The 111637-nt window shown below is 44.8% G+C and carries 111 protein-coding genes and 2 pseudogenes; 52 read left to right on the top strand and 61 right to left on the bottom strand.

Features of this window, described 5'->3' with window-relative positions:
- The 4 genes and pseudogenes from QT990_RS13130 to QT990_RS13145 form a co-directional block, all read left to right on the top strand.
- A pseudogene (locus tag QT990_RS13130) lies at positions 1-354 on the top strand (Rpn family recombination-promoting nuclease/putative transposase); the annotation flags it as partial.
- Between the two features lie 57 nt (positions 355-411).
- Entirely contained in the window at positions 412-987 is a 576-nt protein-coding gene (locus QT990_RS13135) for an HAD family hydrolase (RefSeq protein ID WP_333055499.1), read from the top strand.
- 287 nt (positions 988-1274) lie between these two features.
- A complete protein-coding gene (locus QT990_RS13140) occupies positions 1275-1754 on the top strand; it encodes a J domain-containing protein (protein ID WP_333145770.1) in 480 nt (159 codons plus the stop codon).
- An 83-nt stretch (positions 1755-1837) separates the two neighbouring features.
- Positions 1838-2110 (top strand): DUF3143 domain-containing protein, encoded by a 273-nt coding sequence (locus QT990_RS13145; protein WP_333102291.1) that lies wholly within the window; start codon positions 1838-1840, stop codon positions 2108-2110.
- A 138-nt stretch (positions 2111-2248) separates the two neighbouring features.
- Here QT990_RS13145 and QT990_RS13150 read toward each other — a convergent pair whose 3' ends face one another.
- The 3 genes from QT990_RS13150 to lysA all read right to left on the bottom strand — a co-directional run bounded on the left by QT990_RS13150 (position 2249) and on the right by lysA (position 5558).
- On the bottom strand, positions 2249-2995 hold the full coding sequence (locus tag QT990_RS13150) for an isoprenyl transferase (RefSeq protein WP_333465314.1): 747 nt from the start codon (positions 2993-2995) through the stop codon (positions 2249-2251).
- Positions 2996-3015: 20 nt separating this feature from the next.
- Positions 3016-3909 carry a diadenylate cyclase CdaA gene (gene cdaA, locus QT990_RS13155; RefSeq protein WP_333465315.1) on the bottom strand — a complete coding sequence of 298 codons (894 nt, stop codon included), beginning with the start codon at positions 3907-3909 and terminating at the stop codon, positions 3016-3018.
- Between the two features lie 230 nt (positions 3910-4139).
- Positions 4140-5558 carry a diaminopimelate decarboxylase gene (gene lysA, locus QT990_RS13160; protein ID WP_333145782.1) on the bottom strand — a complete coding sequence of 473 codons (1419 nt, stop codon included), beginning with the start codon at positions 5556-5558 and terminating at the stop codon, positions 4140-4142.
- Positions 5559-5738: 180 nt separating this feature from the next.
- On the opposite strand from lysA, the gene rimI reads away from it, so the two are divergent.
- A complete protein-coding gene (gene rimI, locus QT990_RS13165) occupies positions 5739-6392 on the top strand; it encodes a ribosomal protein S18-alanine N-acetyltransferase (RefSeq protein WP_333409101.1) in 654 nt (217 codons plus the stop codon).
- Between the two features lie 71 nt (positions 6393-6463).
- Here the strand turns inward: rimI and QT990_RS13170 are convergent, their stop codons facing one another.
- The 7 genes from QT990_RS13170 to QT990_RS13200 form a co-directional block, all read right to left on the bottom strand.
- A complete protein-coding gene (locus QT990_RS13170; protein WP_333409103.1) occupies positions 6464-7942 on the bottom strand; it encodes a mechanosensitive ion channel family protein in 1479 nt (492 codons plus the stop codon).
- The gene (locus QT990_RS13175; protein ID WP_333409142.1) at positions 7935-8642 is read right to left on the bottom strand and encodes an adenylate/guanylate cyclase domain-containing protein; all 708 of its coding nucleotides are present in this window, start codon (positions 8640-8642) and stop codon (positions 7935-7937) included. Before QT990_RS13175 ends, QT990_RS13170 begins: the two co-directional genes overlap by 8 nt.
- On the bottom strand, positions 8612-10081 hold the full coding sequence (locus QT990_RS13180; RefSeq protein ID WP_333409104.1) for a cache domain-containing protein: 1470 nt from the start codon (positions 10079-10081) through the stop codon (positions 8612-8614). The genes QT990_RS13175 and QT990_RS13180 overlap by 31 nt, the downstream gene beginning before the upstream one ends.
- A gap of 184 nt (positions 10082-10265) precedes the next feature.
- Entirely contained in the window at positions 10266-12185 is a 1920-nt protein-coding gene (locus QT990_RS13185) for a globin domain-containing protein (RefSeq protein ID WP_333465316.1), read from the bottom strand.
- A gap of 129 nt (positions 12186-12314) precedes the next feature.
- Positions 12315-12632, bottom strand: coding sequence for a hypothetical protein (locus tag QT990_RS13190; RefSeq protein ID WP_333409108.1), 318 nt, complete (start codon positions 12630-12632; stop codon positions 12315-12317).
- Between the two features lie 215 nt (positions 12633-12847).
- Positions 12848-14860 (bottom strand): EF-hand domain-containing protein, encoded by a 2013-nt coding sequence (locus QT990_RS13195; RefSeq protein ID WP_333465317.1) that lies wholly within the window; start codon positions 14858-14860, stop codon positions 12848-12850.
- Positions 14861-15019: 159 nt separating this feature from the next.
- On the bottom strand, positions 15020-17083 hold the full coding sequence (locus QT990_RS13200) for a histidine phosphatase family protein (RefSeq protein WP_333465318.1): 2064 nt from the start codon (positions 17081-17083) through the stop codon (positions 15020-15022).
- 707 nt (positions 17084-17790) lie between these two features.
- Between QT990_RS13200 and QT990_RS13205 the strand changes: the two genes are divergently transcribed.
- Both QT990_RS13205 and lepB read left to right on the top strand, forming a co-directional pair.
- Positions 17791-20268, top strand: coding sequence for an ATP-dependent Clp protease ATP-binding subunit (locus tag QT990_RS13205; protein WP_333280805.1), 2478 nt, complete (start codon positions 17791-17793; stop codon positions 20266-20268).
- Between the two features lie 324 nt (positions 20269-20592).
- Positions 20593-21186, top strand: a complete 594-nt coding sequence (lepB, locus tag QT990_RS13210; RefSeq protein WP_333146532.1) for a signal peptidase I — start codon at positions 20593-20595, stop codon at positions 21184-21186.
- On the opposite strand, the gene QT990_RS13215 is transcribed toward lepB, so the two are convergent.
- Entirely contained in the window at positions 21163-21372 is a 210-nt protein-coding gene (locus QT990_RS13215) for a hypothetical protein (protein ID WP_333465319.1), read from the bottom strand. The two genes, lepB and QT990_RS13215, sit on opposite strands and share 24 nt — an antisense overlap.
- A 150-nt stretch (positions 21373-21522) precedes the next feature.
- On the opposite strand from QT990_RS13215, the gene QT990_RS13220 reads away from it, so the two are divergent.
- On the top strand, positions 21523-21846 hold the full coding sequence (locus tag QT990_RS13220) for a DUF1825 family protein (RefSeq protein ID WP_190661255.1): 324 nt from the start codon (positions 21523-21525) through the stop codon (positions 21844-21846).
- A gap of 188 nt (positions 21847-22034) precedes the next feature.
- Here the strand turns inward: QT990_RS13220 and QT990_RS13225 are convergent, their stop codons facing one another.
- A complete protein-coding gene (locus QT990_RS13225) occupies positions 22035-23954 on the bottom strand; it encodes a transglycosylase domain-containing protein (protein WP_333146534.1) in 1920 nt (639 codons plus the stop codon).
- A gap of 307 nt (positions 23955-24261) precedes the next feature.
- Here QT990_RS13225 and tyrS point away from each other — a divergent pair, with 307 nt between their 5' ends.
- The gene (gene tyrS, locus QT990_RS13230) at positions 24262-25494 is read left to right on the top strand and encodes a tyrosine--tRNA ligase (RefSeq protein ID WP_333465331.1); all 1233 of its coding nucleotides are present in this window, start codon (positions 24262-24264) and stop codon (positions 25492-25494) included.
- A 115-nt stretch (positions 25495-25609) separates the two neighbouring features.
- Positions 25610-26320, top strand: a complete 711-nt coding sequence (pyrF, locus tag QT990_RS13235; RefSeq protein WP_333465320.1) for an orotidine-5'-phosphate decarboxylase — start codon at positions 25610-25612, stop codon at positions 26318-26320.
- Positions 26321-26397: 77 nt separating this feature from the next.
- Here pyrF and QT990_RS13240 read toward each other — a convergent pair whose 3' ends face one another.
- From QT990_RS13240 to QT990_RS13250, 3 genes are all read right to left on the bottom strand, one after another.
- Positions 26398-26520: a hypothetical protein gene (locus QT990_RS13240; RefSeq protein WP_333146538.1), complete on the bottom strand. Its 123-nt coding sequence runs from the start codon at positions 26518-26520 to the stop codon at positions 26398-26400.
- Between the two features lie 108 nt (positions 26521-26628).
- Positions 26629-26988 carry a transcriptional regulator gene (locus QT990_RS13245; RefSeq protein ID WP_333105862.1) on the bottom strand — a complete coding sequence of 120 codons (360 nt, stop codon included), beginning with the start codon at positions 26986-26988 and terminating at the stop codon, positions 26629-26631.
- Positions 26981-27319, bottom strand: coding sequence for a type II toxin-antitoxin system RelE/ParE family toxin (locus QT990_RS13250; protein ID WP_333146540.1), 339 nt, complete (start codon positions 27317-27319; stop codon positions 26981-26983). Before QT990_RS13250 ends, QT990_RS13245 begins: the two co-directional genes overlap by 8 nt.
- An 82-nt stretch (positions 27320-27401) precedes the next feature.
- Here QT990_RS13250 and QT990_RS13255 point away from each other — a divergent pair, with 82 nt between their 5' ends.
- Both QT990_RS13255 and QT990_RS13260 read left to right on the top strand, forming a co-directional pair.
- Positions 27402-27629: a hypothetical protein gene (locus QT990_RS13255; RefSeq protein WP_333146542.1), complete on the top strand. Its 228-nt coding sequence runs from the start codon at positions 27402-27404 to the stop codon at positions 27627-27629.
- Between the two features lie 350 nt (positions 27630-27979).
- Positions 27980-28552, top strand: coding sequence for a hypothetical protein (locus QT990_RS13260; RefSeq protein ID WP_333409122.1), 573 nt, complete (start codon positions 27980-27982; stop codon positions 28550-28552).
- Positions 28553-28583: 31 nt separating this feature from the next.
- Here the strand turns inward: QT990_RS13260 and QT990_RS13265 are convergent, their stop codons facing one another.
- The 3 genes from QT990_RS13265 to QT990_RS13275 all read right to left on the bottom strand — a co-directional run bounded on the left by QT990_RS13265 (position 28584) and on the right by QT990_RS13275 (position 31672).
- Positions 28584-29501, bottom strand: coding sequence for a Bpu10I family restriction endonuclease (locus QT990_RS13265; protein WP_333409123.1), 918 nt, complete (start codon positions 29499-29501; stop codon positions 28584-28586).
- Complete coding sequence (locus tag QT990_RS13270; RefSeq protein WP_333465321.1) at positions 29494-30762, bottom strand: DNA methyltransferase; 1269 nt, start codon at positions 30760-30762, stop codon at positions 29494-29496. The genes QT990_RS13265 and QT990_RS13270 overlap by 8 nt, the downstream gene beginning before the upstream one ends.
- Positions 30763-30985: 223 nt before the next feature.
- Entirely contained in the window at positions 30986-31672 is a 687-nt protein-coding gene (locus tag QT990_RS13275; protein WP_333142384.1) for a uracil-DNA glycosylase, read from the bottom strand.
- A 168-nt stretch (positions 31673-31840) separates the two neighbouring features.
- Here QT990_RS13275 and QT990_RS13280 point away from each other — a divergent pair, with 168 nt between their 5' ends.
- Together QT990_RS13280 and QT990_RS13285 are read left to right on the top strand one after the other, a co-directional pair.
- On the top strand, positions 31841-32512 hold the full coding sequence (locus QT990_RS13280) for a phosphoribosyltransferase family protein (RefSeq protein WP_333309057.1): 672 nt from the start codon (positions 31841-31843) through the stop codon (positions 32510-32512).
- Between the two features lie 63 nt (positions 32513-32575).
- Positions 32576-32851, top strand: coding sequence for a hypothetical protein (locus QT990_RS13285; protein ID WP_445305438.1), 276 nt, complete (start codon positions 32576-32578; stop codon positions 32849-32851).
- Between the two features lie 230 nt (positions 32852-33081).
- On the opposite strand, the gene QT990_RS13290 is transcribed toward QT990_RS13285, so the two are convergent.
- A complete protein-coding gene (locus QT990_RS13290; protein ID WP_333465322.1) occupies positions 33082-33459 on the bottom strand; it encodes a VOC family protein in 378 nt (125 codons plus the stop codon).
- Positions 33460-33920: 461 nt separating this feature from the next.
- The gene (locus tag QT990_RS13295; protein ID WP_333142388.1) at positions 33921-35585 is read right to left on the bottom strand and encodes an IS1634 family transposase; all 1665 of its coding nucleotides are present in this window, start codon (positions 35583-35585) and stop codon (positions 33921-33923) included.
- Positions 35586-35803: 218 nt separating this feature from the next.
- On the opposite strand from QT990_RS13295, the gene QT990_RS13300 reads away from it, so the two are divergent.
- Positions 35804-36160 (top strand): hypothetical protein, encoded by a 357-nt coding sequence (locus QT990_RS13300; protein WP_333142389.1) that lies wholly within the window; start codon positions 35804-35806, stop codon positions 36158-36160.
- Positions 36161-36163: 3 nt separating this feature from the next.
- Positions 36164-37072 carry a HEAT repeat domain-containing protein gene (locus tag QT990_RS13305; RefSeq protein WP_333142390.1) on the top strand — a complete coding sequence of 303 codons (909 nt, stop codon included), beginning with the start codon at positions 36164-36166 and terminating at the stop codon, positions 37070-37072.
- A 37-nt stretch (positions 37073-37109) separates the two neighbouring features.
- Here QT990_RS13305 and QT990_RS13310 read toward each other — a convergent pair whose 3' ends face one another.
- A complete protein-coding gene (locus tag QT990_RS13310) occupies positions 37110-37730 on the bottom strand; it encodes a histidine phosphatase family protein (RefSeq protein ID WP_333142391.1) in 621 nt (206 codons plus the stop codon).
- Positions 37731-37785: 55 nt separating this feature from the next.
- On the opposite strand from QT990_RS13310, the gene QT990_RS13315 reads away from it, so the two are divergent.
- The gene (locus QT990_RS13315) at positions 37786-38253 is read left to right on the top strand and encodes a hypothetical protein (RefSeq protein ID WP_333142392.1); all 468 of its coding nucleotides are present in this window, start codon (positions 37786-37788) and stop codon (positions 38251-38253) included.
- Between the two features lie 148 nt (positions 38254-38401).
- Here the strand turns inward: QT990_RS13315 and QT990_RS13320 are convergent, their stop codons facing one another.
- Positions 38402-38728 (bottom strand): hypothetical protein, encoded by a 327-nt coding sequence (locus QT990_RS13320; protein WP_333142393.1) that lies wholly within the window; start codon positions 38726-38728, stop codon positions 38402-38404.
- A 471-nt stretch (positions 38729-39199) separates the two neighbouring features.
- Here QT990_RS13320 and QT990_RS13325 point away from each other — a divergent pair, with 471 nt between their 5' ends.
- The 4 genes from QT990_RS13325 (at position 39200) to QT990_RS13340 (ending at position 41423) form a co-directional block, all read left to right on the top strand.
- Positions 39200-39481: a hypothetical protein gene (locus QT990_RS13325; protein WP_190740781.1), complete on the top strand. Its 282-nt coding sequence runs from the start codon at positions 39200-39202 to the stop codon at positions 39479-39481.
- 218 nt (positions 39482-39699) lie between these two features.
- Positions 39700-40527: a PHP domain-containing protein gene (locus QT990_RS13330; RefSeq protein WP_333142394.1), complete on the top strand. Its 828-nt coding sequence runs from the start codon at positions 39700-39702 to the stop codon at positions 40525-40527.
- Positions 40528-40725: 198 nt separating this feature from the next.
- Complete coding sequence (locus QT990_RS13335; protein ID WP_333215835.1) at positions 40726-40935, top strand: CsbD family protein; 210 nt, start codon at positions 40726-40728, stop codon at positions 40933-40935.
- Between the two features lie 227 nt (positions 40936-41162).
- The gene (locus QT990_RS13340) at positions 41163-41423 is read left to right on the top strand and encodes a DUF433 domain-containing protein (protein ID WP_333142395.1); all 261 of its coding nucleotides are present in this window, start codon (positions 41163-41165) and stop codon (positions 41421-41423) included.
- 95 nt (positions 41424-41518) lie between these two features.
- Here QT990_RS13340 and QT990_RS13345 read toward each other — a convergent pair whose 3' ends face one another.
- Positions 41519-41641, bottom strand: coding sequence for a hypothetical protein (locus QT990_RS13345; protein ID WP_333142396.1), 123 nt, complete (start codon positions 41639-41641; stop codon positions 41519-41521).
- 181 nt (positions 41642-41822) lie between these two features.
- The gene (locus tag QT990_RS13350) at positions 41823-43190 is read right to left on the bottom strand and encodes an HlyD family efflux transporter periplasmic adaptor subunit (RefSeq protein WP_333300206.1); all 1368 of its coding nucleotides are present in this window, start codon (positions 43188-43190) and stop codon (positions 41823-41825) included.
- A 287-nt stretch (positions 43191-43477) separates the two neighbouring features.
- Between QT990_RS13350 and QT990_RS13355 the strand changes: the two genes are divergently transcribed.
- Positions 43478-43786, top strand: a complete 309-nt coding sequence (locus QT990_RS13355) for a hypothetical protein (RefSeq protein WP_333142398.1) — start codon at positions 43478-43480, stop codon at positions 43784-43786.
- Between the two features lie 256 nt (positions 43787-44042).
- Positions 44043-46196, top strand: a complete 2154-nt coding sequence (locus QT990_RS13360) for a peptidase domain-containing ABC transporter (RefSeq protein ID WP_333142399.1) — start codon at positions 44043-44045, stop codon at positions 46194-46196.
- A gap of 80 nt (positions 46197-46276) precedes the next feature.
- Here the strand turns inward: QT990_RS13360 and xseB are convergent, their stop codons facing one another.
- Both xseB and xseA read right to left on the bottom strand, forming a co-directional pair.
- Complete coding sequence (gene xseB, locus QT990_RS13365) at positions 46277-46504, bottom strand: exodeoxyribonuclease VII small subunit (protein ID WP_333082161.1); 228 nt, start codon at positions 46502-46504, stop codon at positions 46277-46279.
- On the bottom strand, positions 46501-47670 hold the full coding sequence (xseA, locus tag QT990_RS13370; protein ID WP_333142400.1) for an exodeoxyribonuclease VII large subunit: 1170 nt from the start codon (positions 47668-47670) through the stop codon (positions 46501-46503). Before xseA ends, xseB begins: the two co-directional genes overlap by 4 nt.
- 236 nt (positions 47671-47906) lie before the next feature.
- Between xseA and QT990_RS13375 the strand changes: the two genes are divergently transcribed.
- Entirely contained in the window at positions 47907-48692 is a 786-nt protein-coding gene (locus QT990_RS13375) for a hypothetical protein (protein ID WP_333142401.1), read from the top strand.
- Positions 48693-48808: 116 nt separating this feature from the next.
- Here the strand turns inward: QT990_RS13375 and gmk are convergent, their stop codons facing one another.
- The 4 genes from gmk to QT990_RS13395 form a co-directional block, all read right to left on the bottom strand.
- Positions 48809-49363, bottom strand: coding sequence for a guanylate kinase (gene gmk, locus QT990_RS13380; protein ID WP_333142402.1), 555 nt, complete (start codon positions 49361-49363; stop codon positions 48809-48811).
- Between the two features lie 79 nt (positions 49364-49442).
- Entirely contained in the window at positions 49443-49709 is a 267-nt protein-coding gene (remA, locus tag QT990_RS13385; protein WP_190659785.1) for an extracellular matrix/biofilm regulator RemA, read from the bottom strand.
- 1031 nt (positions 49710-50740) lie between these two features.
- Positions 50741-52843, bottom strand: coding sequence for a M3 family metallopeptidase (locus QT990_RS13390; protein ID WP_333465323.1), 2103 nt, complete (start codon positions 52841-52843; stop codon positions 50741-50743).
- Between the two features lie 293 nt (positions 52844-53136).
- Entirely contained in the window at positions 53137-53973 is an 837-nt protein-coding gene (locus tag QT990_RS13395; protein WP_333465324.1) for a hypothetical protein, read from the bottom strand.
- Between the two features lie 143 nt (positions 53974-54116).
- Between QT990_RS13395 and QT990_RS13400 the strand changes: the two genes are divergently transcribed.
- Both QT990_RS13400 and QT990_RS13405 read left to right on the top strand, forming a co-directional pair.
- On the top strand, positions 54117-54260 hold the full coding sequence (locus QT990_RS13400) for a hypothetical protein (protein WP_333465325.1): 144 nt from the start codon (positions 54117-54119) through the stop codon (positions 54258-54260).
- A gap of 161 nt (positions 54261-54421) precedes the next feature.
- On the top strand, positions 54422-54556 hold the full coding sequence (locus QT990_RS13405; protein WP_333142405.1) for a hypothetical protein: 135 nt from the start codon (positions 54422-54424) through the stop codon (positions 54554-54556).
- A 230-nt stretch (positions 54557-54786) separates the two neighbouring features.
- Here the strand turns inward: QT990_RS13405 and QT990_RS13410 are convergent, their stop codons facing one another.
- The gene (locus QT990_RS13410; protein WP_333142406.1) at positions 54787-55221 is read right to left on the bottom strand and encodes a hypothetical protein; all 435 of its coding nucleotides are present in this window, start codon (positions 55219-55221) and stop codon (positions 54787-54789) included.
- Positions 55202-55678 (bottom strand): type II toxin-antitoxin system antitoxin SocA domain-containing protein, encoded by a 477-nt coding sequence (locus QT990_RS13415; protein ID WP_333142407.1) that lies wholly within the window; start codon positions 55676-55678, stop codon positions 55202-55204. The genes QT990_RS13410 and QT990_RS13415 overlap by 20 nt, the downstream gene beginning before the upstream one ends.
- Before the next feature lie 430 nt (positions 55679-56108).
- Here QT990_RS13415 and QT990_RS13420 point away from each other — a divergent pair, with 430 nt between their 5' ends.
- Both QT990_RS13420 and QT990_RS13425 read left to right on the top strand, forming a co-directional pair.
- Complete coding sequence (locus tag QT990_RS13420; protein ID WP_333465326.1) at positions 56109-56456, top strand: hypothetical protein; 348 nt, start codon at positions 56109-56111, stop codon at positions 56454-56456.
- The gene (locus QT990_RS13425; protein WP_333142410.1) at positions 56453-56779 is read left to right on the top strand and encodes a hypothetical protein; all 327 of its coding nucleotides are present in this window, start codon (positions 56453-56455) and stop codon (positions 56777-56779) included. The genes QT990_RS13420 and QT990_RS13425 overlap by 4 nt, the downstream gene beginning before the upstream one ends.
- Before the next feature lie 5 nt (positions 56780-56784).
- Here QT990_RS13425 and QT990_RS13430 read toward each other — a convergent pair whose 3' ends face one another.
- A complete protein-coding gene (locus tag QT990_RS13430) occupies positions 56785-58200 on the bottom strand; it encodes an ATP-binding protein (RefSeq protein ID WP_333142411.1) in 1416 nt (471 codons plus the stop codon).
- A gap of 299 nt (positions 58201-58499) precedes the next feature.
- On the opposite strand from QT990_RS13430, the gene QT990_RS13435 reads away from it, so the two are divergent.
- The 4 genes from QT990_RS13435 (at position 58500) to QT990_RS13450 (ending at position 61154) form a co-directional block, all read left to right on the top strand.
- Entirely contained in the window at positions 58500-58712 is a 213-nt protein-coding gene (locus QT990_RS13435; protein WP_333300203.1) for a hypothetical protein, read from the top strand.
- Positions 58713-58936: 224 nt separating this feature from the next.
- Positions 58937-59773 carry an aKG-HExxH-type peptide beta-hydroxylase gene (locus QT990_RS13440; RefSeq protein ID WP_333300201.1) on the top strand — a complete coding sequence of 279 codons (837 nt, stop codon included), beginning with the start codon at positions 58937-58939 and terminating at the stop codon, positions 59771-59773.
- Positions 59770-60477, top strand: coding sequence for a phytanoyl-CoA dioxygenase family protein (locus QT990_RS13445; RefSeq protein ID WP_333142414.1), 708 nt, complete (start codon positions 59770-59772; stop codon positions 60475-60477). The genes QT990_RS13440 and QT990_RS13445 overlap by 4 nt, the downstream gene beginning before the upstream one ends.
- 68 nt (positions 60478-60545) lie before the next feature.
- Positions 60546-61154, top strand: coding sequence for a pentapeptide repeat-containing protein (locus QT990_RS13450; protein WP_333142415.1), 609 nt, complete (start codon positions 60546-60548; stop codon positions 61152-61154).
- A gap of 456 nt (positions 61155-61610) precedes the next feature.
- Here QT990_RS13450 and QT990_RS13455 read toward each other — a convergent pair whose 3' ends face one another.
- Both QT990_RS13455 and QT990_RS13460 read right to left on the bottom strand, forming a co-directional pair.
- On the bottom strand, positions 61611-61832 hold the full coding sequence (locus QT990_RS13455; RefSeq protein WP_333142417.1) for a type II toxin-antitoxin system VapC family toxin: 222 nt from the start codon (positions 61830-61832) through the stop codon (positions 61611-61613).
- Positions 61832-62095, bottom strand: coding sequence for a hypothetical protein (locus tag QT990_RS13460; protein WP_333142418.1), 264 nt, complete (start codon positions 62093-62095; stop codon positions 61832-61834). The genes QT990_RS13455 and QT990_RS13460 overlap by 1 nt, the downstream gene beginning before the upstream one ends.
- Positions 62096-62501: 406 nt before the next feature.
- Here QT990_RS13460 and QT990_RS13465 point away from each other — a divergent pair, with 406 nt between their 5' ends.
- Positions 62502-62669, top strand: coding sequence for a BrnT family toxin (locus QT990_RS13465; protein WP_333142419.1), 168 nt, complete (start codon positions 62502-62504; stop codon positions 62667-62669).
- A 91-nt stretch (positions 62670-62760) separates the two neighbouring features.
- Entirely contained in the window at positions 62761-62973 is a 213-nt protein-coding gene (locus tag QT990_RS13470) for a hypothetical protein (RefSeq protein WP_106147613.1), read from the top strand.
- 237 nt (positions 62974-63210) lie between these two features.
- On the opposite strand, the gene QT990_RS13475 is transcribed toward QT990_RS13470, so the two are convergent.
- From QT990_RS13475 to QT990_RS13495, 5 genes are all read right to left on the bottom strand, one after another.
- Complete coding sequence (locus QT990_RS13475) at positions 63211-63504, bottom strand: TIGR03792 family protein (protein WP_333142420.1); 294 nt, start codon at positions 63502-63504, stop codon at positions 63211-63213.
- 26 nt (positions 63505-63530) lie between these two features.
- Complete coding sequence (locus QT990_RS13480; RefSeq protein WP_333142421.1) at positions 63531-65741, bottom strand: PAS domain S-box protein; 2211 nt, start codon at positions 65739-65741, stop codon at positions 63531-63533.
- Positions 65742-66311: 570 nt separating this feature from the next.
- Positions 66312-67520 (bottom strand): AAA family ATPase, encoded by a 1209-nt coding sequence (locus QT990_RS13485; RefSeq protein WP_333465327.1) that lies wholly within the window; start codon positions 67518-67520, stop codon positions 66312-66314.
- A 71-nt stretch (positions 67521-67591) separates the two neighbouring features.
- A complete protein-coding gene (locus QT990_RS13490; protein ID WP_333142424.1) occupies positions 67592-68137 on the bottom strand; it encodes an RNA 2'-phosphotransferase in 546 nt (181 codons plus the stop codon).
- A gap of 322 nt (positions 68138-68459) precedes the next feature.
- Positions 68460-69038: a class I SAM-dependent methyltransferase gene (locus QT990_RS13495; RefSeq protein ID WP_333142425.1), complete on the bottom strand. Its 579-nt coding sequence runs from the start codon at positions 69036-69038 to the stop codon at positions 68460-68462.
- Positions 69039-69799: 761 nt separating this feature from the next.
- On the opposite strand from QT990_RS13495, the gene QT990_RS13500 reads away from it, so the two are divergent.
- Positions 69800-72670 (top strand): diguanylate cyclase, encoded by a 2871-nt coding sequence (locus tag QT990_RS13500; protein WP_333142426.1) that lies wholly within the window; start codon positions 69800-69802, stop codon positions 72668-72670.
- Between the two features lie 149 nt (positions 72671-72819).
- Positions 72820-73366 (top strand): annotated as a pseudogene (locus QT990_RS13505) (DUF6745 domain-containing protein); the annotation flags it as partial.
- 599 nt (positions 73367-73965) lie between these two features.
- Here QT990_RS13505 and QT990_RS13510 read toward each other — a convergent pair.
- The 5 genes from QT990_RS13510 to QT990_RS13530 form a co-directional block, all read right to left on the bottom strand.
- Positions 73966-74811, bottom strand: coding sequence for a nitrate ABC transporter ATP-binding protein (locus tag QT990_RS13510; protein ID WP_333142427.1), 846 nt, complete (start codon positions 74809-74811; stop codon positions 73966-73968).
- 146 nt (positions 74812-74957) lie between these two features.
- Positions 74958-76958, bottom strand: a complete 2001-nt coding sequence (locus tag QT990_RS13515) for a nitrate ABC transporter ATP-binding protein (protein ID WP_333142428.1) — start codon at positions 76956-76958, stop codon at positions 74958-74960.
- Between the two features lie 197 nt (positions 76959-77155).
- The gene (gene ntrB, locus QT990_RS13520) at positions 77156-78001 is read right to left on the bottom strand and encodes a nitrate ABC transporter permease (protein ID WP_333142429.1); all 846 of its coding nucleotides are present in this window, start codon (positions 77999-78001) and stop codon (positions 77156-77158) included.
- A gap of 80 nt (positions 78002-78081) precedes the next feature.
- On the bottom strand, positions 78082-79482 hold the full coding sequence (locus QT990_RS13525; protein WP_333142430.1) for a CmpA/NrtA family ABC transporter substrate-binding protein: 1401 nt from the start codon (positions 79480-79482) through the stop codon (positions 78082-78084).
- Positions 79483-80423: 941 nt separating this feature from the next.
- Positions 80424-83189, bottom strand: a complete 2766-nt coding sequence (locus QT990_RS13530; RefSeq protein WP_333142431.1) for an HAD-IC family P-type ATPase — start codon at positions 83187-83189, stop codon at positions 80424-80426.
- Positions 83190-84048: 859 nt separating this feature from the next.
- On the opposite strand from QT990_RS13530, the gene QT990_RS13535 reads away from it, so the two are divergent.
- Positions 84049-84468, top strand: a complete 420-nt coding sequence (locus tag QT990_RS13535) for a hypothetical protein (protein ID WP_333142433.1) — start codon at positions 84049-84051, stop codon at positions 84466-84468.
- Between the two features lie 353 nt (positions 84469-84821).
- Here QT990_RS13535 and QT990_RS13540 read toward each other — a convergent pair whose 3' ends face one another.
- Positions 84822-86279 carry a CHASE3 domain-containing protein gene (locus QT990_RS13540; RefSeq protein WP_333142434.1) on the bottom strand — a complete coding sequence of 486 codons (1458 nt, stop codon included), beginning with the start codon at positions 86277-86279 and terminating at the stop codon, positions 84822-84824.
- 455 nt (positions 86280-86734) lie between these two features.
- Here QT990_RS13540 and QT990_RS13545 point away from each other — a divergent pair, with 455 nt between their 5' ends.
- Positions 86735-87064 carry a hypothetical protein gene (locus tag QT990_RS13545; RefSeq protein WP_333142435.1) on the top strand — a complete coding sequence of 110 codons (330 nt, stop codon included), beginning with the start codon at positions 86735-86737 and terminating at the stop codon, positions 87062-87064.
- Positions 87065-87302: 238 nt separating this feature from the next.
- Here QT990_RS13545 and QT990_RS13550 read toward each other — a convergent pair whose 3' ends face one another.
- Entirely contained in the window at positions 87303-88757 is a 1455-nt protein-coding gene (locus tag QT990_RS13550) for a methyl-accepting chemotaxis protein (RefSeq protein ID WP_333142436.1), read from the bottom strand.
- Positions 88758-88775: 18 nt separating this feature from the next.
- Positions 88776-88916, bottom strand: coding sequence for a hypothetical protein (locus tag QT990_RS13555; protein ID WP_333142437.1), 141 nt, complete (start codon positions 88914-88916; stop codon positions 88776-88778).
- Between the two features lie 266 nt (positions 88917-89182).
- On the opposite strand from QT990_RS13555, the gene QT990_RS13560 reads away from it, so the two are divergent.
- Positions 89183-90352 (top strand): cysteine peptidase family C39 domain-containing protein, encoded by a 1170-nt coding sequence (locus QT990_RS13560; protein WP_333142438.1) that lies wholly within the window; start codon positions 89183-89185, stop codon positions 90350-90352.
- Between the two features lie 353 nt (positions 90353-90705).
- On the opposite strand, the gene QT990_RS13565 is transcribed toward QT990_RS13560, so the two are convergent.
- Positions 90706-91194 (bottom strand): hypothetical protein, encoded by a 489-nt coding sequence (locus QT990_RS13565; RefSeq protein ID WP_333309680.1) that lies wholly within the window; start codon positions 91192-91194, stop codon positions 90706-90708.
- Between the two features lie 423 nt (positions 91195-91617).
- On the bottom strand, positions 91618-92646 hold the full coding sequence (locus QT990_RS13570; protein ID WP_333309678.1) for an isochorismatase: 1029 nt from the start codon (positions 92644-92646) through the stop codon (positions 91618-91620).
- A gap of 77 nt (positions 92647-92723) precedes the next feature.
- Between QT990_RS13570 and QT990_RS13575 the strand changes: the two genes are divergently transcribed.
- Positions 92724-93455, top strand: coding sequence for a TVP38/TMEM64 family protein (locus tag QT990_RS13575; RefSeq protein WP_333465328.1), 732 nt, complete (start codon positions 92724-92726; stop codon positions 93453-93455).
- Between the two features lie 16 nt (positions 93456-93471).
- Positions 93472-95007 carry a mercuric reductase gene (locus QT990_RS13580; RefSeq protein ID WP_333465329.1) on the top strand — a complete coding sequence of 512 codons (1536 nt, stop codon included), beginning with the start codon at positions 93472-93474 and terminating at the stop codon, positions 95005-95007.
- A gap of 252 nt (positions 95008-95259) precedes the next feature.
- On the opposite strand, the gene QT990_RS13585 is transcribed toward QT990_RS13580, so the two are convergent.
- The 3 genes from QT990_RS13585 to QT990_RS13595 all read right to left on the bottom strand — a co-directional run bounded on the left by QT990_RS13585 (position 95260) and on the right by QT990_RS13595 (position 98074).
- A complete protein-coding gene (locus QT990_RS13585) occupies positions 95260-95844 on the bottom strand; it encodes a Uma2 family endonuclease (protein WP_333142443.1) in 585 nt (194 codons plus the stop codon).
- A gap of 75 nt (positions 95845-95919) precedes the next feature.
- Entirely contained in the window at positions 95920-96816 is an 897-nt protein-coding gene (locus tag QT990_RS13590; protein WP_333301041.1) for a phosphatase domain-containing protein, read from the bottom strand.
- A gap of 172 nt (positions 96817-96988) precedes the next feature.
- A complete protein-coding gene (locus tag QT990_RS13595) occupies positions 96989-98074 on the bottom strand; it encodes a T4 RnlA family RNA ligase (RefSeq protein WP_333142445.1) in 1086 nt (361 codons plus the stop codon).
- Between the two features lie 190 nt (positions 98075-98264).
- Here QT990_RS13595 and QT990_RS13600 point away from each other — a divergent pair, with 190 nt between their 5' ends.
- The 4 genes from QT990_RS13600 (at position 98265) to QT990_RS13615 (ending at position 100762) form a co-directional block, all read left to right on the top strand.
- Complete coding sequence (locus QT990_RS13600) at positions 98265-98825, top strand: hypothetical protein (RefSeq protein WP_333142446.1); 561 nt, start codon at positions 98265-98267, stop codon at positions 98823-98825.
- Between the two features lie 145 nt (positions 98826-98970).
- Positions 98971-99999, top strand: a complete 1029-nt coding sequence (locus QT990_RS13605) for a hypothetical protein (RefSeq protein ID WP_333142447.1) — start codon at positions 98971-98973, stop codon at positions 99997-99999.
- 92 nt (positions 100000-100091) lie between these two features.
- Positions 100092-100328, top strand: a complete 237-nt coding sequence (locus QT990_RS13610; RefSeq protein ID WP_333142448.1) for a type II toxin-antitoxin system prevent-host-death family antitoxin — start codon at positions 100092-100094, stop codon at positions 100326-100328.
- Positions 100325-100762, top strand: a complete 438-nt coding sequence (locus tag QT990_RS13615; protein WP_333142449.1) for a type II toxin-antitoxin system VapC family toxin — start codon at positions 100325-100327, stop codon at positions 100760-100762. The genes QT990_RS13610 and QT990_RS13615 overlap by 4 nt, the downstream gene beginning before the upstream one ends.
- Before the next feature lie 34 nt (positions 100763-100796).
- Here the strand turns inward: QT990_RS13615 and QT990_RS13620 are convergent, their stop codons facing one another.
- Complete coding sequence (locus tag QT990_RS13620) at positions 100797-101252, bottom strand: type II toxin-antitoxin system antitoxin SocA domain-containing protein (RefSeq protein ID WP_333142450.1); 456 nt, start codon at positions 101250-101252, stop codon at positions 100797-100799.
- 319 nt (positions 101253-101571) lie between these two features.
- On the opposite strand from QT990_RS13620, the gene QT990_RS13625 reads away from it, so the two are divergent.
- The 3 genes from QT990_RS13625 to QT990_RS13635 all read left to right on the top strand — a co-directional run bounded on the left by QT990_RS13625 (position 101572) and on the right by QT990_RS13635 (position 103974).
- Positions 101572-101772 (top strand): hypothetical protein, encoded by a 201-nt coding sequence (locus QT990_RS13625; protein ID WP_333142451.1) that lies wholly within the window; start codon positions 101572-101574, stop codon positions 101770-101772.
- Between the two features lie 48 nt (positions 101773-101820).
- Positions 101821-102792 carry a hydroxymethylbilane synthase gene (gene hemC, locus QT990_RS13630; protein WP_333142452.1) on the top strand — a complete coding sequence of 324 codons (972 nt, stop codon included), beginning with the start codon at positions 101821-101823 and terminating at the stop codon, positions 102790-102792.
- A 357-nt stretch (positions 102793-103149) separates the two neighbouring features.
- The gene (locus QT990_RS13635) at positions 103150-103974 is read left to right on the top strand and encodes a S1C family serine protease (RefSeq protein ID WP_333142453.1); all 825 of its coding nucleotides are present in this window, start codon (positions 103150-103152) and stop codon (positions 103972-103974) included.
- A 244-nt stretch (positions 103975-104218) separates the two neighbouring features.
- Here the strand turns inward: QT990_RS13635 and QT990_RS13640 are convergent, their stop codons facing one another.
- A complete protein-coding gene (locus QT990_RS13640; protein WP_333142454.1) occupies positions 104219-104374 on the bottom strand; it encodes a hypothetical protein in 156 nt (51 codons plus the stop codon).
- Between the two features lie 45 nt (positions 104375-104419).
- Here QT990_RS13640 and glgA point away from each other — a divergent pair, with 45 nt between their 5' ends.
- Positions 104420-105847, top strand: coding sequence for a glycogen synthase GlgA (gene glgA, locus QT990_RS13645; protein ID WP_333142455.1), 1428 nt, complete (start codon positions 104420-104422; stop codon positions 105845-105847).
- Positions 105848-105994: 147 nt separating this feature from the next.
- Here glgA and QT990_RS13650 read toward each other — a convergent pair whose 3' ends face one another.
- The 3 genes from QT990_RS13650 to QT990_RS13660 all read right to left on the bottom strand — a co-directional run bounded on the left by QT990_RS13650 (position 105995) and on the right by QT990_RS13660 (position 108002).
- A complete protein-coding gene (locus tag QT990_RS13650; RefSeq protein ID WP_333142456.1) occupies positions 105995-106423 on the bottom strand; it encodes a DUF1824 family protein in 429 nt (142 codons plus the stop codon).
- Between the two features lie 219 nt (positions 106424-106642).
- The gene (rnc, locus tag QT990_RS13655; protein ID WP_333142457.1) at positions 106643-107356 is read right to left on the bottom strand and encodes a ribonuclease III; all 714 of its coding nucleotides are present in this window, start codon (positions 107354-107356) and stop codon (positions 106643-106645) included.
- 145 nt (positions 107357-107501) lie between these two features.
- On the bottom strand, positions 107502-108002 hold the full coding sequence (locus QT990_RS13660; protein WP_333142458.1) for an NYN domain-containing protein: 501 nt from the start codon (positions 108000-108002) through the stop codon (positions 107502-107504).
- A gap of 588 nt (positions 108003-108590) precedes the next feature.
- Here QT990_RS13660 and QT990_RS13665 point away from each other — a divergent pair.
- From QT990_RS13665 to QT990_RS13675, 3 genes are all read left to right on the top strand, one after another.
- A complete protein-coding gene (locus QT990_RS13665; RefSeq protein ID WP_333142459.1) occupies positions 108591-108950 on the top strand; it encodes a hypothetical protein in 360 nt (119 codons plus the stop codon).
- Between the two features lie 74 nt (positions 108951-109024).
- Positions 109025-109279: a hypothetical protein gene (locus tag QT990_RS13670; protein ID WP_015176458.1), complete on the top strand. Its 255-nt coding sequence runs from the start codon at positions 109025-109027 to the stop codon at positions 109277-109279.
- A gap of 372 nt (positions 109280-109651) precedes the next feature.
- Positions 109652-109795, top strand: a complete 144-nt coding sequence (locus tag QT990_RS13675; RefSeq protein ID WP_006632525.1) for a chlorophyll a/b-binding protein — start codon at positions 109652-109654, stop codon at positions 109793-109795.
- A 516-nt stretch (positions 109796-110311) separates the two neighbouring features.
- Here the strand turns inward: QT990_RS13675 and QT990_RS13680 are convergent.
- The 3 genes from QT990_RS13680 to QT990_RS13690 all read right to left on the bottom strand — a co-directional run.
- Positions 110312-110530: a hypothetical protein gene (locus tag QT990_RS13680; protein WP_190655558.1), complete on the bottom strand. Its 219-nt coding sequence runs from the start codon at positions 110528-110530 to the stop codon at positions 110312-110314.
- A gap of 462 nt (positions 110531-110992) precedes the next feature.
- Positions 110993-111385, bottom strand: a complete 393-nt coding sequence (locus QT990_RS13685) for a response regulator (protein ID WP_333104178.1) — start codon at positions 111383-111385, stop codon at positions 110993-110995.
- 62 nt (positions 111386-111447) lie between these two features.
- The coding region (locus QT990_RS13690; protein ID WP_333465330.1) for a hypothetical protein at positions 111448-111637 on the bottom strand (190 nt) is incomplete at its 5' end.

Raw genomic sequence — 111637 nt, forward strand, 5'->3', positions numbered from 1 at the left:
AGAAGTCTGACATCGGTTCCAGAAACAATGGATAGCATACCAGAAATACATGAAGCTTTTAATATTGCGAATCAAGCCAGCTTGAGCAGAGAGGAAGTGGAAGATTTGGACAGAAGAGAACAGTTTATTTATGACCAACAAGGAGCAATTCTTAAGGCTGTTCAGGAAGGAATAGAACAAGGCATAGAACAAGGCATAGAACAAGGCATAGAACAAGGACGAGAAGAAGGAATGCGAGAAAAGGCGATCGCGATCGCTCGACAATTACTCTCACAGCTAGATAATGCCACGATCGCCCAAGTTACGGGGCTTAGCGTTGAGGATGTGCAGAATTTGCGATCGGGCGATTCATAGTTTAAAGTAATTGGGTATAGGAGTGGAGCTCGACATAGTGATCAACGATTTTTGATTATGGATTATAGAAAAAAACTATTGATCCTCGATCTTGATGAAACTTTAATTTATGCTGCCGAAGCATCTCTCCCTCGGCAAGCTGATTTTTTAGTGGAGCCATATCACATTTACAAACGACCGTTTCTAGATGTCTTTTTGAAAAATTGCCTGGACTGGTTTGATGTGGCAGTTTGGACATCTTCTTCGCCGTCTTATGCGAGCGCAATTGTCTCAGCCCTCTTTGAAAATCCTAAAACTTTATCGTTTGTGTGGGCAAGCGATCGCTGCACAGTTGCTTACGATATGGAATGGTTGGAATATTACAATCGCAAAAATCTCAAAAAGGTCAAGCGCAAAGGGTATCGTCTAGAGTCAATCATTGCAGTGGATGATACACCTCAAAAGTGGGAGCGCAGCTATGGCAATCTGGTGCGAGTAAACCCCTTTGAGGGGGAGGAGACGGATGATGAATTGAAGTATTTGCTGCTTTACTTGGATCAACTCAGATATGAAGAAAATATCCGCAGTGTCGAGAAAAGGTTCTGGCGAAATCGGCTTATCCGATCCATCGGTGAGTCATATCAAATCCGTTGACATCGGAATTATTATCTCTCTCTTCTCTTTCTCTGTGTCCTCTGTGCCCTCTGTGGTTTAATCATTCCGATATAACCGGAATTGATATCAGATATCTCAAACACTTCGTCAAGTCCCATAACAAATCGATGAAGCCGACGGCATGAATATCTTGGTGCTGAGTTTGATGTTACTTGCCGTCGCCTTACGCCCACCCTCAACCCCTCGACATCGCAGATAGTGGCGCTACCCTCAAATCTGCTCTAAAATAATCAAAAATTATAAACAACAAGCCCAGAGGCGCTGAGGTGACTCCTAACGAGGGAACGGCAAACAGCGAAAGTCAGAAAATACCCGGCAAAACCCCCTTGGGTTCTAGTTACTACGGCTTGTTAGGGCTGCATCCTTCAGCCTCAGCGATCGAAATTCGGCGATCGTACCGGGAACTGAGCAAACTCTACCATCCCGATACCACCGAGCTGCCACCCGCAGTCGCCACCGCCAAATTTCAGCAGATCAACAACGCCTACGCCACCCTCAGCAACCCAGAACGTCGCCTCGCCTACGACCTCAAAATAGGCTATTCTCGCCTGAACGTGATTGGGCCACCCCCAGGCTTCAATACTCCGGTTTCGGGATCGGGCAAAAAAACTTCCAACTCCGCTTACCTAGATCCCACGGATCGACCTCTTTCCCCCGGAGAAATGTTCGCTCTGTTTATCATGGGAGCTAGCTTAATCGGATGTTTGGTACTGGCGATCGCGATCGGCTTAATTCGCGGCAATTAAACCCTCAAATCCCAAATCTCCAATCTAAAATCCCAAATCCCAAATCCCAAATCTAAAATCTAAAATCTAAAATCTAAAATCCCATGACTCTTCCTTCCGCCGACACTCCTTTGTACAACCACCCACTCCCGGAAATCGAGCAGTGGCTAAAAAGCCGCGGCTGCCAGCAAGATCGGCGAGAACTCCACTGCTGGCAGATCGATCGACCTACCTGGAAAGCAGAACTCTCCCTTGATATCGACCAACTCACCGTCCGCTACATCGATGCTGGAGCCGACGGCCAAGACATTCAGCGAGCATTCAAATACTCCCTCTCACGTCAGGACATTGAAGCGGCCGTTTTCTCCGGCCCCTAATTTGATTTTAGATTTTAGATTTTAGATTTTAGATTTGTCCTCCAATCTAAAATCTAAAATCGTTATGTTGAGTAGGAGATGACCTACTTGGAAACTGAAAAATCAACCAAAAAATCCCAAATCCCAAATCCCAAATCGTTAGACTTTGCCAAATCGGCGGTTGCGTTGCTGATAATCAGACAAAGCGCGGTGAAACTCCGATCGATCAAAATCCGGCCACAGCGTCTCAGTAATGTAAATTTCCGAATAAGCCATTTGCCATAGTAAAAAATTGCTCAACCGCATTTCCCCGCTCGTCCGGATCAGCAAATCCGGGTCACAAACATCAGCAGTATACAAATAGCGTTTAAATAAAACCTCATCAATCTCCTCCGGCTGCAACTTGCCCTCTTTCACCTGAGTGGCGATCGCCCGACAAGCTTGTACAATCTCCTGACGCCCCCCGTAATTCGTCGCCACCGTAAACAAAATCCCCTGATTATGCTGAGTGGCCGTCACAGAACGCTCGATTTGGGCCTGCAAAGACTTCGGCAAAGCCTGCAAATTCCCCATAAATTGAATTTGCACGTCCTCGTCCACCATCTCCCGCAATTCTTGCCGCAGTTTACCCTCAAACAAACTCATTAAAAAATCCACCTCTCCGGCCGGCCGCCCCCAATTCTCCGTCGAAAAAGCATAGGCCGTTAAAGCTGGAATCCCCCAATCTTTGCAGCAGCGCAGCAGTTCCTTCAGAGTGCTAGCTCCTCGGCGGTGCCCCGCAATCCGCGGCAACCCCCTCTTCTGAGCCCAGCGCCCGTTCCCGTCCATAATCACTGCTATGTGCTTAGGCAGTAGTTCCTGTTGCAGATCCTCCGGCAACTTTTCCAAGCAAATTCCTTGACTCATGGTTTCTCCCGATTACCCGACTAACGGCGCAGTATCCGTTTTAATAGCGTCACTCCCTTCAATCCTATCTGGCGTCCGAGATTGCCGATCGGAATTGGAGCCACAACTCTTTCTCCCTCGGACGGAAACAGCTTTGCTTCCAGCAATTCCTTAAGTTTGTTGCTAGTCAAAGGTCGATTTAAAAGTCCCATCTGGGCTAAAGAAATAGAACCCGTTTCCTCGGACACCACCACGCACACGCAAGCTTGCACCCGTTCCGTAATCCCCATCGCCGCCCGGTGGCGGGTTCCCAACTGCCGCGACGCAGTGCGATCGGACAAAGGCAAAATTACCCCCGCCGACACGATCCGCGAACCTCGAACCAAAACAGCTCCGTCGTGCAGCAAAGTTTGCGGCTGAAAGATCGTCTGCAACAATTCTTTAGAAACTTCAGCATTTAGCTTTAATCCCGGCACCGAAAAATCCCGATCGTCGATCGGAGAATCTGTTTCTATAATTAGTAAAGCGCCCGTGCGGTTTTGCGAAAGTTCTTTTACTGCTTCCACAATTTCATCTATTACGCTGTCCGGTTCGGGAGTTGGTCGGCGATCGCGTCCAAACAATTGCCGAAATTCCCCCCGACCCAATTGTTCCAGAAATCGGCGAAACTCCGACTGCAATATTACCGCCATTGCGACAGCCGAACCAGTCACCAAGCTGTTGAGGGCAACGTGCAACAGCCTCAATCCAGCCCAGTTGCTCACCGCCGCCGCCAGCATCAAAATGATAAATCCCCGTACCATCCACAGCGTTCTGCGCTCGCCAACAATGACGAGCACCAAATACGCAAGGGCAAAAACCAGTCCAATATCGATCCCTTGAATCAATAAGGACTGAACGAGGGGCAAGTTAAAGCCAGATTGTTGATTGTTCATGGTTCATCGAACGCTACCGCCTGTGAACCGCGAACCGTGATGCACTCGAACCCATGAACCATGAACAGTTGTTATAAGGAATATGCTGAAAATCCCCGTGTTTTTAGACCGGGGAGTGTCAATCCAATCGCGTGACTGAACAAGGCAAAAGTTAAAAGTGAAAAAGCAATCGTCACTAAGTAAACATGGATTGTCTTTCTTTTAACTTTTAACTTTTAACTTCTAAGTTTTTACTTTGGAGCTCCGAGTCGTTCAGGAAGGCGGTCAAGCCTCAGCAAATCCTGGTAAGTTTCCCGCTGTATAATCGTGTTAACTTCCCCATTTCTCACTAAAACCGCTGCCGGTCGGGGTACTCGGTTGTAGTTAGAAGCCATGCTGTAATTGTATGCCCCTGTGGCCGTAACCGCGAGGACATCTCCGGCATGACACTCTGGCAATTTGGCATCTTTAATCAGAACATCGCCTGACTCGCAGTGTTTCCCAGCAATTGTCACTGTTTCCGTTAAGGCAGCAGACATTTTACCGGCTGCGAGGACTCGATAAACTGATTGATAGGTAATAGGACGCGGATTGTCGGACATCCCGCCATCTACAGCTAAATACGTCCGCATTCCCGGAATGACTTTTTGAGAGCCAACGGTGTAAGCTGTAACGCAAGCTGTACCCACGAGCGATCGACCCGGTTCGCAAAGCAATTTTGGTAAGGGCAATTGCTGCCGCTCGCAAGCTGCTACCACTGCGGAGCAAATTGTACGAGCCCAATCTTCAATGCTGGGAGGATCGTCCGCTTCAGTATAGCGAATGCCCAACCCGCCGCCAATATTAATTTCTGTTGCTGGCAAACCATAACTCTGTGCTTTTGTCAAGGCCTGAATTATGACTTCGGCTAAATCGTCATGGGGTTGCAGTTCAAAAATCTGAGAGCCGATGTGAGCGTGCACTCCCACGCAAAATAACGACGATTGTTGGCTGATGAAAGTAAATACTCGATCGAGCGAGTTGGGATCAAAGCCAAATTTACTGTCGATTTGACCCGTCTGAATGTACTCGTGGGTGTGACACTCAATTCCAGGAGTAAACCGCACCATAACTCGTGTCGGCCCACCTGTGAGGCTGCGGACACCGGATTCTCCCAACTCTGCTAGAGTCTCTAAATCCCGCCAATTGTCCGCTACGGTAATGCAGCCGCTTTCGACAGCTAGCTGCAGTTCCTCGCGGGACTTGTTGTTACCGTGGAAGTAGATTTTGTCGGGGCCCACGCCGGCTTGCAGTGCAGTGTAGATTTCTCCGGCGGATACGACATCTATCCCTAAACCTTCGGAAGCTGCGATCGCGCAAACTGCCAAACAACTCCAAGCTTTAGAAGCATAGAGCACTTGAGATTCGCCCGGATAGTAACGCTTAAAAGCATCCCGGTACTGGGTACAAGCCGCCCGCAGCGTTTCTTCGTCTAAAATGTACAATGGCGAGCCAAATTGCTCCACCAAAGCTGTCACCTCGCAGCCTCCGATTTCCAACCGATCGCTGCTGTTAACACTGGCTGTCAGCGGTAACAGTTGTTGATTGGGCGATCGAGTTTGCAGAGCTTGTTGAGACTCAGACAGATACTTAAGTCCCGATTCCACCCCGAAAGATTGAGTTGATACCATCGCGCAATAACTATCCTTACGGTCTTTCCCAGTGTACAATTGACGGCAAGCAATTGGGTCAGTTGCCCCCAGATTCATTCCGCAAGCAGGCTGACTGACTGAGGCTCGATCGAACTGGAGCATCCTTGCAGTGAGTAATGATCAAATCTAAAATCTCAAATCTAAAATTTAAAATCGGCTGTGCGTTTTCTACAAATTAAACATCTCGTCGCAGAAGACCTCAATAGTGCTGTCGAACTCGATCGACTTTGTTTTGGCGGACTTTGGGCGATCGAAGGCTACAGGCGCGAGTTAGACAGTCCTAACAGCGATTTATTAGGTGTTTGGACATGGGAGGCGGCGGGCACGGGGGCACCGCCCCTACAGATTCGGGCGGGCACGGGGGCACCGCCCCTACAGATTCGGGCGGACACGGGGGCACCGCCCCTACAGATTCCGCCAACTCTCATTGGTATCGGTTGTTTGTGGGCGATTTTAGAAGAAGCTCACATTATAATGCTGGCAATTCATCCTCAGTTTCAAGGTCAGGGTTTGGGACAAGCTCTGCTTTTGGCTTTGCTAAAATCGGCTTGTGACAGGCAATTAGAACGGGCCACTTTAGAAGTGCGGGACTCGAATTTAGCCGCAGTTTCCCTGTACAAAAAGTTTGGTTTTAAAGAGGCTGGACGGCGCAAGCGATACTACGAAGACACTGGGGAAGATGCTCTGGTAATGTGGCGCAGCGGTCTGGAAAAACCGGAATTTCAGCGATATTTGGCGGATGAGAAACGGGAGATGTGCGATCGGCTGCATCAGAAAAACTGGCATTTGGCGATCGATATTTTTGATTTTTGAGTGTAATTTGTTGCGTATTTAACTGGTTTTGAACTAAATTGGTTACTCGATATCAATTTAGTTCAAAATCCTCATATAGAATCAACCTCAGCTCTTGACGAAACATCTGCCTGCCCGGCCATACTTACCGCTTTGCTTCGCGCTTCGATAATTTGACCTATCTCGCGGCCCAAGCTTGGTTGACGTTCAATCATCGTATTTACAGCATCTGAGTAGACGACAAGAACTTGCAAATCGTCAACGGCGACAACCGATACCGGACTCGGTTCCCCACTAAACAGCGCCATCTCGCCAAAAAACTCACCACTCAAGATAGTCATAACCTCCAACTCCATGCCCAACTTGTTCGTGACTGTTACCTTAGCCTGACCCGCAATGATAATGTACAAAGCATTACCAGGCTCGCCCTGCCGGATGACTTTCTCACCCGCACCAAATTTCTGTAAAATAGTTCCCTTAGTTAAGTCATCCAAATTTTTTGCCTCTCTAGCTAAAGGCATAAATCCGGGAATTGAATGCAAGCTTTGGGCTAACTTACTGGAAGCGCTATCTGCCTTATCAGCAGCTTCCACAGCATAGGAGTATCGGTAGCGATATAGCGTCAGGTTGTTTCGCTGCGCTGCGTACCAGATTCGTGTCATAAATCGATCGAGTATCTGCTCCATATCTTCAAAGTTTTCGATAAAAAACTCCACCTCATAGATAATTGCAGTCTCATCATAGGATGTAGTTTTGCTCTCAGGTTCGGGTTCGGCTAATATCCCCTGTGTAGCCAAAGCTGTACTTAGCAGTACCTGCTTCACCAGGTTAGGGGGGCTATCGTAAGAAAAGCCAATATTGATACGTTGGTTGTAAATGCGTTCTGGTTGGCTGTAATTATGAATTATTTCTTTTCCAATGAACTGATGAGGAACGACAACCACCTGGCGCTGGAGAGTTAGCAGGCGAACAGAGCGCCAATTGATATCAACTACCTGCCCTTCGATATCTCCAATTCGCAACCAATCACCCACACTGAAGGGGCGTTCCAGAAGCAGCGCAATGCCAGACATGATGCTGCCTAGTGTGTCCTGAAGCGCCAAACCGATCACGATCGAACTAACGCCCAATCCCGTAGCAAGACCAGCCAAATCTGCACCCCACACCGCCGCCAGTACGATCGCGCTTCCCACAAGCACCAAAAACAACCTAGAAAGGTCGATCAGCAGTTTGGGCATCCGTCCCCGCCATGTATTTGCCTCAGCTTCTTCAAACAAAATTACATTAAACAGCGAGAGAGAAGCGTAGATAACAGATATCCAAAACAGCGTTGCGACGAGCTTTGCAAAATTCCCGTCAACGTCAAGCCTCACGACATTCCTGATTAAAACCATCAGCATTAAGAAGGGCAGGACGAGGTTTTTTACAACCCGCAGCGTAGTCGCCAGCGGTCTATTGCGCCTTTGTAGATGATAAATAACCTCTCCTAGTAAAACCACCAAGAGTGGGAAGCCTAATCCGACAATTACCGCCCAGGTCTGCCAGTCGTTTGACAAGCTTAAATTACTCATAAACTGCTTCCTCTCGAACGCTTGCGGTCAGCTTATAATTTTTGATTTGCCAAGCGACTAGCTGTTCTTTTCCTGGTTCTTGAATTTCACCAACCAGCTCAAAATCGTATAGTTCGGTCAGGCGATCGCAGATGTCTTGAGAAACTAAGATCGAGCCTGGAGGACAAGCCGACTTCAACCTATTGGCAGTATTTACAGTATCGCCCCAAACGTCGTAGAGCAATTTATTTTTGCCAATCACGCCCGCAACCACATCTCCTGAATTGATGCCGATCCGCAGGTCTAGATGCAAGTCTTTTTCATAACTAAATCGGCGGACAAACGACAGCATTTCCAAAGCAAAATCTAGCGTGCGTTTGTCATGATCCAGACGCGGCATACCAAGCCCGCATACAGCCATGTAACCGTCACCAATAGTTTTAATCTTCTCTAGACCGTATTTATCTGTCATTTCATCAAAGCCTGTTACCAGTTCATTCAGCAAGCGAACAACCTCTTGAGGCGACATTGATTGAGTCAGTTTGGTGAATTGGTGGAGGTCGGAAAACAAGATCGAGACATTAGAAATTTGCTCGGCAATTTCTCGATCGCCCTGTTTGAGGCGTTTGGCGATTGCGGGACTAAATATACTTAAGACTAATGCTTCATTTTCGCGATTTTTCTGTTCGATTAGTTGAGTTTCGGCGCGAAGGCTGCCGATGTTTGGTTAAATGACTTAGCTAAGTCTCCAAATTCATCTTGCGAACCAGATTTGACAACCGCATCAAATTCCCCAGCCCCCACCTTGCGGGCGCTAGCGATTAAAGTATTGATGGGTTTGACAAAGATTGCACTCAGCCACATGGCAACAAGCGTGATTAGCGCGATGATTAAAGTAGCCGCAATCAAAACTGTTTTTTCAAACGAGTGAATTGGGGCATAGGCTTCAGAAACATCTATCTCCGCCAATATCGCCCACTTCAATCCATCAATGTCTAGAGGAGCATAAGAACTCAAAACCGGAATATTGCGATAATCGTCGATCGCCTCCGTGCCCTGTTTCCCAAAAAAAGCTTCCTTCACTGCTTTTGTTTGCACTTCCTGTAGGAGGATTGTAGTATTGAACTCTTTGATTTTCTTGACAGTCTTTTCATCAGTGCCGATCGAGCGTAGGGTTTTTGCATGACCTTCTGGGTCTTCAATCTGGAAACGAGACGCAGAGCGCATTAAATAATCCGACCCAACCAGATAAGTTTCTCCTGAATCGCCCAGACCATTTTTTTTCCAATTTTTGTTGCCAGTCATCACATTGTTAATTTTGTCAACGGGAAGCTGGAACGCCAAAACACCAATGAATTGGGAGTCGTTAAAGATTGGGGTAGCGATAAAAGCCGCAGGCGAACCGTAGGAAGGGCTGTAGGGTTTGAAATCTACTATTTTCACATAGCCCTTTCCATTTGCTTGTCGTGCCGCGGCGATCGCGGATGCTAGGTTACTCTCGTTGTAGGGGCCGTTGGTGAAGTTTGTGGTAAAGTCAGCTTCTTTAAAAACCGTGTAGACAACAGTTCCTTCGGGATCGATCAAAAACATATCGTAGTAACCGTATTTTTCCACTATATTGCGAAAAATAGGGTGGTAGCGGGCATGAGCGCGGCTGTAGGAACTGGCGTCGCCTGGATTGTCAAGGAGAAGTTTTTTGCCAACGGGGTTGGGGTTGGCAGCGATGTAGTGGTACTGCAAGTAACGGGCAGCAGTTGTTTTTGGCGTGTAGGATGCCAGAACGGGGGAACCCTCGTTAGTTCGCGTTAGTTTAGTTAAAAATTCTGTCCGGTAGAAGGTATCAATTTTTGCGTCAAAATCCGCTGGTACTGTTGATTGTTCAAGTTGGCGGTAGGCTGTCTTGAACTCCTGCATTGCGCCGACGACTGTTAGGTCTTCGCTTAGGGTTTGGCTGTGGTGGTAAAGGCTTTCAAAATAATCTTGGATTTGATAAGTTTTGGCAGCCCGAAGGCTGGTTAATTGGTTGAAGACTTTTTCGGTCAGAATAGATTTCCCACTGCTTGAGCATATATAGGTGCTGGCGAGCATAGCGCAAAGGCTGACTACCAGCAACATAACTATGAGTTTTGTCTTGATACTTAACTGCTTAAATAATTGCATAGGATTTTTCCTGATCTTCTTTGCCTTATTTATTTTGTGTATAAACAATTAAATAGTAATCTCTCACTATTAGTCTCGATATTAGTCTCGATCGCATTTCAGTAAGCCAAAGCTTTTCTACTCACGGTGTCGTCACCTTGAGTAGAAAAGCAGACTTGAAGGTCAAAAACAAGCTGGGATCAATTTATTTGTTTGTGCCCCCATCTTCCAGAGACTTATACTTTGATCCATCAGGCATAACAGCACCTTCGAGCAAAGCACCACTCAGGTCAGAAATGCTAACTTTAGCACCTTTGAGATTTGCACCAGTTAGGTAGGCACTCTTCAAGTTGGCACCACTCAAACTAGCATCTCTCAAATCTGCACCACTCAGGTTCGCATTACTCAACTCTGCACAAATTAAATTAGCATTACTAAGATTCGCACTACTAAGATTAGCCTGAGTCAAGCGAGCAAAACTCAGTTTTGCATGACTTAAATTTGCACCACTAAGTTTAACCTGACTGATATTAGCATTATCTAAATTGGCATAAGTCAAATTAGCATTACTCAAGTCGCTTTCCATCAAATTGGCTTTACTGAGATTGGCATGAGGAAGATTAATATCTACTAACTCCGCACCAATAGCATCCAAACCTCTAAGAGAAACACCATCCTCATTCAAATCTTGGAGTGCCAGAATTCTGGCATAGCTAACTTTTACGCCGTGTGCTGCATCAACTATACTCCAAGCTTGGTAATGAAATTGCTTTCTGCGATCGGGTGCTTCTTTAATGAATAAAATTAAAGCAACGACCACACTAAGAGCATCAACACTCTGCAAAATTTTTCCAAGCACAGAATTATCATCCGCCGCCACATAAATTATGATGAACAGAACGGCTGAAACACTAGCAACTAACCAGGCGGGTTGTGTCCAAAAATTATCAATGAATTTTTCTAAAATTCCTTTGAGAACTTCACCCAATCGTTGCAGGAATGATTGACCCTGAAATTGCCGATAACTATCAGTTATTTTCGAGAGCATTTTGTGGATAATTTCACCATCCAACTGAATTGATACTAAAGGCTTTTTCTGTTCCTCGGTTGGCGGCGCGATCGGCTTAGATTCGTTCAGTAATTGTGTCTTTGATTCTTGTGGCTGATGGTGGATGACATCTTTTTCATCTGCGACAACATTTGGTGAAGAATCTGCACCTGAGTCTTTTAACATCAAACCAGTAATTGTTCTGTAGGCATTTGTCCACGCCCGCTTTACTTCGGGAGTCCAATCTTCTTGGAGATACTGCTCAAAAGACATCAGCAGTGCGTCTCCAACTGGCCCATAATATTTGGGAATTACCCCATAGCCGATGTGTCTGCCTCCCAAGGCCTTGAGAACTGGCCCTAAAGCTGCTGGAGAGCGGAGATTTTCTACTACCAATACCAAAGCATTTATGAGCTTTTTCTGTTGCTTTTCTATCTCAATATTGGCAAACAGCGGTTTATATTCGGGGTGAGCGATGAAGAGGTTTTCGTAGAAGCTAGCGGCAAATTCATCAGCACGAGGTTTGATTTTATCGAAACTGCTTTCCAGTACCTCTACGGCTAACCCTGGCTCTTTTTCTGGAACTGATTCTAGTTGGTGATTAGCTGCTATACTTACCTGTTTATCGGGAATAATCTCTGTTTCTAATGGAACTTCTTCATGTGTAGTTTCTACACCTGCGCCTTTTAACATCAAAGCAGTAATCGCTCCGTAGGCATCGATCCATGCTTGTTTGACTTCAATAGTCCAATCTTCCTGAAGATACTCCTCAAAGGTCATTAGTAGTGCTTCTCCAACTGCCGGGTAAGAATTGGCGATCGCTCCATAACCCACGTGTCTCCCTCCCAGTGCGTTTAGAACTGGCCCTAAAGCCTCTGGAGAACGAAGATTTTCTACTACCAAAACCAGAGAATTTATCAGCTTTTTCTGTTGCTTTTCCATCTCAGTATTGGCAAACAGTGGTTTCACTTCTGGATAAAGTTTAAACAGGTTATCGTAGAAAGTAGTGGCAAATTCATCAGCACGAGGTTTGATTTTCTCAAAACTTTGCTCTAAAAGTTCAACATTTAAAGACATATTTTTGTTTCTCTTTTGAAAGGTGATGCTCCCTTGTCTAAAGACCGGGTTTTTTAACTATCCGGCTCTGATGAATGCTTTTAATAGAGTGTTGGAAGAGAGTTTCTTTGCTGACGCCAAGGCCAAATATTACAAAGTCAAATTTTCCAATTCTTGAGACACCATAGCCATAAACTCTCCTGCATCGTTTATGCCCATTTCTCCTAAAGCTTTCCACTCTTCACTGCTGTAATCTAAATCGAGTCCCATCACCTCTTGAGTCCAATAGGGCAAATTAGATGGGTTTTCCATTAGCTCACAGGTGATCCTTAATATTTCTGTTCCGCTCATCTTTTTTCTAACCTTTGTGGCCAAGCAAAAGGAGAACAATTTAGCCAAATTACTTTCTGGTGGGATGGCTATTAGAAATGCCATATTTTGTGCTAGTACAAACTTGTCTAACTTCATTGGATATTTTCCTCGTTTTTCGATATTCAAGTAAGGTTTTTTGGGAGATGACGGAGAGCAAGTTCAGGAATTACGCAAAAGTTCAAATCAACCGGGTTTCTCGACGGAGAGAAATAGCCAGAAAGCCTATTTTACGTCAAATAACCCCCGTTTCTGTGTAAGTCCTAAACTTATGACTCTCGCTGAATATCATAAATCAATTGCCAGAAGTTTTGCTAGAAATTTTCTTTCCTATAGCCAAACCCGTATTTATGGCAGAGATTTCTCAATTGTACCGATAGTCCAGGAGGGCCGCAGAAATATACGTCAACTTTATTGGGCGCGTGTTGCTGCGCTATATCTTGAAAAATCTCCTCCCAGTCTGGACGACCCGTTTGTGTACGGCTCTTTAAACCTGTAATCAAATCAACCTGCGTTTGGGAATGCATCAAATCCATTGCCACAAATAGGGTGCTGGATTTCATATCTGACTTTTGCTGGGCACCTGTCAGATACAAATTAATGTCAAATAAGTTGTTAGTGTCTTGGGCTTCGATTCTGGATAAGAGTTCAACAAACCATTCAAACGCTTTTTGCTCTCGGTTGAGCCAGTAAAAATGTACCTTTTGCAAACGCATTCCTGAAGAACCGTGTTGGCTTCGGTACAGCATACTTTTGAGAATAGAGGCAAATGGAGTTACGCCAATACCCGCACCGATGAGAATAGCGTACTTAGATTCAAAGATATGGGTACTTGGTGTCCCATAGGGCCCATCTAAATGGACAAGCACTCCAGGCTCGTATTTAGAGTTACCTGACCGTATCCATTGCTCGTGCTGTTCTCGGAAAAGTTGATATAATTTTCCAGTCCAACTGCCCGCAGAGCGTATGTGTACAGATAAGACATCCTGCATTTCGGGGGCGCTACTAATTGTGAATGGATGCCATTCATATTTGGATAGACTCGGACATTTAACAAACACGTAGTCCCCTGGTTGATAGTGGAAAGATTTCGGACGTGCAATTTCCAAACCTAGAACTTTGGAGGGGAGTAAAGAGGCATTAACTACATAGGCAGGCTCTTTTGTATTCTGCCGGCGAATAACCAGTTCGATCGCGAATCCCACAACAGGTAACAACACCCACTGCCAAAAAACTGGCCCGTGAACTAACGCCAGGGCAAACCACACGACGTACAACATATGAGCTGTATAGAAAAGCGCAAATTTTCCGCCTTTGCGGATTGGAGCTTGCGCTGTCACCCACATAACTGCGAAAACTAGCAGTAATAAAAATCCTGACAAGCCAGCCTTCGTCGCAAAAAGACTCTGGGCAAAGGGAACCGGCAATGTGGTGTAATTGAGGAAATGCGCGATCGTATGGACGATCGCAAAGGCAAACATGAATTGACCCACGAGCTTGTGAAACTCGATGCCTTCATCTATCGGCAGATAGTTGTTGATCCTTGTTTTGCGAAGCCAAGTCATAAAATGCCGCAGCATGGGAATTAGGATCAATGCCCCGTTGAAGTTGAGCGCTGCGCCACATCCCCGCGCAATTTGAACGTACACATTTGCGCCTAGACTTGCATATCGATCGACAGCCCCAAAGAAAAGAACCAGATTGGCAATAAGATAGAGGGACAAAAAAGCGATCTTGACCCAGTTGTTTTGAATATAATGCTTGATGTACGCCTTTGGCGACCTTTTCTCTTTGGGCGCAACTGCTATGGCGTCGTCGTCTGGCTGGCGAGGTTTTAACCAGCTAACGGGGCTAACTGCCATCGCCTCAAGCAGATCGGGATGCTTTCCGATTAAACCTTTGAACTCTTCAAAAGAAATTTCGCCACTTTTATCGGTATCAGCTTCTAAAAACAAAATGTCAACCAGACCGGTAACTTGTTCCGGCGGAAAGGTTAAATTATTTTCCTTCAAGCTAGCAGCAATCAAGTGAGAAACTTCGTCTTTTTCGATGGAGCCATCCCCGTTAATGTCGTGCAATTGATAAGCAAATTTCAGTTTTTGCTCTTCAGTTGCAAAGACAAGTTCCTCTACTGTTTTCAGAAATTCCTCTATGTCGATAACGCCACTTTTATCGTTATCAAACATCGCAAACATTCGCTCGGCAAAATATTCATCTTTCAGCCCCATAGCTTTCTTAAACTCCGAGCGATCGATTTGTTGGTCTTTTCCACCAATCTTGGTAAAGACTTGTCGCAATTCCTCTAAAATTTTTCTCGGAGTATCCATCGTGAGATTAACCTCGGTTTTTTTTGTTTTCCAATTTTTCGCCAGTTAGGGAGCCAGCTAAAACTATCATTCTTGCATTACTGTATACAGCAGTCGGACAAATAAGCATGACATCATTTTTCAAATTTGAATATAATGTCATGCTTATTGATCCAAAGTTTAGATTTGAGCAACGTTCAGGTTAGCAACTAACCCATACGTTGATATGTACTCTTCTAACTCCGCTAAATCAACACTGCCATTTTTATCGGAGTCAAGAGTATTAAAAAGATAATCAGTGATGTAGCTTCTGACTTCTTCAGAGCTACGTTCGCCTGTTGTCATATCTTCGATTAGCCCTAACAACTCCATAATCTCAGTTCGTTCTAGTGCCTTACTTCCATCCGTATCCAATTGCATGAACAGCTTTTTGATATCTGCTGTTGCCACTCTCGAAGAACGCAGTGTTTCTCTCAATATGTCATTGCCAAATGAATTCATGAACAATATCTGTTCGATGAGTGGTATGCAGAAAAAGCCTAGGGCTGCCCAAAAAATTGCATATTTTACGGCTTCTGGATTTGCAGTTGCACTAACTCCGATGAAAAGAGCCGCCCAAAGGAAAAAGTTGGGATTCACAAGCAGGATGTAAGCATCGCGAGCTTCTGCCTTGCTAAGCTTGCCCTTTGTAAATGCTGAGGTTAATACAGCCAAAACGCGCATTGAGACAAAGACCAAAGTTGCCAATGCTAGTTGTTGCAGACAAGCGAGCGAGCGATTCGGATCGGTTGAAGAAAATAGATCCGAAATGAAGGTTGATGGAGTAAACTGAAAGCCTGTTGCCAAGGCCATGAATGCGACAGCAAGCACTCCGATGAATTTCCAGTTTTTACTGTGGTGGTTTGATTCAACAGGGGATTTGTCGCGCCAAAACTGGGCGATCGCACCCGGTATTGCCAGACCTACAATTAGAATGACACCGAAAAAGATCAGGCTGTCAACGTTAATGGGTAAATTGGCAACCTTCAATGTAGCCAGAAGCGCCAGTGGAGCAACGATTGATAGCGTTCTTGACAAAAGAGCCGACGGATAAAGATTACCGCCCCAAAGCACGGATAAAACTGGGGAAGTCAGGGCTGGCGGAACCATCCAAAATAGAACCCACAACACTTTGTACAGATCCGCTTCAGTCTGATACAAGAGCCCAGAAAATATTAAAAATAACCCAACTGCCCATCGCACTGCCATCCACCCATAAACGAGATACTTCACAGTAGAGGTTACTTTGCGTTTACTCGCTGCAAAGTCAATGTCTAGGTAGGTATAAAACGTTGAGGCGGCAAGACACGCAACGATTATTGCTCGAAATAAAACTGACGGAATCCCTGCTTCTGAGGTGCTGATTGCCCTTGCCAAGCTTCCCAGCAAGAAGGCGGCGGCATAGATCAAAATCGCCCACATAATTGAAAGATCGTTGATCTCTTTCCGCAGGGAAGCAGCACCGCCGGATTCCTTGTCGCGAAACTTGACGAGATCCACACCGCTGAGGGCTTTACCATTGGGGAGTTTCAGGTGTTTATAAGCTGTCGGCGGTAGACCGCTTAAATAAAGTGCTAGAGGCTCCAATACATATTGGTGGCACACTACTAGAACTGTTTCACCGCGTTCCAAGTGCGGTACAATTTTGTCTTCGTAGAAACGGGCAGCGCGAGAGTAAACTTGGGCAATCTTTTCGCCAGCCGGGGGTGCTTCGTTATGTGAATGCAACATTTCCTCGAAGCCTTCGTAGCCCAGTGCTAGACGCAGCAGATTTAGGTTGCGCCCTGCAAAAATGCCAAAGGATTTTTCGCTAATTCGATGATCTATCTCAACGGGGGTATTTTGCGACTTTAGTGCTTGACTTTCAGCAAGGGCGATTTCACAGGTTTGCCGTGCACGCCTCATGTGGGAGACATATACTGCGTCAAACTTTGTACCTTTTTTCTTAAGGTCAACACCTGCACGGCGTGCCTGCAATCGGCCAAAGGATGTGAGGTCAACATCCAGAACTCCTGCAAAAATGTTGCGTTCGTTACTGGTACTTTCACCGTGCCGAATAAAGTAGACACGTCCTAGCTGTTCTGGATTGAATTCTTTTGGTGAAGCTGCAGAAGTTGTTGTAGCTGCATCCTGGAATTTACTTGTAACTTCGATCGATCCATTGTCGGTACTTTCTACCTGGTCATCTAAGTTTCTAGTGTTCATTATTTACTTTCACTACGCCTTAAACAGGATTTAGATTCTTTTCCACGATTGAATTTTCAAACTTTTAAGTCAGACGAGTTAACGACCAAAGCACTCTGCTACGAAAGCAATGTCTTGAACCATGCTGAGTATAGTCTGAGGCAAACTCCTCGGAGTGTAGCAACGCTCACTAATTGCTCGGGAGCGATCGCACAACTGACAACAGGAAGAATACCCAAATCTTCAACGAATCGGGGGCAAAATTTTAGATGAAGAAAGCCCAGCTCGCTGTCGCCATCCCAAACCAACATATTCGGGAGATGGCCTGCCGCTTAATGGTGAGTTTAGGGGATCGATCGCCCATCTAACTAATAAGTTTTGTGCAAAACCCGGCCTTTACTTCGAGAATTATCACTTTTGCGCCTACATGACAGCCAAAAAGATTGTGCTAGAATCCATCAATACGCAGTCGTAGGTTGGGCACGGGCCGAGAAGAGCAATCTTCTTGCAGTCTAGGGGAGGTTGTAGGTCAGCCACCATTTGGGTCTTCCCAGTTGAAAGCCATCCTGCAACATGAGCCTGGAATCTGCAACCGCAGCCGAGTGCGGCAGATAGGTTGGGAGTGTCGCGCTAGAATAAGCAGTACGAGTTAACACTCGAACACAAACGCTCGTTGTGCGAGCGTGACCTCGAAACGGGCACATAGCAGCAGGTGATGGGAATAAATCATGTTTGAACGCTTCACAGAAAAAGCAATAAAAGTAATCATGTTGGCCCAGGAAGAAGCTCGCCGCCTGGGTCACAACTTCGTAGGGACAGAACAGATCCTCCTGGGTCTGATCGGAGAAGGAACCGGGGTTGCAGCAAAAGTCCTCAAATCAATGGGCGTCAACCTAAAAGACGCGCGCATTGAAGTGGAAAAAATCATCGGGCGCGGTTCCGGCTTCGTAGCAGTCGAAATTCCGTTCACTCCCCGCGCCAAGCGGGTTCTAGAACTATCCCTAGAAGAAGCTCGCCAACTCGGACACAACTATATAGGTACTGAACACCTGCTGCTGGGCCTGATCCGCGAAGGTGAAGGAGTAGCGGCCAGAGTCTTAGAAAACCTGGGAGTAGACTTGTCGAAAGTCCGCACCCAAGTGATTCGGATGCTGGGAGAAACCGCAGAAGTCGCAGCCACTGGCGGCGGTGCCCGCACCAAAACCCCAACCCTGGATGAATTCGGCGCCAACCTGACTCAAATGGCGGTCGATGGCAAACTAGACCCAGTAGTCGGACGCCAAAAAGAAATCGAACGGGTAATTCAAATCCTCGGTCGCCGCACCAAAAATAACCCGGTGCTCATCGGCGAACCCGGAGTCGGTAAAACCGCGATCGCCGAAGGCCTGGCCCAGCGCATCGCTAACAACGACATCCCAGACATCCTCGAAGAAAAGCGCGTCGTTACCCTCGACATCGGCTTGCTGGTTGCGGGGACGAAATACCGGGGCGAATTTGAAGAACGCCTCAAAAAAATCATGGACGAAATCCGCACAGCGGGTAACGTGATTTTGGTGATTGACGAAGTACACACTTTGATCGGTGCAGGTGCGGCTGAAGGCGCGATCGACGCGGCAAACATTCTCAAGCCGGCTTTGGCAAGAGGCGAGCTCCAGTGTATCGGCGCTACCACCCTCGACGAGTACCGCAAGCACATCGAGCGCGATGCAGCCCTAGAACGGCGCTTCCAGCCCGTCATGGTTGGCGAACCCACGGTTGACGAGACGATCGAGATTCTCTTCGGTCTGCGGGAACGCTACGAACAGCACCACAAGCTGAAAATCTTGGACACGGCCTTGGAAGCCGCAGCCAAACTCTCTCACCGATACATCTCCGATCGCTTCCTCCCAGACAAAGCAATTGACTTGGTAGACGAAGCTGGTTCTAGAGTCCGCTTGATCAACTCCCAACTTCCCCCCGCAGCCAAAGAACTTGACAAGGAACTCCGCCAAGTCCTCAAAGATAAAGACGAAGCGGTGCGTTCTCAAGACTTTGACAAAGCCGGCGAATTGCGCGATCGGGAAATGACCATCAAAGCCGAAATTCGCGCTATTTCCCAAGCCAAAAAAACCGACTCGGCCCGCACCGGCGAAACAGACCCATCGCCAGTAGTCACCGAAGAAGATATCGCTCAAATCGTGGCAAGCTGGACGGGCGTCCCGGTAAACAAACTGACCGAATCCGAATCCGAAAAGCTGCTGCACATGGAAGATACCTTGCACCAGCGCTTGATCGGGCAGGAAGAAGCAGTGAAAGCGGTTTCCCGCGCCATCCGTCGGGCTCGCGTTGGCTTGAAAAATCCCAATCGCCCGATCGCCAGTTTCATCTTCTCCGGGCCCACCGGGGTCGGCAAAACCGAACTCACCAAAGCCCTAGCCGGCTACTTCTTCGGTTCAGAAGACGCGATGATTCGGCTGGATATGTCGGAGTACATGGAACGTCACACCGTCTCCAAACTCATCGGTTCTCCTCCAGGCTACGTCGGCTACAACGAAGGCGGCCAACTCACAGAAGCAGTCCGTCGCCGTCCTTACACCGTCGTGCTGTTCGACGAAATCGAAAAAGCCCACCCCGATGTCTTCAATATGCTGTTGCAAATATTGGAAGACGGCCGCTTAACAGATGCCAAAGGTCGCACCGTGGACTTCAAAAACACGCTGCTGATTATGACCTCCAACATCGGTTCTAAGGTGATTGAAAAAGGCGGCGGCGGCCTCGGTTTCGAGTTCAGCGACAACCAAGCCGATGCTAATTACAACCGCATTCGTTCTTTGGTTAACGAAGAACTCAAAAACTACTTCCGCCCCGAATTCCTCAACCGACTCGACGAAATTATCGTCTTCCGCCAGTTGAACAGGGAAGAAGTCAAGGAAATCGCCGTCATTATGCTCAAAGAAGTGTTCGGTCGTTTGACAGAACAGGGAATCACCCTGGAAGTGACCGAAAAATTCAAAGAACGGCTGGTCGAAGAAGGCTACAACCCCAGCTACGGAGCCAGACCCCTGCGCCGCGCCATTATGCGCTTGTTGGAAGACAGTTTGGCTGAGGAAATCCTTTCTGGCCGCATCAAAGACGGCGACACCGCTGTTGTTGATGTGGGCGAGGACGGAATTGTTAAGGTGCTGCAAGGTCAAAAGCGGGAATTGCTGCCCCAAGGCGTTGAGTAAGTTTGAGTAAGTGCGATCGCGAGTTAAGTTTTGAAATAACCAATCTCGTAATCGCAAACAACTCAAAATCCTCAAATAAAAAAGGTAGAGAATCTTAGTTCTCTGCCTTTTTTATGAGTTAATATCAACACAATGTACGCTTACTTTTCTAAGTATCTTCGTCTCAAAAAATAGGAGACCGATCGACTCGGTTTCTGTAGGACGGCGCCGCCGTGTTCGCCCTTCCGGGTTTCTGAATACCCCAACAAAGTTTTACGTTTAATTAGAGCGAGCTACTTCAAGGGCAATTAGATAATTAGCAAGAACTATATAGTGGAGAAATAAATGACATCTGAAAAAAAGAATTTGGGTACAGAAGTAGCAGAAAATCCGCCTGAAACCTGGTGGCAGAAAGCGTGGAAGTCGCAGCGAGAAAATCTGCAGATAGTGATTATTGCTTTGAGTTTAGCAATAGTGATTCGAGCGTTGGTCGCCGAACCGCGCTACATACCCTCAGATTCTATGGTACCAACTTTGCACGTGGGCGATCGCGTCGTAGTCGAAAAAATCTCCTACTACCTCGAACCTCCCAAAACTGGCGACATCGTAGTATTTGCCCCGCCCGAAAAGTTGCAAGAACAAGGCTTTACCCAAGACCAAGCATTCATCAAGCGGGTAATTGGCTTACCGGGTCAAACCGTCGCCGTTAAAAAAGGTTTAGTTTATCTCAACGACAAACCCCTCGTCGAAAAATATATTGCCGAACCTCCTAAGTACCAGTGGGGGCCTTATCGCGTCCCAGAAAATGAATACTTTGTGATGGGAGACAACCGCAACAACAGCAACGACTCCAGCAGGTGGGGATTTTTACCTAAGCAGAATATCATCGGCCGCGCTGTAGTGCGGTTTTGGCCTCTAGAACGCATCGGGGAAGTTTGAAGTCAGTTGACAGTTGACTGTTGACAGTTGACTGTTGACTGTTGACAGTTGACTGTTGACTGTTGACAGTTGACTGTTGACTGTTGTCATGGCAAGCCCGATGCCCGATGCCCGATGCCCGATGCCCGATGCCCGATGCCCAATGCCCAATGCCCAATGCCCAATGCCCAATGCCCAATGCCCCATTCTCATGCCTTATCCTGTACGGAAATTTCTACTTATTCTTGCGCCTTAAGGGGTAGGGACTTCCTCCGGCAACTGATAAAATAGTAGAAAAAGCAGCGGGATTTCTCGCCTAGATCGAAATTAGTAGAATATTAAAAAATTAGGAAAGCTATGGGATTTTTTGATTCAGAAATTGTTCAGCAAGAAGCCAAGCTGTTGTTTGAAGACTATCAATCTCTCATCAAACTAGGTGGCAATTACGGCAAATTCGATCGCGAAGGCAAGAAAATGTTCATCGCTCAGATGGAATCAATGATGGAGCGCTACCGTATTTTTATGAAGCGCTTCGAGCTGTCTGAGGACTTCATGGCTCAGATGACTGTAGAGCAGTTAAAAACACAGCTCAATCAATTTGGGATCACGCCCCAGCAGATGTTCGATCAAATGAACTCAACGCTGGAGCGGATGAAATCTGAGCTGGAAAAACAATCCTAGTGTCAGAAGGAAGAAGGAAGTTCGGCAACCGATTCTGTAAGGGATGTAACGGATGTAAAAGAAGAAAGAAGGAAGAAGGAAGAAAGAAAAAGGAAGAAGGAATAAAAATAAAAGATTCCCACTTTACTAATCAATTCTTCAATCTAAAATCTAAAATCTAAAATCTAAAATTGTCCCATTCCCAAGAATTAAGGCCGCTCAAAAGCTGAAGCAGGTTTGAAACTTTCTGCGGGAACGCCTTCCAAAGCTTGGCTCATAAAATCCCGCCAAACAGGGGCGACAATCCCACCGCCAGTAGCACCGTAGCTCATCGGTCTATAATTGTCGTTGCCCATCCAAACAGCCACCGACAACTGCGGCACGTAACCCACAAACCAGATATCCCGTTCAGAGGAAGTTGTACCAGTTTTCCCCGCAGCCGGCCGGCCAATTTGAGCCGCCCTTGCCGTTCCGCTGGTAATTACCCCTTGCAGGGCGCTGTTGACAGATGCCGCCGCCCAGGAATTGAGAACTAATTTGGGTTTGGGCGTATTGTCGAGCAAGACATTGCCGCTGCTGTCAGTGACTTGCACGATAAACGTGGTGTCAGAATGCCAGCCGTTGTTGGCGAAGGTAGCAAAAGAGCCGGCCATTTCTAAAGGAGTGAGGTCAACGGCACCCAATGGCAAAGAAATCACCGGTTCCATCGGACTTCTGATGCCGAGCACGCGGCAAATCTCAATCACTTTATTCAATCCGACTTCTTGGCCAAGCTTGACGGCGGGAATGTTCAGAGATACTTCCAAAGCTCTGCGGATGCTGACGGCACCGGAGAAGCCGCCACCGTAGTTTTGAGGGTAGTAGTAGCCGTCGCCGTCGCGGTAGCCGACAGGGGAGTCGTAGACAACTGAATCGGGGCCGTATTTGCCGCTAGCAAAGGCAGCGTAGTAGATAAAAGGTTTAAAAGCAGATCCGGGCTGGCGACGTGCTTGAATGGCGCGGTTGAACTGACTCTTTTCGTAATCGACGCCGCCAACCATTGCTTTGACGAAGTGGGTGCGGGGATCTACCGCGGCTAGGGCAATTTGACCTTCCTCGCGATCGTAAAACAGCCCTTGGTAGTAAAGCCGATTGTGCCACGCTTTGACGGTTTCTTCGGCTATGCGCTGCATTTTGAGGTCGATCGTGGTTTGAACGCGCATTCCTCCCTTAACCACGGCATCTCGCCCGAAACGCCTCGTCAGTTCCTGGACTACGGCTTGTGTTACGTAAGGAACTTGAGAGCCCCCAAAAGAGGTAATTTTGCCTAGCTTAATTTTTTCCTTGCGGGCAGCAGTCTCTTGGGCCGGCGTAATCCATTTAAGATCCTTCATGCGGTTTAAAACGAGGGTTTGCCGCTCTTTTGCCAACTTGTAATTGACGAAAGGACTGTATTCTTCGGGGGCAGAAATTAAGCCGGCCAGCATCGCTGCTTCTGCAAGAGTCAAATTACTTGCTGATTTGTTGAAATAGCTTCGAGAGGCTGTCTCTACGCCGTACAAGTTGTGACCTAAGTAGATTTGATTCAGGTATAGTTGCAGAATTTGGTCTTTGTTGAGAATTTGCTCCAAGCGGATAGACATTACCGCTTCAGCTACTTTGCGACTAAATTTTGACTGGGGAGATAGAAACAGGTTCTTGACTAGCTGCATAGTCATAGTCGAGCCGCCTTCAACGGTTCTACCTTTCTCTAGGTTGACTATCAGAGCTCGGGCTATCCCGCCGGGGTTGATACCTTTGTGGGTGAAAAAGTTGCTATCTTCGATCGCCAGAACAGCTCGTTTCAGGTTCGGGGAGATTTGGTCAAGGGGTACGACATCCCGGTTGGCTTCATCGTGGATGCTGGCTAGGGGCTTGCCGTTGATGTCGTAAATGTGGGTAGTTTCTGTGGGAGAGTAGGTTTGCAAGATCCGAACATCTGGCAAATTGCGGAAGCTGATCGCTAAGCCAACCAGTCCACCAGCGACTACGGAACTGGCAAGCATTGTCATGCTGAGTATGGTTCCGGCGGTCACTTTACTGACTGACTGAACAAACTCGAATACGGGGGCTGAGTTTTCCGTGTTATTGCGGACTGCGTTGGTTGACACGTGGATTTCACTTCCTCACTCGATTTGGGGTTTAAGACTTTTAATTTTAGATGCGAACCCTAGAGACTGTCAGTCGATTTTAGATTTTAGATTTTAGATTTTAGATTTATTCCACAGATGAATCTGGGAGTTTGAACAAGAGTCTAAAATTTGGGGATCTCCACGACTGTTGTCGGGGGCTGGTATCCGTTTTTGGGCGGGGTCAGCTAATGAAAGCCGGTCAGCTTTGGGATTATAGTAGCTTGATAGTTATGTTTTTATGCGTCAACCAGTGAGTGTAACTAATTCTGCTGCACTTTGGCAAAATATGATGGACGATCGCTCCCCGATGATAACTCCTAACCTTTCAGCGCTTTACCGCGGCGTCAGCGAGATTTTTCCAGATCGACCTGATTCTAGCAACCCTGACGAAAATTTAGCCCAACTGCTGGCAACAGTCGATCGACCGTTGCGCGTCAAACTGGGAATTGACCCGACAGGGAGTGACATTCACTTGGGACACAGCCTTTGCGTCCGCAAGCTGCGGGCTTTTCAAGATGCCGGTCACACAGCCGTACTGCTGATCGGAGATTTTACCGCAAGAATTGGCGATCCGACAGGGAAGTCGGAGATGCGTAGCCAGTTGACGGCCGAACAAGTGGCGGAAAATGCCAAGACTTATTTAGACCAAGTGCGTCCGATTCTAGATTTTGACACGCCCGGACGTTTGGAAATTCGCTATAACTCCGAGTGGTTGTCAAAATTGGACTTGGCGAAGATTTTGGAACTGCTGAAGACGATGACGGTGCAGCAGATGCTCGCTAAAGAGGGATTTGACAACAGGATGCAGCAGGAGAATGCGATTTATCTGCACGAGTTTCTGTACCCACTAATGCAGGGTTACGATTCGGTGGCTTTGGAAGCTGATGTTGAGTTGGGGGGAACTGACCAAAAGTTTAATATTGCGGTGGGGAGAGATTTGCAGCGGCATTTTGGGATGAAACCGCAGTTTGGTTTGCTGATGCCGATTTTGATCGGGACTGACGGGGTGCAGAAGATGTCGAAGTCTTTGAACAATTATGTGGGTTTGTCGGAAGACCCGCTGACGATGTATTCTAAGTTGGAGAAAATTGCTGATAGTTCGATCGCCCAATATTTTGAACTATTGACAGATTTGCCGCTTGATGAATTGCCAGAAAATCCGCGAGAAAAACAGAAACTTTTGGCTTTGGATGTGGTGCGCCAGTATCGGGGGAAGGAAGCGGCGGATCGCGCACAACAAGATGCAATTGCGCTGGTTAAAGGTGCTGCGGGACAAGCTGATGCTGTGGCGGAGTTTTCTTTGGCAAGTGTGCAGTTTCCGGCTAAGTTGTTTTATATTCTGAGTGCTAGCGGGCTTTGTAAAAGCAGCGGTGATGCGCGGAAGTTGATGCAGGGCGGTGGGGTGAAGTTGGAGGGCGATAAAGTTTCTGATGTTAACCTCACCTTTGAATCACCTGCTGAATTGGAAGGTAAGGTTTTGCAAGTCGGGAAAAATAAGTTTGTTCGATTGGTGTCTTGAATAGACATCTCCAATAATGATTGTGGAACAGGCATCTTGCCTGTTCAAAACAGGCAATTATGGCGATGACTAATCTATTTTTTTAACCGCAGATGAATACTGAAGATGAACGCTGATGAACGCTGATAATCGAATTATTGTTGCTTTGGATGTTTCGAGTCAAGAAGAGGCGATCGCACTTCTTGACAAACTGCCTGATGTATCTTTCTGGAAAGTGGGTTTGGAACTGTTTGTGAGTTCCGGGCCGGGGATTTTGGAAATTTTAAAACAGCGGGAAAAGCGGATTTTTCTCGATTTGAAGTTTCACGATATCCCGAATACTGTGGCTGGTGCTTGTCGGGCGGCTGCTAAGTATAATGTGGATTTATTGACGATCCATTCTACTTGTGGTAAAGATGCTTTGAAAGCGGCACAGTTGGCTTTGACTGAAGGGGCGGCGGCTGTGGATAAACCGAGTCCTAAGTTGATTGCAATTACCCTGTTAACGAGTTTGAATTCGCGACAGTTGGCTTTTGAGTTGAAAATACCTTTGGAGTTGCCGGAATATGCTTTACACATGGCATTGTTGGCTAAGGAAACTGGTTTAGCTGGTGCTGTTTGTTCTCCGCAAGAAGTGGAACAATTAAGAATGAGTTGCGGGGATGATTTTCTGTTAGTTTGTCCCGGTGTGCGTCCGAAATGGGCCGATGGAGGCGATCAAAAACGATCGATGACTCCGAAGGCGGCTTTGAAAGCTGGTGCGGATTATCTGGTGATTGGGCGCCCGATTACTGCTGCAGATGATCCGGCGGCGGCTTTTGCACGTATTTGTGAAGAGTTGGGATAACAAGAGGAATGTTGTTTTTAACTCACATCTTGCACCATTCTCGCTTAACAGGCAAGATGCCTGTTCCACAAGAAAATTCACTCTTTGTGGAACAGGCCGGAAAGCCTGTTCATAAAAGGCTTATTGAGAATGGTGCAACCTCTCAGTTTTAACCGCCGATAAACGCCGATGAACGCCAAGGGAATTTTATCTGCGTTCATCTGTGTTTATCTGCTGATATCTGCGGTTGGCGAAAAGAAATTAAGCTGCTATTATTACAGCAGATAAAAAAATAGCTAGTTTCTACTCTTGAGTAATTTGGTAAGACGTTACAATTTACAAGTCTCGACGCGAGATGGGGATTCTAGCATTGATGCGTCTGGAGTCTTACATTGACTAACTGCAATATCTGTCTTTAATCCTAAAGCCTTCAGCAAACCCATAAATCGGTAAATCTCTTCTCCCCCTGATGCTTTCAACAATTCCTCAAGTTTCTCCCAATTCTGTTGTTCGTCTTCAGTCATGATAGAGAGTTTATCTTGAGCTTTAACTACGTCTTTGAGAACCGTCAGTAACAGTTCAGATTCCGGTTCTTTTTCTTCTAAAATTGCTTGAATATAAGCAGCAGCTTCTTCAATTTCTTGGAGGGATTTAATCAGATAGTCATGATAACTGTGGGTTTTAGGCATTGTTTCTACTCCTGAATTCTATCCAGTATTCTTTGGCCTTGCGAATATCTCGATCTTGGGTACTTTTATCTCCACCGCAGAGAAGCAGTACAATAGTTGAGTCTCTTTCTCCAAAATAAACCCGGTAGCCTGGGCCGCAGTCAATTTTTAACTCAGAAACACCCTCTCCTACTGATTTACAGTCTCCTAAATTACCAAGAGCAACTCGCTGAAGTCTACCTTTTATTTTAGCTTTCCCTTCGCGATCGCGCAAAGAATCAAGCCACTCTTCAAAAGGTATTTTTCCCTCTAAAGTTTCATAGGTTTGAATTTCTCTCGGTTGGACTTCCATGATTTCATTTAGTACAAACCTTAGCATCAATTGGCAACATTTTAGCTCATTCTGGTCAGTGCCAGGTATCGGAAATGTAGAAATGGCATGGTTTCGTGGAAAAAGTCGGGTTCACAACTATAATAAAAATCTTAAACCTCCATCAGATGTTTTTCATCCATCACCAATCGACAGCCAACACCACAACAAAAACAAAACAAACAAACACCCAAACCAACCAAAAGAAGGAGACAAGTACATCCCACTAGCCAACATTAATAACGCAACAAAAAACAAAAAAATCCATTTGATATTACCCATTATCCAATAGAAAAAATTCATATCCGCTCTCCTATTGAATAACAAATCAAAGCAAGCGCTCACTGTTAGTATATACTGCCCATAGCCAAACTGCAACCACGCCCACCGCCAAACCGCTTGCCAGGATAAAGGGCGGGTCTAGTTTTGATTTTATCTAAAAGCTGATAAAAATTGTGGGCTCCTGTAATTGGGGGTATAGCTTAAGAATTTTTCCAGGCATATTCTTTGAGGGAGGGGGGATCTGAGGGCTTTTCTCCGCTGCATATTGCTGTGTTATGGTGTTTAGATATAGGGGATTGTAGCAGATGAGCATTGCTTTGACAATTGGCGGACTAAGATCGATGAGGAGTCTTTCTGAGGTTGAATGTATTTCCAGTAAGTAGTATTTTGGTTGCGATTGTGTGGGTGGTTGGGACTCCAACTATGGCGGTTAATTTGGCAATCGATGATGTTAATGTAAATGCAAATGGGCATGGTTTGTGGGCCAGATCGCCCTGTCCGGCTGATTTAGAAACTTTGGTCGATCGCCTGTTGCAAGATTTGCCGAGTTATGCTAATCGCGTAATTGTGCGATCGCACTTTTCTCCTAACACTAACACACCGCCCGGTTACGCGCTGCCGCAAATAATTTTAGCCGGTCGCCCGGAGTTTGAACCGTTACCTTTAAATTTTGAAGATGCGCTTCCTGAAAATGCTAGTCAAGTTTTCATTACTACTTTGGAACGGCAGTATCGCGGGGGAAAACGAGTAGAAATTCAGCAATATCATTGGCTGTTTTTAACTAAAACCGAGAACGGATGGGAATTAGTAAAAATTGTTTCTAGGTTTGGTACTGCGGCGGATGTTCGTCCGTTGTTGCGGCCAGAGGGGGAGAAAAGCGAAATTGCTGAGGCGATTCGTTTGTGGTTGCGAGATTGTCAGGCAAAGCCGTAACTTTCGCGGGTTCCGAGGATTTTTTTTACACTTAAAAATATCCTCTAGACAGCACGTCATCTTCGTCTAGTTCATCTTTACCAATCATCACTTCAATCTCACCTAAAAATCTCATAAAAACTTCCGGTGCAAAGGGGTTGTTATCGAGATGGTTGACAAAATAATCTTTATTTTTATTTCTTCCCTCTACCGTACTAAAAGCACTTCTTATATTAGACGATAAGCGTTTTGCTTTTCTCAAAATTAGTATTTCATCAATAGCTGTGAGTGATGAGCTAATCGGCGACATATCAAGCCACTCACATAGCAAGAAATACTTGGCTCCTGGTACACTCAATTTTACATCCAGGGCAGTTGCTGCGCCCTCTTGAAACATGGTTTTATCAAGATTTGTTTTACACTCAGCCGCAACATAAGCAATATTTGCCTCGCGGGAGGTAGCCTCCTTAAAATCTTGGTTATGAGAGGCTTTGAGAAATATTTTTCTACTAATCGCAAAATCTTGATCCTTGGCTCGAATACTCATCCCACCGCCTTTTGGACTGAGTTTTAAACTTGACTCAAATCGTAGGGATGAAAAACACTGTGTTGGGCCAAAGGATAATTCTTTGTCCTTTAATGAATCTGCAAAGACGGTTGTAACTAAGATAGGTATAAATTCTTCAATAATTGAGTTGTCAAGTTTTAATTGCCCTTTTTGACGGTACAAAAAATCATTGTCACTGTCAAAAATTAGTTCAACGTCAATGTATCGCTTATAGGAGGTTAGATGGGATACCATCTCTGGAACAACTTTCAGATCATCCCCCCTGATGTTTTTAAGCGTTTCCAACCATTTTTTGTAGTATTCGATTGCTTGATTAACACGCCGTTTATCTGTAGGAGGTAATTTCACGTTATCAAGTAATGCTGCTAGTTTGTCCCCATGTGGTTGAGCTAAATTAAACATAATTTTCTTCTTTTTGGTTGAGTATTTCAATGGTTTTTCGTGAACGCTGCCGATCGAAATAAGGTGAGGGCTGTACTGTGGCTGCCTTATCGATAGCATCCTTGATTTCATATTTTACTTGTTCATTCGCTACGGAATAAGCAGATATTAAAGCTTCTACAGAAAGAGTTCTGGCTTGATGTATGTCAAAATAATACTGTAAGTCTTCTCTTTTTGTAAAGTGTAGTATATCTTCTTTGATAGTTTTTCCATAACGATTTACAAAACTTCTTTCTTGACGGATATCTAAGCTAATTCCCAATACTTGACGAGCAACTTCGGCAACTAACTCCCCGTTTAAAAACGGCGTTCCTCTAATATTTGATTCTTTACCTACTACAAATATTATTCTACTATTAGGGCTGCATACTCTTAACAATTCTTGCAAACTATAGGCGATGTCTAAGCAATATTGAATGACAGTTAGAAATCTATTACTTCTATGCTTGCGATTAGAACCAAACTCGGATTTTGCCACCTCTAAAATTTTCCAGTTTAGTGCTTCAGTAGAACCGCGATACTGCTGATGATAGTTAAATACATTGATATAAGGGGGGGAGGTAATCACAAGATTGACGCTGGAGTTTTGTAAGGGAACGTTTCTTGCATCGGCATTGTAGGCATTTATCGGCTTTTTACTATAGGGTAGTTTAAGGACAAAAGTAGCGATATTTTCCGCCAGTGTAAAAACTCTGGATTTGGTAAGTTTTTTGTTTTCTAAGTCTAGCAATATCACTAATACTTCATGTAGAATATTAAGTAACTTTTCTTCATCATCAACGGCTACCTCTACAATTTTATCTATTAAATCATTGGGTGTAATTTCTTTTTGTATTGTTTGGAAGAGTGGCATTCTCTCCCATATCTCTGTTTTTAGTTGAGTGAGAAAAGAATTGATACATTTTTCACGCTTTATTGGTGAAATAGTGATGAATTTATAAGTGTTAGCTAGGATTAAAGCGGCTGGATTGATTTCTGTTCCGCAGGCTTCCAGTCCGAATCTTCCTGCCTCATATAAAACTGTTCCACTACCTAAAAATGGATCAAAAATCACAGTATTTTTATTGGCATATTTGTCAATTAAAGTTTCGACGAACTGGGGGGAGAATTGCCCTTTCCAAGGAAGTGGATTAGTACGTTGTTTATCTTCAATGTCTAATAGTTCTTGAGGAATTTCTTGTCTATTGATAGGAGTTTCACTAAAAATACTAGAGACAACCATAATTCGGATTTTTACTACGGGGCGTAAATTTATGAATGGAAAGCGGGAACTGGCTTTGTAGATGGCAGGTAAAAATCAGAGATTGTTGGTGAAACCAGCCCCCTACAAATTACACATGAAAATTAATTATAATTTTTCGGTGGGTGGGGGCGGGTTTTAAGATTGTGGGTAAAAATCCGAGATTGTGCCTCAAACCTGCCTACAAATCCACAAGAAAAATTGATTATAATTGCTCTTTGAATTCATCCAATTTAGCCTTGATAGCCTGCATATCTTGCCACATAAACCATTTCGGAGTTTCCGGTTCGCGGGAGGGATTTCGCAGCAAGTACGACGGGTGAAAAATTGGCATACACAAACGATTTTCCCATTCAATCCATTGACCTCTAATTTTACTAATGGGCCGCTTGTCGCTTAGCAAACCTTTCAGGGCTGTTGCACCAGTTAATAAAATAATTTTGGGGTCTAAGATGCGGATTTGTTCGAGCAAGTAAGGTTTGCAAGCTTCGATTTCTTTGGCTGTCGGAGGGCGGTTGTTGGGAGGGCGACATTTGATGACGTTGGCAATGAATACGTCGGTTTCTGCACTCAATCCCACGGATTCTAAAATCTTATCTAACAGTTTGCCCGATCGCCCGACGAAGGGCAATCCGGTTTCATCTTCGTTTTGTCCGGGCGCTTCTCCCACAATCAAAATTGAGGCTTGAGGATTGCCGCGCCCGATGACGGCGTGAGTGCGGCTGTTGCCCAATTCGCAGCGGTAGCAGCGGTTGCAGTGCTCGCCGATTTGTTCCATATTTTGATAAGTGCCCGGAGGAATGGGAATTTTGGCATTTGCTGGTATTGAGTCTGTTTGGAAAGTGGCACTTTGATTGTTGTCAAAAAGGCTGAGTTGCAAGTCGCTGGACATAAATTTTACAATTAGGGAGATATTTTGGAGTCTAGAGTTTATAGTTTAGATCGGGTTTGGTGATTTGAGATTGGCTAGAAGCTTGTGTGCGATGCTGTCGATTGCACAATCCCTAATTAACACTGGCACAATCTCCAATTGTTTGGTTGAGCTCGTACAGGCAAAAATATGTTCTCTAACCCGTTTTTTGACGATCGCGCCGATGCAGGCGAAAAACTGGCCGAGGCAGTTGTGGACGAGTTCGGCAAGTTGAGTTTAATGACACAGCAGGCGGTGAAACCGATTGTTTACGCCTTGCCACGCGGGGGTTTGCCCGTTGCTGTGCCGATAGCGCGTCGCTTGGGCTGTCCTTTGGATGTGGTTGTCGCTAAGAAAATTACTCGCCCAGATAATTTAGAATTGGCGATCGGGGCTGCAACTGCTGACGGTCACGTCCTCTGGGAAAAGCAAAAGCTGCAGAATTGGCGCTTGCAAAAATCAGCCCTGCCCGTGGCTCAAAATAATGCTCAATCTCTGCTGGCAGATTTGTCTCCTGGACGCCCAAATATCAACGCGGCTGGGGCTTTGGCGATTTTGGTAGATGACGGCATTGCGACGGGGATGACAATGGCTGTGGCGGCTAAGGCTTTGCAGTCGCAGCAACCGCTGGCTTTGTGGATTTGCGCGCCTGTCGCCCCGGCAGATTTAATGGGATTTTTGGCCCAGATGGCCGATAAGTTGATCGTTCTGGAGACTCCTCACCCTTTTTACAGTGTCAGTCGCTTTTACGGGCAATTTCCGCAGGTTGAGACTGCGGAGGCTTTAAGGTGTTTGCAGCAACAAACAGAATGGCGATCGTAGGTTAAGCTAGAAGGCTAAATCCAAAAGCTCGATCGCTAAAACATGAGACCTTGGCAATATTGGTTGGACACTTTGATTCTGTCTACTCAGCACAATCCGCCTCGCTTTGTTGAGTTGGTGATGTTGACTTTGGCGATGATGTTGCTGGGGCTGTGGAGTGTAACATTGCAGTGGCAATATTTAGCACTGTCTCTGAGTTATATAATTGGTTCGTCTTTTTCAATTTTGGTGCGGGAATCCCTCGACCCGCGGTCTCAATTTCAGCTAACTCACTTGACTGCTTTGTTGTTATTAATATTAATTATCAGTTTTTATAGTTTTGCTGAACTGATTAGATAGTTAAGGCAGTTTTGATTTGTAGAGGCGGGTTTTACAATGTCATTGCGAAGGCGGTTAAGCAATTGCATAAGTTATATAGCAATCCTCAGCGGGTTGTGAACTAGATGTTTTTTTGAACGAACCGCGAAGACGCGTTCGGCGAAGCCGTTCCCGTTCCCCGCAGGGGTTCCCGAAGGGTAGGGTAGAAAGAGAAGAGAAGATGGAGAGTTCACCAATAATTAGCCATTATCCTAGATTCGCATGGGTTGATGTAAAATTATGCGGTTCCCGGCAGGATCGAAGGCATAGATTTCTAGACCGTGAGAAGCTTTGATAATTTCTCCGCTGGGCGGATAACCTAAAGCCCAAATTCGGGCGATCGCAGTTTCGATATCGCTGACTTCCAAACACAAACTCATGCCTGTTTTTGCTCGATTGGCAAATTCCGATTTGTGGGAATCTTTGGGTTTGAATATGCCGAGTCTTAATCCTGGGAGTTGAAATTCAGCATAAGTATTGGGAATATAAGGGTTTGGTTCTATGTCGAGAAATTTGGTGTAAAATTTAACGAGAACTTCTTTATCAAGGTCTGCTAAAGTCACTAGGGCGGCGCTGTATTGGAAACTCATATAAATTGGTAATGGGGAATTGGGAATTGGTAATATTATACAACATTCACTGCGATATCAAAACTTCGGAGTTAAAAGGGAGTGACTGTGCAAGTCTTGGTATAATCAATTGCTCGCCCTGCAATCCCTTTACTACTCAAAGTGAGATGAATCCAAAAGGAAATCAAGAGAACCAGAATCTTAGAACCCACATTCCGCAGTTCTGGCTTTAATGACTAAGGATTATCATACATTCAGTGTAGGAAAAATATCTGTGCCTACCTTTTCTAATTTTAGTATCATTTTTTTGCGATTTTGGCGAAATATAAGAAATTTGAATTTACAGATATTTCCCAATATATTCCTTCGGCAATATCTGAACTGGTTTTCCCTAAATTAGACACTAAAATTCCGGCAACATGATTGTTATGTTGCCAATTATTTGAATTTATTCAACCATATTCTCCGGTGTATTTTCCGCGTTACCCATCTTCAACTATTAAATAATATTGACCGCAAACCTTTCCTAAATAATTTAATATCTCCCGACGTTCCTTTGTTAAGTTGCTTATTTGTTCGGCTCCATTGAGGTTGACTAAATGTACGGCTTGAAACATCTGAAATACCCACCGCATTGTCGGTTTATTTGTCATTTTCTTGACCTGGTTTCTGATGCTGGCATTGGCTGATTCTAATTCTTGTCTCAACTTTCTTTGGGCAAGATTATATACCAATAAACATACTCCCATTATCATGGCAATTGCTTCTACTCTCTCGGGTTTTTTCACGAAGACGCTTGATGTGAAAAATAATGGATCTTTTAAAAATCTAAATCCTCTTTCGTTACTTTGTTGGTCTTTGTATTCTTCTAATATTTGCTGGTTGGTTATTTCGTTTTTATCTAAGATGTTTGTTGCCAGTATAAATCTCCCTGCTTTGATTTTTTCGGCTGATATTATTTCGGGTCTGGTTTCTATTTTACCGATTATTTGATAGGATATTGTGTCTATATTACTAGCTTTGTTGGTGGTTTGTTTTTGTTTTTTATGGCTTTTTTCTTGAGATTCAATTTCGGTAATTTGGTGATATTTCCATGTGTCTGATAGATTCTTTATGGCGGTTTCTGCGTCGGCAACACAAGCGAACTTTTGCCGGGAAAGCTTACGTAGCGAGGCTTGGGCGCTTGATTCTTGTTTGTTTACTTGTTTGTCTATTTGTTTGATGCTTGCTTGTTTTCTGAGTTCACTTTCTATGACTAACCATCTTTGTTGGATATTTCCATATTCGCTAGCTCTTTCGGCTATCTTATATCCTTTTTTTGAGCTTGATTGCCATTCGCTTTCTTGGATGTCTACGATTTTCTCTTGGGCTGATTTTATGCTTAATGGGACTCTTGTTATCCATTTGATTCCTGTCATTGCTGATAGGTTTTCCCTGGTGTATAAGGCGCTGTCTGCTACGCAGATTCCTTCAAATGTCCACTGTTTTTTGAATTCTTTTAGTCTTGATACGAATACGCTTTTGTCGTCGATGTTTCCTGAATCTATTTTTAGATATAGTGGTATGTCTCCGTCTCCTGTTACAATCATGTCTATGATAAATTGTTTGAGGTCGGGTCGATGGTCTCTCGAGTATCCGTGAACTATTTCTATTGGTTTCATTTCTGATGTTTCTGGTTCGGGTTCTTTTTCTGTTTGGTCGCTGTTTTTAACTTGGGTTTTATATTCTCCTTGTACATACATTGAACTTCCATCTAAATGGATGCTGTTCATTTTTACTTGGAATTTATGGGCGGCTTTTATGGCGATTGTTGTGAAGAGTTTTGTGGTTCCCACTTGATAATATTTATCAAGGGTTCTTCCCAGTCTATCGTCATTTAGATGTTCGGGTAATATTCCCTTTCCTATTAGATGTGATGTTGCTTTTCCTACGAAAAATTCCTCGAATATGTATAATGGGGCGCTTAAAAATCCTAGTCCATTCAAAATCATTGCTTTCATGACTTGTCCTGGGCTGAGCATTTCTTGGGTTGTTATTCCTACTATTTTATTGACTTCTTCTACTAATTCCATCTCGTCTATTATGCCTGCTACTATTCCTAAATGGTCTAAATTTAGGACTTTTATGGCTTCTTGATGCTCATTCATGGTTTTTTCCTCTTGGCTCCTAATTCGTTCATTGTATCTCAAAAAAGCCTGAAGTGATTACGGGGCAATCACTTCAGGCTTTAATTTTTAAAATTTATAACCCTCAATTGTATTTAAAGACCTGCGGAATGTGGGTTAGAAGACTCAGAGTCACTCCAACAACCCCAGATTCTAGGTTGATTGAGAATCGAGAATCTAGATTTCCGCGTGCAGTTGCTATGGCGATAGATGATGCTCAAGAGGTTATGAACGATCTCTATCGGGAAGAGGCAGAGTACGGAGATGGAAGTTGTGCTTTTATGGTGATGAAAGAACAATTTGAAGGGGGAGTAGAAAACCAGCCAATGTCCCTCAAAAAAGGAACTCTCCACCATACAAAGTGCCGTCAATATATTTCACATTTAAAAAAAAGATTGCTAGATTTGCCGTCTGAGCCTAATGAGCCTAAAGAAAAGATTACTAGAGAAATTAAAAAAATGGAAGAGGCGCTACAATGGGCAGAAGACTACCGCAACGGCAACGATCCGGTGATTCCCCGATGGGCAAACTCTTGGAGAGATCAGTTAGGAAAATAATCAATGGATATTATTAAGCTAGAGAACACTTACAAAACACCGTATCAGGGCAGGAACTGGCGGGATACAAAGCATGAGCTTCCTATCAAGCCAAAGGACACTCTGAGTTTCTGTGACTTAAGAAATTGCAGTTTAGAAGGACTCGACTTATCAATGGTAGAGTTCTTTGGTTGCCATCTGAATGGTACCTTATTTAAAGCTGCCAATTTGCAGAAAACGAAATTTATTGGCTGTTTTTCTTCGGATGATTATCCGCCAACAGACTTTAGTGGTGCTATTAGCAAAGATGTGTCTGTAGTAAATTCTCACTTGAACTACCTAGCAGACGAATTTATAGGAGATTTTGGTGATCTTGACGAGGATTTTTGGATGGGAAACAGTCCAGAGTCCAAGTGGCCTGATGTTGTGGCTGCTGCTGCTACCGAAACACTGGACGATCGCAATGATGTCAGATATAATGCTGCGGCAAAATTAGGAGATTTAGATAATCCTGTTGTTGCTCCCATACTGGCTTGTCTCCTCGCTGACGATGAGTGGGATGTGCGATCGATTGCCCTCGAAACATTAGGAAATCTAAGGCATCAGGAATTCCCGCAGGGTGACAATATTTTATTGCAGTGGATGTTCTTACGTCTCGGAGATCGACATTCGATTGTACGGCAGACAGCGAGAAACCTTGTTGAGATTCTATCACCACCAAACCATGTATTGCTTGCTTCTATTAACCGGATGATGTCGTCGGAGTCTGAGGAAAGAATGGCGGGCGTACTTGCAGCTATTGAGTTGTGCAGGCTAGACGAACAATATTCGAGTTTGCTGGAACCAAAAATTATTGAGAGTCTCTTGTCGGATGAAGCACCTGATGTTCGGCAAGAATGTTCCTATCTTCTAGAAATTTTAGAGGATTGTTAGAAACTTTAACCGCAATCTGCTGTAAATTTCTACCTCCTTAAAATCCTCGAATTCGTCCGAATATTTTAATTTTACCTTCTCGATCGCTTTTGAGAATCACAGCTTCGCCGCTTTGCGGTACAAGATCAGTAATCGCGGTAATATTTACTTGATGAGTTACCATAATAATCGCGCCTTTTGTATTGCGGTTGTCCACAATTAATTTGCGAATTGCTGCTGTTTGGCTGGCTTCTGTGCTGCTGTCCCTAAAGAACGAATTCAGTGCTGGGAACGGTTCGACTTTGCCTAAAGTTATCAATTTTGCTGTTTCCAAACATCGGCACCACTGACTCGATAAAACTCTGGCAACTTTGATGTTGCGGTTGCGAAATTCTGCTCCAATTTGCTTGGCTTGGGTTCTTCCCTGTGCTGATAAATTGCGCTGGCTGGAACAGTCGCCCAACTTAAAGTTAGCAGGATCTCCCGTACCTGGGGCGATCGCGTGTCGCATTGCTACCACCAACCCCGTCTCACCCCGCTGCAACAATTGCCACCCTGCTTGAGTTTGCGCGTTGGTTGCTGCGTCAGAACTTGCAGTTGCAATCATTAAGCCGATCGACAATACTAAAGCTAGCGAGCCGAAAAACCATTTCCAGTTAAGGTAAATCCGCGCAGCCATTGGTGCAGAAGTTAGGAATTAACTTATCATATTATAATACAACAAATATTGCTCTATGGAACTCACCAATTTTATTGCTCTGTCTGTCATTATTGCCCTGGTGCTGGGGATTGGGTTTGGAACAATGACTTGGGCTTACTTCGGCAAGGGCAGCATTTCTGTACTCTTTAAAGAACCAATTTTAACTTACCCAGAATTTCCCGATACCGACAGCGGCAGTAAAGCTTCCGTTTATTTTCAACAAGGAATTGAGGCTTATCAGTCTGGAAAGTACCGCAAAGCCAAAGATAAATTTACCAGCGCTGTAGAACAAGTTTCAACTTTGGCAGAAGCTTACCACAATCGCGCCTTGGCTTTTGCAAATTTGCGATCGGATGACGAGGCTGTTGCAGATTTGATCCGTGCCAGCGAATTATACCAACAGCAGGGGGCTGGATTTGCGATCGACACGATTAAACAAAATCTGGCCGCCTTGAAGCAGCGCAAATTAGAACGAGAAAAACAAAAGGCAGTAGCGACATAAATTATTATGTTCGGGCCGTGAAACTCAACCCACACCTAGAGTGGGGGTCTGAAAAACCCGGTTTCTTTAATGTGGTTGGGAGAAACCGGGTTTGTTAACAGAATTTTTATGATAGTTGAAAATCAAGATTTAACCTTCTCCCGCTCAACTAAATTTTTCGGGCATCTTCTATTTTGTCGATTTGAGAAATCATCATTTCTCGGCTAGGTGCCACAACTCGATAATTAGTAATGGGATCGTAAGCTTCCCACTCTTGAGTCACTTCGCTGTCTTGCCACAAAAACCATTCCCGGTAAATTTCGCCGTCATCAATGTCGCCGCACAAGGGAAGCCAATCATCTCCTCCCAAGCTCTCAAAATCTCCTCCTACTAAGTCAATCCAAGCTGCAAGGATACAAGAGTCACTAGCATTATTATTAACAGCAACGGTGTTAGAGTGAAGAGAAGTTTCGGGAAAACAAAGTGTGGATTTCATAAGCTGTACCTGAATGTTATGTTATTAATTTATAAAAAAATCCTCTACGGCAGTGACAGCAGAATGCCGCTATCTCAACCTCCACAGTTCCCACCTCGAAAAACCTTGACACCCAAAGCGCTCAAATGCCTCTGCTGTAAGACTTGAGACCGCTTTGAGTCAAGTCGCTACACAGGCTAAATTGAGCCACTTTGCCAACTGGCATACAAGAAAGCCCGATCGACCCAATATTGCTGGCGAAGGATCTCGCGCATTAAGGAGCAAAGACAGCGCGACTGGCAATTGTATACTGGGTAAGTTGGCGAGTTTCCGTACAGTTTTTGTGATAAAATTAGCAGTAACCGGACTTTCGTACCGACAGCCTGGTCTTGTCAAAAGCTTTCCAACGAGCTTTGCAATCGTGGTGCGATCGCCAGTTTTGATTTATTGTTAATTTTGCCAAGTCCCGATCGACTGTTAGGGAAAAAAATTATGCAAGCAACCAACCAAGAAGGAATTATCAATCTGACAATCCACTATACCAACGGCAAACAGCAACACTTCCAGTTCATTGCGCCAGAGGGAACAGTAGGAGAGCAAGCAACTTTAGGCACTCGCCTGCACAAAATGTTGACAGCAGACCCGGTAATTCTCGAATTGGCAGATAAACTGGTAGTTATCCCAGTTCACAACATACAAAGTATTGAAATATCGCCGGTTCCTCCCAAATTGCCAGAGGGTGTCCTTTACCCAATGCGAGAAATCAAGAAATAGCTAAGGTATTCTGAATCTAAATTCTACTGAAAAGGCGGGCAAGATGCCCAGCCCACGCCAGCTTTTAATAAACAGAAATGTCCCAATTAAAGGCGCGACAACTTATTACAGCTAATAGATTGAAATAACCCAAAAACTTGTCGATCGCAGGGACGATAGATGTCGCGTGAGTGAGGGGAATAATTGCAGATTTCGCAGACTTTAACTTACCAAAAAAAATGCTAGAACTCCACTGTCACACTACTTATTCCGACGGCACTCTCACCCCTGCCGAACTCGTAGCCGCGGCCGCTTCATCGGGGGTTCGCGCCTTGGCCGTCACGGATCACGATACGATGTCGGGTTGGGATGAAGCCTTCGCTGCCGCTGCTTTGCACGGTATCGAAATAGTCCCCGGACTCGAACTCAGCACGGTTCACAACGGCCGATCGCTGCACATTTTAGGTTTTTATCCCGATGCAAATAAGTTGCGAGTTCCTTTGAACGATCGCCTCGAAGGGAGGTTTCGCCGATCGCAGGAAATGGTCGAAAAATTAGCAGCAATGGGATACGCGATCGAACTGCCAAAAACATCCCCAGGAATGGCACCGGGAAGGCCTCACATTGCCTCTGCACTTGTAAAAGCCGGTCACGCGAAATCATCGCGGGAAGCATTCGATCGCTGGCTGGGAGATGACGGCCCGGCTTATGTGCATTACGAGAAATTCTCGATCGTCGAAGGCATTGATTTACTGAAAAGTTGTGGCGCAGTACCAGTTTGGGCTCACCCTTATTTATTTCGCGGCGGCGCTGTTGAGGAAGTCTTAAAAGAATTAGTAGATGCTGGTTTAATGGGAGTTGAAGTATACCATCCCAGCCACAGTTCCAGCCAAATCCAAAAGTTGAAAGATTTGTGCGTTCATTACGGTTTGCTGGCAACTGGTGGCAGCGATTATCACGGCCCCGATCCGGAAAGGAAAGCAGCAGATAGCACCCAATTGAATATGTTGCATTTGCCGTTAGAATTGCTGGAACCAATTAAAGTTGCTGCGGCGAGTTTGAAATAGTTTTTTAAGACGAATTTTGCGGATGTATACAGTTGTCACAAAAAAATCCTTGGTTTTTTGAGTGAGGAGTTTGCCGAAAGTAAATCATCAGAAGAAGACCGAGGTCAAGCAGAATATAAATTAATATGAAGTTAAAGGCAATTGCAGCCGAGTTAATTTTACAATGTTACTATAGCAACTTGCCAAACGGAGCTTATTATGAGTGCAGAAGACAGAGCTAAGGCGATCGGCAAAAATTTAGAAGGCAAAGCTCAGGAAATTTTCGGTAGTATCACGGGCAACAGAAAAGACCAGGTTGAAGGCAAAGCCAAACAAGCCGAAGCTGCCGCCCGCCACGCAGCAGAAGATGCTAAAAATGCGGTGAAAAATCTGGCAGATCAAGCCAAAAGGTCGATCGACAAATTGTAGAAACCGCGCTATACCAAATCCTGGCTAATAGAATTCGCTTCATATCAAATCCTTTGCTATCAATAGGGTTTGATATGATTTATTTTTTGAATGTGCATAAACTGGGTGACTCCTGCGATATCCCTTCACAAGCGCAATGGAGAAGTCCCTATTGTAAACCCGCCCCACCCAACTCAACCCTAAAATTCATTACAATGAATCAATGGAAAATATCTAATTGAAAAGACATGACTCAAAATAATTTACTGTCTCGCATCTCAATCGACTCGAATATCTGCTTTGGCAAACCCTGTATTCGCGGCCATCGCATCTGGGTTTCTCTGATTCTTGACTTTCTCGCTAGTGGAATGACTTTTGAAGAATTGCTTGAGGAATATCCGGGAATTGAACGAGAAGACATTTTGGCTTGTATTGCTTATGGGGCTGAGTTGGCAAGAGATTGTTATGTGGAAATTTCTGTGGGTGAAAAAAAGGTAGTTTTAAAGTGAAGTTAAAACTTGATGAAAATTTGGGCAGCATCCGGGTTGTTTCGAGAGCTATGAAACAGGGAATTAATTCCCTGTCTGACTTGGGGCAAAACGCCCTATTTCATCCACATTAATCCGAGTTTATTTCCGGTTAAAAATCTGGTTCCGCAGCCAAAAGCTCGATCGACAAATCCATCTGTTCCTTTGGGTTTGATATGATTTATTTTTTGAATTTGCATAAACTGGCTAACTCCTGCGACATCTCTTATAGATAGGGTTTAGGTGCAGAAGACAAAAATCAGCTTGGTTGGGTATTTGCTTCAATGGGGCAGTGGTAGCAGGCTTTTAAGGTTGATTGCTTTGTATCCTCAATGGAAAATTTTCCCTTCGTCTGGTCTAGTGTTTAGCTTGCTAAGTTGCTTACAAATCAGTTAATAACCGTGCTTTACGTAAAATAAATTTCAAAACAGTTTCATTTTTAGCGACAATATCTGCTTGTATTTCCATCCCAGATTGTAAAACATTTTTCCGATCATCTTTTAAATATAATTGCTCCGGTTTAATCGTTACTTCATAATAAGGAATAATAGGATTATTTCCTGTATTTTGTGGGCTAAGAGAATCAGGAGAAATCGCAGTTACTGTTCCTTTTAATATTCCATAATCTGGGTAAGGATAAGCGCTCACCCGCATTTGTGATTTTTGTCCAATTTTGACTTTACCAATATCCTGAGTAGAAACCCTAGCTTTAATCACCAAAGGAGTATTGCTAGGAGAAATTTGAGCAATCTCTTCCCCTGTACGGACTGTTTGATTAGGGTTACGTAAGTTTAATTTTAGAATAATCCCTGATATGGGTGCAGAAACAACAGTTTTACGGAGGTCGCGTTGCACTTGTAATAATTCTTGACGCTCGCTCCCTAATTGCTTCTCAAGTTCACTTTTACGCTGTAATAAACTATTTTGTTCCTGCTTTAAACGCGCGAAACTGCCTTGTCCTGTGGCTTTTTCCTGAGCAATTTTTTCTTGGGCCATTGTCACCGCTCCATTACTAGGATTAAGACTGGCTAAGGCTGCTTGTAAACGTGCTTTAGCAGAGTCTACAGATTTAAACTGACGCAGTACAGTTTGTTTTTGACTTTGCAATAATGCGACACGCTCTGCTACTGTTTCTTGTTGTTGTTCGACCGCTAATTGAGCTTCTTCTAACTGGTTTTGGCTTAATACATCTAAGCCAAAACTTTGATAGCGATCTCGTTTTTCCTGTGCATTTTTTAAAGCTGACTTACTAGCACGTAAAGAGGCTTCTGAAGCGTTAATATCGCTTTGAGCTTTTTGCAATTCTTGCTCAGCAACTTGCAAGTTAGCTGTGGCTTCATTTACTTGAGCTTGTACAGTTAAACGTCGTTCATTATATTCTTGTTGAAGGCGAAAATAATCCGCTTGAGCAGAAGCTATGGTTCGCTTCATTCTTTCTGTTTCTGCATCCAGTTGCAGGTTTAAATTTTTTAATTGTTCTGAAATCTGTTGTAATTGTTGCAAATTTTGTTCTACACCCCCCTGAAGTTGGGATTGACGAGTGCTAAACCGAGAAGCATCTAAAGTGACTAAAGGTTGTCCTTGAGTTACAGTTTGATTTTCTTTCACATCAATCCCGATCACAGTCCCCTCGGTGGGTGCTTGTACCAGTTTCACCTCCCCAGTGGGGCGCACCATTGCTGGGGCTTTCACGGTGACGGGTAAGGGGGTAAACGCGGCTACGGTAAAGGCGATCGCCACTGTACCCACTAAAAATATGCCCCCAAAAATTGTCCAGCCACTAACGGGGGGCAAAAAATCATCCTGCCCAGAAACGGGGAGAAAATCGGGGTTGGGGTTTCTCAGTAACATTGCGGAATTTCCTACGATTCAATATGGGTAAAGCTTTCAGGATAAAAATTCACGAAAAACTCACAAAACTCTGCCGAATTATAAATCTTTTGTAAAGGTGCGTTGAGTCTATTGATAATTTTTTTTTATCATTTACATTGTATCACATTAGCCAAACTAAATCATTAATCAAGTAGGAGACATCAATGAAAGACATTCATAACAATCCTTTGTTTACTGACATCACCGCTGAGGAAGAAGTATCTGTACAGGGGGGTAATCCGGCTCTTATCCGTGCAGCAATTAAATGGGGTCCCACAGCAGTCAGGGCTGCAATAAATGCTGCCCGGTGGTGGTTGAACCAACGCGGTAATGGGGTTATTTTTTGGGATAACAAAAACACCTATGGTGATGGAATACGAGCAGGTGTGGGCATCGCAAACGATAGGGATGTACCTGGTAGCGCCAGATTCGGTATTAAGAACAATGGAAGATGGGAAACTTTCAATGTTTGAAATCTTACTGCCGACAATAATGATTACAACAAATGTAATGCTCCCTATCGAGATAGTAAAGGCCGGCTAATCGCCAGTTAATATAATTTACTCATCTAATGGGAATGAGAAAATAACAGTAGTAAGGTAGTCAATATTTACTTTACTACTGTTTAATCTTTACTGACGTGCCCTAGATAGAAACACGCCGTAATATCCTTTAACTAACCTAAAAATTAAATAATATTAATATTTTAGAAATCAGAGCATCTATCTAATGAAATACCCCAGCATCTTACAACAAAATGAAGAAGATTGCGGTGCAGCCTGTTTAGCAACAATTGTCAAGTATTATAATAAAAGTTTTAGTATAAATCGCATTAGAGAAGCCATTGGAACAGGACAATTAGGCACAACCTTAACCGGATTAAGACGAGGTGCAGAAAATCTGGGATTTGATGCTGTTTCTAAACGAGCAAACCCCGACATCTTGAACAAAATGAAAGATGCTCCTTTACCAGCAATAATCCACTGGAAAGGCTATCATTATGTTGTTTTATATGGTAAAAAATGGACAAAATATGTCATTGCTGACCCGGCTGTGGGAATTCGTTATATTACCCGTCAAGAATTAGCCCAAAACTGGACAGGATTAACCACTCTTTTATTACAACCAGATCCTATTCGCTTTGCCCAACAACCTGAAGATAAAATTCAGGGAATTAGCCGCTTCTTCCAGCGCGTTACACCTTATAAATTTATCCTATTTGAATCCTTTATAATTAATATTTGCGTCGGACTTTTATCTTTAACTTCACCATTTTTAATTCAAATATTAACCGATGACGTACTGATTCGAGGTGAGACACAAATTTTAAGAGGATTGGCAATAGCCATTATCATAATGAACTTAGTCAGTAGTGGCTTAGGAGTAGTACAAGCCAATTTGATCACCCAATTTACCCAACGTTTAGAACTGGGATTCGTCAAAGAATTTGGACGTAAAATACTGCGTTTACCCCTCCAATATTACGAATCTCACCGCAGCGGCGAAGTCATCAGTCGTTTAGGAGACATTCAACAAATTAACCAATTAGTCGCCCAAATTGTAATTAGTTTACCGAGTCAGTTTTTTATTGCCGTTATTTCTTTTGCACTCATGCTATTTTATAGCTGGAAACTCAGCTTATTTATCGTAATACTAACTCTTTTAAATGCTGTATCCCCCCTAATATTTCTCGTTCCATTACGGCGTAAAATTAGAGAGATCATGGTTTTAGATGCCGAAAATCAAGGGGTATTAGTAGAAACCTTTAAAGGTGCTCTTACCTTAAAAACAACCACTGCCGAACCGCAATTTTGGGAAGACTTACAAACTCGATTCGGACGACTCGCCAATATGGGTTTTAGAACAGCCCAAATTGGGATTACTAATAGCACATTTTCCGGTATTATTTCTAATATTGGTGGAGTTGGCTTACTCTGGCTAGGTAGTACCCTTGTGATCGATAAAGAATTAACCATTGGACAACTATTAGCCTTTAATAGTATGAATGGTAATTTTTCGGGTTTTATTGGTACAATAATTGGCTTGATTGATGAATTTGTCAAAGTAAAAACCGCAATTGAACGACTAACATCAGTAATTGATTATCGTTCAGAAGTACAAGACGATCAAAAAAAGGAATGGGTAGGTTTCCAACCTCATGATAATATATATTGCGAGGATCTACAGTTTCATCATGCTGGAAGACTAGATTTATTAAATAATTTTGATGTAATGATAGAAGGGGGAAAAGTAACAGCCATTCTTGGTCAATCTGGTTGCGGTAAAAGTACCCTAGTAAAACTAATTACCGGATTATACGAACAACAGGGAGGAACAATCAAAGTTGGAGCTTATAACTTACAAAACTTAGCCATAGAATGTGTTAGAAAACAGATAATCTTAGTTCCTCAAGATGCCCATTTTTGGAGTCGGAGTATCATTGAAAACTTTCGCTTAGGTTCACCCCATGTCACCTTTGAAGAAATTGTTAAAGCTTGTCAAATTGCCGAAGCAGATCAATTTATCAATCGGCTTCCTGAGAAATATTTAACCGTATTAGGAGAATTTGGAACCAACTTATCAGGAGGTCAACGTCAAAGATTAGCAATTGCCAGAGCAATTGTCAACGATCCACCTGTGCTAATTTTAGATGAATCTACCGCCGGATTAGACCCTATTAGTGAACAAAAACTACTAGATAAATTATTAGAATATCGTCAAGAAAAAACAACAATTCTCATTAGTCATCGTCCCACCGTAAATCGGAGAGCCCATCATATTATTTATATGCAAGAAGGTCAATTAAAATTACAAGGAAGCTTAGAGGATGTACTACAAATTGAGGGTGAACATTTAAAATTTTTAACTTCGTCCTTCTCTTAATCTATAACTTTGAGACAAAAAATGGCTATATACCTTGCTAGAGCCTGCGCTTATCCACATTACTCCGAGTTTATCTCCGGTTAAAAATCGGGTTCCGCAGCCAAAAGCTCGATCGACAAATCCATCTGTTCCTTCCCCCGCGCCAAAAAGCTTTCGCACTCCTGCCAACACTCCACAGCCACCCCAAACTGCTCGAAAACCTCCTCTAGAGGCAACTCTCCCGATTCCACCCGATCGATAATCGCTTCAATTCGATCGACCGTTTCCTCATAATTCCAGTCTGACTGGCGCAACTGCGAATCAATCATAACTTTTCTTCCGCATCCAATACTTCTACAATCTTAACTTTCAGCACGCCCCGACTCAACCTCACAGTCAATTCCTCTCCCAATTCCAAACCGTCAGTTGTGCGGACGATAGTACCGTCACTTTGGATTACCGCCGCATAACCCCTTTGCAATACCGCCGCTGGGTTCAGTGCGGATAACTTTTCTTGCAATACCTCCAGTTTACCAGTTGCTTGCCGCAAAGTTCGGGATGTCGCAGGCAAGCGTTTTAATCGATTTTGTAATAGTTGTAAATGCTCTTCTTCTGCCTGAAATCTGGCCCGCACAGCGTTTGCTAAATTGACCATTCGCTGCTTGTGTTCAAAGTAAATATCTGCTAAAATTGGTACAGCTTGAGCGGCCGCCGCAGTGGGAGTGTGGGCTCGTTTATCTGCTACTAAATCCGCGAGAGATTCGTCTCTTTCGTGTCCGATACCTGTAATAATTGGAATCGCACAATTGGCGATCGCCCTGACAACTCTCTCATCATTAAAACAAGCCAAATCTTCCGCCGAACCGCCGCCCCGCCCTAAAATGATCACATCAGCCCTACCGTCCAATTCTACACGGGCGATCGCCCTAGCAATCGCAGCAGCAGCCAATTCTCCCTGCACTCCTGTCGGCGACAGCAACACCCGCAAACCCGGATATCTTTGGGCTAGAGTCCGCTGAATGTCTCCCCAAGCAGCGCCAGTATCGGATGTCACCACGGCCACAATTTGCGGGTGTGCCGGAATCGGGCGCTTTCTGGCGGGATCGAAGAAACCCTCAGCATCCAAGCGCGATCGCAATTGCTGCAACCGCAAAGCCTGCAATCCTGCCCCAGCCGGTAGCGATTGCACAACAGTCAACTGGTACTCGCCGCGATTTTTGTAAACCCGGATGCTTCCCAAAACCAGCAACTGTTCCCCTTTTTCCGGGATTTGCACCAATTTTTGCCGCTGAGAATTCCACACCACGCAGCGAATAGCAGCGCTTTTGTCGGTGTCGCACAGAGTGAAAAAGCAGCCGCTAGGGTGGTGCGAAACGTTAGACACCTCGCCTGTCAGCCAAATTGATTGCAGGTTGCGATCGCCCTCCAACAAGTCTTGCAGGTATGATGTTAGTCCGGCAACAGATAAAGCTGTATCGGGAAGAATTGAAGTCATCCAATTTTAGATTTTAGATTTTAGATTTTAGATTTAGGCTACTATCAATGCTGCGGACAGTGGGTGATTGCCAAGCGTAAAATAAGGGTTTCAGGGCGATTGCAGAATCGACTTCCTAACGAAAAATCAAGGGTTTCCGACTAGGATCTCAAAATAGTCCGGACTATTGTAGTATATCTAAGGTAATTTATTTGTAGGCTGAGCCGGCGATCGTAAATTTAACTGCAAACAAACTAATGATATCAGATACAATGACTTCGATGAATGTGCTGCGCCAAGAGGCTGCGGCGATCGGCATTACTGAGGAAGAAGCCAGAAAATATGGCGACCTCCGACATAAAAGAACTTGGTCTTTGGCGATCGAACATCACCTCTCAATGCAAGATTTTGCCGATCGCATAGAACAATCCTTCACAACTTCCGAACCCGATTCCTCCAGCGCACTCAACCACTCTCAGACTGAAGAGTCGAAGGACTATCGTATTCAGCTAACTGCGAATCTAGGCGAATCTAGAGTAACCAGGGAGAATCAAACAGCCTCTGTTGCTTCGCCACAACAGCAAGCAGTAGCAATCGGGCGATCGCACGGTAATTCCGACCACCGCAGCAACCACAACCGAGGTTTTAAACAAGTAGTTCAAAATCATATTAAAGCATTAACAATTGCATCCGCGTCCCGCACAAATCTGCCCCATTCACAACTGGGCAATTGGGTTTGTCCTGAGTGTGGGTCGGAGGGCGAATTGGGTTGTTACCTTTGCGCCGGAGAAGGCACGGTAGGGGACATTTCAGCTATTGGCTGGACGCTAGCTTATATGGAAATGTTGGGCTGTTCTGCTCGCGAAATTGAACCGTTGAGAAAAATTTCGCCTTCATCGAATATTCTGGAATTGAATTTAAAAGTTTGTGTTGCTATCAAACAAAGTAGCGAAGCTTTAGCCAGGACGGAGAAATGGGTAAGATTGAAGGAACAAGGAATGCACGACACTGATTTTGACACGGATACACGGATTAATTCTTAATGGTGATTCAGAAGTGAGAAGAAAAAACAACTATCAGTGTATCCGTGACTTCCGTGTCGTGCTGTTGGGCATTAGTATCAATAAAACTTCAAAATTCACTCATCCCCACCTAAAAATTACTCCAAATTAAGTATTGATTCTAGCTTTTTCAAAGCAACTTCCAAGTCGTCATTAACAACTTGGAAATCGAATTCCCCCGCAGCTTCAATTTCCTCTTTAGCCCGCACCAACCGACGGGCGATCGCACTTTCGGAATCTTGACCCCGACTCCGCAAGCGCCGTTCCAATTCTTCCCAAGAAGGAGGTAAAATAAAAATTCGCAGCGCCTCTGGAAAATTATTCCTAATTTGCCTAGCCCCTTCCAACTCTATTTCGAGGATTACCCATTTTCCCTCACCAATTCCTTGCTTGAGACCAAAATAAGGAGTACCGTAAAAATTACCGGCAAACTCAGCCCATTCCGCCAACTCTCCAGCCTCAACCATTGTTTCAAACCGACTGCGGTTGACAAAATAGTAGTGCTGTCCCTCAATTTCTCCCTCACGGGGCTCACGAGTTGTCACCGATACCGAAAGATACAATTCGGAATGGCGATTGAGGAGCGATCGTACTAAGGTGCCTTTCCCCACACCGCTAGGCCCCGTCAGAACAATTAATTTACCAGCTTTCATTTTTAGAATAGATAACCTGTAACAATTTAAGTTTCCGCTTACTTTAGACTGTAAGCGCTCAAATTGCAACTGAAAAACCTCAATCATCCCGACTTTGACCATCTTTGCTGATCACAAAACGATTAGCAACCGTTTCCGGCTGAATCGCCGAGAGGATGACGTGACTCGAATCTGTAATAATTACCGCTCTCGTGCGGCGGCCGTAAGTTGCGTCAACCAGTTGTCCCCGCTCCCGCGCATCAGTAATAATCCGCTTAATTGGCGCTGACTCGGGACTGACAATGGCAATCACTCGGTTAGCAGACACAATGTTACCGAAACCGATATTAATTAATTGAATATCCATGAAAATCTTAATTTATGGGTGAACGACTAACTATCACTCCTTACTTTTTATCATATATACAAAGATTTTTTATTACAATCCTCAAATTAATCTCAACTAATTTTTTTAATTGAGATTAATTTTTTACCCTTTTGACGCCGAGTACCCCGTTCTTTATCGAAAATTCAAAAAACACTCGCTGTTGCCACTCTATCTTAAAGATTCGGTAAAAGCGTCGATTTTTAGTTGCAAATAAAAGCATTAGCTGTATCGAGAAAACAGCCCGGAAATGTTGCGAAATATAAATTTAATTTCAGGGAGAGGGAAAGTTAAGTATAATCACTGATCGATGACAGCAAATATTCGCAAATGCGGGTTGGATCGGCCTTCAACTTAAACTAAAAGCCGCTGGCGATCCTCTTCGTTGGCGTAGCCCCCGTAGGGGCGGGCTTCGCTAACGCACTTTCTGCCCGATTTTCCACAAAAATATTGGGAATGATGTGCCAAACTACAGATGTTTCTTGGATCGTGTTATACAATAAAATGGGTCGGAAGTGAAAATTTGAGTCCTATTAATACCAATAAAAAAAGTGTTGCTAGAATTCTCAATTTTATAACTATTATGAAATTTTGTCGAGTCCCGCGCCGGACACGGCATTGCCGTTTCCCTACAGGTGGTAACACGATTATATGTAGCAATAGTTTGTGGGATTAGTATAAAAATCTGAGCGCTTTAGTCCTCACTAGAAACATTTTTTATTCAGCAAAAGTTACGCCAAAAGTGGTTTTACGTGTGAATTATAGCGGTAAGGTGGGCCCCTAATATCATGTCCGGTCGAGTAGCCGAAATCAGGTAGGGGCGGGTTCACCAACAATATCTGCCAATAATTGACAATCTCAAAAACCCGCCCGGCCGGGATATTATGGTCAATCGATCGGACTAGATATAAACACCCTAAACATAAAGGATATGCCTAAATCTTGTTTAACAAAAAACAGGGATTAATGCAGATAAATTCACCCGCATTAATCCCTAGTTATTCCACACTTAATTAAGCCGCAACTAAACCGCTGTGTCTCAACAAAGCTTTAGTGCTCGGTTCGCGTCCCCGGAAATTTTTAAACACTTCCATCGGGTGCAAACTGCCGCCCAATCCTAATACTGTATCTCGGAAGCGCTTACCTGTAGAGGCGATCGCGCTTTCATCTTCCAAACCCGCTTCTTCAAACGCCGCAAAAGCATCAGCGCTTAGCACTTCCGCCCATTTGTAACTGTAATATCCCGCCGCATAGCCACCCGCAAAAATGTGTCCGAAAGCGCACAAAAATGCGTCTTCTTCCAGAGGAGGCAAAACAGTCGTAGTTTTAGCGATGCGGTTGCGGACATCGGCTACAGTTTCGCTGCCGCCCGATCGATACCGGTGGTGCAATTCGATGTCAACCCTGCTAAAATGTACTTGCCTGAGCATAACGCTGCCGCTCATGTAGTGGCGCGCTGCTAGCAGTTTTTGGTAGTAGTGTTCCGGCAAAGTTTCCCCGGTTTCGTAATGCTTTGCCATCCCGAACAAAGTCGCGCGATCGTAACACCAATTTTCCATAAATTGACTGGGCAATTCCACTGCATCCCACTCAACATTATTGATGCCCGAAGCCCCCGGATAGTCTACCGTTGTCAGCATATGCTGCAAACCGTGACCGAATTCGTGAAACAAAGTTTCGACTTCCAAAAAAGTCATTAAACTCGGTTTGCCGTCAACCGGAGGACTTTGGTTGCACACCAAATAAGCCACCGGCAACCGCGTAGTTGTTTTTCCCGCTTCCACAAATTTAGCGCGCACCACGCACTCGCCCATCCAAGCACCGCCGCGCTTTTCCTCGGGGCGGCTGTAGGGGTCTAAATAGAAATTGGCGATCGTATTTCCTGCTTCATCATCTATTTGGAAATATCGCACATCTTTGTGCCACACAGGAGTTTGACCGTCCGCCGCAGTTACTGTCACGCCGAACAGCCGCTTTACTAATCCAAATAACCCGTCTAATACCTGTGGCAAAGCAAAATAAGGCCGCAATTCTTCGGCACTAAAAGCAAACTTTTCTTCCCGGCGCCGTTCCGACCAAAAACCTACATCCCAGTGCTTCAAATCTCCCGCTTCCGCCGCGCCTTTTTCGGCAGCAAAAGCTTTCAATTCTTCTAAATCTTTGATAGCAGCATCATAACTAGCCTGACGCAATTCTTCTAACAAAGCTTCTACTGCTGCAACGTCGGGAGCCATTTTGCTCGCCAAGCTCAATTCGGCATAACTACTAAACCCCAGCAAAGCAGCTTTTTCCTGGCGCAAAGCTAAAATGCGATCGGTCAACGGCCAGTTATTCAATTCTCCGCTACTTGCTCTGCCGATAAAAGCTTTGTACAACTTTTCGCGCAAGTCGCGGCGGGTGCCGTGCTGCATGAAAGGGCCGTAACTCGGAAAGTCTAAAGTAATCCGCCAAGGGCCATTTTCGGCATCTGCATTTTCTTCGCCGGCGCTGCGAGCGGCTTGAGCTGCTAAACTCAACAAACTCGGCGGCAAACCGTCAATTTCGTCTTTGTTTGTGAGGGTGATGCTGAATGCTTTGGTAGCGTCGAGGACGTGATTGGAAAATTGGGTTGTAATTTCGGCCAATTCTAATTGAATGGCATTAAAACGCTCTTTTTGCTCGCCTTCTAAACCGACGCCGGAGAGTTGGGCGTCTCGGAGAGCGGCTTCAACAATTCGCTTTTGAGCTGACTCTAAGCTGTCCCAATTTTCGCTAGCCCGCAGCGCTTTAAAAGCTTCATAAAGCGGTTTGCTTTGACTGAGCTTGCTCCAAAATTTTACTACTTCCGGCTGCACTGTTTCGTGAGCCGATCGCAGTTCCGGGCTATTTTTCACGCCCATCAAATGTCCGACAATGCTCCAGCTCCAATTTAAACGCTCTCCGAGTCGCTGCAATGGTTCTACTAAGCGGCTCCAAGTCGGTTCTACAGAGGCTTCTAAGTCAGCTAGCGAGGCTTCTAGTTCGGTCAGCAGTTGGGTAACAGCGGGGACTACGTGTTGTGATTCGATCGCGTCAAATGGGGGCAATCCTTGACCGATTAGTAACGGGTTATCAGCAATAGTTACGGTTGCAGTCATTTAATTTTCTTGTAACAGGTTGAAAATAGTTGAACTAGACAGATTAGCTTTTAATCTTTTAACACAGTTGTCGAAAAAGTAGGACTCGATCGGGCGAGAGTCGGAGAGTCGGAGAATGTCGAGCGTGTCCGATGGAAAAAGTATTCCTTCTGACTGATGACTAATGACTGTTGACTGATGACTGTTGACTGTTGACTGTTGACTGATGACTGCTGACTGTTGACTGTTGACTGATGACTGCTGACTAATGACTGCTGACTAATGACTACTGACTAATGACTACTGACTAATTACTACTGACGGTTCTCTGGTGTGTGCTGCAACTCCTTGACAACTGAGATTAAGCGCTTGAGATGAGGTTTGACAACTTCTTGCTGCTCGTGTTCCAAACGGTGAATTTGAGCTTGGACAATCGACAAATCCGCACTCGATTGGTGTGCGGGAGCTTGCAGTTGGCTTTGCAAATTGGCCATGACTTTTTGGATTTCCAAAAATCTAGTATTTACTACTTCCCAGTCATCTCGGCTGATAGAAGTTTCTGTCAAGCCTTGCGTCGCACTTTGCAGTTGCTCTATAGCCTGTTCCACAGCTTGGAGATTCGCCCGTTGGCCAACCGATAAATCTTGCAGTTGTTCGCTCACCTGCTGGCGGACATCGAGCACAGCAGACGCCACGATTTCTTGCAAAGAAGCTACTGACTCTCCTAAACTCAGTAACTGCCGCTGGATATCGATCGACTCCTCAAAGCCATCAGCCCTAGGCAGTGCAGCCATTTGCTGGCGCAGCGCTGCAATATCTGCAGACAACTGCCTGCGTAATTTAACAATTACCGTCACCGCCGTTTTTTCGACCTTATTTACAGAGTTTTGCACTTGGGCCATTTCCGAATTTTGATGCACCCGCACTTGCTGCTCGAACCGATACCGGTTAGCAACATTCAGCGACAAAGCCAAGGTTAGGGGAGCCACCCCGTAAAAAGCTTGACCCGATACAGCCACCGCCAGGGAACCCACACCAGAGGCCGCCAGAGAGGCGTACTCTGCCAGCTCCAGCCAGTGCCTTTGAGGAAAACTTGGTCTCAAGTGGTTTGCAACAGAGGGTTTTGGCTTCCGCACGGCTCTTTGGGTCATAGTATTTGCTCGTTGTTGGTAAGGTTGCGAGACTGGGTGGAGCATCGATTTCTATCCTTTTTCAGTTATATGTTTTAGATTATTTCTTGGCACTCTTCTATTTTTACCTTTGTGAGTAAGTTAAGGATGACTGCCATATTATTATGTATTTGGGAGCCTGTGGCGATCGCGCCCAATTCCGGCTGTTAAAAGGTTCGCCCCAACGCGCTCTCTATTTTACAGGAGTTAGCGCCATCGGGTTCGGGCGATCGACTTCGGGCTGCCCAGGCTCACCGAAAAATGCCTAAGACTATTTTAGATTTTAGATTTGAGATTAAAAGTTAAAAAATGCGACCTACTGAGGGCGATCGTCGTTGGGAGCTTGTCGGGAGTTGCCTTTTTGTTCGCCCATTGGTATAATCTACTCTTTCTGAATTGCCCCTCTCAAATTTACTGCAAAAATTGACCAATGAACTCAGAAAAACCCGGAATTGGCGATCGGCTAAAGTCTATTTTCAGTATCGGCATCTTTATCATTCTCGTACTAGGAGTAGGCTTTTTAAGCGTTAATTTTATTTCAGCTCTCTATGCAAAATTTTCTTAAAATTAGTCCTGGACGCATGGGGTTCAGAAACCAATTTTTTTTACAAAAATACTTCGTCGCAGCCTCCTGATAAGGTAAAAAACCCGGTTTCTTTAGTCGGAGTGAGTCCCGGACTGTTTGAGATTCCCAACTTCTTCAAGAAGTCTCGCATCTTAAGCACGAACTCAGTTGTTTGGATTGCATTCTTCCTTCTTCCTTCTTCCTTCTTCCTTCTTCCTTCGGCTATAATTTCAACTGTAAAGATTGTGGTCTGGGTCTAGCCAGACAATATAAAAAACATTTTCACTAAAAAATCCATGCACTCTGCCGTATTCATTAGCAGATATTTGAAACTGGTAGGGGATATTGATTAGGATATCTTCATTGGGAATCCCAAAGCCATTAGGTTCAGTAGTATTTTTCCAAACTATGCCATGACAGCGCAGACTTTTACTTTGATTATTGATAATTTCTTGAGCGTTCAATTGTGACAAATCGCGCAGCCTTCTCAGTAAAGATGCTAGATACTTAGCATCTCTACCGCCAATTGAAAACTTATCTTTGTCATCCTGATAATACCTGAAAGAAAAACTAATTCCTTCCGGTATTTTTACATCGAGACGATTGATGCTAGATAAAGATTCCTGGCGGCGTATATCTGCTTTCTTAATTTTCTTCGATGACACGGCTTTTGTAAAATTCTCTCATTGATTCCTTGGTAATAATAGCATGAGAAGGTTCATCTTTTGGCAAATCACCTCTAGCATTAATCCAAGGGTCTTCGCGGCGCACCATCAATTCTAACTCATAGGCATCGCAAAAGAAATATTCGTCGGATAACTCGTCTAAAAACTCTTGTACTTCTTGGGGAAATTCGGGTTTTTCGACTTCTTTCAGAATTGGCTTCCAGTCAAATTGTTCTTTGTATTCATAAAATAAAGCCGGGATAGTTGGCCCGTGCACCCAAGCTTCAAAATCTTCATCAAAAAGCGGTGTATCTTCAAAGGCTAAATACCATGCTTGGGCGTAGTACAAGAGTTTTTGTAGCTTGTGGTTGCTGAGATAGGAGCCTACATCATTCGCCAACCAGATGTAGTAATCAGCGAGTTTTGAGGCTGTTGTGACTGTAGTTATTGTGGTCATATAACTCGACTCAATAAGTTTTGTATTCTATGATAACACAGTCACCACCCTTTATGATGGGGCGGTTTCAACCGCTTCTTGTCAAACAAAGTCTGCCTCTGCAGACTAAGAAATAAAGGAGGTATTTAAGCCGGATTGGGTCTAACTGAAATCTTACCCTCTGTCAAAAATTTGTAGGGGCGGGTTCACCAACAATAATTGCCTAAAACGAACAATCTCGTAAACCCGCCCCCACCCACTTTCCTGTTTTTCGATCGCACAGCGCCGCGATAGAGATTGCAAGGCGTTTAGCAAATCTGATGATGATATTTGTCCGTTTTGTAGGAATTTTGCCATAATGCCCAATAGGTTATGATATATTTGTTTGCAGTTCAGTTTTTCTCAGATAAGGTTAAAGTTGATTTTTGACGAAGGTAGGCAATTAGAGGTTGTGCAGGCAATTGAGCGGGTGAGAGACGGAATTCTCTGGAAACCTGGAAAAGCAATGTCTCATTTACTCAAAAGGATTAATTTAGGCCATTTAGGGCCGGACGCGACCCTTGAAGAATATAATAGACTTATCAGTTTTATTGTTAGGGATGCTGACGCTAAAGTTTATGTGTATGCTTACGGACAAACATTTTATCCGACAGTTGCCAGCAGTGTAAACAACACAATATGGCGGGTAATGATGGGCTTGGATGGAGTTTTAGAAACGGCTTTTCCTCCAAAGGAACCGGAAAGCTACCTGGCTAATTCAATGTTTATTTATGTAGGTTTAGTTAAGGATTTGTTATGAATACTTTGGTAAAAAACTATTGTGTAATGGTTGAATTTCCTGATGTGAGTGGGGCTGAACATTTAGAAATGTTGCAACTTAGAGATGAGTTGGCAAAAGTTGAATCTCAACTGAGTGAGGAAGAGAAAGGTTTATTAGCAAATGCCGATCGACGGTTAGTTGAACAAGCAATGGAGTTTTATGAGGAGTTGTCGAGATTTGTGGATTTAGCCCAGAAGCGCAAATTTGAGGAGATTACACCTCAGCGTTGGTGGTGGTATTTGGATGTTTTGGCATTGTTGCCGAATTTGAGGAAACAAGAGTTGACAAGCGGTGTTGTTTGAAATGTTTATTCACTGTCGATGTTTGTTAAGTGCGATCGTCGAGTTTTGATATACTGCTTCAGTACAGGTGACAAAGTGTAAAGACTTGCTTCTTTTTCGAGCAAGCAGCGCCGCGATAGAGATTGCAATGCGTTTAGCAAATCGGATGATGATATTTGTCCGTTTTGTAGCAAGTTGGCGAAGTTGACTGGCTGGTTTTCTGTCGCTAACAATGACATGACTTGTTTTTCTAGTTCGGAAGTGCGATCGTACTGCTGTTGTAAAACATCTTTCAAATCTTCGGGTAACAATATGGTATCATCTATTAATACCTCAGTCGCGCCGATTCCCAACTCTTGAATCAGAGTCGCCACGCTTTTTAACCATAACGGGTTGCCTTGGTAGCGCTGAATGAGTGCTTCGCAGTTATCGATTTCTGCTAATCCTTTATCTCTGAGAATTTCTCCGGCGGCTGCGGTGTCTAAACCAGGGAGTTGTAAAGTACGAATGGGAGTATTTTCGCTGGTGAGTTGAGGAACTTCTTTCGGCGGTTCCCAACCGATTAGCAGAAAGCAACAGGGATGGGATAATTTTTCTATTTGTTTGAATAGGGAGCGATATTCTTGGTAGTCTGGTTTATACTTTCCGGCTAATTCGCCGCTACAGAAAAGGTTGTGAATGTCATCCAAGACTACTAAACAGCGATGGTTTTGTAAATACTTAATCAGCGGTAAGCGTTTCTGGTTTGTTGGGGATGAATCAGGGTTTTCTGACTGGGAAAAAAGCTGTGTTAGGTTGGATTGAAATTTATCTATGGTGGGGAATTCGTCTAGCGTGTACCAAACTGCGTACTCAAACTCGTCTTTGATTTGTTTTACGAGTTGTACTGCTAGGGATGTTTTGCCGATTCCGCTGATACCGGTGAGGGTGATGAGGCGGCAGTTTTGTTGTAGAATCCAGGTTGTGAGGGTGTTAAGAGAGGGGGTGCGATCGAAGAAATTACCCAACTCCGGCATCTCGCTTAAATCTTGATGTAGAGTTTTGGTTGGTTTTGTGTTAGCTGTTTCGTCATTATCTGGATGTGACGTTGATATATCTGGGGGGTGTCTAGCTTCTCCACAGGTGTTAAAACTACCACTGATGTGTTGTTCGCTGACGTTTTGTGCAAAATTTGAAACATTAGAGACTTGGAACCTCTCCATTGCCGATTGAAAATTATTTTTATTAACATCTTCTCCAAACTCTTCTGAAAGTATTTTCCATAGTTCTGAACCTACTTTCCGAACACTACTTTCCGAACACTCAAATTTTTTGGCTATGTGCTTGTATGTCTCGCGTTGTAGAGTTCCCCGGAGTACCGCTGCTTGTAAATCGTCAAGGTGTTGACCTGTTTTAGCAAATACTATCTCATCAGCTAATTTTAACATTTCTTTAATATTCATTTAGCCAGGAAGATGGATTATTTTTTGTATTATAGCTCACATTTGGGAACAGTTTAATATATTTTTCTACATTTGTGTACAAAAGTACATTAAATGAGGTGGACGAGGAGACGGGCATCGGGACAAAGTTGAACATTTTTTGAGTTGCCAAGCTTTTATTTATAAGTATTATGGAAGAAGTATTAAAGAGTTAATTTAGGGATTAAACGCTTGCCGTTTTCTACCTTGTAACGGTGTGTTAGACCGCCTTGGCGTTCTAATTAATAGTGGGAAAGCAAAGTATCACAACCCTTGGAGAAATGATGATGAATACCAGTTATGTTCAGAATGACCTGAATTTGCCTACTAATAACGCTGATGAAATTCTTACACAGGATTTGAACGAGCAGCAAATTGATAACTTACTTCAAGCTCTTTCACAAGATTCCTTGTCTACCAAAAACTCTGTCTGTCAATCTCTTTCGAGGTTTCTTGACGAAGCAAATGTATCTATGATGGGCGGTTGGACATAAATTCCAATGTTTGTCCCTGTTTTTGGGGAGCAGAAAAAATTTCCATAGTTCCTCAATTGGGAACTATGGATTAAATTCTTAAGATGGGAAGAATTTAGCCTATTTGTTTTGAAGAGAGACTACAGTGAAGGATCTTTTCAGTTTTTTCGTAGCTATATCCATTAGAATGCTTAATCAAAATGTACTTTCTCAACTACTTTCATACTTCCACAAATGTCGTTAGATTGATTCGTGAGAGCCTTGGAACTGTTCCATCTGGATTTACTGATATTGGAATTGATTACCGTAAAGTTGTTCGCTCTATGAGGGTGATTCCTCCACCTGACTTATCATATAAAGTCACCTTTGAAGATGGTAATCTAGGTGGTTTTATTCGCTCATCAGGAGTTTTCCAGGAAATCTTCTACGGCATAGAATCGCTTTCTTCTGATCAACGAGATCATTTTACAAAGCTTACAGCAGAGTCTATGGATTTACTGAAAGACCTCGACTATAGGCTGTGGTTTATAGTAAACCTACTTGTTACTGATGTTGTATTTTTAAAATCTGAGAGAGTTGGCGGCGGTTCAGGCTCTCATCTCTTTGGAGTTGTTTGCGTTAGTCCCTCTGATTCGTGGAATGCCTCAGACCTATTGGAATCGATCTTACATGAGGCAACGCACCTTAATCTGTTCATTTGTGATATGGTGAATTCGCTTTTTACTGTACCTGTTGCTCGACTAGCAGAGGACGATGCAAAAGTTGTATCTGCTGTACGAATTGGACAGATGCGACCTTTGGATAAAGCACTTCACTCTGCAATAGTTGCAGTTCCACTGATGTATATTCAGCATCTTCAGTCAAAAACTGAGCTTGTGGATATGTTTAGTGAGTCGCTAAGAGTGTGCGTTTCAGGATTACTGAAGAAGGAAAAATTTTACACCCCCTATGGTAAGTCAGTTGTTGAACAGCTTGCTGATTTCGCTGAAAATCAAGATTTTAAGTGGCTATCTGCAGAAATTGGAAACACTGATTTAGCACTGTTCCATGAAATATCAGGGATTACTACAGTTAGAAGATGATTAGCTTAGATAAACTCTCGAATTCAAATCTTCAATTACTTGATCAAATGGGGTTTGTACATTTAGAAGACATACTACTCTCTGAATCTCTTCTTGAACTCCATCGTGAGTTGTTATCGGTATTTGACCAGATGAAACAAACAAGCTTTTCTACTACTCAACAACTGTTTTGGCAAAGGGTTCCATCTCAGCAGATAGAAACATTGAGGCTACCCAGTATTGAAAACTTATTCGGAGAGCAGGAAGCATTCTTATCTATAAAGTCATCAATCACTAAAGTGATTCGAGATGTATTTGATCCTGATATGGAGCTTCGCAGTGTTCATGCTTTCTTTAAGCCTGCAAAAAATGGTGGAGAAACGCCTTGGCATCAAGATCCAGCTTATGGTGATATATCAATAGTTCATGATAACATTACGTGTTGGATACCTCTTCAGGACATATTATCAGAACTAGAAAGTTGTTTAGAGTTTTTGCCTGGTTCTCACTTGGGCAAAGAACTGCGTCGCCATGATCCTCTAGCTAAAGGGCGTTTATCAGCTCTAGTTGCAGATATTACTAACGATGAATTTTCAAATCGAGCAACCATTCCTTGTAAATTGGGTGACATTATACTTCACCGAAGTTATGTCATACACAGAGGTACGCCAAATCGCTCGAATAAAGATCGTATTGCTGTGGTATTTATCTATGGCAAACCTTGATAGGGTTTTAGTAGAAATTGGATTTGTTTAAGTAAGAAAATTTAGTCAGAGTGGATGAGTCCAAGGCTATGACATCAATAATTTGGAAAGGAGAATCTGATAGCTCAGTAGATGATCAAGTTATCGAAAGAGTGCAACTTGGTGGTGCTGCAATTGAGAATGTTGACTTTGTGAATTGTACTTTTATTGGTTGCAACTTCTTGGAAGCAAAGCTTACTAAGGTAACATTCACTCGCTGTAGCTTCAAAGGGTGTGATTTGGCAATGTGCTCATTCACTCAATGTGAATTTGGAGAGGCGCACTTTGATGATTGTAAGCTTATTGGAATCAATTGGTCTATTGCAGGTTTAGCTATTGATGCAGAGTTTTTTAATTGTATATTGGATTATTCATCATTTTTTAAACTGATTCTTCGTAGCAAAAAATTTGAGAAATGTTCAGCTATTGAGTGCAATTTTTCACACTGCGATCTACGAAAATCACATTTTATGGAATGTGACTTAAGTAATAGTTCTTTCACTGGATCAGATGTTCGCAAAGCCGACTTTTCTACATCAATTGGAGTGTTTATTAATCCCGAAAATACTAAAGTGGGTAAGACTGCCATCGGAAGTGATGCGGCTGCAAGATTGGCGATGTCGCACGGGTTTACTGTTCCATCTATCTTCACAGATTAATAGTTTAATTCTCTAACATTTCCGTTAACCTCTATTCCTATACGGTAATCGCTGATAGGGTTATAGGGAGATTGATCGCCCTTCACACCAAATACCAAACAGTATGATGATTGTACGGGTGGCGATGCTTGAGTTAAAAAAGATCGATCGCCCTTTCTTGTTTCTGATGACCGAGCGCATAAAATGAAAGTGCGATCGCATAAAACCAATGCAGCAACTATCTGTTGTCAATTGCATTACGGCTCCGTCTCTGGAATTTTTCCACCAACAACTACCAACCCCACATCACAGCGAGTTGCGGCTTCCGCCAAGCGATTATCAAGAGTTGCGCTCGGCAATTTCAATCGTAGTGCTAACTCTCTCATAAGCTGCATCATAAGCAGCTAAACCTTCTTGTCTTCCTAGCACCAGAGTTGACGAGAGTGCGTTGCTATCCGTAGCTTCATCAACTTGAATTTAAAGTGATTGTAACAAAGTAATAGCTATCTCAGATTGCTCGGTTGTCATGCGGTTGCGTCGCTCGGCAACCAGGAGAGTATTAGCAACTTCTAGCGACCAAATGCCTGGTACAAATGCTTCGCAATCTGGCATCATTGCGAGTATAGCATTGGCATAATCGTTATCTTCATCGACTAAGCACCAACTAATGGCTACAGAACAATCCAATACAAACTGCATTAAAACCTTCGCCCTTCTTCAATCATGGAACGGATTGAGCTTTGATCCAAGGCAATTTCTTGCCGCAGTTGTACCATTCTCGCAATTGCTGCTTGAATTGATTTTTTAGTAGTCAGTTTTCCCCAAGCGTTATACTTCGGTTTAATTTCCTCTGATGGTAGACTCTGTACAACTACTACCACTTCAACAGAAGTATCTTTAAACTCAGTGGGCATTTGGAGAAGCAATATGCCATCGCTTCCAATATGCGAGATCAGTTTCATTGTTTCCATGTCAGACTCCAGAAACTTTGAGCAATTCTAGTTTACCTCAAAACTGTTGACCAAAGCAAATACTAAACAGTGAAATGCTTGCAGAGATAGCGATCGCCCTTTCTTGTTTCTGATGAGCGATCGCCTCAAATGAAAGTGCGATCGCCCTTCACACCAAATACCAAACAGTACGATGATTCTACCAAGAGCGATCGTCCGATCGAGGTGAAGGAATCCCAGCAGAGAGAGCTATGACAGCGCTACAGCAGCAGTTCAACATTCCTCAGAGTCTATGAGTTCCTAGAAGTCAGTCACATTGACATTTTTGATTTTCGCCATTTGGCCCTAAATAGTAAAATACAGCAGTAAGCTAGGCAATTGCCAACCTCCCTCTTCTGCTTGAGAGTAGAATATATCTATGAAGTTTCAGTGGGACTCAAACAAAGCGATTAGTAATGCCAAAAAGCATGGTGTGTCTTTTGAAGAAGCTGTCACTGTCTTCGGAGATCCACTAGCTATTACAATTTCTGACCCTAACCACTCTGTAGGTGAGTTCCGTCTTTTAACGATCGGTCAGTCAAATTAACAGCGCCTTTTTGTTGTGTCCCATACAGAACGAGAAGGTGAAGTGCGTTTAATCACCGCCCGTTTAGCCACCCGACAAGAGAGAAAAAGCTATGAGTCAGGAACCTGAAGTAACAATTAATGACGAGATGAGACCTGAATACGATTTTTCAGGTGGTGTCCGTGGCAAATACTATGAAGCCTATATGAAATCAAGTAATGTTGTGATTCTCGATCCAGACGTAGCAGAAATATTTCGAGACTCAGCTTCTGTCAATGAAGCGTTGCGATTGCTGGCAAAAATTGCCAAGTCTGTCACTGTTTAGGTAGCGCACACAGCACAACAAATCAGAACCGAAAGTTTCCAGGTTATCTGTGGTTGCATAGGTGGAAAGCAAGGGGTGGTGCGATCGCCCCTAACACCAAATACCAAACACTGGGATGATTGTACCGAGATAGATCGCCCTTCACACCAAATACCAAATCAATGTCTGCGGTACAATCAAGGTAAAACGCATGATTAATCTTTCAAAAATTAACACGAGCAACTGACTGCTGACTAACTAATGCAAAAACTTGCGAACTTGATATTCGCGACTTTCGGCGATCGCAATTTGCAAATCGCCCATTTGGGCATCCAGCTCATCTATGGTGCTTTGCGACACCGACTTCCACAACTCTCTAGTTTGCCAGCGAATCAGTATCACCACCTCATTTTGTACCGGATCTACCCAAGTTTCCTTGCCCAAAAAACCGGGTAAACTTCTCAATCCTGCCGTCCAAACTTCTTCATCTCGCTGAATAAATGCCTCCCACTTTTCGGGAGGCACTTGAAATTTTAGCCACTCGATTACCATATTATTTGCCTGTTATAAATCGCTCATTAATCGTTGCCGATCGCAATTTTAATTATCAACTCAGTTCCCTCTCCCGGACGCGAAACACAGTGCAACTTACCGCCGTGCTTTTCTACTACTAAATGCTGGGATATTGCTAGACCCAAACCAGTGCTTGTGTCTGGACATTTAGTGGTAAACAAAGGGTCAAAGATGCAGTCGAGGACTTCTTCAGTCATGCCAGGGCCGTTGTCACTAATGGCGATCGCAACTTCGTTTTCCCCTACCACGGAGGTGCGAATCCGAATTTCGGGATTGAATATTTCAGAACTCGACCTGGCTGAAGACAAGTAAGACTGATTTTGAATTTTACCATAATTTTCGGCATTTCTCCCCCCTTCTTCCAAAGCGTCGATCGCATTTGTCAACAAGTGCATGAACACTTGGTTTAAGTGCCCCGGATAGCAGTGAACTCGCGGCAAATCTCCGTACTCTTTAACTAGAGAAATACCCGGCCGTCCCCCTTTAGCTTGCAGGCGATTTTGCAAGATCAGCAAAGTGCTGTCCAAACCTTCGTGGATATCAGCCGGCTTCATTTGGGCTTCGTCGGTACGCGAGAACAAACGGAGCGATCGCACGACATCGCGAATCCTTTCAGAACCGACTTTCATTGAATTTAGCAGTTTTGGCAAGTCTTTTTTGATGAAGTCTAAGTCTAATTCTTCAATCAAATCTTGAATTTCCGGCACGGGATGGGGATAATACTTTTGGTAAAGGTCGATCGTTCGCAGCAGTTCTTGAATGTAGCCCGTGGCGTGGCTGACATTGCCGGAAATAAAACTAACTGGATTGTTTATTTCGTGCGCTATTCCTGCTACTAACTGCCCCAGGGATGACATCTTTTCTGTTTGAATCAGTTGAGTTTGAGTTTGCTGCAAAATTAACAGCGTCTGCTCTAATTTAGACGCTTCTTGTCGCAGGCGTTCTTCGGATTCTTGCAAAGCTAAAAGAGACTGTTTGCTGTCTGTAATATCCAATCCCACAAATACCGCCGCCGTATTGTTATGGTATTTTTGAGCCACTATTAGATAAGTTTTATTTTCTCCTCTGATGCTCGCTGTTACTTCTTGAGATGTCTTCTTTTTATGGCTGCCAAAGAAATCGTATACTAAATCGTTAAATTTAGGACTTGTATCTAAAAAACCTACTTTTTGACCGATAAATAGTTCGGACGGCATTTTATAAGCGCTAGCTAAATGTCGGTTTACTCCCAAGTAGCGCAAATCGGAACTTACCCAAGAAACTAATCCGGGCACGGCGTCCAAAACGGCTTGAAGTTGCTCTTTTGCCTGTACGAGCGCTGATTCTGCTGCGAGGCGAGCGGAAATGTCGCGGGCGATCGCGCAGCGGTATTCGCACCCGCCGTATTCTAAATAATTGACTTTAACTTCGACGGAAAAACTGGCGCCGTCTTTGGTTTTGTAACTGGTTTCAAAAGTGAGGTTGGTTTGCTGCTTGAGTTGATCCCAGTGTTCTCGCCAATCCGATGCTGGCAAATGCGAATCGATGTCGCTAACTCTCATGTTTAGCAGTTCCGATTCCGAGTAGCCGAAAAGATGGCAAGCGGCTTTGTTCGCGTAGCAAATTTGACCGTCGGAGGTACTAAAAAAGATTGTATCAGCAGCATTTTCGAGGGCAATTTGAGTTAGTTTTGGTATTGTTTCTAACTGCTTTCTTTTGACCTCGGACTGAAATTTATTATAGCAATTGGTTTGAGCGGGAGCCTCAGCTATCTTAGATGCAAACAAAATCAAACCGCCGATCGCACCTTCGCTATTTTTCCAAGGCTGAAATACCCATCTTACCGACTCGCTGACACAGCCGCTTGCGCTTTTTCCTGATACAGATGCGATCGATCGCCCTGCCACAAACTCGCTGTATTCCAAAACTCCCCTCAAACAAGCCTGGGCATTTTGCTCCCAATATTCCGGGAGATTCGGGAACAGTTCCCAATGAGATCGGCCGATGGCCTCGCCGTCGCCCAACCCCCAATCTGTTTCCCAGCGACGAGAAACCGACAGATAGCGCATTTCACAATCTACCATTGCCACGGCCTCGGCGGAGCGCTCCACAAACCGCCGAAATCGCTCTTTACTCTCGGACACGGCTGCCTCTGCGGGTTGTTGGGCGATCGGGAAAGTCCCGTCAACGTACCTTCCCAGTCCCTGACTTTTTTGCTGAACTGGCTTAGTGTGCACGGTTTGGGATTTCCTCCATAGCTGTCAAGTTTGAAAAATTCTGTTTGAGACCAAAAATGCTGTTTTCCCCTGATTTGCTCTCTCGGACGATACCCTTAGAGGGTATCACCCATCATTGATATCATTTTTGATGTGGATATGTCTATAGGCATTGCTATCTACTTAAGACCAAAGCTAGTGTCCGGTTGCTGTTTGAGGATTAGGCATTGATCGCGCTGGCGCCCTCCGAATAATAGTAGGAGGGCACTGGAGTGCTCTGTTGTGTCCCCCGACTATTCCGGGGCGCAAGAGGGCAGCGAGACTAGGCAAAAAACGAGAGAGACAAAGGGTTTTAGGCGATTGTTGACACCAATGGTCTATAGGTAATCAAGAAATTTTTCCCAAAACTTTGAGATTGAAAAGATTTCTTGGTGATCGTTGGGTATTTTATACAATTTCGCAAAAAAAATGCAACTGTAGACCCGTGATCCAAACCTTGAGCTTCATCAGTCATTCCATCGAAAATCGAACATGGTATGAGATCGTGTAGTCAGTGCGATCGCCCGATCGCTTGAGAATGCAAGAGAGCGCTCAAACAAATTTGTGCGTAAATTCACTGGTAAAATCTACTCTCCCTTTCCGTAACATTGCAGGATCTAATCTTTCAGTGGTGTTGCAAGTCATCAAAACTACGAGTTTTTGCTGAAATTGAATGCCTTGATCATCGATGACGCTTTGATACAAAGTTCCATCCAGCAAACTCAAAATATGTTCAGTTTTGTTAGTGCGTTGTGCTTCTGCAGTCGATCGATCTTGAGCCAAATTATCAGCCTCATTGATAATAATACAAATCCGCTCTAAATAACTCGGTGGCACAAAATTTTCCACAGCATCGTGGTCTAAGATAAAAATCACATAACCCAGAGGCACTAAAATTTCCTTTGCTACCGCTTGCGTCCAAGCAGTTTTGCCCGTTCCCGGTTCGCCACTAACCAAAACAGCCAACTGATTTTGATCCAAAATTGCCTGCTGAACTGTATCGGTAAAACTTTGAACCTCCGCAGAAAACGTGCGAATTGGGAACTGGCTGTGAACCTGTCCGACGCGGCTTTTGTACCCGCCCAGAATCACCGCTAAATTGTAAGTTGCCTTCCTAACAAGCGGTGCAATATCTTGGCAAATCAGAGTGTAACAGCGTCTTCCCCTGTCGTAACTCTCAATTTGCAGCCAGCAGCCGAATCGAGCCCAAGAAGCATAAACAGTACCCAAAACTTCCAAGCGTTCCCAGCTAACAAATCGCTCCGGGGGATAAGAAAAATGTCGCTCCATAAAAGACTGGGTAATTGCATCCGGTTTCCCTAGCAAAGCCAGAACTTTGAAAACAGTAATTTCTTGGAGTTTGTTGAGAACGTAGTCGATAGGAATGCTAGCGCGGCTGACCAATTGTACCACTGGCGTTTCGGTAGCTAAAATGTCTTTGTAGCGGTAATCAGGGTAAACTGGCTGCGGAGTAATGTAATCCCAAAACTCATCAATTTCGTAGCGAGTATTTTCCGAGAAGACATTTAAAATATTTGCCCACCAGGTATATTGGTGCCGTCCCATGGCGTCGGCAATGTCGCTAGCTGCCCCTAAAGTTTTTTGAGCTAGTTCTAAGGGGTCACTAGACGCTAAATGTGCCAGGTGTTCCCAATCAAATTGACGGTAAAAAGGTCGCCAACCAGAGCCTAGCAGACCTCTATTTTGAGAATTGCTTTGATGAAAATTGTTTTCGCGATCGCCCATATCTTCCGCACTCATTTTGCAAAACTCCTAGTTACTCTTATTTTACAGTTTTTGTGGTACACATTCTACAAAAAAAGTGAAATTTCTCAACTTATTTTGAGATAAGCGGGCGGCACAAAATCTACTAGCCAAACTTTGTTAGCCGAACAGTAAAATGTATGACAGTCGCGTTGCATGGCTGCGGCATCTACAGTAAAGACTGTCGGGATGCCATGTCTTGCACCTACTTGGCGCGCCGTTTGGATATTCACCGACAAATGAACATGATGTCGCGACATTTTCCTAATTCCTTGACTGAGAATAGACTCGACGGCAGTGCTACCTGTTCCGTGATATAAAATATCCGGGGGAACAGCGGGTTCTAACTGCAAGTCAACCTCTACGCTGTGTCCTTGGTTAGCACGAATTAGAGTGCCTGTGGAGTCGAATGAAAAGCGCTGCTTGTCGTTTTGCGCGACTACTGTGGTGAGTTCTGCAAGCTGAACTGGAAAGTTATTTTTTTGGCACGCATCGAGGAGTTCGCTAACAGAAACCCAGCCACCGGGAGCGAGTTCAATGCCGATGCGCGAGGGCGCGTGACGCAGGTGTTTGCTGAGATATCTGCTGATTTTTACTAATCGAGAATCGTTCATAATTCTACTTTATTGATTGAGCTTTTAAATCACCTTTTATAAAATGTCACTAGCGGGTTATATCATTGATTTGAGGCGGGTTTGTTGAATCTGTTTGTACTACCAGAGGGCGCTTGAGTGAACCCGCATCTAAAGGTTTGCAGAAAATGATTCCCGAACGTCAAAAATGGTCTTATGCGCGAATTCTAGCGCTAAACTCCGCCCTTAACTACCTACACAATTAGGTTCGGCGTCTGCGAATAAAAAAGTGTTGGATCGGCGATTTTTCACGAGCTTTATATTTTGATAATTATCAAAAACTCTGCATTCTGCCGAATGCCTTCTACCTTGGGATAACTCCGCCAAAAATAGCAAAGTTGAGATAGCGCCAGTGACATCCTACGTCGGCCAAACCAGCTTCTGCAAGCCACTTTGTCTGCTCTTCCACAGAGGAGGGAATATCTTCTTCTCGATATTTTTGGAACCAGGCTGCATCGTCTTCTCCGTTAGCTTTCATGTACTGCCGCCACAACTGTTCGTATTGCTCAGTCAGCCGGGGAGTAGCACCTGTCACAATATCTCGAATTAGCAAGATTCCCCCTGGATTCATGGAGTGGAAAAGTTTGTGAAATAGCTGTTGTTTGCCTGCGCTGTCGAGGTGGTGGATTGCCAACCCTGAAACTACCAAATCGTAACCGCTGCCGAAATCATCTTTGGCAAAGTTTCCTTGCTGCAAGGTCAGCCGTTCTCGGAAAGCGGACAAGTTAGTTTGGCAAGTTTTCAGCATATTCTTGGCCATGTCAAAGGCTAGGACTTTTGCTTGAGGAAATGCTTGCAGAATCATAGCCGACAGTATGCCAGTTCCCGCACCTAAATCCAGAACTTTTATGTTAGCATTAGTTTCAGAAGGGATTAACTGCAATATTACATCGTGTTGCTCGCCATAGCGCGGAATGAGGCGGGGAATTAAGCCGTCAATCGATTTTAGATTTTAGATTTTAGATTTTAGAGGCGACCCCACGGATAAATGCGGGGGCTCTTCTGATTTTCGATTTTCGATTTGGGATTGATTCCACTGATAAATCACGTGGCGGGTACCACCTTTGAAATTCTTGGTCATAATCAAAGCTCTTTGTTCAAATTGCTCGCGTACAGCGTCTAAATTCACAGACGATTTTCCTCAGATTGTTAATAGTTGAGTGCGTCTAGGCAGTTTGCCGATTCTATTCTCGGAAAGCATATTACATTTGATAATACAAAAAATATACAGACCTGTCAAGATGTTGAAGAAAATAATTTAAAAGAAGTTACGGACGATCGCCAGATAGGGACTTCGTGCACCCAAACCCGCCCCTGATTTGGGAACTGTCTAGCCCTGCACATATATCTCCTTCAGTGCAGATGAGGCAGAATGCCACAGACGCGAAAGCCTGCCGAAGACGAGACTTTGTGCCAGATACTAGGAGTAATTGTGAGAAAAAAGTTGACGGTTATGATATCCGTTTCAAACAACAATGCAACTGTCGGTGTGTGCTCTACACCATAAATTTCTCCGTGATTCCCCCTAGTAAAATATAAAAGATAAAAGATAAAAAAAAATGAGCCAGCAGCCGATGATCGGCTAGATATGAAAAATCAGTCCTCAGATTGACAAACTTTAGCCAACTATAAACAACAATTGAGGTGACTCCCGAGTGGAAGTGGTGCCTGCCAATTTTTCAGGAAGATGAAGAGATACAAAATATTACACCCGCAGGTGCGGGAAAGAAAATTGTGATAATGAATCAGGATGCGAGTAGATTAGGTGTCAGCCGTCAGGGGAAAATAGAAGCAATGGAAATCCAACAACGGAGTAAGGATAAGCCCGATCGCCAGCAACACAACGCGTCCGATCGGCTCGGTCAATTTTCTACGACAAAAGAACTAGATTCGTCGCTACAAGAATGTTTAGATTTTAAAGGAGCGATCGACCGATCGGCACTGGCGCTGAGGACTGACGCGCGAGGAATTATTAACTATGTCAGCGAACGAGTTTGCTCCATATCCAACTATTCCCAAGCCGAACTAATCGGCTGCCACTTCGGCATCCTCCATTCGGAATATAAATCTTCGGAAATCATCAAAAATCTGCTATCAACTGTTGCCAAAGGTAAAAGTTGGCAAGGAGATATTCAGAATAAAGCCAAGAATGGAAGTGATTATTGGGTGTACGCAGCAGTAGTTCCACTGTTGGACTGTAAGGGAAAACCCTGTCAGTATTTGGCGATCGGATTCGACATCACCGATCGCAAAGCCGTTGAAGCAGCCCAAGCCGAAGCCAACCGGGCAAAAGACGAATTTCTGGCGATCGCCTCCCACGAACTGCGATCGCCCCTCAGCGCGATTTTGGGATGGGCGCAGCTAGCTCGATCGCGCAATTTAAACGAAGCCACCACCAGCCGCGCTTTGGAAATCATCGAGCGCAACGCCAAATTACAAAACAGGCAAATAGACAATCTCCTCGACCTCTCGCGGCTGCTGCGAGGGAAAGTGTGCCTGAACCTCGGCCAAGTTCACCTCCCGTCTCTCATAGAATCTGCGATCGACACCCTCCGTCCCGCCGCCGATGCTAAAAACCTCCGCGTAGAAAAACATTTCGACCCCGCCGTCAGCTACGTTTTGGCAGATGCAGAACGCTTGCAGCAAATAGTCTGGAACCTCCTTGCCAACGCCATCAAATTCACCCCAGAATCGACACCATACCCAGTTCAAGTGCGGATCGAGGCTACTGAGTCGGGCGTCTTGATTCGGGTCAGCGACAGCGGTTGCGGCATCGACCCCAAATTTCTGCCGTACATCTTTGACTACTTCCGCCCTGCAGACAGCTTCCAGAACAAGGAACAAAATCGGCTGGGACTCGGGCTCTCAATTGTGCGGCAGTTAGTGGAACTGCACGGGGGAAGTGTTTGGGCTTCGAGTCCCGGCCTCGGTCAGGGGGCGACCTTTGGGGTGCTGCTACCGATTGCCAAGGAAAATGCACCCGACGATCGCACTGCTGCGATCGCCCAAAGGGAAAGCAGACGCGGATCGGTTTCCAAACCCCTAGCGGGAAAGCAAGTCCTGGTGGTGGAAAGCAGCACCGAGATCCGGCAATTTCTCAAAACAGGCCTCGAAGCATTTGGAGCCAAGGTAACAGCGGTGGGTAGCGCCTGCGAAGCGATGGCCGAGTTGCAACAGTCGCGGCCCGACGTGTTGGTGAGCGATATGACGGTATCGGGAGCCGACGGCTGCGATTTAATCCGCCGCATCAGAGCAATGGAAATGTCCGAGCACAGGGAACTGCTGCCGGCCGTGGCGCTGACGGGAGGCATCGAGGAAGAAGATTCGGCCGAAGCGCTGGAGGCCGGGTTTCAGAGGCATTTGTCGAAGCCGGTGGAAGCGAATCAGTTGGTGATCGCGATCGCCCAATTGGCTGGACTGACGGGGTTCGGCTCTGGAGAGTGGGGTTCGGGAAATGTCCGGACGACCACACCCCAGGCCCTGCTACCGGAATCTAACAGTTTTGACGACAAAAATCATCTGGAACAATTAACAAGTGACAGCCGAGAATTACCGCTGTTGCTGGTAGTAGAAGACAACAATTTTCTGCTGGCTTACCTCCAAACTTTATTAAGTCCGTACTATCGTGTCGCCGTGGCGAGTGACGGGGTTGAAGGTTTAGAAAAAGCCAAAAGTTTGCAGCCAAATTTGATTGTTAGCGACCAAGTTATGCCCAGACAAAACGGGCTGGATTTGCTCAAGGAGATTCGGAACACGCCAGAATTGAAATCGACTCCGGTAATCTTTTTGACAGCGCGAGCGGGGATGGAATCTCGGATCGAAAGTTTGGATGCGGGTGCTGACGATTATATCTCTAAGCCTTTTGACGAGAGGGAATTGCTCGCAAGGGTGAGAAATTTGTTGCGATCGCACTCAGCCGAACAGCAGTTGGCGGAACTCAACCGTCAGTTGCTGCAGCAGAAACAGCAGTTAGAAACAGTGAATCGAGCCTTGCATTATTTGGCAAATTACGACAGTTTGACTGAGGTAAGAAACCGCCACTCTTTTAATGAATACCTCGATACGGAATGGCGGCGTTTGGCGAGGGAGGAAGCACCGCTGTCTTTGATTATGTGCGACATTGATTATTTCAAACTTTACAACGACACTTATGGTCACCAAGCGGGGGATGAATGTTTGCGGAAAGTGGCGGCGGTGATCCAGCATTCGGTAAAACGAGCGGCAGATTTAGTAGCGCGTTACGGTGGAGAAGAATTTGTAGTAGTTTTGCCGAATACGGATATTGAAGGTGCCACTTGCGTAGCTGAAATGATCGCACAACAGGTGCGGGGTTTGCACATAGCTCACGCTAAGTCTGCTGTCAGCGAATATGTGACGCTGAGTTTGGGTGTAGCTTGCTGCATTCCAGAGGCGAAGTCGCAGCCGGGAGAGCTAATTGCGATCGCCGATGAGTCGCTTTATCGGGCGAAAGAAGCAGGGCGCGATCGGGTTTCGGTTGCCCGATTTCAAGGATAATATAATAGTTAAATCAACTTGTATGGTGCGTCATAAATCTATGGTTTCGATTTAAACAAATTTTTTGTGTCAGACGCACCCTACCAATGTGCTGGCAAACTTTGGTGAATTCAAATTGCTATAAATATAGTTAAAGGAGGTCGTGCCATGACAGCAACCACCGCTTGCACGCCGAAGGAACACCAGCGGTACAATTGGCCGACGGTGTTTCGATTTATGCCTATCACGGCGTGATTTTACCCGAATGGTAAGGTAGCCTGCACCCGCACCAGTCGCAGTCTAAGGAATGAGAATTAAATAACTTCCACAAGATTGTGGGACGGGCGGGACGCCCATCCCACAATAACAATTAAAATTGTAAGTTATTTAATTCGCGATCCTAAGTGGGTGTTGAAGGAACAGAATGCAGAAATTCGGCGCGCGTTAATTCAGGGAATTACTTACGATCGCATAATTCAAGAATTAGCGGTGACAGAATTAGATAGTTGGCAGGAATACACTTTATTAAGCATCGAGTTTGACGCTGATTTTGATCGGGTGGGTAATGCAAAGCCAGTTTATTTGTTAAAAATGACTTGTCCGAGTACGGGACACATTCACGTTTTGCGAGTGCCGCCTGATGTGCGATCTGCTAAAGAAGCAATTCGCTGGGTAAATTGGGATATTGACCCAGAGGAGTTTTCCGTGCAAACCTGAGTAATACAAATTAAAAAAAGTCTTGCTACAATCATCACTCTTATACCAATGGTTAAAAGTCGCAAATCCCCGCGCCGGACTTAGGATCAGCCGTTTTCCTACCCGATCGTCTGTACTTCACTCCACTGAAAACCGCTATATTGAAAACAGCCTTAATCCATGAAACACCGATAAACGTTCCTGCAGTGTGCCAGTTCCAAGGGTGGAATGCACCAACCACCGATCGCCCACAAACGGTTAATAACATCAAGAAGAAGCCCACCCTCGATCGAAGGTGGGCTCTATTCATGCCAGCTTACCGACAGCTAGGCAATCGGGTCTCTTCGCTGGTAGACGTAAAATATCGGAAAAAGATCCGAACGTCCGAAAAAACTTCTCGTCCACCATTAAGCTTCAGTTTACCCAACCGGATCGGGAAAATTGCGCCCGCAGCGATGTTCCCCTGACATCGGGGAACACTGGGGCTTAAACTTTTCAATAGACTTCTGCAAAAAAGCTCGTCTTGGGCCGGCAGGATGCCCAACCCCTACTCCGCACAAGAATTAAACTTGTTCGAGAAGTCTCATAATTCTCCTCTTGAACTTTGATTTCCCAACCGATTAGGCATCGTGATCGTGTGCAAAGCGACGGAACAGGAAATCTAGGGCGTAGTTCCGCAAATTGTAGTATTCCGGATCTTCCATCATTTGAACCCGATCGCGCGGACGCGGGAAAGGAATCTCCAAAACTTCACCGATTGTCGCCGACGGGCCGTTAGTCATCATCACCAGTCGATCGGCCAAAAACAGCGCTTCATCAATGTCGTGAGTAATCATCAACACCGTACAGCGGTGATCGTTCCAGATTTTCAGCAACTCTTCTTGCAATTCCTCCTTAGTAATTGCGTCCAGAGCACCAAAAGGTTCGTCTAAAATCAGCACTTTCGGGCGAATTGCCAAAGCGCGGGCGATCGAAACCCGCTGCTTCATCCCCCCCGAAATTTGCGGCGGTCTTTTCTCAGCAGCTTCAGTCAATCCCACCATCGCCAAATGCTCGTTGACGATCGCATTTTTTTCGACCTTCGACTTCTCAGGAAATACAGCATTAACCGCAAGGTAAACATTTTCAAACACCGTCCGCCAAGGCAACAAAGCGTAACCCTGAAACACCACCATGCGATCGGGGCCCGGCTTCTCAATTTTTTGCCCGCTAATTCTGACGCTGCCTTGAGTCGGATGGCTAAAACCCGACACCATATTCAACAGCGTTGACTTGCCACAACCCGAGTGTCCGATCAGCGTAATAAACTCTCCCTCAGCTACAGTCAAGTTAACGTTTTCTAAAGCTCTGTAACCATTTGGGTATGATTTGTGAACATTTTCCATCACCAAAAAAGGCTTCCGGCGATCCTTTACTTTCTTGTCTTGCTTTTTGGTTTGAGTTTGGTTCGTAGTGGTGTTGAGCATGATTTTGGAACTTGTTAGTGGGTTATAGGTGAAGGAAGAAGGAAGAAGGAAGAAGGAAGAGGGAAGAAGGAATTACTAACTAGCCATTAGCAATGAGCAACTAAACAATTAGCAATTACCCTGTTTGCATCCTACTGAAAACCACTTTAAGCAACTCTACGGTCGGAATCAAGTACAACTTCCGCCATCGTGAAATCGCGTTTAATCGCCAGACTGTTGAGATAGCCGATCGGATCGTCAGCATTAAACACCGAGCCGTCAAACAAGCTGAGAGAACCGCGAGTGTAAGTAATATCAGCCATCCCCAGCTCTCGCGCCGCCGTGCTGAACGCACCGACTCGCACCACCCGCTCCAGAATTTCCACCCAGTTGCGCGGGAACACAGTATCGCCCCAGCGCGCCATCTGCACCATGTGCCAGAGTTGTTCGGTGCGGCTTGGGCGATTCACCCCCTCTCCAGAAAACAAGTGGTGGGCGTATTCCCGCATCGGAGTATCGAGGTTGCAAGCAGAAGATTTGGGGTCGCCGAGTTGGATGTAACTCTTATCAGTAGCGACGTACTCCCTTCCCGCGACAATTTCCGAAACCTCGGCGGCGCGACTTGGATCGGCGCAATAGTTGCAAGCTTCGAGCAAAGCTTTGACTAGAGCAATGTGAGTGTTGGGATAAGCATTTGCCCAGTCTTCCCGCACCCCCAAAATTTTTCCCGGATGCCCCGGCCACAGTTCCAAATCTGTAGCCACCGTAAAGCCGACTCCTTCCATTGAGGCCCGCAAGTTCCAAGGTTCGCCGACGCAGAAACCGTCAATAGTGCCGCCCTGCAAGTCAACGATCATCTGAGCCGGTGGGATATTTTTCAGCAACACATCGTGATCCGGGTCAATCCCGCCGGAAGCCAGCCAGTAACGCAGCAACAGGTTGTGCATCGAAGAAGGGTGAACGATGCCCATACGGTGCGTTTGGGCGGGCGTTCTCTGGAGCATTTTTTTAAAGTCTGCCAGAGTGTAGATCCCTTGGTCGTAAAAGCGCCTCGCGAGGGTAATTCCGTTGCCATTGCGGCTCATGGTGAGGGCTGTCACCGTCGGAATCGGCTGCTCTTGGTGGCCCCCCAAGCTCAACCACATCGCCATCCCAGAGGGCATTTGGGCTGCGTCTAAGTAACCTGCGGCGATGCCGTCTACGATGCCGCGCCAGCTTGTTTCCCGCACGAGGTGGACTTCATCGAGGCCGTGCTTGGCAAAAAAGCCTTTTTCTTTGGCGACAGCGAGGGGAGCACAGGCTGCCAGCGGAATAAAGCCGAGTTCGAGGTTGACTTTTTCCAGGCCGTGGCGGGCGATCGCCGGTACTTTCCGCGCCCGCAGTTTTTTGACGCGCTTCTGCTGGTTGAGGAAGTAAATCATTTCGCTACGTAGAGCGTAGTAGCTGGGGTGTGAGACGACTTCCATCCGTTTGCGGGGGCGGGGGATGTCTACTTCGAGAATGCCGCCTATCTTCGATTCTGGGCCGTTGGTGAGCATGACGATGCGATCGCTCAGCAACACCGCCTCATCCACGTCGTGAGTTACCATCAGGGCGCTGATTTCGTACTCTTGGCAAATTTCCATCAACTTTTCTTGCAAGTTGCCGCGAGTCAAAGCGTCCAAAGCGCCGAAGGGTTCGTCTAGAAGTAAGAGTTTGGGGCGCAGGGCGAGGGCACGGGCGATCGCCACGCGCTGTTTTTGTCCCCCTGATAGCAATGCAGGTTGTTTTTCGGCGTGGGGAGTTAAGCCCACCATGTCGATGTGTTTTTGAATGATTTCGAGGCGTTCGGCTTTGGGTAAGCCACTCATTACCGAGTCTACGGCTAGGGTAATGTTTTCTCTGACCGTCCGCCAAGGTAGCAGGGAATAGTTTTGGAATACTACCATGCGATCGGGGCCTGGTTGGGTGATTCTTTGTCCTTCAATTGTCACCAATCCTTCTGTCGGCAAATCCAAACCTGCCACCATATTTAGCAGCGTAGATTTGCCGCAGCCGGAGTGTCCGATTAAGGAGATAAATTCGCCTTTTTCAATTTCCAGATCGATGCCTTTGAGAGCAACGTATGTGCCGCCGTCTGATAAATTAAATACTTTTTCCAGTTGTTCTATTTCAATCAAAATAGACATGATTTTCTTGCCTTTTTTGTAGGTTTGTTATTTCGCTAGCTGCTAGTCTTTCTTGATTAGCAGCTAGCTTTAACTGTCGCTTGTTGTTGATATCGTAACCCAGTGTAGATTGCAGTTTCCTGAAATATAAATATCGAGTTTTGAACTCAAATCTTTCAACTCAAAACTCAAAATTATTTAGCGAGTTACTTGCACAACTATTTTCCTTGAGATGGAGCAATTTTTTGCTGCAACCAAGCCATCATGCGATCGAGCAGCAAACCAACAGCCCCGATGTAGACTACAGCTAACAAAATTTCGCTGATGTAGTTTTGCTGGTAAGCGTTCCAAATAAAGAAGCCGATACCTGTAATCCCGGACATCACAATTTCCGCAGCGATAATTGCCAACCAAGCCAAACCGATCGCAATTCTCAATCCTGTGAAGATGTAAGGAAGTGCCGACGGAAACAAGATATTGAGGTAATACTCTTTCCGAGTAAGTTGCAGCACTTTCGCAACGTTGTTATAGTCGTCTGGAATTTGGCGCACACCTTCAGCCGTGTTGATCAAAATCGGCCAAACTGAAGTGATAAAAATCACGAACAAAGCAGCAGGTTCGTTTTGTTGCAGTGCAGCCAGGGCGATCGGCACCCAAGCCAAAGGAGCCACCATCCGCAAAAACTGAAAAAGCGGATCTAAAGCCTTATTTAGAAAAGGATTTGTACCTACCACAACCCCCATGCCAATTCCCACAGCCGCGGCGAGAGTATAGCCTTTTGCCACCCGTTCCAAACTAGCTAAAGTCTGCCAAAATAGTCCGACTCCGTAGGTTTTGGAGTTCATGAAAGGATACAGCAGCAAAATCCGCGTCCGTTCATCTGTCCAAACGCTTGTCGGCCCCGGCAATTTAATAATTCCAGAACTTGACAGGAATTGCCAAACAAACAGAAATCCAAGTACCCCCAAGATTGGCGGCAATATATTCGCGGAATTCTTCTTCCAAAACTCGCCCAGCGCCGCTTGCGGAGCGACTCTACCTCTCCGACTTGTACTTACAGCCATCCTGCTTATCTCCTCTGTTTCTGCGGTGTTTTCTTTCGAGACTAAATTTTTGAGGCTAAATTATGGGAAGCTTTTACCCATCACACTTTTTTAATCGCCAAACTACTCAGATAAGCTTCGGGCTGATCCGGGTTGAATTCTTTGCCATCAAAGAACTTCTCAATGCCGCGAGACGTACTTTTCGGAATATCAGCATCAGCCACTCCGGCTAATTTGGCTGCTTTCTTCCAGATATCGGCGCGGTTGACTTTACCGATGAGTGTCTTTTTGTCTGCCAAGGTTTTTGTTGGCAAGAAACCCCAGCGAACGCTTTCGGTAATGAACCACAAATCATGACTTGCGTAGGGATAAGAAACGTTGCCGACGCTATCTTTCCAGTACAGCGGGCTGCTCTTGAAGTCGTTGATGTCGGGTTTGCCATCGCCCATGACATACTTGCCTTCAAAGGGCGGCGCCAAAACAGCCGGATTTACGTCAATGAAGTTTTTGCCGGAAAGAATGGCAACTAATTCGGGGCGATTTTCTGGCTTGTCGCACCACTGTTGCGCTTCGATGATTGCTGCTATCACGGCTTCTGTGGCTTTGGGATGCTTGTCTACCCAGTCGCCGCGAATTGCGAGATATTCCTCTGGGTGAGCTTTCCAGATTTCGGAAGTTAGCGCTGACATGAAGCCGATGTTTTCTTTGACAATCCGCAAAGGCCAGGGGTCGCCGGTGCTGAAAGCGTCCATGCTTCCGGTTTTCATGTTGGCCACGGTTTGGGCGGCCGGCACTGTCAGCAAGCTGACATCTGTATCGGGATCGATGCCGTTAGCTGCAAGCCAGTAGCGAATCCACAAGTCTTGGTTGGCCTTGGGGAAGGTGTAGGCTGCTTTGAAGGGAGTGCCTGCTTTCGCTAGGCCTTTGATGTAGTCTTGGGCTGCTTGGTCTAGTTTGAGTCCGAGGCCTTTGCCTTGGTGTTTGCCCGCGATCGCAATTCCATTTCCGTGAGTGTTCAACTGCGCCAGAACATACATCGGGATTGGGGTGCTGTTTTTGGTGATCAGGCCTTGACTAATTTGATAAGGCATCGGCATTTGCCACTGGCCGCCGTCAATGCCGCCCCCGGCAGATCCGATTTCTACGTTATCTCTGGTCGATCCCCAGTTGGCTTGCTTGGCAACTGTTACCTCAGTCATGCCGTATTTGGCAAAAAAGCCTTTTTCTTGGGCAATGATTAAAGGTGCTGCTTCCACGATCGGGATGTATCCCAATGTAATTTTACTGCTTTCAATTCCTTCTACTCTTCTCTCGTTGGCAACTGCAACTGCTGAGGTTGCCACCGGCACTGCCCCGCCACCAGCAGCGGCCTCACCGCCAGCACTAGCACCCGGTTCGGGAGGATTTCCCAAACACCCTTTGAGCAGTATTGAACTGACTGCAGATGCACCTGCTGTAACGATAAATTTACGCCGAGAAAATTGCTCTGAAAATTTTGTCATAGTCTAGCCTCGCTGCAATTCATAATCTTCTGTAACGACATCACTGAAGTTTATCAAGGCGCTTTTTTTCTGTTCGCTAATGGAATTTAGCGAACTGTTTTGAGCGCTCCTTGGCAGGAGGGAGCAAAAGATTTATCGCTAGCATAATTCTTTAAACTATCCCTGCTGATTTGACTTTTTTGATTATCGATATTTCGAGCGGCCGAGTTGTGTGAACTCACTTTTTGCGAGCCGCACGTTTTCTTGGCTTGATAATTAACTCTACCTTACTCTTGCACAAATTATAAAACAATTATTAAATTCATTTGATAAGTAAATCTTTTGGGATCGCCCTATCGATAACGAACCGTTGGGAAGGGCGCTCTGGTTGGCTTATCAAAACTGGTTCAAACCAAGACTTGCTGGGTAAGGGTTGTAGCGAAGGCCGATCGGGCCGCCTTCAAATCTCTTGTCAATAAGTTGCCAACATCGCAGCCACTGCACATTTACTTTGTTAATATATGTCTATTTTTTTTAAGCTAATTGTAGTTTATTATACAGAAATAATTAACATTTTACGCTTTGGGTGTTGTCAAAGGGTTAACTGGTTTTCATTGGTGGACTAAAATTCAATACGCTTGGGTTAAAACTGCTTATTCCGGGCGTGATCCCCTCGCATACCCCCTACTCCCCCTGGTTGTTGGGGGACGAAAGAGTAAGTTCTTGTCCCCCCGCAACGATGCGGGGGGCTAGGGGCGATCGGGCTCGGGCCCAAGCGTATTGGCCTAAAATTGGCGCTTAATCGTAAGTGATTTACCGGAGATGATATGACGTGGGCTTTTAGGTTCGATTTTGTGTAAAACAGAGAAACCCGGTTTCTTCCAGAAACCCGGTTTCTCAACACCCGAAATTACTAATCGGTGGCAGTACCTCCAAGTTCGATCGCACTTTTGTACAGCAGCTTAGTTGGGCGGGTCAAAGCGGTTGACGGAGAGAGCAACACCGATCATCGGCAGGGCTACGCCGAAGCAAATCAACCACTGATCCAGATTCATCGGAGCCGTCTCAAATATGCGATTGACAAACGGAGAATTAGCAAAGATGATCTGCAAAATCACCGCCAGGACAATTCCCACACCGAGGGCGGGAGCACCGCTAACTTCTTCCTTAGAACCGCTAAATTTAGCAATCAAAGAAGGCAACAACTGGCTGAGACTCAACAGGTAAAAAATTCTCCCCATTACCAAAGCTTGAATCGCCATCGTGCGGGCCAGTTCCAAGGTTCCCCAAGGAGCTTGGCGTACCCATTCAAACATTCCGAAAATCAGAGTCCAGTTGTAAAGAGAAATAGCGATGATCCGCTTGATCCGATTTCCCGTGAGGAAAGGTTCGTTGACCGGTCGGGGCTGCTGTTTCATGACTCCCGCTGACTTGGGCTCGAAAGCCAGAGGCACAGTCATGGTGATCGAGTTGAGCATATTCAGCCAGAGAATTTGTAGCGACAAAATCGGCAATTCTCGACCGAGGAGGGTGCTGAGCAAAATTGTCATCGATTCTCCGCCGTTGACTGGGAGAATGAAGCTGATTGCTTTGAGCAGATTTTTGTAAACCGATCGCCCTTCTTCGACAGCAGATTCGATCGACGCAAAGTTATCATCGGTAAGAATCATGTCGGCGGCTTCCTTAGAAACCTCAGTACCGCTGCCCATCGCAATCCCGATATCCGCTTGTTTCAGCGCCGGCGCGTCGTTAACGCCGTCTCCCGTCATCGCCACGATTTCGCCTTGATTTTGCAAAGCTTCTACGAGGCGGAGTTTTTGTTCTGGGGCGACGCGGGCAAAAACTGAGCCGGCTTCTACGGCTTCGCCGAGTTCCTGCTTGCTCATTGCGGCGAGTTGAGCACCGGTGTAGGCTACAAGTTCCCTGTGGTGTTTAGTTTTGCGGAATCCCATGCGGCGGGCGATCGCCTTGGCTGTAGCGATGTGGTCGCCGGTAATCATTTTGACTTGGATGCCGGCGGTTTGACAAGCTTGGACGGCTGCGATCGCTTCTGCCCGCGGCGGGTCAATCATGCCTTGCAGTCCCAAGAAAACCAGCCCTGACTCCAAATCCGAGTGATCGACGGAATTTTGGCTTTGCGGTACTGGCTTTTTCGCTAAAGCCAAGACGCGCAAGCCTTGCTTTGCCATTTCATCGACTTGGTGGTGGATTTGTTCGCGATCGACTTCTACCGGATTTCCTTGAGTGTCGAGACTGGAACCGCAGCGGCCGAGAATTGATTCTACTGAACCTTTGACGTACAAAATTTTGCCAGTGGGAGTTCGGTGCAGCGTCGCCATGTATTGAAACTGAGATTCAAAGGGAATTGAATCCAGCCGCTGCATTGACTTGGACAAAATTTGCTGGCTCAAATCAGCTTTTTTGCCTGCAGCAATTAACGCTCCCTCTGTCGGATCTCCGACGACTATCCAATTATCGTCTTTGAATTCCAACTGAGAGTCGTTGCAAAGGAGTCCAGCTTGCAAACATTCTTGCAAAGTTGGAGTTTGGCTGACAGTAATTGGCAGTTGGTTGAGTTGAATTTCACCTTCGGGGCTGTATCCCGTACCCGTAACCGAGTAGGATTCGCCGCCAGAATAGATTTCTTGCACCGTCATTTCGTTTTCCGTCAAAGTTCCGGTTTTGTCGGAACAGATGACGGTAGCGCCGCCGAGGGTTTCCACTGCGGGCAATTTGCGGACGATCGCGTGGCGATTTGCCATCCGGGAAACGCCTACGGCTAGGGTGACGGTGATGACGGCGGGTAAGCCTTCGGGAATTGCGCCGACAATCAGGGCGACTGCGGGTTCGACTGCTTCTTTAAAGGCTGAAACCCCCTCTGGGACAGGTCTGCCCAATCTGACTGCGAAGGTCAAGGTTGCCATTCCCAACACGAATAACAGCCAGTTTTGACTGAATTGGTTGAATTTGCGGGTTAAGGGGGTGGTGAGATCGATGTGCCGATCTAATAGTTGGGAGATTTTGCCGGTTTCGGTTTTATTGGCGATCGCAATTACGATGCCGCTAGCTTGGCCAAAAGTGACAAAACTGCCGGCATAGGCCATGTTATCCCGTTCTGCTAGTGGCGTTTCTTGTGGCAGAACCAAGTCTCCAGATTGTCCTAATTCTTTTTCGACAGCAACAGATTCCCCGGTGAGTCCCGATTCGTCGATTTGCAAGTCGCGGACTTTCACTAAGCGCAAGTCTGCCGGTACTTTGTCGCCGGAAGTCAGGGTTACTAAGTCCCCGACTACGAGTTCTTTGGAGGGAATTCTTAATTTTTTGCCGCCCCGAATAACTGTGGCTTCTGTGGTGACAGCTTGGGCTAGGGCTTCAATTTTTTTCTCGGCTCCAGCTTCTTGGATGAAACTAATAGTAGCGTTGGTGGTGGTTACGCCCCAAATTACGCTAGCGTTTAGCCATTCTCCGATCACTGCTTTGATTAAACCTGCACTCAGCAAGATGATCAGGAGGGGTTGGTTAAATTGCAGTATAAATTTTAACCAGGCTGGTTTCCCTGCTTTAACAGTTAGTTCGTTGGGCCCGAATTTCTGTTGGCGATGGTTGGCTTCTGTCGGTTCTAAACCGCTTTCCAGGTTGGTTTCTAAGATAGTTGCAAGCTTGGATACTTCTAGGTAGTGCCAATATTGCTCTGCTACGTCTACATCGTTGGCGGCTCTTGATGGCATGATTCTTGCTGAATATTTGGGGTGTGTGACGAGCTTTTAGCGCTCCTTAATAGGCGCGGCGCGCTCAATACAACTGATCGCTCGTTGGAGCGTGAATATATTGAGCGGCTTAATTGTTGGTTGATTACTTTAACGGGCTGTGACTTACATCTATATTACAACCGATGTGGCCGTTTGTGGCAAAAAATTTGGGGGATTTTTTCCGGCGGTACATCTTGTTTGGGACTTGGTGGCTAAGGTGGGGAAAAGTCGATGGAATCCCTTGACATTTGGCAAGTTTTAGGTGTGGTTGAAGAAAGGCACGACAGGGAAGTCACGGATACACGGATTCATTATTGAGCAGGAGTCAGGAGGTATCGATCGCAAAGCGTGTTAAAACTGAGATATTGCACCATTCTCAAGAACAGGCTTTCCGGCCTGTTCCACAAAGAGTGAATTTTCTTGTGGAACAGGCCGGAAAGCCTGTTCCTAAAAAGCTTATTGAGAATGGTGCAACATATGAGTTACAACCGAGTTAAGCGATCGTATTCTGAACTTATGGAAATAGTAGTGACGCTGGTGCTGGGTTCAGTGCTGTTGGTCTAGGAAATGCGGTTCGGGCGGGTGTTAGTTCGATCGTCCGTTACAGAAGAGCATTTGTTTAAGGGCAGAAATTCGATCGCCCAAGCGGTAGCGATACGATCACCGGAGTTCCTTTTGACTTGGATGCCGGGGTTTGACACGCTTGGACGGCTGCGATCGCAATTGATGATTCAATGCTATCAATTGCTAGTCTGCTTCACATTAAATTGGTATAAGACGGGAATTAACTTTTTTTTGCCCATATAGTTACCACCTAACCCACCCTAAAAATTAATTTATGAATTTGACAAAAGGTGCAGCAATAAGACTAACAATTATATTTATTTTTCTCGGCATAGGTGGTGCTTATTCATGGCAAATCATGTTAAATCCCGCTTCTTTAGAACAAGCTGAAGCACAAGCTAAATTATTAGAGGAAATCTATGTATATGGCAATTATCTTGAAGCATTACTCTGGTTTTTGTTTGCGATTGGTTTCGCTATTAATGCCGGAAAAACATCAGGAAGAACCAGAATTAATCGCCTGATTACTAGCCTAATTTTTTTGTTGTTTGGTGGCTCAGATATTGTCGAAGTACAAACCGGCGCGTGGTGGAGTCCTTGGTGGTTATTTGTTTGGAAAGCTTCTTGCGTTTTATCTATGGTGATCTTATTTTGGGTTTATTTACGCGATCGCCCCCTTGCTAATAAACCATAAATAACTGGTTCCCTGGAAGAGCCAAGGAACCGATGTCCAGAGCCCGATCATCGCTTTTCTAGCAGGAAAATTGGAGGCAGAGTCCGGATCTGTGTTACCAGGCAATTCGATCGCCCTGGCTGTAGCGATGGGCCGGAGCTCCTTTTGATACCAGTTTAAAAAAAGAATGCAACTGTAGGCAAGCAGCAAACCCAGATAGTCATCAGTCATGCCCAATCTAAAATCTAAAATCTAAAATCTAAAATCGATTGACTTGGATGCCGCAGGTTTGACAAGCTGGGAGGGCTGCCAGCTCAATTCATCACTCAATGCTATCAATTGCTAATCTGCTCGCCCAAAAGACTAAGCACCCTTTAGACAATTGAATTGAGATTTTGGGCTGCATCGTTCAATTGTTGAGTGCCTACTTTGGTTTGAGTAATACCACTAGCGGTTTCTTTGGCAGATAGGTTGAGGCTGTTCATAGTATCCACTACTTGTTTAATCGCAACTGCTTGTTGTTGAGCCGTTAGAGAAATTTGTTGATTGTTCAATACCACATTGTTAACCGCATTTGCTACTTCCGAGAAAGCTGCTGCTGTTTCTTGACTAATTTTTGTTCCTTCTTCTACTGTTTTATTACCTTCCTTTGTCACCGTTACGGTGGAATTTATCGCATTCTTGATATCATAGACAAGGCGGTTAATCTTCTCGGCAGATTTCTTACTTTTATCTGCTAGTTTGCGGATTTCTGTGGCTATGACGGTAAAACCTTTGGCATTTTCGCCCGCCCGCACTGCTTCTACTGAGGCATTCAGTGCCAGCATATTTGTTTGATTGGCTAAATCTGTGACATCAGTAGAGATATTGCCAATCTGATGGGTTTGTTGGCTCAATTGCAGAATTTGTGCCGCTATCGCCCCGACATTTTCTTTCAATATTGTCATCGATTCCAGGGTTTGCTCCACTGCTAGGGTTCCCCTTTCAGTGCTCTTTAAAGCAAGCCGTGCAGATTCCGCACCAGCTTGGGCTTGCTGGGCTGATTGTTGGGAAGCCGCGCCCAACTCATCCATTGTGATTGTCGTTTGATTTACAGAGCTCGATTGCTGTGCGGCTGTGCGTTCCTGCTGTTCTACTGTGGCCGCAATTTCTGTGGAAGAACTGGCGATCGTATTTGCTACCTGATTGATTGGTCGGATAATTTTATCAAAAATAAATAATACAATAAATGAACCCAATACTACAGCAACAACCGTACCTCCTATAGAAACAATCGTCGCTAATTGCTCCGACTGTTTTGCTAATTTTGTTCGTTGAACCAGTAAAGCATCTTCTACCGTAAGCATTTCTGCCAGCTTCTCCCTAATTTCATCCATTAATATCTTGCCTTTCCCTGAAATCACCAAGGCTCTTAGCTCTGGTTCTTTACCCGCCCTTTTCAGGGATATAGTTTCCGCTAATTCATCTAGTTTTTGCTGACCCAAATTTTCTACTTTCTCCAATTTTTTCACTTGTTCTGGGTTATCTTTTATTAACTCTTTTGTCTCATTTAGTGTTTTATAAAAGGCTATTTGACCATTTTTATAAGGTTCTAAAAATTCCTCCTTGCCAGCGAAGATAAACCCCCGCTGTCCTGTTTCAGCATCCACTAAATCTTTTTCTAGGGCTTGCAAATTTGTCTGGACTACATAAGTGTGCGTTTGCCACTCAATAGCTTCGGCTAACTTATCCATACTCAATTTAGTGGCAAATCCGATGCTAATCATTAAGAAAAAAATTGAGCCGAAGCCCAAGGGAACTACTTTACTAAGCCGAATAATATTGTGCCACATTGCACTTTCTACTCCTTGATTCGTTGTTGACTTTTGTGGGGGGAAGTTGCAGCGTCAATAATTTCCTGATGTTTTTCACCCAAGTAGTTATTTAATCCGTAATACTAATTCATAATTAATGCCGCTTTTTTCGTGAAAAAACTTCCAGCGCTTTTTTTTGCTTTCCGTGCTTTACTAACTCAACCATTGACTCAGACTCATCAATAAAAATCTGGCAAAACTTAATGTCGAGCAAGCGATGCAGGTCAAAGTCTTTAGGATTAAGGGTTGTTTTGCCTGCTTTGATTTTGCATAAATCCTGTTTATTCGATTGTAGCTGGAAATTCAGGAACCAAACCCAAAAATCGTCAATCGATTTTAGATTTTAGATTTTAGATTTTCGATTGACTTGCGCGAGATAAATGCGGGGGCAATAAGTGATTTTCGATTTTGGATTGATTCCACGGATAAATCACGTGGCGGGTACCACCTTTGAAATTGGTGGTCAAATTCTCTCCCCCACAGTTTCTCTTTCCCAGTGTTCCTCTCTCTCACTATTGATTGGGGTTCAAGTCGATCGCATAAATGTTACAACTAGCGTTAAGCAACACAATTTTGAGTTCATCGAAATAGTAGTGACGCTGGTGCTGGGTTCGGTACTGTGGGTCTGGGGAATGCGGTTCAGGCGGGTGTTAGTTCGATCTGGAGTTACTGCGAAGGATTTGTTTAAGGGCAGAAATTCGATCGCCCTGGCTTTGGCGATGCACTCGCGTGCGATCGTTTTGACTTGGATGCCGCAGGTTTGACAAGCTGGGAGGGCTGCCAGATATATTCATGACCGAAAGCATCCAGGATACAAGCCCCCGGATTCATTCCGAAAGCAGACTCAGGACCAAGAAATAAAAAACCTGTATCCGATAAACAGGCCCCCGAATTTATCCGTGGGGTCAATGCTTGAATCTAAAATCTAAAATCTAAAATCTAAAATCGATGGACTCAATGCTATCAATGGCTAATCTGCTCGCCCAAAACACTGAGCACCCTTTAGACAATTGAATTGAGATTTTGGGCTGCATCGTTCAATTGTTGAGTGCCTACTTTGGTTTGAGTAATACCACTAGCGGTTTCTTGGGCAGATAGGTTGAGGCTGTTCATAGTATCCACTACTTGTTTAATAGCAACTGCTTGTTGTTGAGCCGTTAGAGAAATTTGTTGATTGTTCAATACCACATTGTTAACCGCATTTGCTACTTCCGAGAAAGCTGCTGCTGTTTCTTGACTAATTTTTGTTCCTTCTTCTACTGTTTTAGTACCTTCCTTTGTCACCGTTACGGTGGAATTTATCGCATTCTTGATATCATAGACAAGGCGGTTAATCTTCTCGGCTGATTTCTTACTTTTATCTGCTAGTTTGCGGATTTCTGTGGCTATGACAGTAAAACCTTTGGCGTTTTCGCCCGCCCGCACTGCTTCTACTGAGGCATTCAGTGCCAGCATATTTGTTTGATTTGCTAAATCTGTGACATCCGTAGAGATATTGCCAATCTGATGGGTTTGTTCGCTCAATTGCAGAATTTGTGCCGCCATTGCCCCGACATTTTCTTTCAATATTCTCATCGATTCCAGGGTTTGCTCCACTGCTAGGGTTCCCCTTTCAGTGCTCTTTAAAGCAAGCCGTGCAGATTCCGCACCAGCTTGGGCTTGCTGGGCTGATTGTTGGGAAGCCGCGCCCAACTCATCCATTGTGATTGTCGTTTGATTTACAGAGCTCGATTGCTGTGCGGCTGTGCGTTCCTGCTGTTCTACTGTGGCCGCAATTTCTGTGGAAGAACTAACAATCATATTGACTGACTGATTCATGCTCTTTGCAATGCCTGAAGCAATCCCCAGAGCGATCGCAATTGCCGTAAGTGCAGCTACAGCAGTGCTTAAAATCACCACTGTAGTCAGGAACTGCAAAGCTTTAATTTGCTCTTTTTCTTGCTCAATTAAAATCCCTTCCTCGGTGCTTTGAAACTCCTTAGCTATAGCATCAACCTGACGAAGCTTTGGTACAATTTGTGTCTTCCATAAGTTAAGTCCCTCGTCTTGCTTACCTTGATCAACCAAAGAAAAGGCTTGTTTATAGCCTTGGTCTATCTGATTTTTTAAGACCTTCATTTCCTCTAGCCGCTGGCGCTGTTGCGGGTTTTGTGCCCGATTAAGTAAATCCTGATAGGATTTGTCAAAGCTGTTTGCCTCTTCATTGTATTCAGTTAAGAAAGCACTATCTTTGGCCAAAAAATACCCACGAGCCGCTTTTTGCATACCTGCAAATCCTAGCTGTTGCTCTTTCAAATCTATAACAACAGCATGAGAATTATTTAGCACTTTTGCTTTTTCTTCGACTTCTTTAGCATTAAAGAAAACCAAAGTAGCTGCTCCAACTGAAAGCAAAATAGGTAGGGAATATCCCCACAGAATACGCTCTCTTAATTTGGTGGCTTTGAAGTTAATCATCTTAAATTTTTCCTATCTTTAAAAAACCCACACATTAATCCCCTTCAAAGCAATGGGAAGTGCATATCCTAGTCGCATCCCGTTTCTCAGCTTTAAGTTGGCAAACATGGCAATGTCTCCTGTTGGGTTAGGTAGCGGAATTATCTCATTCTCAACCATTGACTCAGACTCATCAAGAAAAACCTGAAAAAACTTAATATCGAGCAAGCTATGCAGGTCAAAGCCTTGAGAATTAAGGGTTGTTTTACCTGCTTCGATTTTGGATAAATCCTGTTTATTCGATTGTAGCGAGAAATTCAGGAACCAAACCCAAACATCGTCAATCGATTTTAGATTTTAGATTTTCGATTTTCGATTGAGCCCACGGATAAATGCGGGGGCAATAAGTGATTTTCGATTTTGGATTGATTCCACGGATAAATCACGTGGCGGGTACCACCTTTGAAATTCGTGGTCAAATTCTCTCCCCCACTCTTCCTCTCTCCCACTCTTCCTCTCTCGCACTATTGATTGGGGTTCAAGTCGATCGCATAAATGTTACAACTAGCGTTAAGCAACAAAATTTTAAGGTCATGGAAATAGTAGTGACGCTGGTGCTGGGTTCGGTGCTGTTTGTCTGGGGAATGCGGTTCGGGCGGGTGTTAGTTCGATCGGGAGTGACGGCTAATGATTTGTTCAAGGGCAGAAACTCGATCGCCCTGCTGTTTTTGGGTTTTTATATTGCCTTGCTGCTACTGGCTTTAAATATGCCTCAAATGCCTGCTTTGCCGATCGAGTGGCGCTTTCACGGGATGCGAGTTACTTGGACTTTGCTCAGAGTGATGCTGATGGGAGTCTGCGGTATTGGCTTTAGTATAAGTTGGTTGACAGCGCGATCGCAAGTAATCGCAGTAATCTTAATTGGTTGCTTGGGATTGGGAGGATTTACAGGCGCTGAAAACTATTTTATGGCGCCAATTTACGATGATTTAATAGATAATTTGCAGCCCAACGGTGTATTTCGACAAACATCTAACAGCAGTTGCGCCCCCGCCGCCCTAGCAACAGTGTTAAGGCGTTGGGGAATCGATGCGACGGAATCGAATGTAGCGCGTTTTGCCGGCACGAGTCGCTTGGGAACTTCGATGCCACAGTTAATAATAGCAGCAAGAGCTTTGGGCGTAAATGCGATCGAACTAACGCCAACTTGGGAGCAAATTCAGCAAATTAATCGCCCCGGAGTCCTAGCAGTTTGGCTGTTTGACGGCCCTCGGAAGCTACCCCACGCGGTGGCTTTGCTGGGAATGAATGACAGTGTAGCTGCCATTGGAGACCCGGCGCGGGGCCGGATTTTCTATTTAGATAGAGCAACTTTTGCCCAGGTTTGGCGGGAGGAATACGTGCCGATTTTTCGTTCGGCGGATATCTTGTTAAGTGACAAACAAGCTATTGACTATTTGAGTAAATTAGGATATAATAGCGGCAATTTAAAAGCAGATATCGAGCGCTTTCAAACAGATAAAAAATTGCAAGTCAGCGGCAACTTAGACCGGATGACTGAGTTAATGTTGAGCGGCAGCTTTTTGCAAGAAGTCCCCAGATTGGATGGGAAATAGTTATTGAAAATCGTCAACCGCAGAGGCACTATTGACCGACAGAGAAGAGGAATCATGCGGTTTTTTTCAAACAATCTTTGAGTCATATTATTTCCGGTCTATTACCCATAATACGGTAGGGGCGGGTTCACGGAAAATATCTGCCAATAATTGACAATCTCAAAAACCCGCCCTTTTAATCGCTCGATCGGACATGATATCATCCGTTCCTAGCGATCGCAAAGATTCGATCGCCCCAGCCGACGATCGACGATCGCACCTTCGTAGCGTGGCTGCATGAAATTACCGTAAGCGTAGGCAGTTGCATCTAATTCCTGCTATATTTTTACGGTCGATCGCACCTTAGCCATGCCTCACCGTTTTTGACAATTGGGAACAGTTGAATCGCCCATTTTAGGCTCAGACAGCTTGACTTCCCATCCCGGTAAATTCCACCAATTAACTCGCTGATTCGGCTGAATCCAAAAGTCTAGTTGTGTGATCTTGCCATCCTCAAATCTGAGTGTAGGAAAGTTAGGATAACTGGTATCATCGGTTTCGCGATAAGTGCGTCCAAGGTAATTTAGGCAGGTCGTTAATCCGTCAGTAATTCCCAATTCTTCCACTCCTTTTCCCTTCAATTTGGCATCATCGTAGCTGAAAGAACCGTTGAATGAATTGCCCGCTAACCCGCCTTTGGTAACAGTGATGGTGAAATCGTAGGTGACGGGAACTGCGTAGGCTTGGGTGGCAGTTACAAATGTGCTCAGAAGAGTCGTGGCGATGGCTACCGAGAGTTTGGAAATTGCTCGCACACTCGCATCCCGAAAAAGACCAACACTATAAATTTCGCTTTCAATCATCGGGAAACTCCTTGATTAAACTTATATAGTCAGTGTGCATTTTGGATATGATATAGCAATCCTAAATCATTTGTGTAATTCTTGTAGGGGCAATCCCCCCGTGGTTGCCCCATGAGGCCGGGGTAGGCACTCTTAGCACTACCCCTACATCTTTTTACGACTCCTGCAAGGATCGCTATATCATAAGCTATCAGTTACAGCATATTCCATGTAGATGTAGAGGGCGAGAAACCGGGTTTCGAGCAACAGAATCAGTAAGGATGGGAGAACTGTAAAGAAACCCGGTTTCTGGGGTATACTTCATCAACCTGGAATACGCTGTAAATGCGATCGCAGCAGAGTGCCAAGCAAACAAAAATTACCGCCTAGGGTTCATAATGTATACTTTTTTTGCACTGAAAACCCAACCGAAAACATTCGTCTTTAATCGCCCAAAATTAACTCAGTAGATTTAACCACATTCATTCCCGCCGCCGCAAATTTTTGATAAGCTGCATCTGCTTGTTCCGTAAAATCAACAACACCCGGAACAACCACAGGCGAAGTGCAATCTTCCAGCAAATAAACCTTCTTTGCCAAATTCGGATCTCGCGCCAAAATTTCAGTCAGCAAATCATCAATTGTCCAAGCAACGCAGTGACTTTTGGCTTGTCCGGCAATAATTACTGCATCAAAATCGAGCAATTTATCAATAAACTTAGCATTTTTTTCCGCAATCGGATTGCCGTCGAATCCATCTAACACTTCCGGCCGCAAAACCGAATAGTTTTCAGTCAGTGGATTCCCGCCTTTGATTTCAAAAAGTGCTTGGCTGTTGCGGGCTATAGTATGAAAAAATATTGCTTCTTCCACCGCAGAAACCAGCGCGTGTCCGATGCCACCTAACATTGAGTGATAGGGCCAAATTGTCAGGGGATATTTCCCATCGGCGCTGAGTTTTTTGACGTAGTGGCAAGCCTGTTTTTCCAGTGCTGAAAAATTGCCCCCGCTGATGCTATCGGCGACGGCTGGATTGACTTTCCAAATGCCTTTTTGGACATCTTCGAGTGTAATAGAAGTTGCGGCGGGTAGGGGGTGTTCGCCAGCTTCGTTTATCCAAAAGATTGGATGAAAAATTTGCATGGCGGTGTGGGTGTCCATTGTCGGCGCAATGGTTGTAATTGCGTTTAAATTACGGTAAATAAATTCGCACAGCCGCAGGTTGTCATCAACGGCGCCACTACCCGAACGCCCGCCCACAAATAATTCAAATTCGGGCAGACAAAAGGTATTTTGGGCATCGATTATCATCAAACAAATACGGTTTTTGTCGCTGGTTGCTGGTTGGGTGTTGTGCTGCTTTGCCCAATCTTTCGCTTGGGCGGCGCGTTCTTGGTAGGGTACTCGCCAGACTTCGCCTAATTTTTCGGGGTCAAAATGTTCGGGGATTGGAAGTTGGGCTTTTGGTGTCATGACGATCGCTTTTAGGGTAGTTTACAGTAATAATTTAAGTTTGCAGTATAATGCTGATAAATATTTGCGGGTTAATCATGACAAAAGCACGAATCCAAGATTATGCTAGGGTAAAATTTAAACGCATAGTGTTGTTTTTTTCGATCGCACTTTTGCTCGCTCTCTTAATTGTAGCAACTAGATCCGCCTACGTTCAAGATGTTTTGAGAACTCTGTTAATGCGGATCGAGGATTTAGGGTGGTGGGGGCCAGTGGCTTTTGTAGCTACTTATAACTTGGCTACTGTGCTGTTTGTACCGGGTTCGGTACTGACGCTGGGAGGGGGGGCGATTTTTGGTTTGTGGTGGGGTTCGGTTTACGTCTTTGCGGCGTCCACTTTAGGTGCTGTATTTGCTTTTGCGATCGGGCGCTATTTGTGCCGCGATCGCGTGGTAAAATATATGGAATCTCACCCCAAGTTTAAAGCTCTCGATCGCGCAGTTTCCCAACAAGGATTAAAAATAGTTTTTTTGACTCGTCTTTGTCCTTTATTTCCTTTCAATTTATTGAATTACGCTCTGGGAATCACTCAAGTTTCTTTGAAAGATTACGTGCTAGGTTCCTTTGGCATGATACCGGGTACAATTATGTACGTTTACTCGGGTTCTTTGGTGGGAGAGGTTGCTGCGATAGGCACGGAAACTGTGTATGCAAGTCCTCAAGATTCCGCAGTAAAATGGTTGATTAATATTATCAGTTTTATTGCTACTGTCGCTGTTACTGTCTTTATCACTCGGATAGCCAGCAAAGCTTTGGAAGAAAGTATTTAATTAGGATAATTTGCCAATGTCGCAGTCAAAAGTCGATCGCGTAACTGTCCCCCCGATGGACGAGCACAACCAGAAATTAGTCTCCTATTTGCATCCCCCCGATTGGGTAAATCCGCAACCGGCTAGTTCTTATAATTTAGTAGTAATTGGCGCGGGGCCCGCTGGATTAATTGTGGCTGCAGGTGCCGCAGGTTTGGGCGCGAAAGTTGCTTTGATTGAAAAACATTTAATGGGCGGCGACTGTTTGAATGTCGGTTGTGTGCCGTCAAAAGCTTTAATTCGCTCGTCTCGCACTGTTGGCGATATCTGGGAAGCAAGTAAATTTGGTGTTAATGTTTCTGACAGTGTAGAAGTGGATTTTGCCGCTGTGATGGAACGGCTGCGCCGCATCAGGGCGGGAATCAGCGATGTTGATTCTGTTGAACGCTACCAGTACAAATTAGGAGTTGATGTTTTTCTGGGTTCTGGTCGTTTTACTAGCAATAATACAGTAGAAGTGGCAGGTCAAACTCTCCGCTTTAAAAAAGCAGTAATTGCCACAGGTGCAAGGGCGCGACAACCACAAATTCCCGGTTTACAAGAAGCTGGATATCTGACAAATGAAACTGTTTTTAACCTCACGGAAAGACCTCAGCGTTTGGCAGTAATTGGCGCAGGGCCGATCGGCTGCGAATTGGCTCAAGCCTTTCGGCGGCTGGGTTCCGAAGTCGTGTTGCTGCACAAAAATGCTCAGATTTTAGACAAGGAAGATGCGGAGGCTGCTAAAATCGTGCAGCAGGCTTTTCTACGGGAAGAAATTCAACTAATACTAGAATCCACAATCGATCGCGTTGAAAAAACAAATGCAGGCAAAGTAATTTATTATAAATGTCAAGGTAAGGAAGCATGGGTAACAGTAGATGAAATTATTGTGAGTACAGGGCGATCGCCCAATGTGGAAGGATTGAATCTGGAGGCGATCGGTGTCGAATACGATACACAAACTGGCGTATTTGTCAACGACAACTTGCAAACTACTAATCCCCGCATTTATGCCGCAGGCGATATTTGCATGAAACATAAATTTACTCACGCTGCTGATTTTGCCGCGAGGATGGTGATTCAAAACACTCTATTTTTCGGGCGCAAAAAGCTCAGCGCTTTGACGATACCTTGGTGTACTTACACAAACCCGGAAATTGCGCGCGTCGGAATTGGGGAACACGAGGCTAAGGAAAAAAACATTGATATCGATACATTTTTAATTCCTTTCAGTCAAGTCGATCGGGCAATTATTGACGGCGAAGAGGAAGGATTTGTGAAAATTCACGTCAAGAAAGGCAGCGATAAAATATTAGGTGCAACTATTGTAGCGCGCCACGCTGGGGATATGATCAGCGAGATTACTTTGGCAATGGTTAACAATATTGGTTTGGGAAAGATTGCTAGCACAATTCACCCGTATCCAACACAAGCTGATGCAATTCGCAAAGCCGGGGATGCTTACAATCGCACTCGTTTGACGCCGTTTGTGAAAAATTTGTTTAACCGCTGGCTGGCTTGGACGCGATAGTTTGAACTGTATTGAATCAACACCAGGTACAATTGAACCGTAGGGGCGGGTTCACCAACCATCTATGGAAAAAATTAATAATCTCCTAAACCCGCCCCCACCCGATAGAAAATACAAATTTACCATTAATTTATTGAATCAAATGTTGATGTAAAATAGGGCGTTGGAGGGCGGGTTTATCAGATTGTTTGATTTGTGTTAAAGATTTCGGTGAACCCGCCCCTACAGAGATTGCGGTTTCAATATTCCCCTTTACGTTTCTGTTTCTGTTTCAAATCCAACACCTTCATACAAAAGTGCGATCGGCAAATCAAACTCAATGCTTGATAAAGTGATAATCTCCCCAGCAGTGTAAGAATAGTACAGCCACATTCTCCCCTCTCCCCGACAGTAACGCTCAACAAAAATCTTTTGTGAATCAATCAAGATATACTCTTGCAAAGTCGGAATTTTCAGATAACAAGTGAATTTTTCATCCCGATCTTTAGCACTTGTACTGGGAGAAAGAACTTCCACAATGATTTTAGGATTCTGAATGAAATTGCGCGAATTAATGTCTTCTGGATCGCAACTGACTATCACATCAGGGTAGTAGTAACGGCTTTGAAAACTGACTTGCAATTTCACATCTGACACGTTCATCCGACAGCCTCTGGAACGCAGATGCGGGCGCAAGTTCCTGTAAAAGTTAAGTGCAATATCGTTATGGGGAATTGTACTGCCCATTCTGGCAAAAACTTCGCCGTTGACATATTCGTAGCGAATCTCTTGTTGAGCTTCCCATTCGAGATATTCCTCAACGGTCATTTTTTGGGGTGGTTGGGGAATGGATATCATAACAAAATTTTTGTCAATGTTACTTTGAGTGTAGCATTAGGAGTTGGGAGATCGCCCGCGCAAACAAACCCTGCCTTAGAAATCCCCTTCATCTACTTGGAATACCGTCAATCCTAAGCCTCTCCACATATCAACAACTTGCTGGCGATCGTCCAACACAAACTTAACATTATATTTCCCTGCAATATGCCGCCGATAAAATTCTTCCTTCATAATCGCATCCTTCCTCATATCTCCGGTTTTCCGCATATAAAGAGCGGCATAATTGACCTCATACTGCTGCAACCATTTTTCAGTTTGAGGCTGACAATCATCTGTGCGGCCCGACACTACAATAATATGGGCGCTGGTTTGCCACTTGCGAACGGTATCTAAAACTGGCGGATTGGGTAAATCGCGATCGCACGTAGAAGCATCAAAAGGATTTCTGCCATTGAGAAGCGCTAATGTGCCGTCCATATCAACAATAATTGCATCCGGCAAATCCGGGTTATATTCCGGCGGCACAACGGGAACCCGCACGTACTTATTGTACATCTTCATTATCACATCTTTGCCCACCGAATTAAGTCTTTTCAAATCCCGTTTAATACATTCCTCAACCGGAACTTGTAGGAAAGAATCATTAACTTCGACAACAGCTTTACCTTTAACCAACTCCTTGATATGCTCGATGTGAGGCCCAAAATTAGTATCATCAACAATGACGTGCTTGCCGCTTTCCAAAGCCATCAAAATAATCGTATCTCTCAACTGCACAATAAACTTTTCATTTGCCGGCGACCAATGAGAAGCGTGAGCCATTTCTCTGAGCAAATCTTTATTGCTACGCACCCACTTGGCAGGTTCCGACAGCAGCAATTCCCTAGCAAATTGAGATTTTCCCGAAGCAGGTAAACCGACAAGTACAATAACTCTTTTCATGGCAATTGGTAATTGGTAATTGGTAATTGGGCATTGGGCATTGGGCATTGGGCATTGGGCATTGTTTAAATACTTACCTCTTCATTCCATCCGTCAGATCCGTTACATCCCGTACATTGCTCGTTGCCGAACTTCCCTCTTCCCTCTTTCTTAAACATTTGCCTCACGCTCGATAATTAATCCGTGTATCCGTGTCAAAATCCGTGTCGTGCCTTCTTCTTCACAAACCTAGATGGATGTAATCTAAACCCAGCAACTCTTCTATTTTATGAATAGTAACATCGCGGAGAGCTTCTTTCACTCCCGCAACTCTTCGGGCCCGCAAAGAAAACAAAATCCCGGAATACGGCAAATGTTTCACAGCTAATGCAAAATCTTTCTGAACTTCGATATGTTCGTGCTGTCGGTAAGCTTCCTCGATTTCTTCAACCAAAGATTGATATTTCTCCTTAACTTGTTGATACAACTTACTCCACTCAGGAAAATAAGCTAAAAACTCTTCTCCTTCATTAGTTAAAACAATCTCGATCATCCTGCGAGTAGAAAACCCTTCGCGCAGATGGGAAATCGCCACATATTGCGGAGACTTTACTTTAACTCTGTTGAAGTTAGCATCGCAGATAATATACCCTTCCGAATTCATCGGATCTAAATGTTGAGCCGCTTCGACAACTTCTTTCCAGCTAGTTAAAGGATAGGATGCTACCAATTCCCAGCCGTATTTATTGGCCCAAATACTCGGAGCGGTTTCTAGCAGCGTTTGAGTGTTGCGAACCCCGTGCAGCACGATTTGATTGTTTTGTTGCTGGACAACTATTCTATTGTAAGGCGTCATCAACTCAAAGATAAAACACTGGTCTGTTTCTTGTGGCAATTGATATCCCAATTCTTGCCAAACTTTCCAAAAAAGTTCGGCAAAGGTGAACCCAAAACCATTAACTTCACCGGCCGCGTCGGGAGTGCCGCTAGATTGCACTCTCCATTCTCCCTTGTAAAAATACAGTACAGTCAGAGAACCGTCTAGTTTTTCATAAACTTTGGCATGACTCCAATCAATTGCAGCGGCGTGAATTTCTCCGTAATTAAAAAATTTGTCGTAGGGATAAGAAACTATCTGCCAATCTTGAGATGAATCTAAAATAATGCCTCGGCACTGCTGGACTATCTTTTCGCCCAATGGAGATTCTATCTGCGAGTATTTCAGACAGACTAAATCGGGATATTGGCGGTGGCGGGTAACTTTGATATGATAAGTTTCGGACAAAGTTTCCAATCCGTACTGGCGCAAATACTCTTGCAGTTCCACGATAGACTCCTAAATTGCTCGCCTTCTCTATATTATATATGACTTCATATTCTGGCAACCTTGTCAAGATAGTCAAAAAACATTTTTCCCGGAAAAGCGAGTGTTAATTTGGTATTTTGAATTATGGTTGTACATACGTGAATGCGGTTTGCCGCCCAACTAAACTCTTGGAATATTAAGGAAAAAGACCGTGAAGAAGAAATTATTACTTTTGGCTACTTCTGCTTGTGTATTGACTGCTTTAGTACCTCCCTCGGTTGTTTTTGGATCTTCGCCATTGTCGCTGCGACAATCGGGAACAACACAAATTGCTCAAGGAGGCGCTGCGTTTCCGGTAAATGAAATTTTGCGAAAGTTAAAAGGCAAAACGCAAGTGCCTATTTTTATTCCCAGCAGGATTCCGCTTTCGGGAAAAATGTACTATCCAACTACAGCACAAGCAAACAGCTATAGTATTTCAATCGAGTATAAACCAGATTGCGGCGGTACGACTGTTTGCACTTTTGGGTCAATTCTAGGTCAAAAAGGCGGGGAGTTTACTACAAAACTAGAAGGGGTAACTAAGACGTTAAAAAATGTCAAACTTGCGGGCGGAGTGAAAGGAGTTTTTCATAACGGTTGTGGGGCTTACTGCACAGCAACTCTTCAGTGGAAAACTCAGGGTTTTATGTATACCGTCGTCATTAAGAACGGACGAGAATCTGATTTAATTTTAATAGCAAATTCTGCTATTAAAGCTGGGAAGCGTTAAGTTTGGCAGTCTGGGAGGCACAACTTCTATATGTAGGGTGCGTAAGCGCGCACCTTACCGTTATTGTATGATATATCTTAACTCGCACTCGCCCCTTACAAGATGCTATATTTTTTTGCGCTTACCTACTTCGGGGGAAATTAGGATGAGGAGAAGATGGCTATTTGCGGCAATTTTTGCTTGTGTGGTGACTGCTTTTACGATTCCCTTCGGGATAGCTTCGCTTCACGCACCTTTGACACCAAACTCAGCGTTAGCAAGGACTGAACTCCCGATTACAGAAATCCGCTGGTTTAATTTTTCCCCTGAAGATAGCTGGCAACCGATACAATTTATTGTACCCGATCGCCACACTGCAAAATCTGTCGGCCGCCGCAAGTTGCGGTTGTACGATGTTCATATTGCCAAGATGTTTGAGATTTCTCATTTTCTGTGCGATCGCGATCGGGCTTCTGAGGGTTACACTTGGTCTTATCAAACGGAAAATGGCAATATTGAGATGGGACGCTTCAAAATTAGCTGCAATCTCGCCCGTTCCATAGCCACAGCTTACGGGTTAGGGAAACCAGAAATTACAGTGATTCGCCGCAGCTTCAACCTGAAAAATGGTCGCCCTTCTTTTGCGCTAGAAAAATACTCTATTCCAACTTTTAACATTGCTAAAAATAGAGTTGTGCAGTGGAGGAATTTTGTGCAAAAGTTGACCCCAATCTCCGATAACTCAGGTGCAAACCAAGCTAACAGTCGTTTTCCTGCTAGTAACATCTTTAGACAAATCAAAGGCAAAACGCGAGTGCCTGTTTTTCTTCCGAGTAGACTTCCTTTATCAGACATTCAGCAACTTGATTTTGATGTGCAAGCAGGTGCCCACGGTTACATTGTGGGAATGTATTTAGGAAAAGGATGCCGTGCGGGAGCCTGTTATTTCGGCACAATCGAAGCTCAAAGAAATGAACCGTTTTCGCCTCCTTCGCGATTGCCGCAGGATACTTACAGAAGCGTTGAATTGGCGGGCGGATTCAGGGGGATTTATTTCAATAATTGCGGTGCTTACTGCACTGCTTTTGTTGAGTGGCAAAGGCTGGGGGTGCTGTACCGAGTCACAAGGAAAAACGCACGGCAGCAAGAAGTTGTCCAGATAGCAAATTCTGCACTTCAAGCAGGGCAACGTTAAATTGTGGCGGGAAATGGAAAAGGTCGATCGACCTTTTTCGCATTAAATATCCCGTTGCTGTACAATTAAAAAGTACCTAAAAAACTAATGAGATGCCTGCGATTAGCGTTGAAGAAGCCAAGCAGAGTCTGCAAGCTATCTTGGAAAAGGTGGCCAAAGGAGAAGAAGTGACGATCGTACACGAAGGTAAAGTAGTAGCTCGCGTAGTCCCGCCGCTCACGAAGGAGCAGCGGTTAGCTGAACTCAAGAGATTCCGAGACTCTATTCAAGTAAAGGGTGAACCGCTGAGTGCAACAGTCATTAGGCTGCGAGAGGAGGAACGCTATTGATTTACTTGGATACTAGCGTCATTGCTCCCAATTACTGGCCCGAACGTCTCAGCGAAGCATCTCAGCAGTTACTGAGGACTGAGACTGAACGAGGGTTGAGCCAGCTAGTTGAGGTAGAATTTTTTTCCGCACTGTCTCGCAGAGTGCGAATGAGAGAAATTTCTCAGGAAAGGGCAAGACAAATAGCAATAGAGTTTCAGGCAGACTTGGACAGTGATTTTTATACTCGCATCCAGTTAGAGCCAATTCATTACAATTTAGCTCGCGATTGGATTAGCAGTTTTGAAGTACCGTTGCGTACCTTAGATGCACTGCATTTAGCAGTAGCAAGTTCTAATCAGTTGCGTTTGGTGACTGGCGATGAGGCTTTGGCTCGCAGTGCTCGGACTTTAGGAATTGAAGTTCAGTTATTGATTGCCGTAGCTGAGGGCTAAAAGTTCCATCGACCTTTTATCAAGGAAGCTGCACTTACGCCTCCACCAAAGGTGCATAGCAGGATTTCATATCCTCGTGGGAGATCATTTTAGTTGATGTTTCCGCAGGTTCTAATCCCTTGCGAGCGTTGAGCCAAGGTGTCTCTGATTGCGTCAATTCTGCAAGATGTTTAGCACTTAATTCTCCATAAGCATTCCAAACTTCTTCGAGAACCTCGATTTCATCTTCATCAAATTCTGCTTCAAAATTATCGGGAGCTGGAATATCGCTATATTTGTAAGCTTTGTACTCATCCCACACATCGCGGACAATGGGGCCGGAAATCCAAGCTTCAATCTCTTGAAAAAATAGCGGCTGGTTTCTAAATACTAAACTCCAAGCTTGCGCGTAATATACGAGCTTTTGCAGTTTGAGAGGAGAAATGGTATCGCCTGCTTCTCGATCGACACGACATAAAAAGTAACGAGCTACCTCAAGAGCACTTTTCATAGTTTTAGGATTTTAGTAATTTGACAAATTCACTTTTGATGCTAAGCTATTGGGTGGCTTTAGAAGTACGATCGCAATTACGATCGCCCTTTTCCCCTCACAACTACATTTCTCTCTCCAAATCTCGCAACTTTTGAGCTAATTCTTTCTCGCTGCAGCTAAGCTAACTCCTCATGTCAACCAGGTTCATCCGGCTCTACCCTAGGTAAATATTACATCTTGCACCATTCTCAAGAACAGGCTTTCCGGCCTGTTCCACAAAGAGTAGATTTTCCTGTGGAACGGGCCCCAGAGCCCGTTCCTAAAAGGCTTATTGACAATGGTGCAACATCTCAGTAAATCGTACATCGCCGGCAGGCTTTGCTTCGGAATGTCGATCGCCCCGATGCCAGCGACTCCCAATGCTGGATGGGAAACATCATCAAGACTCACTGCTACTGGCGGTCAAAACCTGGTATTTCTATTTGATCGCCCGAATTATCCCAACCAGCAATTAAAGTCCCCACCTGCGGTACGCTAGATCAGGTGAATATATTGGCTGATTTCAAGCTATCCTCCGATCGATCTTATGTCCCCAACCACATCTGCCCCTTCCCGAACCGTTCGCATCGGTTCCCGCAAAAGCCAACTCGCTCTCGTGCAAACCCACTGGGTGCAAGAACAGCTACAGAAACACTTCCCGGAACACACTTTTGAAGTCCACACCATGTCCACCCAAGGGGACATAATACTTGATGTCGCCCTCGCTAAAATTGGCGATAAAGGACTTTTTACCAAAGAATTAGAAACGGGGATGATTAACAATGAAACGGACTTTGCCGTTCATTCCCTCAAAGATTTACCTACCAATTTGCCCGAAGGTTTAATTTTAGGATGCGTCACCGAACGGGAAAATCCCGCTGACGCCCTGGTAGTTCACTCCAAGCACAAAGACAAGCAACTCGACACCCTCCCAGAAGGTTCTGTAATCGGTACTTCTTCCCTGCGGCGGCTAGCTCAACTGCGGCATCATTTCCCTCATTTTGAATTTAAAGATATTCGCGGCAATCTCAATACTCGACTCGCTAAATTAGATGAGGGCGGTTATGACGCGATTATTTTAGCAGTTGCCGGCCTCGAAAGATTGGGAATGGGCGATCGCATCCACCAAATTATCCCTGCAGAAATCTCCCTTCACGCCGTCGGACAAGGTGCTTTGGGCATCGAATGCCGCGCCGGAGACACAGAAATCATGGCACTGATTAAAGCTCTCGAACACTCGGAAACCGCCCAAAGATGTTATGCCGAACGCGCATTTCTGCGGGAATTAGAAGGCGGCTGTCAAGTGCCGATCGGCGTCAATACCAAAATAGAAAACGGTCAATTAACCTTAACCGGAATGGTATCGAGTCTCGACGGCCAGCGATTCGTCAAAGATAGTGTTTCCGGGGCCGCCGAGACTGCTGAAATGATCGGAATTGACCTCGCTCACCGCTTGCGCCAACAGGGTGCTAGTGAAATTTTGGAGGAAATATTTGTCCAAGTTCAACGTGGTTCCTAAAACCGATCCGCATCTCTTTGTCAATGCTTTTAGACGCGATATATCGCCTTTTGTAAAATAAAAATAACAGGCGGTTTGCTTTGGCAAAACAGGTAGAGTAGCAGTCTGATTGTAGATTTTTGATGGGATTTTAGGTAGGACTCGCGCGATAGATTTCAAAAATATCTGACTAATTTAGGACGCTCCGCACGGGTGTTAAGCAACCCGGTTTCTGATGTAAGTCTCGCTGTATAGCCCAAGATTTATGGTAAAAACCGGTTTTTTTTCGTAAGTCCTATAATTCTTAACATCCCCATCCACAATCTACAATCAAACATCCCAAATTAATCAGCAATTTATTTCAGGTAAAAGCCAAATATGAGCGCTAGAGAAACTCAATTAAAGCTGGAAGTGAAAAAGGTTCAGCAACTCTATAGCAAAATGCAAGCAGACAAACAAGCTTTGCAGAAGCAATTGAAAGAGTTCAAAACTCAAGCCGGAAGTTTTTCGGATGTAGTCGAGCAAGTCTTGCCGTCCTTAGTTTCAATTTACGTCATGGATTGGGATACAGAAGAAGAGATTTCTTCAGGAAGCGGGTTCTTTGTATCGCCGGACATAATTGTCACGAACTATCACGTTGTAGAAGATATTGCCGATGAAGATTACTTCTATGAAGAAGATGAAATCGAACAGGTTTTAGTCGAAACTCACGACGGAAAATTGAGATTGGCAGAGGTGGTGTTTACTGGTAATGCCGAAGAAGATTTAGCATTACTCTTAATTAGCGATTTTACCTTCGACCCGAACACAGGGGAACAAGTGGACTCTCCCCAAGAATATCCTCCCCTAGAGTTGTCTTTGGATGTGAAAGTGGGAGATAGAGTTATTGCTGTGGGCAATCCTTTGGGGCAGTTTGCTTCAACTGTAACTCAAGGTATTATTAGTGCAATTCGCGAACCAGAGGAATATGAAGAAGGCGACGATGAAGAAGATGTTGCTGAGGTGAAGGTGTTGCAAACTGATGCGGCGATTAATCCGGGAAATTCGGGCGGCCCGTTGATTAATATGGCTGGTCAAGTGGTTGGTGTGAATACCTGGGGATTGGAAGATGCCGACAGTATTAATTTGGCGATCGCCTCTGAAGCTTTGGATGATTTTCTAGCGGGATTTGAGGAGACTTTTGAGGACAATTCTCAGAATTAGTCCGTAGCTGTCGGTAGATTTTATCCCACATTTAACCACCAATGTAGGGGCGGGTTCGCCTAGATATTTGACACCACAGACAAATGATAAAAACCCGCCCCCACCCCACCCAGAAATTAAGAATTAATTGTATTTAACGGTGGGGGAAATGGTCGATCGGGGTTATTGGTTGGGTGGGGGCGGGTTTATCAAGATTATCGGTGGGTGGCAAATATTTTGGTGAACCCGCCCCTACAGATTTTATTCAATATTTATCATAAAATCGATCGCTATTTTTTTCACCGCACAGCGACGCGGATGGAAAAAGGGCGATCGCATTCTTGAGTAAACTGCGATCGCTACAGCAACTCAGATTTATACTTGTTTTTGGACGGCGCGTTAATATTGTGCCACTCCCCATTTAAACTTAATCTAGACTAACAATCTCAAGGAACACAAAAAAATAATGCGTATTTTATTTGTATCCGCCGAAGCATCACCCCTCGCCAAAGTGGGCGGTATGGGCGATGTCGTCGGCGCTTTGCCGAAATTTCTGCGGCGCATGGGCCACGATGTCCGCATCTTCATGCCCTACTACGGTTTCGTCCCCGACAAAATGGACGTTCCCAAAAAACCTGTTTGGGATGGGTCTGCCATGTTCCAAAGCTTCTCGGTGTTTGAAACTGTTTTGCCGGGAACCGATGTACCTTTATACTTATTACAACATCCATCTTTCTTACCGCGCCGCGTTTACGGCGGTGTAGATGAAGATTGGAGGTTCACTTTCTTTGCCAATGCTGCGGCTGAATTTGCCTGGAATCATTGGAAACCCCAAATTATCCACTGTCACGACTGGCATACGGGGATGATACCTGTTTGGATGAGCCAAGACCCCGATATCAGCACGGTTTTTACTATTCACAATTTAGCTTATCAAGGGCCGTGGCGCTGGCGTTTGGAGCAGATGACTTGGTGTCCTTGGTATATGCAAGGTCACAATACAATGGCTGCCGCAGTACAGTTTGCCGATCGCGTAAATACAGTTTCACCGACTTACGCCGAGCAAATCAAAACCCCAGCTTATGGGGAAACTTTGGAAGGTTTGCTGTCTTACCTCGGCGGTAAAGTATCGGGCATTTTGAATGGAATTGATACAGAATCTTACAACCCAGCAACTGACAAGTACCTCCATCAACAATTTAGTGTTGATACTATTGAAAAGCGCCCCGCTAATAAAATTGCGCTGCAAGAAGAAGTCGGTTTGGAAGTAAATAAAAATGCCTTTTTGATCGGCATGGTGACGCGGCTGGTAGAACAGAAGGGATTGGATTTGATAATTCAAATGCTCGATCTGTTCATGGCCTATACCGACGCTCAATTTATTGTACTCGGAACGGGCGATCGCTACTACGAAACCCAACTCTGGCAAATGACAGCCCGCTATCCCGGTAGGATGTCCACCCAACTACTTTACAACGAGGCCCTCTCCCGGCGTGTTTACGCAGGCTGCGACAGCTTCCTGATGCCCAGCCGTTTCGAGCCCTGCGGCATCAGCCAAATGCTCGCCCTCCGCTACGGGTGCGTGCCAATGGTTCGTCGCACCGGCGGTTTAGTGGATACCGTTTCCCACAACAACCCCATCGACAATACCGGTACAGGTTACTGTTTCGATCGCTATGAGCCCCTAGACTTGTTCACCTGCATGATCAGAACTTGGGAAGGTTTCCGCTACAAAGATAAGTGGAGAGAACTGCAACAGCGCGGCATGAGAGAAGATTTTAGCTGGGATATTTCGGCCCGGAAATACGTCAACTTGTACAGCGATATTTTGGGACTGCCGCCCGAAGAAACTGCACCGGCACCAGAGGCAGAATTGATCGTTGGTAAGGGTTAATCGGTAATCGGTAAGTTGACAGTTGACAGTTGACAGTTGACAGTTGACTGTTGACTGTTGACTGTTGACTGTTGGCTGTTAGCTGTTGTTTTTTGTTAGTTTTTTGTTCCAATGCCCTATGCCCTATGCCCTATGCCCAATTCCCGATTAATCAACAAATAAATCGAGAGGTAAATGACCGTAAGTGCCGCTAACTCCACCTTCTGAGGAAGATTGGCACGAAATCAAAACGCCCCGGTAAGTTCCGGGATAGCCGTCAACATAATACGACCCCTTCAAAGTATTGAACTTAATATAAACCGAACCAGCAAAGGTCGAGACAGCATTGGGATCTAAAACAGCTTGATATCCCAAAGCTTTTAAATAAGCTTCTAAAGCTAAAAACCCCTCATCCGTCGAAGAAGCGCACACTCCCAACATTTGATAATCCGACAAACTTGCTACCAGCAAAATCGCTTGACGGAGTGCCTGTTTTTCCAGCGGCGATGCTACAGATTGCATATCCAGACAAGTGAAATCTTTGAGGATTTGCTGTGCTTCTTCAACAGTTAGGGTAGTCGGGTTTTGAGTAGACATGAATTGCTCTGATATTTCCCAAAATTACGATCGACACTGGGGTACTCGTCAACGAATTTCTGCCCTTGCAACCCTCTATCGACGGCGGTAACACTTGCACAAGTCCTGATTATAGCCGATTGTGCGCTCTGGCAATCAATTCGGGCGATCGTCTTCGAGGGCTTGGCCAACGCCGGAAGCGCACAAAAAAGCTAGTAGTTTTTACCCCCGTTTTCAAGTTTAGATCAGTCCGCGTTTTTTCAACTTTGCTAGCGCATCTTCAGCCGCATTTTTCTCAGCATCTTTTTTGCTTTTGCCTTTACCTTCTCCATAGAGTTTCTCTGCGACATACACTTTAGCGAGAAATTCCGGCTTGTGGGGTGTGCCTCCTGCTTGGACTGTCACGTATTTGGGCGGAGTCGTGTCACCATTGGCCTGTACCCATTCTTGAAAGCGATTTTTCGAGTCTACAGTCGATCGAGTTTCCACAACATTTTCGGGAACAGAATCAAACATTTGTTGCACAAAGTTGCGAACTTTGTCCATGTCTTGCGTGTCGAGATAGTAAGCGCCAATAAATGCTTCAAAAGTGCTACTGAGCAAATTTGGATTAGTAATCCCACCTTCTCGATAAGCTCCTTTTCCGAGCCGCATTTTTAAGTCTAAACCTATTTCAGTAGCAAATCTGGCTAATTGTTTTTCATCTACTAATGCAGAACGTCGGCGAGTCAGTTGGTCTTCTCCCATTTCTGGATGACGCTGATAGAGATATTCGCCGCTGAGAAAAGTCAGCAAAGCATCGCCGAGAAATTCTAAGCGTTCGTTGTCTTCTTCGTTGAAGGTGGGGTTTTCGTTGACGTAGGAACGATGGGTGAGCGCTTGGCGCAGCAGTTTTTCATTATTGAATTCGGGAAGGGTTATTTGGAGTTCTTGTGTTGGATTAGTTAATGGCATGGGAGTTTTGTAATGGTTATTTTTTTTGAGTTGGGTGTTATTATGTGGACATGAAAGAGCCGCAGATAGCCGTTGGTTTGGAGAATCTAGTTTATCAAATAAACTGGATTTTTGCTATCTGCGACCTGGTGAATGTCTAGGAAGTTTAGGCAGTCAGTTTGTAAGTCTCGATCGACTTCGGCAATTCATCGATCAAGTAAAATCGATCGGCAAGCTTTTTGAGATTGTGACTATCATTACCTTTGCGGGCAACAATTATCACCTTCTTCCCCTTTTCATGCAGATCGTGAATCAAAATTTCACCGTAGCCGTCTCCAGACACAATAATAAATGTGTGTGGGTATGAACTCATTGAAGCCTCGCTACAGCAGTTCATTGACAAATAAAAGTCTACAGCATTTTTGATGTTTAGGGATACATCAAAACGTTGAAATTTTAGATAGTCTAAAGTTTCTTGTGCAGTCTTATTTCTTTGTTTCCAATTGTCGTAAACTTTTTGATTGACTACATATCCTAGTCCACTAGCAAAGAGTAATAAATCTTTGGCTCGTTTGTAATCAGGGATGTTCTGATAATCCCAATAAATGGAAACTAAAGGCTGAGACTGGCTTTTTTGTTGGCCTGTGGTTCGATGATTGTCTGTCATTGGATCGTTCCTAAAAAAGGGTGAGCAGACAGCATCAATAAATTACCCATCTAGCACGAAGTATTGTTTTTGGGTTCGCTCAAAAATGAGCTCGCCCATTTAACAAATGGCTCTAGTAACAAACTATGAATTTAGTTTGTAGTTGTTTGGTTAGCGTCTCAGCGATACGATGTGTAAACTTCGGCTAGGGGTTCTAAAAACCCGTTGATATACACATTTAAACAAATGTTGTGCCAGCCGAAATAAACCCATCATCCTCGCTGAGACGACTTAACCAACACTCCTTGCTTTTGAATGAGGGTGTTTATCTCAGCTATACTACTTTGATGCTTGCACATTAATTCTAAAATGTCAATGGGTAATCTGATTTATTTTTTGAGCTTGATTTTATGAACGGGACTTATGCGATCCGACAAAAGAAACCGGGTTTTTTATCGAATCTGCGGGATGCAGCGAAGTATTTTCGCAAAAAAACCCGGTTTCTGGCTACTTGTGGGTAAGTCTCAATTGTCAGCTATAGTCTATTAGGGGAAATATTACACCAAATGGGATGATACCATAATCCTAAAACAGTGTAATTTTTACCCTATGTTGCGAACTTGCAGAACGTCGCGACGCGACAAATGGTTTAGCTGGCTGAGTGAGTCAATGGAAGCTTGGGATTTTTGCCGTCGGTGGTTCCACGCCACACAAGAAGAAGAAAAAGCCAGAGGCTACAAAGCGCGTTGCAACCTGCTTCTGGTAAAGGTTTTAGGCGTTAATATTGATGCCGTCAAGCGGTGGGGGCCGGGTTTTGAAAAAATGCCAGACCACCACAAGCGTACCTTGTCATACGCTGACACGCTGCGAGAGATGATAGAGGTTGCTGGCAAAAATGAAGATTTTTTGGAGGAGGTACTAGAACGAATCAAAAACAAATCCAAACAAATAGGGGAATATTTACACTAATTTTGTGGTGTCAAGCGGGCTGGGTGTTGTATTTTTTGGATGTAGCACTCAACTAGCAAAAGCCTTTAATCACTGTGACACAGAGTTTTTTATCCAATTCCAGCAGCGACGCCATTCAACTTCCCGCGTCGCTGCTAACTCCCGACGCAGCAAATCCTGAGAAAGAACCCCTCAAACATCTGCTGATAGGTTCTCCCCAAGCTGTCAGGAGTACAATTTACCTACTCCACGCGCGCGGGTACGCTGAGGTTGGTGTCTGGAGTCCCCTGCTACCAACTGCTAAAAGTGGTGAGGTGATGAGTATTTTTGTGAAATACCTTCGCATCTAATAGATTCAGATTGCATGGTGCCCCGGAATTATGCTGTGTGCGAAACAATTAGGGTTTGCTCTTCCGGGGCACCCCAGGCGGAGTGTCACTAGATTTTTGCTATTTTATATTAACTAAAAATTATTTTTCTGACATCCTTCGACCCACGCGCCCTGACCTCAGAAACCCGGTTTCTACGAGATTTTGCGACGAGTCACGAAAAATACAAGAAGAAACCGGGTTTCTCGCCTCCGATGCGATCGCCCCTCTCCCAGCAAGCCTCTCCTGCTGATCTGCGGCATTTAAACAGTAAATGTAAAAATATGTTGCAAACTTGGTACTGCTGTGTTAAGTTTAGTTACAGAAGGTTGAAATTAAACGAGGTTTCTGGTCATGGAAAACAAAGACGCAAAGTTGGGCTTCACTGAGTTCGCTGAAACCTGGAACGGCCGTTTGGCAATGTTAGGCTTCGTTATCGGCTTAGCTACCGAATTCCTCACCGGTCAAGGCATTCTCTCTCAAATCGGTTTGATGTAATCAGCTTAACTGCATACAATAGCTGAAATTCAGTCGGGCGATCGACCCCATCACAAGTACACTCATCCCCCCGCTAATAAGTCCCCTTCACTTCACACGGAAGGGGATGAGTGCATTTTTTATCAAAAAATCCCACAGAGGGCACAAACAAAAATCTTTTCAGTCTCAATATTTATCGCGAGACTAACTCCAGCAAACTAAGCAATTTCTACAGACTCAAAAATCCTCAATTTAGGAGTCAAAGTCGCAACCTTCACCAAACCGTCGCGTTTGTGATTCCCCACGCTGTTACGTGAAATCATCTCCGACAGATCCGGCATTTCCTGCCAGCACTGCGAGCAGAACCAATAAAGGCGATTGTGGCGAGCGTGGCGGAGCAATTTAGAGGAGCAACAAGGGCAACTATTCATGATATTTTAAACCTTTTTTGAAGATATGGAGCGATAACCCAATCATTAGAGAGATTCACGAATGCCTGCACATCTCAATTCCAGGCACAAAAATAAAAAATCTCTTTCACTCACAGCTTTGAGCGTCGCGCAAGTAGCACTTTTGGAGGCCCAAGAGTAACACCACAATCAAAAGCTGAACGCTCCAAGGTGCCCAAGAGAAACCCCAAATAAAACAACCCAGCCCTGCCCAAGCCACAAGAACAAAAATATCTTGAGAGGTTTGCCAGTAAACCCAGACTGCTGCCAGAGAAACTATTAGTAGCAAAATGTAAGCTGAGGGCATAATCGTCTTCTCCCAATGTGTCTGTCAACAGTCAGGAGCGATCCCTGACGTTCTGCTTAAACATAAAACTCAAACCTGAAGAACTTATGAAGATGAGTGAGTTGTTACAAAAAGTAAAATAATCCTGCCAGCTTATATTTTCCCGATAAATCAGTAGGAATACCGATCTCATGGCTGAGTCCGAATTCGGTTAAATGAACGCACTACCAATAGGGATTTAGGCATCCCTAATTGGTATCAATTTCACCCCAAGACCGACAGGGTTGAAACTGATACCGGACTGAGGTTTTTAGTCTTAAGCTGACAGGACGAAAGGCACGGCGCCTAAGCCCCTACATATATCCTGTCCGCTAGACCGGATTTTATCTAAGGAACCAGACCAAAGAAACCAAGTTTTTTTAACTCTCTTTGCCTGCAAAACTACTGCTTGAAAAGCTGCACAATTCAATGCGGGCGATCGATCTATTCTTGCTCCCAGCCCAAAGCCTCAGCGACCTGAGCCGCCAAAAACATCGGTTCAAAAGGCTTAGCAATCACGCTCACCACCCCCAAATCCGCGAACATCCGCCTGTCCCCAGCCAGAGCCTTAGCTGTCAATAAAATTACCGGAATGTGCTGCGTAGCCTTATTAGCTTGTAACTGTATAAAAGTAGTAGGCCCGTCTTGGTCGGGCATCATCACGTCCAATAGAATCGCATCAGGCTGTTCGGCAAGAGCCTTAGCAACACCCTCGCGACCCGAACTCGCTGTCAGGACTTCCCAGCCCCCCACCAGTTCAAGACTGACTTGAGCTACTTCCCGAATATCTTCCGCATCGTCAATAACCAAGATGCGCTTGGCAGTCAAAATTAACATTTTTTTAGCAAGGAGAACTAATTACAGATTAGAGGCGAAATGTGAATATTTTATAAAGCAAATTATCTTACCCGATCGGACTTTACCGAAAAACTGGGTCTAAAGCCCAGTCCTTCGCTTGACGGCTTTTCCTCTTTAAGCTTATCAATCCAGTCCTCTACAAGTTGGGTCATTCTTTTTTCTTTCTGTTTGGCAATTCTCCGCAACTTCTCTAGCCGACTCACGGCAATGCGAATACTTAATCTTTCTCTG

Source organism: Microcoleus sp. T3_B1 (assembly GCF_036700445.1).
Classification (GTDB): Bacteria; Cyanobacteriota; Cyanobacteriia; order Cyanobacteriales; family Microcoleaceae; genus Microcoleus.

Excerpts from the sequence above, each read along its gene's own strand:
- QT990_RS13665 (WP_333142459.1), top strand. The coding sequence starts at position 108,591 with ATGTTGCGAACTTGCAGAACGTCGCGACGCGACAAATGGTTTAGCTGG.
- QT990_RS13145 (WP_333102291.1), top strand. The coding sequence starts at position 1,838 with ATGACTCTTCCTTCCGCCGACACTCCTTTGTACAACCACCCACTCCCG.
- QT990_RS13680 (WP_190655558.1), bottom strand. The coding sequence starts at position 110,530 with ATGCCCTCAGCTTACATTTTGCTACTAATAGTTTCTCTGGCAGCAGTC.
- tyrS (WP_333465331.1), top strand. The coding sequence starts at position 24,262 with ATGATGGACGATCGCTCCCCGATGATAACTCCTAACCTTTCAGCGCTT.
- QT990_RS13195 (WP_333465317.1), bottom strand. The coding sequence starts at position 14,860 with ATGGATACTCCGAGAAAAATTTTAGAGGAATTGCGACAAGTCTTTACC.
- QT990_RS13360 (WP_333142399.1), top strand. The coding sequence starts at position 44,043 with ATGAAATACCCCAGCATCTTACAACAAAATGAAGAAGATTGCGGTGCA.
- QT990_RS13515 (WP_333142428.1), bottom strand. The coding sequence starts at position 76,958 with ATGTCTATTTTGATTGAAATAGAACAACTGGAAAAAGTATTTAATTTA.
- QT990_RS13200 (WP_333465318.1), bottom strand. The coding sequence starts at position 17,083 with ATGAACACTAGAAACTTAGATGACCAGGTAGAAAGTACCGACAATGGA.
- QT990_RS13455 (WP_333142417.1), bottom strand. The coding sequence starts at position 61,832 with ATGCAGTTTGTATTGGATTGTTCTGTAGCCATTAGTTGGTGCTTAGTC.
- QT990_RS13405 (WP_333142405.1), top strand. The coding sequence starts at position 54,422 with ATGAACTCAGAAAAACCCGGAATTGGCGATCGGCTAAAGTCTATTTTC.
- QT990_RS13180 (WP_333409104.1), bottom strand. The coding sequence starts at position 10,081 with ATGCAATTATTTAAGCAGTTAAGTATCAAGACAAAACTCATAGTTATG.
- hemC (WP_333142452.1), top strand. The coding sequence starts at position 101,821 with ATGTCCCCAACCACATCTGCCCCTTCCCGAACCGTTCGCATCGGTTCC.
- xseA (WP_333142400.1), bottom strand. The coding sequence starts at position 47,670 with ATGACTTCAATTCTTCCCGATACAGCTTTATCTGTTGCCGGACTAACA.
- gmk (WP_333142402.1), bottom strand. The coding sequence starts at position 49,363 with ATGAAAGCTGGTAAATTAATTGTTCTGACGGGGCCTAGCGGTGTGGGG.
- QT990_RS13205 (WP_333280805.1), top strand. The coding sequence starts at position 17,791 with ATGTTTGAACGCTTCACAGAAAAAGCAATAAAAGTAATCATGTTGGCC.
- QT990_RS13660 (WP_333142458.1), bottom strand. The coding sequence starts at position 108,002 with ATGACAGACAATCATCGAACCACAGGCCAACAAAAAAGCCAGTCTCAG.
- QT990_RS13340 (WP_333142395.1), top strand. The coding sequence starts at position 41,163 with ATGACTCAAAATAATTTACTGTCTCGCATCTCAATCGACTCGAATATC.
- QT990_RS13215 (WP_333465319.1), bottom strand. The coding sequence starts at position 21,372 with ATGGGGCATTGGGCATTGGGCATTGGGCATTGGGCATTGGGCATTGGG.
- pyrF (WP_333465320.1), top strand. The coding sequence starts at position 25,610 with ATGAACGCTGATAATCGAATTATTGTTGCTTTGGATGTTTCGAGTCAA.
- QT990_RS13240 (WP_333146538.1), bottom strand. The coding sequence starts at position 26,520 with ATGAACGCAGATAAAATTCCCTTGGCGTTCATCGGCGTTTATCGGCGG.
- QT990_RS13485 (WP_333465327.1), bottom strand. The coding sequence starts at position 67,520 with ATGAGTGCGGAAGATATGGGCGATCGCGAAAACAATTTTCATCAAAGC.
- QT990_RS13335 (WP_333215835.1), top strand. The coding sequence starts at position 40,726 with ATGAGTGCAGAAGACAGAGCTAAGGCGATCGGCAAAAATTTAGAAGGC.
- rnc (WP_333142457.1), bottom strand. The coding sequence starts at position 107,356 with ATGCCATTAACTAATCCAACACAAGAACTCCAAATAACCCTTCCCGAA.
- QT990_RS13570 (WP_333309678.1), bottom strand. The coding sequence starts at position 92,646 with ATGACACCAAAAGCCCAACTTCCAATCCCCGAACATTTTGACCCCGAA.
- QT990_RS13325 (WP_190740781.1), top strand. The coding sequence starts at position 39,200 with ATGCAAGCAACCAACCAAGAAGGAATTATCAATCTGACAATCCACTAT.
- QT990_RS13535 (WP_333142433.1), top strand. The coding sequence starts at position 84,049 with ATGAATTTGACAAAAGGTGCAGCAATAAGACTAACAATTATATTTATT.
- QT990_RS13650 (WP_333142456.1), bottom strand. The coding sequence starts at position 106,423 with ATGTCTACTCAAAACCCGACTACCCTAACTGTTGAAGAAGCACAGCAA.
- QT990_RS13280 (WP_333309057.1), top strand. The coding sequence starts at position 31,841 with ATGTTCTCTAACCCGTTTTTTGACGATCGCGCCGATGCAGGCGAAAAA.
- QT990_RS13275 (WP_333142384.1), bottom strand. The coding sequence starts at position 31,672 with ATGTCCAGCGACTTGCAACTCAGCCTTTTTGACAACAATCAAAGTGCC.
- QT990_RS13150 (WP_333465314.1), bottom strand. The coding sequence starts at position 2,995 with ATGAGTCAAGGAATTTGCTTGGAAAAGTTGCCGGAGGATCTGCAACAG.
- QT990_RS13305 (WP_333142390.1), top strand. The coding sequence starts at position 36,164 with ATGGATATTATTAAGCTAGAGAACACTTACAAAACACCGTATCAGGGC.
- QT990_RS13435 (WP_333300203.1), top strand. The coding sequence starts at position 58,500 with ATGATGATGAATACCAGTTATGTTCAGAATGACCTGAATTTGCCTACT.
- QT990_RS13190 (WP_333409108.1), bottom strand. The coding sequence starts at position 12,632 with ATGAAGTTAGACAAGTTTGTACTAGCACAAAATATGGCATTTCTAATA.
- QT990_RS13465 (WP_333142419.1), top strand. The coding sequence starts at position 62,502 with ATGAAGTTTCAGTGGGACTCAAACAAAGCGATTAGTAATGCCAAAAAG.
- QT990_RS13295 (WP_333142388.1), bottom strand. The coding sequence starts at position 35,585 with ATGAATGAGCATCAAGAAGCCATAAAAGTCCTAAATTTAGACCATTTA.
- QT990_RS13250 (WP_333146540.1), bottom strand. The coding sequence starts at position 27,319 with ATGGAAGTCCAACCGAGAGAAATTCAAACCTATGAAACTTTAGAGGGA.
- QT990_RS13330 (WP_333142394.1), top strand. The coding sequence starts at position 39,700 with ATGCTAGAACTCCACTGTCACACTACTTATTCCGACGGCACTCTCACC.
- QT990_RS13445 (WP_333142414.1), top strand. The coding sequence starts at position 59,770 with ATGATTAGCTTAGATAAACTCTCGAATTCAAATCTTCAATTACTTGAT.
- QT990_RS13525 (WP_333142430.1), bottom strand. The coding sequence starts at position 79,482 with ATGACAAAATTTTCAGAGCAATTTTCTCGGCGTAAATTTATCGTTACA.
- QT990_RS13640 (WP_333142454.1), bottom strand. The coding sequence starts at position 104,374 with ATGGGGAGTGGCACAATATTAACGCGCCGTCCAAAAACAAGTATAAAT.
- QT990_RS13555 (WP_333142437.1), bottom strand. The coding sequence starts at position 88,916 with ATGGTTGAGAATGAGATAATTCCGCTACCTAACCCAACAGGAGACATT.
- QT990_RS13585 (WP_333142443.1), bottom strand. The coding sequence starts at position 95,844 with ATGATATCCATTCCCCAACCACCCCAAAAAATGACCGTTGAGGAATAT.
- QT990_RS13580 (WP_333465329.1), top strand. The coding sequence starts at position 93,472 with ATGTCGCAGTCAAAAGTCGATCGCGTAACTGTCCCCCCGATGGACGAG.
- QT990_RS13375 (WP_333142401.1), top strand. The coding sequence starts at position 47,907 with ATGATATCAGATACAATGACTTCGATGAATGTGCTGCGCCAAGAGGCT.
- QT990_RS13320 (WP_333142393.1), bottom strand. The coding sequence starts at position 38,728 with ATGAAATCCACACTTTGTTTTCCCGAAACTTCTCTTCACTCTAACACC.
- QT990_RS13605 (WP_333142447.1), top strand. The coding sequence starts at position 98,971 with ATGAGGAGAAGATGGCTATTTGCGGCAATTTTTGCTTGTGTGGTGACT.
- QT990_RS13170 (WP_333409103.1), bottom strand. The coding sequence starts at position 7,942 with ATGAGTAATTTAAGCTTGTCAAACGACTGGCAGACCTGGGCGGTAATT.
- QT990_RS13310 (WP_333142391.1), bottom strand. The coding sequence starts at position 37,730 with ATGGCTGCGCGGATTTACCTTAACTGGAAATGGTTTTTCGGCTCGCTA.
- QT990_RS13355 (WP_333142398.1), top strand. The coding sequence starts at position 43,478 with ATGAAAGACATTCATAACAATCCTTTGTTTACTGACATCACCGCTGAG.
- QT990_RS13255 (WP_333146542.1), top strand. The coding sequence starts at position 27,402 with ATGGCATGGTTTCGTGGAAAAAGTCGGGTTCACAACTATAATAAAAAT.
- QT990_RS13475 (WP_333142420.1), bottom strand. The coding sequence starts at position 63,504 with ATGGTAATCGAGTGGCTAAAATTTCAAGTGCCTCCCGAAAAGTGGGAG.
- QT990_RS13490 (WP_333142424.1), bottom strand. The coding sequence starts at position 68,137 with ATGAACGATTCTCGATTAGTAAAAATCAGCAGATATCTCAGCAAACAC.
- QT990_RS13635 (WP_333142453.1), top strand. The coding sequence starts at position 103,150 with ATGAGCGCTAGAGAAACTCAATTAAAGCTGGAAGTGAAAAAGGTTCAG.
- cdaA (WP_333465315.1), bottom strand. The coding sequence starts at position 3,909 with ATGAACAATCAACAATCTGGCTTTAACTTGCCCCTCGTTCAGTCCTTA.
- QT990_RS13220 (WP_190661255.1), top strand. The coding sequence starts at position 21,523 with ATGGGATTTTTTGATTCAGAAATTGTTCAGCAAGAAGCCAAGCTGTTG.
- QT990_RS13390 (WP_333465323.1), bottom strand. The coding sequence starts at position 52,843 with ATGACTGCAACCGTAACTATTGCTGATAACCCGTTACTAATCGGTCAA.
- QT990_RS13345 (WP_333142396.1), bottom strand. The coding sequence starts at position 41,641 with ATGCAAATTCAAAAAATAAATCATATCAAACCCAAAGGAACAGATGGA.
- QT990_RS13510 (WP_333142427.1), bottom strand. The coding sequence starts at position 74,811 with ATGCTCAACACCACTACGAACCAAACTCAAACCAAAAAGCAAGACAAG.
- QT990_RS13135 (WP_333055499.1), top strand. The coding sequence starts at position 412 with ATGGATTATAGAAAAAAACTATTGATCCTCGATCTTGATGAAACTTTA.
- QT990_RS13565 (WP_333309680.1), bottom strand. The coding sequence starts at position 91,194 with ATGATTGAAAGCGAAATTTATAGTGTTGGTCTTTTTCGGGATGCGAGT.
- QT990_RS13265 (WP_333409123.1), bottom strand. The coding sequence starts at position 29,501 with ATGTTTAATTTAGCTCAACCACATGGGGACAAACTAGCAGCATTACTT.
- lysA (WP_333145782.1), bottom strand. The coding sequence starts at position 5,558 with ATGGTATCAACTCAATCTTTCGGGGTGGAATCGGGACTTAAGTATCTG.
- QT990_RS13270 (WP_333465321.1), bottom strand. The coding sequence starts at position 30,762 with ATGGTTGTCTCTAGTATTTTTAGTGAAACTCCTATCAATAGACAAGAA.
- QT990_RS13590 (WP_333301041.1), bottom strand. The coding sequence starts at position 96,816 with ATGCCCAATGCCCAATGCCCAATTACCAATTACCAATTACCAATTGCC.
- QT990_RS13620 (WP_333142450.1), bottom strand. The coding sequence starts at position 101,252 with ATGAAAAGTGCTCTTGAGGTAGCTCGTTACTTTTTATGTCGTGTCGAT.
- QT990_RS13315 (WP_333142392.1), top strand. The coding sequence starts at position 37,786 with ATGGAACTCACCAATTTTATTGCTCTGTCTGTCATTATTGCCCTGGTG.
- QT990_RS13245 (WP_333105862.1), bottom strand. The coding sequence starts at position 26,988 with ATGCCTAAAACCCACAGTTATCATGACTATCTGATTAAATCCCTCCAA.
- QT990_RS13290 (WP_333465322.1), bottom strand. The coding sequence starts at position 33,459 with ATGAGTTTCCAATACAGCGCCGCCCTAGTGACTTTAGCAGACCTTGAT.
- remA (WP_190659785.1), bottom strand. The coding sequence starts at position 49,709 with ATGGATATTCAATTAATTAATATCGGTTTCGGTAACATTGTGTCTGCT.
- QT990_RS13610 (WP_333142448.1), top strand. The coding sequence starts at position 100,092 with ATGCCTGCGATTAGCGTTGAAGAAGCCAAGCAGAGTCTGCAAGCTATC.
- QT990_RS13675 (WP_006632525.1), top strand. The coding sequence starts at position 109,652 with ATGGAAAACAAAGACGCAAAGTTGGGCTTCACTGAGTTCGCTGAAACC.
- QT990_RS13400 (WP_333465325.1), top strand. The coding sequence starts at position 54,117 with ATGTATTTGGGAGCCTGTGGCGATCGCGCCCAATTCCGGCTGTTAAAA.
- QT990_RS13540 (WP_333142434.1), bottom strand. The coding sequence starts at position 86,279 with ATGTGGCACAATATTATTCGGCTTAGTAAAGTAGTTCCCTTGGGCTTC.
- QT990_RS13425 (WP_333142410.1), top strand. The coding sequence starts at position 56,453 with ATGAATACTTTGGTAAAAAACTATTGTGTAATGGTTGAATTTCCTGAT.
- lepB (WP_333146532.1), top strand. The coding sequence starts at position 20,593 with ATGACATCTGAAAAAAAGAATTTGGGTACAGAAGTAGCAGAAAATCCG.
- xseB (WP_333082161.1), bottom strand. The coding sequence starts at position 46,504 with ATGATTGATTCGCAGTTGCGCCAGTCAGACTGGAATTATGAGGAAACG.
- QT990_RS13460 (WP_333142418.1), bottom strand. The coding sequence starts at position 62,095 with ATGAAACTGATCTCGCATATTGGAAGCGATGGCATATTGCTTCTCCAA.
- QT990_RS13300 (WP_333142389.1), top strand. The coding sequence starts at position 35,804 with ATGGCGATAGATGATGCTCAAGAGGTTATGAACGATCTCTATCGGGAA.
- QT990_RS13575 (WP_333465328.1), top strand. The coding sequence starts at position 92,724 with ATGACAAAAGCACGAATCCAAGATTATGCTAGGGTAAAATTTAAACGC.
- QT990_RS13530 (WP_333142431.1), bottom strand. The coding sequence starts at position 83,189 with ATGCCATCAAGAGCCGCCAACGATGTAGACGTAGCAGAGCAATATTGG.
- QT990_RS13415 (WP_333142407.1), bottom strand. The coding sequence starts at position 55,678 with ATGACCACAATAACTACAGTCACAACAGCCTCAAAACTCGCTGATTAC.
- ntrB (WP_333142429.1), bottom strand. The coding sequence starts at position 78,001 with ATGGCTGTAAGTACAAGTCGGAGAGGTAGAGTCGCTCCGCAAGCGGCG.
- QT990_RS13685 (WP_333104178.1), bottom strand. The coding sequence starts at position 111,385 with ATGTTAATTTTGACTGCCAAGCGCATCTTGGTTATTGACGATGCGGAA.
- QT990_RS13185 (WP_333465316.1), bottom strand. The coding sequence starts at position 12,185 with ATGTCTTTAAATGTTGAACTTTTAGAGCAAAGTTTTGAGAAAATCAAA.
- QT990_RS13450 (WP_333142415.1), top strand. The coding sequence starts at position 60,546 with ATGACATCAATAATTTGGAAAGGAGAATCTGATAGCTCAGTAGATGAT.
- QT990_RS13395 (WP_333465324.1), bottom strand. The coding sequence starts at position 53,973 with ATGACCCAAAGAGCCGTGCGGAAGCCAAAACCCTCTGTTGCAAACCAC.
- QT990_RS13430 (WP_333142411.1), bottom strand. The coding sequence starts at position 58,200 with ATGAATATTAAAGAAATGTTAAAATTAGCTGATGAGATAGTATTTGCT.
- glgA (WP_333142455.1), top strand. The coding sequence starts at position 104,420 with ATGCGTATTTTATTTGTATCCGCCGAAGCATCACCCCTCGCCAAAGTG.
- QT990_RS13625 (WP_333142451.1), top strand. The coding sequence starts at position 101,572 with ATGGTGCAACATCTCAGTAAATCGTACATCGCCGGCAGGCTTTGCTTC.
- QT990_RS13470 (WP_106147613.1), top strand. The coding sequence starts at position 62,761 with ATGAGTCAGGAACCTGAAGTAACAATTAATGACGAGATGAGACCTGAA.
- QT990_RS13550 (WP_333142436.1), bottom strand. The coding sequence starts at position 88,757 with ATGATTAACTTCAAAGCCACCAAATTAAGAGAGCGTATTCTGTGGGGA.